Origin of the sequence: Streptomyces sp. ATexAB-D23, from assembly GCF_000373645.1 — a bacterium.
Lineage (GTDB): Bacteria > Actinomycetota > Actinomycetes > Streptomycetales > Streptomycetaceae > Streptomyces > Streptomyces castrisilvae.
Window position 1 is genome coordinate 57,672 of record NZ_KB892007.1, and the last position, 115,343, is coordinate 173,014.

Annotated in this window: 96 protein-coding genes, 1 pseudogene and 1 riboswitch (2 of these 98 cut by a window edge); of the genes and pseudogenes, 31 read left to right on the forward strand and 66 right to left on the reverse strand. The window is 71.6% G+C overall.

What is annotated here, in order from left to right; translation table 11 throughout:
* Positions 1-14: the start of a ferrochelatase gene (locus B082_RS0108965; protein WP_018551471.1), read on the reverse strand. 1,114 nt of this gene lie to the left of the window's left edge; 14 of the gene's 1,128 nt are visible here — the first part of the coding sequence; its start codon is at positions 12-14; its stop codon lies beyond the left edge, outside the window.
* Between the two features lie 208 nt (positions 15-222).
* On the opposite strand from B082_RS0108965, the gene B082_RS0108970 reads away from it, so the two are divergent.
* Positions 223-1,545 (forward strand): D-arabinono-1,4-lactone oxidase, encoded by a 1,323-nt coding sequence (locus tag B082_RS0108970; protein WP_018551472.1) that lies wholly within the window; start codon positions 223-225, stop codon positions 1,543-1,545.
* A 15-nt stretch (positions 1,546-1,560) separates the two neighbouring features.
* Here the strand turns inward: B082_RS0108970 and B082_RS0108975 are convergent, their stop codons facing one another.
* A complete protein-coding gene (locus tag B082_RS0108975) occupies positions 1,561-2,571 on the reverse strand; it encodes a hypothetical protein (RefSeq protein WP_018551473.1) in 1,011 nt (336 codons plus the stop codon).
* A 495-nt stretch (positions 2,572-3,066) separates the two neighbouring features.
* Between B082_RS0108975 and sepH the strand changes: the two genes are divergently transcribed.
* Positions 3,067-4,125: a septation protein SepH gene (gene sepH, locus B082_RS0108980; RefSeq protein WP_018551474.1), complete on the forward strand. Its 1,059-nt coding sequence runs from the start codon at positions 3,067-3,069 to the stop codon at positions 4,123-4,125.
* A 102-nt stretch (positions 4,126-4,227) separates the two neighbouring features.
* On the opposite strand, the gene B082_RS0108985 is transcribed toward sepH, so the two are convergent.
* Entirely contained in the window at positions 4,228-5,058 is an 831-nt protein-coding gene (locus B082_RS0108985) for a sulfurtransferase (RefSeq protein WP_018551475.1), read from the reverse strand.
* A gap of 230 nt (positions 5,059-5,288) precedes the next feature.
* Between B082_RS0108985 and B082_RS0108990 the strand changes: the two genes are divergently transcribed.
* Positions 5,289-6,065 (forward strand): VOC family protein, encoded by a 777-nt coding sequence (locus B082_RS0108990; RefSeq protein ID WP_026249574.1) that lies wholly within the window; start codon positions 5,289-5,291, stop codon positions 6,063-6,065.
* A 350-nt stretch (positions 6,066-6,415) separates the two neighbouring features.
* Here B082_RS0108990 and B082_RS0108995 read toward each other — a convergent pair whose 3' ends face one another.
* The 4 genes from B082_RS0108995 to B082_RS0109010 all read right to left on the reverse strand — a co-directional run bounded on the left by B082_RS0108995 (position 6,416) and on the right by B082_RS0109010 (position 11,860).
* On the reverse strand, positions 6,416-7,066 hold the full coding sequence (locus tag B082_RS0108995) for a thymidine kinase (protein WP_018551477.1): 651 nt from the start codon (positions 7,064-7,066) through the stop codon (positions 6,416-6,418).
* A 58-nt stretch (positions 7,067-7,124) separates the two neighbouring features.
* Entirely contained in the window at positions 7,125-8,312 is a 1,188-nt protein-coding gene (locus tag B082_RS0109000; RefSeq protein WP_018551478.1) for an alkaline phosphatase family protein, read from the reverse strand.
* Positions 8,312-8,908 (reverse strand): DUF5998 family protein, encoded by a 597-nt coding sequence (locus B082_RS0109005; protein ID WP_018551479.1) that lies wholly within the window; start codon positions 8,906-8,908, stop codon positions 8,312-8,314. Before B082_RS0109005 ends, B082_RS0109000 begins: the two co-directional genes overlap by 1 nt.
* A gap of 90 nt (positions 8,909-8,998) precedes the next feature.
* Positions 8,999-11,860: a bifunctional GNAT family N-acetyltransferase/acetate--CoA ligase family protein gene (locus B082_RS0109010; protein WP_026249575.1), complete on the reverse strand. Its 2,862-nt coding sequence runs from the start codon at positions 11,858-11,860 to the stop codon at positions 8,999-9,001.
* A gap of 173 nt (positions 11,861-12,033) precedes the next feature.
* On the opposite strand from B082_RS0109010, the gene B082_RS0109015 reads away from it, so the two are divergent.
* Positions 12,034-12,315, forward strand: coding sequence for an HPr family phosphocarrier protein (locus B082_RS0109015; RefSeq protein WP_018520603.1), 282 nt, complete (start codon positions 12,034-12,036; stop codon positions 12,313-12,315).
* A 183-nt stretch (positions 12,316-12,498) separates the two neighbouring features.
* On the opposite strand, the gene B082_RS0109020 is transcribed toward B082_RS0109015, so the two are convergent.
* The 4 genes from B082_RS0109020 to B082_RS0109035 form a co-directional block, all read right to left on the reverse strand.
* Entirely contained in the window at positions 12,499-13,203 is a 705-nt protein-coding gene (locus B082_RS0109020; RefSeq protein WP_018551481.1) for a GntR family transcriptional regulator, read from the reverse strand.
* 189 nt (positions 13,204-13,392) lie between these two features.
* Positions 13,393-14,232 (reverse strand): M23 family metallopeptidase, encoded by an 840-nt coding sequence (locus B082_RS0109025; protein WP_018551482.1) that lies wholly within the window; start codon positions 14,230-14,232, stop codon positions 13,393-13,395.
* 13 nt (positions 14,233-14,245) lie between these two features.
* A riboswitch (cyclic di-AMP (ydaO/yuaA leader) is annotated at positions 14,246-14,412 on the reverse strand.
* Between the two features lie 220 nt (positions 14,413-14,632).
* Positions 14,633-16,015 carry a M16 family metallopeptidase gene (locus tag B082_RS0109030; RefSeq protein WP_018551483.1) on the reverse strand — a complete coding sequence of 461 codons (1,383 nt, stop codon included), beginning with the start codon at positions 16,013-16,015 and terminating at the stop codon, positions 14,633-14,635.
* Positions 16,016-16,041: 26 nt separating this feature from the next.
* Complete coding sequence (locus B082_RS0109035) at positions 16,042-17,412, reverse strand: M16 family metallopeptidase (protein ID WP_199783777.1); 1,371 nt, start codon at positions 17,410-17,412, stop codon at positions 16,042-16,044.
* A gap of 323 nt (positions 17,413-17,735) precedes the next feature.
* On the opposite strand from B082_RS0109035, the gene B082_RS0109040 reads away from it, so the two are divergent.
* Positions 17,736-20,186, forward strand: a complete 2,451-nt coding sequence (locus tag B082_RS0109040; RefSeq protein ID WP_018551485.1) for a DNA gyrase/topoisomerase IV subunit A — start codon at positions 17,736-17,738, stop codon at positions 20,184-20,186.
* A 27-nt stretch (positions 20,187-20,213) separates the two neighbouring features.
* Here the strand turns inward: B082_RS0109040 and B082_RS0109045 are convergent, their stop codons facing one another.
* Positions 20,214-21,371: a CobW family GTP-binding protein gene (locus B082_RS0109045; RefSeq protein ID WP_018551486.1), complete on the reverse strand. Its 1,158-nt coding sequence runs from the start codon at positions 21,369-21,371 to the stop codon at positions 20,214-20,216.
* Positions 21,372-21,390: 19 nt separating this feature from the next.
* Positions 21,391-22,551 (reverse strand): citrate synthase/methylcitrate synthase, encoded by a 1,161-nt coding sequence (locus tag B082_RS0109050; protein ID WP_018551487.1) that lies wholly within the window; start codon positions 22,549-22,551, stop codon positions 21,391-21,393.
* A gap of 134 nt (positions 22,552-22,685) precedes the next feature.
* On the opposite strand from B082_RS0109050, the gene B082_RS0109055 reads away from it, so the two are divergent.
* Complete coding sequence (locus B082_RS0109055; RefSeq protein ID WP_018551488.1) at positions 22,686-23,990, forward strand: citrate synthase; 1,305 nt, start codon at positions 22,686-22,688, stop codon at positions 23,988-23,990.
* Positions 23,991-24,019: 29 nt separating this feature from the next.
* Here B082_RS0109055 and B082_RS0109060 read toward each other — a convergent pair whose 3' ends face one another.
* The 7 genes from B082_RS0109060 to B082_RS0109090 form a co-directional block, all read right to left on the reverse strand.
* The gene (locus tag B082_RS0109060; protein ID WP_078622533.1) at positions 24,020-25,039 is read right to left on the reverse strand and encodes a LacI family DNA-binding transcriptional regulator; all 1,020 of its coding nucleotides are present in this window, start codon (positions 25,037-25,039) and stop codon (positions 24,020-24,022) included.
* Positions 25,040-25,313: 274 nt separating this feature from the next.
* The gene (locus tag B082_RS0109065) at positions 25,314-26,906 is read right to left on the reverse strand and encodes a cation acetate symporter (RefSeq protein ID WP_018551490.1); all 1,593 of its coding nucleotides are present in this window, start codon (positions 26,904-26,906) and stop codon (positions 25,314-25,316) included.
* Complete coding sequence (locus B082_RS0109070) at positions 26,903-27,346, reverse strand: DUF485 domain-containing protein (RefSeq protein ID WP_018551491.1); 444 nt, start codon at positions 27,344-27,346, stop codon at positions 26,903-26,905. Before B082_RS0109070 ends, B082_RS0109065 begins: the two co-directional genes overlap by 4 nt.
* 131 nt (positions 27,347-27,477) lie before the next feature.
* Positions 27,478-28,155, reverse strand: a complete 678-nt coding sequence (locus tag B082_RS0109075) for a response regulator transcription factor (protein ID WP_018551492.1) — start codon at positions 28,153-28,155, stop codon at positions 27,478-27,480.
* Entirely contained in the window at positions 28,152-29,315 is a 1,164-nt protein-coding gene (locus B082_RS0109080) for a sensor histidine kinase (RefSeq protein ID WP_018551493.1), read from the reverse strand. Before B082_RS0109080 ends, B082_RS0109075 begins: the two co-directional genes overlap by 4 nt.
* Positions 29,312-29,830, reverse strand: a complete 519-nt coding sequence (locus tag B082_RS0109085; protein ID WP_018551494.1) for a CcdC protein domain-containing protein — start codon at positions 29,828-29,830, stop codon at positions 29,312-29,314. The genes B082_RS0109080 and B082_RS0109085 overlap by 4 nt, the downstream gene beginning before the upstream one ends.
* A gap of 131 nt (positions 29,831-29,961) precedes the next feature.
* Positions 29,962-32,082 carry a DNA gyrase/topoisomerase IV subunit B gene (locus B082_RS0109090; RefSeq protein WP_026249576.1) on the reverse strand — a complete coding sequence of 707 codons (2,121 nt, stop codon included), beginning with the start codon at positions 32,080-32,082 and terminating at the stop codon, positions 29,962-29,964.
* A gap of 434 nt (positions 32,083-32,516) precedes the next feature.
* On the opposite strand from B082_RS0109090, the gene B082_RS0109095 reads away from it, so the two are divergent.
* Positions 32,517-32,750 (forward strand): DUF7455 domain-containing protein, encoded by a 234-nt coding sequence (locus B082_RS0109095; RefSeq protein WP_024489001.1) that lies wholly within the window; start codon positions 32,517-32,519, stop codon positions 32,748-32,750.
* Positions 32,751-32,856: 106 nt separating this feature from the next.
* On the opposite strand, the gene B082_RS0109100 is transcribed toward B082_RS0109095, so the two are convergent.
* From B082_RS0109100 to B082_RS0109125, 6 genes are all read right to left on the reverse strand, one after another.
* Complete coding sequence (locus tag B082_RS0109100) at positions 32,857-33,687, reverse strand: S1 family peptidase (RefSeq protein ID WP_018551497.1); 831 nt, start codon at positions 33,685-33,687, stop codon at positions 32,857-32,859.
* Between the two features lie 167 nt (positions 33,688-33,854).
* On the reverse strand, positions 33,855-35,399 hold the full coding sequence (locus B082_RS0109105; protein ID WP_026249577.1) for an RNA polymerase sigma factor: 1,545 nt from the start codon (positions 35,397-35,399) through the stop codon (positions 33,855-33,857).
* A 322-nt stretch (positions 35,400-35,721) separates the two neighbouring features.
* Positions 35,722-36,588, reverse strand: a complete 867-nt coding sequence (locus tag B082_RS0109110; RefSeq protein ID WP_018551499.1) for a FadR/GntR family transcriptional regulator — start codon at positions 36,586-36,588, stop codon at positions 35,722-35,724.
* A gap of 180 nt (positions 36,589-36,768) precedes the next feature.
* Entirely contained in the window at positions 36,769-38,568 is a 1,800-nt protein-coding gene (locus B082_RS0109115; protein WP_018551500.1) for an ABC transporter ATP-binding protein, read from the reverse strand.
* A 227-nt stretch (positions 38,569-38,795) separates the two neighbouring features.
* The gene (locus B082_RS0109120; RefSeq protein WP_018551501.1) at positions 38,796-39,560 is read right to left on the reverse strand and encodes an NUDIX hydrolase; all 765 of its coding nucleotides are present in this window, start codon (positions 39,558-39,560) and stop codon (positions 38,796-38,798) included.
* Between the two features lie 144 nt (positions 39,561-39,704).
* Entirely contained in the window at positions 39,705-41,012 is a 1,308-nt protein-coding gene (locus B082_RS0109125; RefSeq protein WP_018551502.1) for a DUF4192 domain-containing protein, read from the reverse strand.
* A gap of 110 nt (positions 41,013-41,122) precedes the next feature.
* Here B082_RS0109125 and B082_RS0109130 point away from each other — a divergent pair, with 110 nt between their 5' ends.
* Positions 41,123-43,294, forward strand: a complete 2,172-nt coding sequence (locus B082_RS0109130) for a RecQ family ATP-dependent DNA helicase (protein WP_018551503.1) — start codon at positions 41,123-41,125, stop codon at positions 43,292-43,294.
* 218 nt (positions 43,295-43,512) lie between these two features.
* Entirely contained in the window at positions 43,513-44,142 is a 630-nt protein-coding gene (locus tag B082_RS0109135; RefSeq protein ID WP_018551504.1) for a hypothetical protein, read from the forward strand.
* 244 nt (positions 44,143-44,386) lie between these two features.
* On the opposite strand, the gene B082_RS0109140 is transcribed toward B082_RS0109135, so the two are convergent.
* The 3 genes from B082_RS0109140 to B082_RS0109150 form a co-directional block, all read right to left on the reverse strand.
* Positions 44,387-45,004, reverse strand: coding sequence for a hypothetical protein (locus B082_RS0109140; RefSeq protein ID WP_026249578.1), 618 nt, complete (start codon positions 45,002-45,004; stop codon positions 44,387-44,389).
* Positions 45,005-45,064: 60 nt separating this feature from the next.
* Positions 45,065-45,775: a ribonuclease HII gene (locus B082_RS0109145; RefSeq protein WP_018551506.1), complete on the reverse strand. Its 711-nt coding sequence runs from the start codon at positions 45,773-45,775 to the stop codon at positions 45,065-45,067.
* 115 nt (positions 45,776-45,890) lie between these two features.
* On the reverse strand, positions 45,891-46,517 hold the full coding sequence (locus tag B082_RS0109150) for a TetR/AcrR family transcriptional regulator (RefSeq protein WP_026249579.1): 627 nt from the start codon (positions 46,515-46,517) through the stop codon (positions 45,891-45,893).
* 239 nt (positions 46,518-46,756) lie between these two features.
* Between B082_RS0109150 and B082_RS0109155 the strand changes: the two genes are divergently transcribed.
* Positions 46,757-48,310, forward strand: a complete 1,554-nt coding sequence (locus B082_RS0109155; protein ID WP_026249580.1) for an MFS transporter — start codon at positions 46,757-46,759, stop codon at positions 48,308-48,310.
* Positions 48,311-48,500: 190 nt separating this feature from the next.
* On the opposite strand, the gene B082_RS35845 is transcribed toward B082_RS0109155, so the two are convergent.
* Positions 48,501-49,345 (reverse strand): IS5 family transposase gene (locus B082_RS35845; protein WP_234018133.1). Its coding sequence is split into 2 segments (ribosomal slippage): positions 48,501-48,598 and positions 48,598-49,345, totalling 846 coding nucleotides; the frame shifts between segments, so codons are not numbered across the junction.
* A gap of 122 nt (positions 49,346-49,467) precedes the next feature.
* Between B082_RS35845 and B082_RS0109165 the strand changes: the two genes are divergently transcribed.
* Positions 49,468-49,737 (forward strand): hypothetical protein, encoded by a 270-nt coding sequence (locus tag B082_RS0109165; RefSeq protein WP_018551509.1) that lies wholly within the window; start codon positions 49,468-49,470, stop codon positions 49,735-49,737.
* A 106-nt stretch (positions 49,738-49,843) separates the two neighbouring features.
* Here the strand turns inward: B082_RS0109165 and B082_RS0109170 are convergent, their stop codons facing one another.
* From B082_RS0109170 to B082_RS0109185, 4 genes are all read right to left on the reverse strand, one after another.
* Positions 49,844-51,655 (reverse strand): DUF4153 domain-containing protein, encoded by a 1,812-nt coding sequence (locus tag B082_RS0109170; protein WP_234018134.1) that lies wholly within the window; start codon positions 51,653-51,655, stop codon positions 49,844-49,846.
* Positions 51,656-51,894: 239 nt separating this feature from the next.
* Positions 51,895-52,797, reverse strand: a complete 903-nt coding sequence (locus B082_RS0109175) for an ADP-ribosylglycohydrolase family protein (protein WP_018551511.1) — start codon at positions 52,795-52,797, stop codon at positions 51,895-51,897.
* 10 nt (positions 52,798-52,807) lie between these two features.
* Complete coding sequence (locus B082_RS0109180; RefSeq protein ID WP_018551512.1) at positions 52,808-53,467, reverse strand: histidine phosphatase family protein; 660 nt, start codon at positions 53,465-53,467, stop codon at positions 52,808-52,810.
* A 90-nt stretch (positions 53,468-53,557) separates the two neighbouring features.
* On the reverse strand, positions 53,558-54,163 hold the full coding sequence (locus B082_RS0109185) for a YdbC family protein (RefSeq protein WP_078622535.1): 606 nt from the start codon (positions 54,161-54,163) through the stop codon (positions 53,558-53,560).
* A gap of 191 nt (positions 54,164-54,354) precedes the next feature.
* Here B082_RS0109185 and B082_RS0109190 point away from each other — a divergent pair, with 191 nt between their 5' ends.
* A complete protein-coding gene (locus B082_RS0109190) occupies positions 54,355-54,891 on the forward strand; it encodes a TerD family protein (RefSeq protein ID WP_018551514.1) in 537 nt (178 codons plus the stop codon).
* A 100-nt stretch (positions 54,892-54,991) separates the two neighbouring features.
* Here B082_RS0109190 and B082_RS0109195 read toward each other — a convergent pair whose 3' ends face one another.
* The gene (locus B082_RS0109195; protein ID WP_026249582.1) at positions 54,992-57,883 is read right to left on the reverse strand and encodes a vitamin B12-dependent ribonucleotide reductase; all 2,892 of its coding nucleotides are present in this window, start codon (positions 57,881-57,883) and stop codon (positions 54,992-54,994) included.
* A gap of 167 nt (positions 57,884-58,050) precedes the next feature.
* Positions 58,051-58,563, reverse strand: coding sequence for a transcriptional regulator NrdR (gene nrdR / locus B082_RS0109200; protein WP_018551516.1), 513 nt, complete (start codon positions 58,561-58,563; stop codon positions 58,051-58,053).
* A gap of 495 nt (positions 58,564-59,058) precedes the next feature.
* Here nrdR and lexA point away from each other — a divergent pair, with 495 nt between their 5' ends.
* On the forward strand, positions 59,059-59,853 hold the full coding sequence (gene lexA, locus B082_RS0109205; protein ID WP_026249583.1) for a transcriptional repressor LexA: 795 nt from the start codon (positions 59,059-59,061) through the stop codon (positions 59,851-59,853).
* A gap of 78 nt (positions 59,854-59,931) precedes the next feature.
* Here lexA and B082_RS0109210 read toward each other — a convergent pair whose 3' ends face one another.
* Genes B082_RS0109210 through B082_RS0109230 form a run of 5 tightly spaced genes read right to left on the reverse strand, consistent with a single transcriptional unit; the run spans position 59,932 to position 67,935 of the window.
* The gene (locus B082_RS0109210) at positions 59,932-61,902 is read right to left on the reverse strand and encodes an ATP-dependent DNA helicase (protein ID WP_018551517.1); all 1,971 of its coding nucleotides are present in this window, start codon (positions 61,900-61,902) and stop codon (positions 59,932-59,934) included.
* A 50-nt stretch (positions 61,903-61,952) separates the two neighbouring features.
* Positions 61,953-63,824 carry an IucA/IucC family protein gene (locus tag B082_RS0109215; protein ID WP_026249584.1) on the reverse strand — a complete coding sequence of 624 codons (1,872 nt, stop codon included), beginning with the start codon at positions 63,822-63,824 and terminating at the stop codon, positions 61,953-61,955.
* A gap of 60 nt (positions 63,825-63,884) precedes the next feature.
* Positions 63,885-64,595: a GNAT family N-acetyltransferase gene (locus B082_RS0109220; protein ID WP_018551519.1), complete on the reverse strand. Its 711-nt coding sequence runs from the start codon at positions 64,593-64,595 to the stop codon at positions 63,885-63,887.
* 18 nt (positions 64,596-64,613) lie between these two features.
* Entirely contained in the window at positions 64,614-66,527 is a 1,914-nt protein-coding gene (locus tag B082_RS0109225) for an IucA/IucC family protein (protein WP_018551520.1), read from the reverse strand.
* Between the two features lie 28 nt (positions 66,528-66,555).
* Positions 66,556-67,935 (reverse strand): diaminobutyrate--2-oxoglutarate transaminase family protein, encoded by a 1,380-nt coding sequence (locus tag B082_RS0109230; protein ID WP_018551521.1) that lies wholly within the window; start codon positions 67,933-67,935, stop codon positions 66,556-66,558.
* 325 nt (positions 67,936-68,260) lie between these two features.
* On the opposite strand from B082_RS0109230, the gene B082_RS0109235 reads away from it, so the two are divergent.
* Together B082_RS0109235 and B082_RS35850 are read left to right on the forward strand one after the other, a co-directional pair.
* Complete coding sequence (locus B082_RS0109235) at positions 68,261-69,490, forward strand: trypsin-like serine peptidase (RefSeq protein WP_202453124.1); 1,230 nt, start codon at positions 68,261-68,263, stop codon at positions 69,488-69,490.
* Positions 69,491-69,619: 129 nt separating this feature from the next.
* Positions 69,620-70,794 (forward strand): annotated as a pseudogene (locus tag B082_RS35850) (trypsin-like serine peptidase).
* A 69-nt stretch (positions 70,795-70,863) separates the two neighbouring features.
* Here B082_RS35850 and hflX read toward each other — a convergent pair.
* The 7 genes from hflX to B082_RS0109275 form a co-directional block, all read right to left on the reverse strand.
* Positions 70,864-72,384: a GTPase HflX gene (gene hflX / locus B082_RS0109245; RefSeq protein ID WP_018551523.1), complete on the reverse strand. Its 1,521-nt coding sequence runs from the start codon at positions 72,382-72,384 to the stop codon at positions 70,864-70,866.
* 142 nt (positions 72,385-72,526) lie between these two features.
* Positions 72,527-73,990 carry a M1 family metallopeptidase gene (locus B082_RS0109250; protein ID WP_018551524.1) on the reverse strand — a complete coding sequence of 488 codons (1,464 nt, stop codon included), beginning with the start codon at positions 73,988-73,990 and terminating at the stop codon, positions 72,527-72,529.
* An 89-nt stretch (positions 73,991-74,079) separates the two neighbouring features.
* Positions 74,080-76,224 (reverse strand): RelA/SpoT family protein, encoded by a 2,145-nt coding sequence (locus B082_RS0109255; protein ID WP_018551525.1) that lies wholly within the window; start codon positions 76,222-76,224, stop codon positions 74,080-74,082.
* Between the two features lie 140 nt (positions 76,225-76,364).
* On the reverse strand, positions 76,365-77,237 hold the full coding sequence (gene dapF / locus B082_RS0109260; protein ID WP_018551526.1) for a diaminopimelate epimerase: 873 nt from the start codon (positions 77,235-77,237) through the stop codon (positions 76,365-76,367).
* 75 nt (positions 77,238-77,312) lie between these two features.
* Positions 77,313-77,765 carry a hypothetical protein gene (locus B082_RS0109265; RefSeq protein WP_026249585.1) on the reverse strand — a complete coding sequence of 151 codons (453 nt, stop codon included), beginning with the start codon at positions 77,763-77,765 and terminating at the stop codon, positions 77,313-77,315.
* Between the two features lie 309 nt (positions 77,766-78,074).
* On the reverse strand, positions 78,075-78,860 hold the full coding sequence (locus tag B082_RS0109270) for a GNAT family N-acetyltransferase (protein WP_018551528.1): 786 nt from the start codon (positions 78,858-78,860) through the stop codon (positions 78,075-78,077).
* A gap of 181 nt (positions 78,861-79,041) precedes the next feature.
* Positions 79,042-79,608, reverse strand: a complete 567-nt coding sequence (locus tag B082_RS0109275; protein WP_018551529.1) for a TetR/AcrR family transcriptional regulator — start codon at positions 79,606-79,608, stop codon at positions 79,042-79,044.
* A 190-nt stretch (positions 79,609-79,798) separates the two neighbouring features.
* On the opposite strand from B082_RS0109275, the gene B082_RS0109280 reads away from it, so the two are divergent.
* Complete coding sequence (locus B082_RS0109280; protein WP_018551530.1) at positions 79,799-81,226, forward strand: DHA2 family efflux MFS transporter permease subunit; 1,428 nt, start codon at positions 79,799-79,801, stop codon at positions 81,224-81,226.
* 142 nt (positions 81,227-81,368) lie between these two features.
* Here the strand turns inward: B082_RS0109280 and B082_RS0109285 are convergent, their stop codons facing one another.
* Positions 81,369-81,977 (reverse strand): TetR/AcrR family transcriptional regulator, encoded by a 609-nt coding sequence (locus B082_RS0109285; protein WP_026249587.1) that lies wholly within the window; start codon positions 81,975-81,977, stop codon positions 81,369-81,371.
* Between the two features lie 99 nt (positions 81,978-82,076).
* Between B082_RS0109285 and B082_RS0109290 the strand changes: the two genes are divergently transcribed.
* A complete protein-coding gene (locus B082_RS0109290; protein ID WP_037709771.1) occupies positions 82,077-83,378 on the forward strand; it encodes an alpha/beta hydrolase in 1,302 nt (433 codons plus the stop codon).
* Positions 83,379-83,537: 159 nt separating this feature from the next.
* Here the strand turns inward: B082_RS0109290 and miaA are convergent, their stop codons facing one another.
* Positions 83,538-84,479 (reverse strand): tRNA (adenosine(37)-N6)-dimethylallyltransferase MiaA, encoded by a 942-nt coding sequence (gene miaA, locus B082_RS0109295; RefSeq protein WP_037709773.1) that lies wholly within the window; start codon positions 84,477-84,479, stop codon positions 83,538-83,540.
* 145 nt (positions 84,480-84,624) lie between these two features.
* On the opposite strand from miaA, the gene B082_RS0109300 reads away from it, so the two are divergent.
* Positions 84,625-84,879 (forward strand): antitoxin, encoded by a 255-nt coding sequence (locus B082_RS0109300; protein ID WP_018551534.1) that lies wholly within the window; start codon positions 84,625-84,627, stop codon positions 84,877-84,879.
* A 72-nt stretch (positions 84,880-84,951) separates the two neighbouring features.
* Here the strand turns inward: B082_RS0109300 and B082_RS0109305 are convergent, their stop codons facing one another.
* A complete protein-coding gene (locus B082_RS0109305) occupies positions 84,952-85,665 on the reverse strand; it encodes a class III extradiol dioxygenase subunit B-like domain-containing protein (RefSeq protein WP_018551535.1) in 714 nt (237 codons plus the stop codon).
* A 53-nt stretch (positions 85,666-85,718) separates the two neighbouring features.
* The gene (miaB, locus tag B082_RS0109310; RefSeq protein ID WP_078622536.1) at positions 85,719-87,239 is read right to left on the reverse strand and encodes a tRNA (N6-isopentenyl adenosine(37)-C2)-methylthiotransferase MiaB; all 1,521 of its coding nucleotides are present in this window, start codon (positions 87,237-87,239) and stop codon (positions 85,719-85,721) included.
* 122 nt (positions 87,240-87,361) lie between these two features.
* On the opposite strand from miaB, the gene B082_RS0109315 reads away from it, so the two are divergent.
* Positions 87,362-88,360: a TAXI family TRAP transporter solute-binding subunit gene (locus tag B082_RS0109315; RefSeq protein ID WP_018551537.1), complete on the forward strand. Its 999-nt coding sequence runs from the start codon at positions 87,362-87,364 to the stop codon at positions 88,358-88,360.
* A 108-nt stretch (positions 88,361-88,468) separates the two neighbouring features.
* Here B082_RS0109315 and B082_RS0109320 read toward each other — a convergent pair whose 3' ends face one another.
* Together B082_RS0109320 and B082_RS0109325 are read right to left on the reverse strand one after the other, a co-directional pair.
* Entirely contained in the window at positions 88,469-89,863 is a 1,395-nt protein-coding gene (locus tag B082_RS0109320; protein ID WP_018551538.1) for a sensor histidine kinase, read from the reverse strand.
* Between the two features lie 15 nt (positions 89,864-89,878).
* A complete protein-coding gene (locus B082_RS0109325) occupies positions 89,879-90,571 on the reverse strand; it encodes a response regulator transcription factor (protein WP_018551539.1) in 693 nt (230 codons plus the stop codon).
* A 320-nt stretch (positions 90,572-90,891) separates the two neighbouring features.
* On the opposite strand from B082_RS0109325, the gene B082_RS0109330 reads away from it, so the two are divergent.
* The 8 genes from B082_RS0109330 (at position 90,892) to B082_RS0109360 (ending at position 97,207) form a co-directional block, all read left to right on the forward strand.
* Positions 90,892-91,680 carry an amino acid ABC transporter ATP-binding protein gene (locus B082_RS0109330; protein WP_026249590.1) on the forward strand — a complete coding sequence of 263 codons (789 nt, stop codon included), beginning with the start codon at positions 90,892-90,894 and terminating at the stop codon, positions 91,678-91,680.
* A 69-nt stretch (positions 91,681-91,749) separates the two neighbouring features.
* Positions 91,750-92,589 carry a glutamate ABC transporter substrate-binding protein gene (locus B082_RS0109335; RefSeq protein WP_018551541.1) on the forward strand — a complete coding sequence of 280 codons (840 nt, stop codon included), beginning with the start codon at positions 91,750-91,752 and terminating at the stop codon, positions 92,587-92,589.
* Positions 92,590-92,664: 75 nt separating this feature from the next.
* Positions 92,665-93,330 carry an amino acid ABC transporter permease gene (locus B082_RS0109340; RefSeq protein ID WP_018551542.1) on the forward strand — a complete coding sequence of 222 codons (666 nt, stop codon included), beginning with the start codon at positions 92,665-92,667 and terminating at the stop codon, positions 93,328-93,330.
* Positions 93,327-94,238: an amino acid ABC transporter permease gene (locus B082_RS0109345; RefSeq protein WP_018551543.1), complete on the forward strand. Its 912-nt coding sequence runs from the start codon at positions 93,327-93,329 to the stop codon at positions 94,236-94,238. Before B082_RS0109340 ends, B082_RS0109345 begins: the two co-directional genes overlap by 4 nt.
* Positions 94,239-94,435: 197 nt before the next feature.
* Positions 94,436-96,049 (forward strand): FAD-dependent monooxygenase, encoded by a 1,614-nt coding sequence (locus B082_RS0109350; protein WP_018551544.1) that lies wholly within the window; start codon positions 94,436-94,438, stop codon positions 96,047-96,049.
* Between the two features lie 32 nt (positions 96,050-96,081).
* Positions 96,082-96,168, forward strand: coding sequence for a putative leader peptide (locus B082_RS40380; RefSeq protein WP_311307652.1), 87 nt, complete (start codon positions 96,082-96,084; stop codon positions 96,166-96,168).
* A gap of 104 nt (positions 96,169-96,272) precedes the next feature.
* Positions 96,273-96,800: a cysteine dioxygenase gene (locus B082_RS0109355; RefSeq protein WP_026249591.1), complete on the forward strand. Its 528-nt coding sequence runs from the start codon at positions 96,273-96,275 to the stop codon at positions 96,798-96,800.
* A complete protein-coding gene (locus B082_RS0109360) occupies positions 96,797-97,207 on the forward strand; it encodes a rhodanese-like domain-containing protein (RefSeq protein WP_018551546.1) in 411 nt (136 codons plus the stop codon). Before B082_RS0109355 ends, B082_RS0109360 begins: the two co-directional genes overlap by 4 nt.
* A 53-nt stretch (positions 97,208-97,260) precedes the next feature.
* Here the strand turns inward: B082_RS0109360 and B082_RS0109365 are convergent, their stop codons facing one another.
* Together B082_RS0109365 and B082_RS0109370 are read right to left on the reverse strand one after the other, a co-directional pair.
* Complete coding sequence (locus tag B082_RS0109365; protein ID WP_018551547.1) at positions 97,261-99,816, reverse strand: FtsX-like permease family protein; 2,556 nt, start codon at positions 99,814-99,816, stop codon at positions 97,261-97,263.
* Positions 99,813-100,505: an ArsR/SmtB family transcription factor gene (locus B082_RS0109370; protein ID WP_018551548.1), complete on the reverse strand. Its 693-nt coding sequence runs from the start codon at positions 100,503-100,505 to the stop codon at positions 99,813-99,815. Before B082_RS0109370 ends, B082_RS0109365 begins: the two co-directional genes overlap by 4 nt.
* Before the next feature lie 373 nt (positions 100,506-100,878).
* On the opposite strand from B082_RS0109370, the gene B082_RS0109375 reads away from it, so the two are divergent.
* Positions 100,879-101,562, forward strand: a complete 684-nt coding sequence (locus B082_RS0109375; RefSeq protein ID WP_026249592.1) for a DUF6197 family protein — start codon at positions 100,879-100,881, stop codon at positions 101,560-101,562.
* A 194-nt stretch (positions 101,563-101,756) separates the two neighbouring features.
* On the opposite strand, the gene recX is transcribed toward B082_RS0109375, so the two are convergent.
* The 4 genes from recX to B082_RS0109400 all read right to left on the reverse strand — a co-directional run bounded on the left by recX (position 101,757) and on the right by B082_RS0109400 (position 105,315).
* Positions 101,757-102,398, reverse strand: a complete 642-nt coding sequence (recX, locus tag B082_RS0109380; protein WP_018551550.1) for a recombination regulator RecX — start codon at positions 102,396-102,398, stop codon at positions 101,757-101,759.
* A gap of 4 nt (positions 102,399-102,402) precedes the next feature.
* Positions 102,403-103,530, reverse strand: coding sequence for a recombinase RecA (recA, locus tag B082_RS0109385; RefSeq protein WP_018551551.1), 1,128 nt, complete (start codon positions 103,528-103,530; stop codon positions 102,403-102,405).
* A gap of 248 nt (positions 103,531-103,778) precedes the next feature.
* On the reverse strand, positions 103,779-104,948 hold the full coding sequence (locus tag B082_RS0109390) for an AI-2E family transporter (protein WP_018551552.1): 1,170 nt from the start codon (positions 104,946-104,948) through the stop codon (positions 103,779-103,781).
* Between the two features lie 172 nt (positions 104,949-105,120).
* A complete protein-coding gene (locus B082_RS0109400) occupies positions 105,121-105,315 on the reverse strand; it encodes a DUF3046 domain-containing protein (RefSeq protein ID WP_026249593.1) in 195 nt (64 codons plus the stop codon).
* Positions 105,316-105,393: 78 nt separating this feature from the next.
* On the opposite strand from B082_RS0109400, the gene B082_RS0109405 reads away from it, so the two are divergent.
* The gene (locus B082_RS0109405; protein ID WP_026249594.1) at positions 105,394-106,308 is read left to right on the forward strand and encodes a hypothetical protein; all 915 of its coding nucleotides are present in this window, start codon (positions 105,394-105,396) and stop codon (positions 106,306-106,308) included.
* A 145-nt stretch (positions 106,309-106,453) separates the two neighbouring features.
* On the opposite strand, the gene B082_RS0109410 is transcribed toward B082_RS0109405, so the two are convergent.
* Genes B082_RS0109410 through B082_RS0109420 form a run of 3 tightly spaced genes read right to left on the reverse strand, consistent with a single transcriptional unit; the run spans position 106,454 to position 108,433 of the window.
* The gene (locus B082_RS0109410; RefSeq protein ID WP_018551556.1) at positions 106,454-106,759 is read right to left on the reverse strand and encodes an AzlD domain-containing protein; all 306 of its coding nucleotides are present in this window, start codon (positions 106,757-106,759) and stop codon (positions 106,454-106,456) included.
* Entirely contained in the window at positions 106,756-107,559 is an 804-nt protein-coding gene (locus B082_RS0109415; protein ID WP_018551557.1) for an AzlC family ABC transporter permease, read from the reverse strand. Before B082_RS0109415 ends, B082_RS0109410 begins: the two co-directional genes overlap by 4 nt.
* A 10-nt stretch (positions 107,560-107,569) precedes the next feature.
* Positions 107,570-108,433 (reverse strand): helix-turn-helix transcriptional regulator, encoded by an 864-nt coding sequence (locus B082_RS0109420; RefSeq protein WP_018551558.1) that lies wholly within the window; start codon positions 108,431-108,433, stop codon positions 107,570-107,572.
* A 101-nt stretch (positions 108,434-108,534) separates the two neighbouring features.
* Here B082_RS0109420 and B082_RS0109425 point away from each other — a divergent pair, with 101 nt between their 5' ends.
* Together B082_RS0109425 and B082_RS0109430 are read left to right on the forward strand one after the other, a co-directional pair.
* On the forward strand, positions 108,535-113,199 hold the full coding sequence (locus B082_RS0109425) for a DEAD/DEAH box helicase (protein WP_018551559.1): 4,665 nt from the start codon (positions 108,535-108,537) through the stop codon (positions 113,197-113,199).
* Between the two features lie 244 nt (positions 113,200-113,443).
* Positions 113,444-114,274, forward strand: a complete 831-nt coding sequence (locus B082_RS0109430) for a DNA-formamidopyrimidine glycosylase family protein (protein ID WP_018551560.1) — start codon at positions 113,444-113,446, stop codon at positions 114,272-114,274.
* Here the strand turns inward: B082_RS0109430 and B082_RS0109435 are convergent.
* The 3 genes from B082_RS0109435 to B082_RS0109445 form a co-directional block, all read right to left on the reverse strand.
* Complete coding sequence (locus B082_RS0109435) at positions 114,267-114,533, reverse strand: hypothetical protein (protein ID WP_018551561.1); 267 nt, start codon at positions 114,531-114,533, stop codon at positions 114,267-114,269. The genes B082_RS0109430 and B082_RS0109435 overlap by 8 nt on opposite strands.
* A 262-nt stretch (positions 114,534-114,795) precedes the next feature.
* A complete protein-coding gene (locus tag B082_RS0109440) occupies positions 114,796-114,990 on the reverse strand; it encodes a CsbD family protein (protein WP_018551562.1) in 195 nt (64 codons plus the stop codon).
* Between the two features lie 51 nt (positions 114,991-115,041).
* On the reverse strand, positions 115,042-115,343 hold the 3' portion of the coding sequence (locus B082_RS0109445; protein WP_026249595.1) for a Dps family protein. 172 nt of this gene lie beyond the right edge of the window; 302 of the gene's 474 nt are visible here — the last part of the coding sequence; its start codon lies off the right edge, out of view; it ends in the stop codon at positions 115,042-115,044.

Below are 115,343 nucleotides of genomic sequence, written 5' to 3' on the forward strand. Positions count from 1 at the left end.
CGCAGATCGGACATGGCATCGATCCTGCCACCCGTGCCGGGAGCCGGTCCCACCGACATCCGGACCGGAGCATCCGGCCGGGCCCCGCCGGGCGTGCGGCGGGTGCCGGAAGGGTGTGCGGGGGCCGTGAGTATGATCCCCCTCCAACCGGCCGGTAACCCGTCGTTCCGTCCGGGGGCACCACCGGCCCTGGGCCGGTTCCTAGGGAAGGGCGCGGGGAAGATGACCGAGACCTACGCACGGACGGCGACGAGCCCGTGGCGCAACTGGGCGGGGAATGTCACCGCCCGCCCGGCACGGACCGTGTCCCCCGCTTCCGTGGACGAACTGGCCGAGGCGCTGCGCAGGGCGTCCCAGGACGGGCTGCGGGTGAAGCCGGCCGGCACCGGCCACTCCTTCACGGCGGCCGCGGCCACCGACGGGCTGCTGATCCGGCCCGACCTGCTGACGGGCATCCGCGCGATCGACCGCACGGCGATGACGGTGACGGTCGAGGCCGGAACCCCGCTGAAGCGGCTCAACGCCGCGCTGGCCCGCGAGGGCCTCTCGCTCACCAACATGGGCGACATCATGGAGCAGACGGTGGCCGGGGCCACCTCCACCGGCACGCACGGCACCGGCCGCGACTCGGCGTCCATATCGGCGCAGATACGCGCCCTGGAGCTGGTCACCGCGGACGGCACGGTGCTGACCTGCTCGGAGACCGAGAACGCCGACGTGTTCGCGGTCGCCCGGATCGGGCTCGGCGCGCTGGGCGTCATCACGGCGATCACCTTCGCCGTGGAACCGGTCTTCCTGCTGACCGCCCGCGAGGAACCGATGGCCTTCGACAAGGTCACGGCGGAATTCGACCAGTTGGTGACCGAGAACGAGCACTTCGAGTTCTACTGGTTCCCGCACACCGGGAACTGCAACACCAAGCGCAACAACCGGAGTGCGGGCCCGGCGGCCCCGCCCGGGAAGCTCAGCGGCTGGATCGACGACGAGCTGCTGTCCAACGGCGTCTTCCAGGTGGCCTGCTCGCTCGGCCGGGCGGTGCCCGCCACGATCCCCTCGATCGCCAAGCTCTCCAGCCGGGCCCTGTCCGCGCGTACGTACACCGACATCCCGTACAAGGTGTTCACCAGCCCGCGCCGGGTGCGGTTCGTGGAGATGGAGTACGCGCTGCCGCGTGAGGCCGCCGTCGAGGCGCTGCGGGAGGTCCGGGCGATGGTCGACCGCTCGCCGCTGCGGGTCAGCTTCCCCGTGGAGGTGCGCACCGCTCCGGCCGACGACATCGCGCTCTCCACGGCCTCGGGCCGGGAGAGCGCGTACATCGCCGTCCATCTGTACCGGGGCACGCCCTACCAGGCGTACTTCACGGCGGTCGAGCGGATCATGACCGCGCACGGCGGCCGCCCGCACTGGGGAAAGATCAATACGCGTGACGCCGCGTACCTCTCGGGGGTGTACCCGCGCTTCGGCGAGTTCACGGCCGTACGGGACCGGCTGGACCCGGACCGCCTGTTCGCCAACGACTACCTGCGCCGGGTCCTGGGCGACTGACCGGCGGGCCGGGGCTCACTCCCCCGCGTCGGTGCCGCCCGGCGCGGGCGCGCCGTCCGTGGCCGTGGGGCCGGGCGTCGCGTCCTGCCCGTCGTCCGTGGTGCCCGGGGTGGGCGTGGGCGACGGCTGGACGCCGCTGCCCGCCGGGTCGGACGGGGTGGGTGTGGGCGTCGGGCCCTGCGTGGAGCTGTCGTCCCGGTCCTGCCGCGGGCCGGTGGTGCCGTGCTCGTCGCCCCGGTCATCGGTGCCAGGGGTCGCCGTGCTGTCGTCCCGGGCCGGGTCCGTGGGGCCGGCGCCGTGCTCCGGGACGTCCTTGGTGCCGGAGGGCGCCGGAGTGGCCGGTCCCGGGTGGTTCTCGCCGCGTACGACGGAGCCGACCGTGGTGCCCCGGCCGCCGCTCAGGTCGTTGCCGGAGATCAGCTCGAACGTGGTGATGCCCGCCATCGAGACCACGAACACCGCCGCGGCGCCGATCGCCGAACGCTTCCAGCCGCGCACCCGGGTGCCGTGCGTGGTCGCCTCCGAGAACGCGTCGTCGGCCCCGGGGGCGGCCGGCACCTGACGCAGGACGGTGGTGGCGTCCGGCGCGGGAAGGGCGGTCGTCCCCTCTACATGCCGCAGCACGGTCGTCTCGTCACTGTCCACGCGGCGCAGGACCGTGGTGGCGTCGTCCACCGCTCCCAGCAGGACGGTCTCGTCCGCAGGCGTCTCGCCGCCGGCCGGGGCCTGCTGCCGTACGGTCGTCCGTCGGGTGTGGACCGTCACCTCACGGCCCGGGTGCGTCACCTGAACGGTGACCTCGCGTATCTGCTCACCCGTACGGCGGAAGAAGTGCTGGAACACCGAGCCGCCGCAGGTGGCCACGATGCTCATGACTCCGGCCCCCGCGATGGTTCCGTACACGCCCAGCTGGGAAGCCGCCACGGCCGCCGCCACCGCCGCGACCGCACTGCCCGCGACCTGGGGCAAGCTCAGATCGATCCGCCTCTCCTTGGGTTCTATGTCACTTTCCGGCTTCTGCACCATTTCCAGCCCTTGATTGACATCTCTCCCACCATGCACCAACTAGGGACATGCGAACGAAGCCGAAAGTTCCGGTTGCGTGGATTGTGTGAAGCACGACACGGATCAGGGACGATCGGCGTTCGGAGGGGTAGGTCAACTCCCGCACCCGAGGAGAACTTCGACGGCGCGGCGGTCCACCCACATGGCCCGAATGGAGTACTGTGGCGAGCCCTGGGGCCGGACTCCCGCGTGGGTGTCCGGAACCTTCGGGAGGGGGCCGAAGGAGGCACTCGATCCGGCGGCGCACGGCATCACACGGCGGCCTGCTACACGGAGTGACCATCGGTCACTTTGCGTTGCGCACGGGCTACCGTGTCATACCGGCGAGCGCGGGCTCACGCCCGACACGCCGGGCAACACGGCAATGTTGTGGCAGGCTGCACCCGGGCAGGCCACACTCGACTAGCGGAAGCAGCGACGCACGTGACGTCGGCAGGCACCACCCGGGAGGTCCCCATGCCCGAACTGCGTGTCGTGGCCGTCTCCAACGACGGCACACGACTGGTGCTCAAGGCTGCGGACAGCACGGAGTACACGCTTCCGATCGACGAGCGGCTGCGAGCCGCCGTGCGCAACGACCGCGCCCGGCTCGGCCAGATCGAGATCGAGGTGGAGAGCCACCTCCGCCCCCGCGACATCCAGGCCCGGATACGAGCCGGCGCCTCCGCGGAGGAGGTCGCCCAGTTCGCCGGAATCCCCGTCGACCGTGTCCGCCGCTTCGAGGGCCCCGTGCTCGCGGAGCGCGCCTTCATGGCCGAGCGGGCCCGGAAGACTCCCGTGCGCCGTCCCGGCGAGAACACCGGCCCCCAGCTCGGCGAGGCGGTGCAGGAGCGGCTGCTGCTGCGCGGCGCCGACAAGGAAACCGTCCAGTGGGACTCGTGGCGCCGCGACGACGGCACCTGGGAGGTCCTCCTGGTGTACCGGGTCGCAGGTGAGCCGCACTCGGCGAGCTGGACGTACGACCCGCCGCGCCGGCTGGTCCAGGCCGTCGACGACGAGGCGCGTTCGCTGATCGGCGAGACGGACGAGGTCGCGGCGCCTGAGCCCAGCTTCCCGTTCGTCCCCCGGATCGCCCGGCTGCCGCGCGACCGGCCACTGGACCGCGCGCTGGACCGGCAGATCGAGCGCCCGGCCCCGCCGCCTCCCCCCGAGCCCGAGGAGCGCGTCGGCGGGGTGACGGCCAGCGAGCGCGATTCGCTCACCAGCCTGCTGGAGGCGGTCCCCAGCTTCCGCGGTGACATGGTCGTACCGGAACGGCCGTCGCCGCCCGAGCCCCCGGCCATCGAGCCGGCCGCGCAGGAGCCGGAGGCCGAGGAGCCGCCGGCCGCATCGGCGGGCGCGGGCTCCGCGTACGCGGACGTCCTGATGCCGCGCGCGGTCGCCGGCCACCGCGACCGGCTGACCGGGACGACGGACCGGCAGGCGGAGGCGGACGGGGTCCGCCCCGGGCGCCGGGCAGCGGTGCCGAGCTGGGACGAGATCGTCTTCGGCACACGCCGCAAGAAGCAGGACTGAGAAGGTCCAGGCAGCATGACGGGGGCCCTCGCGCAGTTACGCAAGGGCCCCCGTGCGCCGTACCGGCGCAACCGGCCGCGCCGGTTCTGCGGCGAGGTCCCGTTACTGGGGATCGGGCCCGGTCGCGACGGGGCGCGACGCGTCGCCGGACCACTGAGACCAGGAGCCCGCGTAGAGCGCGGCCCGGTGCCCGGCGAGCTCCAGCGCCAGCACCTGCTGGGCCGCGGAGACACCCGAGCCGCAGTAGACGCCCACCCCGGTGGTGCCGTCACCGGCGCCCAGCCCGGCAAACCGGGCGGCCAGGCGCTCGGGGCTCAGAAGGCGCCCGTCCGCGTCCACGTTCTCCCCGGTCGGGGCCGAGACCGCGCCCGGAATGTGCCCGCCGACCCGGTCGATCGGCTCCACATCGCCCCGGTAGCGCTCGGCCGCCCGCGCGTCGAGCAGCAGGCCCGAGCGGGCCAGAGCTGCGGCGCCGTCCGCGTCGAGCAGCGGCAGCGCCCCGGGCGCCGGCACGAAGTCGCCCTCCACGGGGTGGGGCGTCTCCTTCGACAACTCCCCCGTCCAGGCGGCGAGACCCCCGTCCAGCACCCGCACGTCGCGGTGCCCCGCCCAGCGCAGCAGCCACCAGGCACGGGCCGCCGCCCAGCCCTGCCCTCCGTCGTAGACGACGACCGGAGTGTCCTTTCCGACCCCGGCACGGCGCATCACGGCGCCGAAATCCGCCGGGTCGGGCAGCGGGTGACGGCCGCCGTCCCCCGGCGGAGCGGCGAGCTCCGTGTCGAGGTCGACGAAGACCGCGCCGGGGATGTGCGCCGCCTCGTAGTCGGACCGGCCGTGCGGCCCGCCGAGCTGCCAACGTACGTCCAGGAGCACCGGCGGACGTGGCCCCGCCAGTTCGCTCACACATTCGGATGCGGAGATGATGGGCTTCATGCGTGCCATCCTCGCGCAGGCGCCCGGCCGCCCGGAACAACGGCCGAGCCGCCATACCCCGACAAACCGGGCCACCTGCACCGAGATCCCGGAGAAGACGGCGCGGCCGGAGCGCATCGCGTGCCCGGTGGTGTCAACATCTGCACGGGGCGTACACGACCCGCACCGCACCACGGCGCGGCTGCCCCGTTCCCCCGTACGGCCACCACGATGGTCCGAGGAGAGTGACGATGACCGAGGCTGCCGCTCGGCGTACACCCGGAACACCTTGCTGGGTGAGCCTGATCGTGCACGGCCTGCGCACGACCCAGAACTTCTACGCCGAGCTGTTCGGCTGGGAGTTCGGCCCCGGCCCCGAGCAGCTCGGCCCGTACGTGCGGGCACTGATCGACGGGAAGGAGGTCGCGGGCATCGGCCAGCTGCCGCCCGACCGGCACCTCCCGATCGCCTGGACGACCTATCTGGCCACCGACGACGCCGATCTGACGGCTGAGTCGATCCGCGCCTGCGGCGGCACGGTCGGTGTCGGGCCGCTGGACGCGGGTGAGGCGGGCCGGATGGCCATCGCGTCCGATCCGAGCGGCGCCGTCTTCGGGATCTGGCAGGCGGCCGCGCATCTGGGCACCTCGCTGGCCGGGGCGCCCGGCACCCCCGTCTGGAACGAACTGGTGACCCGGGAGACCTCCTCGGTCGCCAAGTTCTACCAGGCGGTCTTCGGCTACGAGTCCAAGGCCGTCGTCTCGGCGGACTTCGACTATCAGACCCTGCACATCGAAGGCCGTCCGGTGGCCTCGCTGCACGGAGTCGGTCATGCGCTGCTGCGCGACCGGGGCCCGCACTGGATGACGTACTTCGAAGTCGCCGACACCGACGACGCCGCCCGTCAGGTGGCGGAGCTCGGCGGGCAGGTCCTGAGCCCTCCGCGCGAGAGTCCGAGCGGGAGAGTGGCGACGGTCGCGGACCCGGAGGGCGCGGTGTTCACGATCCAGCGGTCGGCGGAGAGCTGACGGCGCTCCGCACCCGGAGCCAGGGCGCCGGCCCCGGTCGCGTACCGAGCCGGGTCAGTGCGGCGTGGACCTAGGGCCTGTCCGGCGGATCTCTGCGGGCCCGCGGCGTCTGGCACGCACTCTCGCCGCACGCCCGGATCACCCGAGTACGTCCGGTACGAGGGCGATCCGGGCGCACGCCGAGGAGTGGGGTCTCCCCTGTTCGAGCGGAGCCGAGAACTCGGGGATGCACCGGACGCCGCGGGCTGATCCACGAAGATCCGCCGGACAGGCCCTGGCCGATCTCGTCGCGCGCGTCGGCGCCGGTTGCCCGCTGCGGGCGGCCGGCTGAGGGATGGGCCGTGCCGGGGTCAGGCGGAGGACACCGGCAGGACGTCCGGGGAGAGCGCGCCCGCCTGTGTGGACGCCGCGGTCGCCCGGCGGCGGTGGTGGCGGCGGCAGAGCACCTCGTAACCGACCTCGCCCGCCGGGCGGTTCACATCGCCGACGACGACCTGCGCGCCCTCGACGACCATGTCGCCGTCTACGGTCCGCGCGTTGTGGGTGGCGCGGGCGCCGCACCAGCACAGGGCCTCCACCTGGAGCGCCTCTATCCGGTCGGCCAGCTCGACCAGCCGCTGCGAGCCGGGGAACAGCCTGGTGCGGAAGTCCGTCGTGATGCCGAACGCGAAGACGTCCATCTCCAGGTCGTCCACAACCCGGGCCAGCTGATCGATCTGGTCGGGCGCCAGGAACTGCGCCTCGTCCACGATCACGTAGTCGACCCGGGCGCCCTTGGACAGCTGGGCGACCAGATACGCGTAGAGGTCCATGCCCTCGTCCGCCTCGACCGCCTCCGTCACCAGGCCCAGCCGGGAGGACAGCTTCCCCTCCCCCGCCCGGTCGTCCCGGGTGAAGATCACGCCCTGAAGCCCCCTGGCCGAGCGGTTGTGGCCGATCTGGAGGGCCAGCGTGCTCTTTCCGCAGTCCATCGTTCCGGAGAAGAACACAAGCTCGGGCATGAGGGGTTGAGCACCTTTCGGAACGGGCGGGGAGAGCGGCGGGACACAACGGCAGGGGTTACGAGCGTACTTCCAGGAGCGGGACGAGCTGCTCGACGGGGGTCATCGAGCCGTGCATGCCGACCATGGCCGACTCGTGCGGCTCGTTGCGGGAGGCGATGATCACCACGTCGTCGTGGGCGGCCGCGACCACGTCGCCGATCCTGCCGTGGACCCGCTCGTCGATCCGCGGGCCGAACCAGCCGGCCGCGACGGCCTCGTCCCGGCTCGCCACCCAGAACTGCTCGCCCAGCACCTCGCGCCAGACGGTGAGCACGTCCGACTCGGCGCCCGGGACCGCGTACACGTGCCGGGCGCGGCCCTCGCCGCCGAGCAGCGCGACGCCCGCGCCCAGCTCCCAGTCCTCGTCGAAGTCGATCCGGGACTGCTCGTCGAACGGGATGTCGATCATCCCGTGGTCGGCGGTGATGTAGAGGGCCGAGCGCGGCGGGAGCTTCTCGGCCAGGCGCTGGGCCAGCCCGTCGACGTACATCAGCTGTCCGCGCCAGGCGTCGGAGTCGGTGCCGAAGCGGTGCCCCTTGCCGTCGACCTCGCTGTAGTACGTGTAGACGAGCGAGCGGTCGCCCGCGGCCAGCCGCTCGGCGGCGGTGTCCATCCGTTCCTCGCCGGTGAGCCGGCCGAGGAAGGAGCCGCCGCTGAGCGCGACCTTGGTCAGGGGGGTCTGCTCGAAGGCCGGGGCGGAGACCTGCGCGGTACGGACCCCGGCGGCGTCGGCGAGCTGGAAGACGGTGGGGTGGGGCTGCCAGGCCTTCGGCGGGGTCCACGGATTCCAGCGGAGCTGGTTCATCAGCTCGCCGGTCTGCGGATTGCGGACCGCGTAGCCGGGAAGGCCGTGCTCGCCGGGGGGCAGCCCGGTGCCGACCGAGGCCAGCGAGGTCGCGGTGGTGGCCGGGAAGCCCGCGGTGATCGGGCGGCCCGTGCCGCCGCGCGAGCCGGGCAGCAGGGAATGCAGGAACGGGGCCTCGTCGGGGTGGGCCTTGATCTGCTCCCAGCCGAGGCCGTCGATGAGGAAGACGCAGTTGCGGTCGGCGGGGGTGAGCTCACCGATCGCCGCGGTGAAGCCGGGCACTTCCTGGCCCGCGAGGAGGGTCGGCAGCAGATCGGCGAGCGAGCCGCTGCCGTACTCCGGGACGGGGGCCGTGTCGACGGGCAGCAGGACAGGATCCTGCCAGGCCGGCTGGGCCATCAGCGGCCGGCCGCCGCGGTCGCGGCCGTGGCCTCGGAGAGCGCCTGGGCGAAGGCGAGGGTCTGGCGCACGGTGTCCGGGCCGTCGCCGGCCTCGCTGACCCGCAGGCTCAGGTCGTCGGCGGTGGAGTTGCCGGTGTAGCCGTGGTCGGCCTCGCAGTTGGGGTCGCCGCAGGCGGCGGGCTCCAGGTCGATCCGGGAGACCGCGCCCCAGCCGATGGTCAGGACGACCTCGCGGGGCAGGGTGCCCGGGACGTACTTCTCCGGGTTGGCCACGACCCGGCTGACCACGACCGAGGAGATCCGGTCGAGCTTGACCGACTCGGTGGAGGTGGTGGCGTACGGCGACGGGGAGCTGGTGTCGGCGTTCTGCTCGTCGGTGTGGCTGACGATGAAGCGGGTGTCCGTGAGCACCAGCACGGTGACGTGCCGGCGCACCTCGTTGGAGTCGAAGGTCGTCTCCTGGTGCACCAGGTACGAAGCGACCGGCTCACCGCCCACGGCGGCCTCCACCGCCTCGGCCACGAGGGCCGGGTAGTAGCCGCTGCGCTCGATCGCCGCGCGCAGCCCCTGGGTCGTCGTACCGGTCTTAGCCATGGGGACCATCCTACGGGGGACGGAAGGCTGCCGGGGACGCCGCTGCGCCCCTGTGCGGGCGGGGTCCAGCGGGTCTCCAGCCGTTCGGGGTCAGTAGTTGGACAGGCGGCGCGGGCCCAGGTCGTTGCGGGCCGGGGGCGGCGAGAGGCGGACGCTAGCCCCGAGGACGGAGAGCCCCTGAGGGGCGACCACGACCGGTTCCAGGGCGATGGACACCACTTCGGGGTGGTCGTCGACCAGCCTGGATACCCGCAGCAGCAGTTCCTCCAGCGCGGCGGTGTCCACAGGGGCCGAGCCGCGCCAGCCGAAGAGGACGGGGGCGGCCCGGATGGAGCGGATCAGTTCGGCGGCGTCGCGGTCGGTGGCCGGGACCAGGCGGTGGGCGGTGTCGCCGAGGAGTTCGGAGGGCGCGCCGGCCAGGCCGAAGGAGAGGACGGCGCCCGCGGCCGGGTCGATGGTGGCCCGCACGACGGTGTCGACGCCGCGCGGGGCCATGGCCTGGACGACGGGCCGCAGCTCCGCGGGCTTGCCGAGCAGTTCGGTCAGATCGCCGTACGCGCGGCGCAGCGCGGCCTCGCTGTCGAGGTCGAGACGTACGCCGCCGAGGTCGGCCCGGTGGCGCAGATGGGGCGCGGTCGTCTTCAGCGCCACCGGGTAGCCGAGCAGGGCGGCGGCGGCCACCGCCTCCTCGGGTCCGGGGGCCGGCAGCGTGGGGCGTACGGCGATGCCGTAGCAGGCGAGCAGTTCGCGGGCCTCGTCATGGCCCAGCGGCCGGCCGCGCGGGTCGGGGTCCTGGCCGAGCAGGGCGTCGATGCGGGCGGCGGCGCCCTGCGCGTCGATGGTGTCGTCGAGGAAGTCGGGCACCTTGCCGGGCACCGCGGCCTGGCGTCGCCACTGGGCGTACCGCACGGCTTCGGCGAGGGCCCGGACGGCGCGTTCGGCGGCGGGGTAGGCGGGGATGCGGCCGGCGGGGCGGGTCGCGTCGGGCGCCTCGGGGGCGGTGTCGTCCGTGGCGGGCGGCGGCGCGGGAGCCTCCTGCGCCGCGGTGAAGGGCCGCGCGGCCGGGCGCCGCTGGGCCACGGTGCTGGTGGCGGCGGCCAGGGCCTCGGCGAGGCCGCCGATCTCCACATGGACCACGGCGACGGGCTTGGCGGGTCCGGTGGCGGCCGCCGCGTGCAGGGCGGTGGCCAGGACCTCGCCGTCCCCCGACTCCGCCTCGCCGTCCTCGCCGACCCAGGGGATGGCCGTTACGATCACGGCGTCGCAGTCCCCGTCGGCCAGCGCCCCGGCCAGCGCGTCCCGGAAGTCCTGCGGGGTGGCGGAGGTGGTGAGGTCGACGGGCGGGCGCGGGCGGAGGCCCTCGGCCAGGCAGACGTCGTAGGTGAGCAGGCCGAGGGACTCGGAGTTGCCGAGGATCGCGACGCGTCCGCCCGCCGGGAGCGGCTGGTCGGCGAGGAGCAGGCCCGCGTCGACCATCTCGGTGACCGTGTCGACGCGGATCACGCCCGCCTGCCGCATCAGCGCGGAGACCGTCGCGTCGGGGATGCGGCTGACGGGGACCGCGTGGCCGGGCGGGGTGGAACCGCTGTGCCGGGCGCCCTTGACCACGACGACCGGCTTCACGGCGGCGGTGCGGCGGGCGAGGCGGGTGAACTTGCGGGGGTTGCCGAGCGACTCCAGGTAGAGCAGGGCGACGTCGGTGTCCGGGTCGTCGTACCAGTACTGGAGGAAGTCGTTGCCGGAGATGTCGGCGCGGTTGCCGGCCGAGATGAAGGTGGAGAGGCCCGCGCCGCGCCGGTAGAGCCCGGAGAGCAGGGCGATACCGATCGCGCCGGACTGGGTGAAGAGGCCGATGCGCCCGGAGGCGGGCCGTTCCGGGGCGAGGGAGGCGTTGAGCCGGACCGCCTCGGCGTTGTTGATGATGCCGAAGGCGTTGGGTCCGATGATCCGCATGCCGTACGAACGGGCCTGGCGCACCAGTTCGCGCTGGCGCTCGCGGCCTTCGGCGCCCCACTCGGCGTACCCGGCGGAGAGCACCACCAGGCCCTGGACGCCGTGTTCGCCGCAGTCCGCGACGGCTTCCGGGACCCGGTCGGCCGGTACGGCGACGACGGCGAGGTCGACGGGTTCGCCGATCTCGCCCAGGGAGCGGTGGGCGGGGACCCCGTCGATCGTGGACCGGTCGGCGGCGAGGGCGCTGTTCACCGCGTAGGCGCGGCCGGTGAAGCCCGCGCCGAGCAGGTTGCGCAGGACGGTGCGGCCGACGCCGCCGGGGGTGCGGCCGGCCCCGATGACCGCGACGGAGCCGGGGGCGAGCAGGCGCTGCACGGAGCGGGCCTCGGCGCGCTGTTCCCGGGCGCGCTGGACGGCCAGGGACTCGGCGGTGGGTTCGAGGTCCAGGGTGAGGTGGACGGAACCGTCCTCGAAGCTGCGCTGCTGGGTGTAGCCGGCGTCCCGGAACACCTTGATCATCTTGGTGTTGGCGGGCAGTACCTCGGCGGCGAAGCGGCGGATGCCGCGCTCGCGGGCGACGGCCGCGATGTGTTCGAGCAGGGTCGAGGCCACGCCCCGGCCCTGGTGGGCGTCCTGGACGAGGAAGGCGACCTCGGCCTCGTCGGCGGGGGCGGAGGCGGGCCGGCCGGTCGCGTCGATCCGGTCGTAGCGGACGGTGGCGATGAACTCGCCGCCCACCGTGACGGCGAGGCCCACCCTGTCGACGTAGTCGTGATGGGTGAAGCGGTGGACGTCCTTGGCGGAGAGCCGGGGGTAGGGGGCGAAGAAGCGGTAGTACTTCGACTCGTCGGAGACCTGCTCGTAGAAGCTGACCAGGCGTTCGGCGTCGTCCGTGGTGATGGGCCTGATCCGCGCGGTGCCGCCGTCGCGGAGCACCACGTCAGCCTCCCAGTGATCGGGGTAGGCGTGATGCGGACTCTGCTCCGGAGAGGGCTGCATGGGCCAAGCCTACGGCGGTCCCACCGGTCGCGGGGGGCTCGGGGCCGGGGCACTCTGGGGGTCCGGACGACGGTACGGTGCGGGGCGCGGGAGGGCTCGCGGGTCGACCCGGAGCATCGCGCACCACATGAGAGACTGGTCTAGACAACCATTGAATCGTGAAGGGCAGAACCATGGCTGAGCGCCGCGTCAACGTCGGTTGGGCCGAGGGCCTGCACGCCCGCCCCGCTTCCATCTTCGTCCGTGCCGCTACGGCTTCCGGCGTTCCCGTCACCATCGCCAAGGCGGACGGCAACCCGGTGAACGCGGCCTCCATGCTCGCGGTGCTCGGGCTCGGGGCGCAGGGCGGCGAGGAGATCGTCCTCGCGTCCGAGGCGGACAACGCCGAGGCCGCTCTGGACCGTCTGGCCAAGCTGGTGGCCGAGGGGCTCGAGGAGCTTCCGGAGACCGTCTGAGTCCGCGCGGCCACGATCGCCGGAATTCTCGCGGGAAAGCCGCGGCCCCCTTCACGAGGTGCCGCGGCTTTTTCGTGCGCGCACATGTACGGGTAATACGGCGAAGGCGCACACAGAATAATCGGGCGGCCTCTTTTTTACGTGTTTTTACGCACGCCTTTCTTTCTTTGTACGCGCCCTTTGTTAATTCCGGCCGCTCGCGGTGTTTACGGCACGTTGCGAGGTCCTCACACGGGTGGCGCGGGGGACGGTGGCCGGCCGCGCGGGGTGGCGCAGCCGGTGCGTGGCGCCCGCCCGTTCGGCGAGCTGCGCGGCCAGGGCCCTCGCCCGCTCCGCGTCGCCGCGCGCCACGGCGTCCACGAGCGCGCCGTGCTCGGCCCAGGCGTCGGCCGGTCGGGCCGGCTGGTCGACCGCGTACATCCAGGCGGTCTTGTGCCGCAGCTGGGTGAGCAGGGCGATGAGGCCGGGGCTGCCGGATGCCTGGGCGAGCGTCTCGTGGAACCAGCCGCCCAGGGAGCGCAGGTCCTCGCCCTCGCCCCGGCGGGCGCGCTCCTGGCCGAGTCTGACCAGGCCGCGCAGCACCTTGAGGTGGGCGTCGGTGCGGCGCAGGGCGGCACGGGCCGCGCCGAGCGGCTCCAGCAGCATGCGGACCTCCAGGAGGTCGGCGGCCTCCTGCTCGGACGGCTCGGCGACGCAGGCTCCGGCGTGTCTGCGGGTGACCACGAAGCCCTCGGACTCCAGGGTGCGCAGCGCCTCCCGTACGGGGACGCGGGAAACCCCGTAACGCCGCGCGAGCACCTCCTCGGTGAGCCGGCTGCCGCGTTCGAAGACACCGGAGACGATGTCGTCACGGATTGCCGTGCATACCGAATGCGCTGGAACACGCATGTCCGAACCTCCGCCTCAATCCCCGCGAACAGCAGCCGATCGACACCTCTGCTGCGACTCTATTGCAATGCGCTCGCATTTCCGATGCCGGGCGGGAATTCATGAATATCTTTTGGTCACGGGCGGGTCCGGGCACGGCGAAGGCCCCGGCACGGTGCCGGGGCCTTCGCCGTGGAGTCGGGCGGTCGGTCAGACGGTCACGCCGTGGGCGCGCAGGTAGGCGACCGGGTCCATGTCGGAGCCGTACGAGGGGGTGGTGCGGGCCTCGAAGTGGAGGTGCGGGCCGGTGGAGTTCCCGGTGGAGCCTGAGAGCCCGATCCGCTGACCGGCACCGACGCTCTGGCCGACGGTGACGCCGATCGAGGAGAGGTGGCCGTACTGGGTGTACGTGCCGTCCGTCATCCGGAGCACGATGTTGTTGCCGTACGCCCCGCCCCAGCCGGCCTCGACGACCGTGCCGGCGCCGACGGCGACGACGGAGCTGCCGGAGGCGGCATGGAAGTCGATGCCGGAGTGGCTGCCGGAGGACCACAGCGAGCCGCTGGACTTGTAGCCGGTGGTCACGTAGGAGCCGGCGACGGGGAGCTGGTAGGAGGTGCCCGGGGTGGCGCGGGCGGAGGAGCGAGCCGCGCGGGACGCGGTCTCGCGGGCCTTCTCGGCACGGGCGGCCGCCTCGGCCTTCGCCTTGGCCTTCGCCTTGGCCCTGGCAGCCTTCTCCGCGGCCTTCTTCCTCGCCTCGGCCTTCTTCTTCGCCTTCGCCTCGGCGGCGGCCTTCTTCTGGGCGACGTCGGCCTGGTGCTGCTGTGCGGCGGCCTGTGCGTCGATCCGGTCGGCGAGGGTGTGCTCGATGGACATGATCTGGGCGAGACCGGTCTCGTCGGCGGCGGGGGCCGTCCCGGCACCGGCGGCGAGGGCCGGGGAGGCCAGGGAGCCGGTGGCGGCGAGCGTCGCGACGCCGACGGCCTTGGCGCCGGTACGCGTCAGACGGCCCGGGGCACGGTGCTTCCCGGTGGCACGGGTGAACGCCATGGGGTGGCTGGTCCTTTCCTTCCTTCTCGCCTACCGGGTTAGCTGACGGGTTCGGAGCAGGAAGGTCTCCTACGGATGCCCGGCCTCGCGGGAGGCGGGGGCGTCCGATTCACCCCAGGGACTGCGTGGGTCCCCGGCTCCCCGGGCTCGCGCCTGACGGGGACTCGGCGATGACTGCCCGGTACGCCACGGATGCGGCATACGAGTGACGGACAGCCGGGCCGACGCTAGGCGGCCGCGCTTCCCGTCACCAAACGGACGGAAGGTTTTGTAGCGCATCCCACAGGGTTGATTCATGACTTACGGGAAAAAAGACACAGATCAGACATGAAGGAGGCTCCGGCGGCAACGACACGCCGGAGCCTCTCCGTTGCCCGCGCGGCGGGCGGAGTGCGAGCGGTCAGCCGCCGACGACCGTCACCTCTCCGATCCCGAGGGCCCTGACCGGCTCCTCGATGCGCGAGGCGTCACCGACCAGGACCGTGACCAGCCGGTCCACCGGGAAGGCGCTGACCACGGCCGCGGTCGCCTCGACGGTGCCGGTCTCGGCGAGGCGGGCGTACAGCGTCGCCTGGTAGTCGTCCGGAAGGTGCTGTTCCACCTGGTCGGCGAGGGTGCTCGCGACGGAGGCCGCCGTCTCGAACTTCAGCGGGGCGACGCCCACGAGGTTCTGCACGGCGGTCTCGCGCTCGGCGTCCGTCAGGCCCTCGGCGGCCAGCGTCCGCAGGACCTTCCAGAGGTCCTCCAGCGCCGGTCCGGTGGACTCGGTGTCCACGGAGCCGCTGATGGCGAGCATCGCGGCGCCCGTCGCGCCCGAGACGGAGTCCACCGCGCCGGAGCGCAGCACCTGGGCGAAGGCCCGCACACCGTAGGTGTAGCCCTTCTCCTCGCGCAGCACCCGGTCGAGCCGGGAGGTGAGCGTGCCGCCCAGGCAGTACGTGCCGAGCACCTGGGCCGGCCACACGCTGTCGTGGCGGTCGGCGCCGATGCGGCCGATGAGCAGTTGCGTCTGCACCGCGCCGGGGCGGTCCACGATCACTACCCGGCCGGTGTCGTCGGCCGTGATCGGCGGGAAGGGGCGGGCCCGGCCGGCGTTCCCCGACCAGTCGCCGAGGGTGTCGGCGAGCAGCGCGTCCAGATCGATGCCGGTCAGGTCGCCGACCACGACTGCGGTCGCGGTGGACGGGCGGATGTGCGCGTCGTAGAAGGCGCGCACGGCCGCGGCGTCGATCCGCGCCACGGTCTCCTCGGTGCCCAGACGGGGCCGCGACATACGGGCCGAGGCCGGGAAGAGCTCCTTGGAGAGCTGCTTGGCCGCGCGGCGGGCCGGATTCGCCTGCTCGTGCGGGATCTCGTCCAGCCGGTTGCGCACGAGGCGCTCGACCTCGCTGTCGCTGAACGCCGGCGCCCGCAGCGCCTCGGCGACCAGGCCGAGCGCCTTGGCCAGCCGGGAGGCCGGGACCTCCAGGGAGACCCGGACACCGGGATGATCGGCGTGGGCGTCGAGCGTGGCGCCGCACCGCTCCAGCTCAGCGGCGAACTCCTCGGCGCTCTGCTTGTCGGTGCCCTCGGACAGGGCGCGCGACATGATCGTGGCCACGCCGTCCAGGCCCTCGGGCTCGGCGTCCAGCGGGGCGTCGAGGAAGATCTCGACGGCGACGACCTGCTGGCCGGGGCGGTGGCAGCGCAGCACGGTGAGCCCGTTGGGCAGGGAGCCGCGCTCAGGGGCGGGGAAGGCCCAGGGGCGGGCCGCGCCGGGGGCGGGCTGGGGGTGGTACTGCATCGAAACTTCAGTCGCGGCAGCGTCGGTCACTGGTCCGCCCCTTCGTGCGCGTCGGTGTCGGTGGCGGCGGCCTCCGCCTCTTCGGCGGTCTCGGGCTCGACCGGTTCGTAGACCAGCACCGCCCGGTTGTCGGGGCGCAGCTGGGCGCGGGCGGCCGCCCTGACCTCGTCCGCCGTGACGTCGAGCACCCGGTTGACCGCGGTCAGCGCGAGCTGCGGGTCGCCGAACAGCACGGCGTAGCGGCACAGTTCGTCGGCGCGGCCCGCGACCGTGCCGAGCCGGTCCAGCCACTCGCGCTCCAACTGGGCCTGGGCGCGTTCCATTTCCTCGGGCGTGGGGCCTTCCTCGGCGAACCGGGCCAGCTCCTCGTCGACCGCGGACTCGATCCCGGCCACCTCCACACCGCCGGACGTCTTGACGTCCAGCCAGCCCAGCGAGGGCGCGCCCGCGAGCCGGAGCAGCCCGAATCCGGCGGCCACGGCCGTACGGTCGCGCCGTACCAGGCGGTTGTGCAGCCGGGAGGACTCGCCGCCGCCCAGCACGGTCAGCGCGAGGTCCGCGGCGTCGCACTCGCGGGTGCCGTCGTGGGGCAGCCGGTAGGCGGCCATCAGGGCGCGCGCCGGAACCTCCTCGCGGACCTCCTCGCGCAGCTGGCCGCCCATGATCGGGGGCAGCGCGCCGTCGCGCGGCGGCTGCTTGCCGTCGTGGGACGGGATGGAGCCGAAGTACTTCTCGATCCAGGCGAGGGTCTGCTCGGAGTCGATGTCACCGACGACCGACAGCACCGCGTTGTTCGGTGCGTAGTACGTACGGAAGAACGTGCGCGCGTCCTCCAGGGTCGCCGCGTCCAGGTCGGCCATCGAGCCGATCGGGGTGTGGTGGTACGGGTGGCCCTCGGGGTAGGCGAGGGCGGTGAGCCGCTCGAACGCGGTGCCGTACGGGACGTTGTCGTAGCGCTGGCGGCGCTCGTTCTTGACGACGTCGCGCTGGTTCTCCATGGACTCGTCGTCGAGCGCGGCGAGCAGCGAGCCCATCCGGTCGGCTTCGAGCCACAGGGCCAGCTCCAGCTGGTGCGTGGGCATCGTCTCGAAGTAGTTGGTCCGCTCGAAGCTGGTGGTCCCGTTGAGCGAGCCGCCGGCGCCCTGCACCAGCTCGAAGTGCCCGTTCCCCTTGACCTGGCCGGACCCCTGGAACATCAAGTGCTCGAAGAGGTGTGCGAGACCGGTGCGCCCCTTGACCTCGTGGCGCGAGCCGACGTCGTACCAGAGGCACACCGCCGCGACCGGGGTCAGATGGTCCTCGGAGAGCACCACGCGCAGGCCGTTGGCCAGACGGTGCTCGGTCGCTGTCAAGCCGCCGGAGCCGGCCTGGGCTGTGGCCGTGTGACCCATGGGCATGTACGTCCCTTCGATCGCGCTACTGGTTGTCGATGTGGATGAAGATGTGGGTGAAGCCGCTTCGCGAGCTGGTTCCGCGAGGTTGATTCGAGACACAGCCACTGTATGCAAGCGAACAGAAACCTGGCGAAGTTCCCCCCACGGTGAAAGTTCACGAGAAGGTGCGGACAGGAGGTCTCCGACCCCCTCGGAACGTACGGAGAACACCCTTTGGGACGGGTCGAGGTCAGGGTTGTCAGTGGCGCGGTCCACAATGGTGCGCGTCAGAACCTGAGGGAACCTGAGGTTGCCCGCACAGAATCCGTGAAGGAGTCGCAGCAGCGATGGCCCGCCGCAGCACGAAGACCCCGCCGCCGGTCGACTTCGAGGAGAAGATCCTCGACATCGACGTCGTCGACGAAATGCAGGGCTCCTTCCTCGAGTACGCGTACTCGGTGATCTACTCACGGGCCCTGCCGGACGCCCGTGACGGCATGAAGCCGGTGCACCGCCGCATCGTCTACCAGATGAACGAGATGGGCCTGCGCCCGGACCGCGGCTTCGTGAAGTGCGCCCGGGTGGTCGGCGAAGTCATGGGCAAGCTGCACCCGCACGGCGACGCGTCGATCTACGACGCGCTGGTGCGGATGGCCCAGCCGTTCTCGATGCGCCTCCCCCTGGTCGACGGCCACGGCAACTTCGGCTCGCTGGGCAACGACGACCCGCCGGCCGCCATGCGGTACACCGAGTGCCGGATGGCCGACGCGACCTCGCTGATGACGGAGTCGATCGACGAGGAGACGGTCGCCTTCCAGTCGAACTACGACGGTCAGGAGCAGGAGCCGGTCGTCCTCCCGGCCGCCTACCCCAACCTCCTGGTCAACGGCACGACCGGGATCGCGGTCGGCATGGCGACCAACATGCCGCCGCACAACCTGGGCGAGGTCATCGCCGCGGCCCGGCACCTGATCAAGCATCCGGGCGCGGACCTGGAGACCCTGATGCGGTTCGTCCCGGGCCCCGACCTGCCGACCGGCGGGCGCATCGTGGGCCTCGGCGGCATCAAGGACGCGTACGCCAAGGGCCGCGGCTCGTTCAAGATCCGCGCGACGGCCGTCGTGGAGAACGTCACGCCGCGCCGCAAGGGCCTGGTCGTCACCGAACTGCCCTTCACCGTCGGCCCGGAGAAGGTGATCTCCAAGATCAAGGACCTGGTCTCGGCGAAGAAGCTCCAGGGCATCGCCGACGTCAAGGACCTCACCGACCGCTCGCACGGCCTGCGCCTGGTCATCGAGATCAAGAACGGCTTCGTGCCGGAGGCGGTGCTGGAGCAGCTCTACAAGCTGACGCCGATGGAGGAGTCCTTCGGCATCAACAACGTGGCTCTGGTCGACGGCCAGCCGCTCACGCTGGGCCTCAAGGAGCTGCTGGAGGTCTATCTCGACCACCGCTTCGAGGTGGTGCGCCGGCGCAGCGAGTTCCGCCGGACCAAGCGCCGCAACCGCCTGCACCTGGTCGAGGGTCTGCTGGTCGCCCTGGTCGACATCGACGAGGTCATCCGGCTCATCCGGTCGAGCGACAATTCGGCGCAGGCGAAGGAGCGGCTCATCGAGCGCTTCGCGCTGAGCGAGATCCAGACGCAGTACATCCTGGACACACCGCTGCGCAGGCTGACCCGGTTCGACCGGATCGAGCTGGAGAGCGAGCAGGACCGGCTGAACGCCGAGATCGCCGAGCTGACGTCGATCCTCGATTCGGACACCGAGCTGCGCAAGCTCGTCTCCTCGGAACTGGCCGCGGTCGCCAAGAAGTTCGGCACCGCGCGGCGCACGGTGCTGCTGGAGTCGGCCGGCGCGCAGGTCGCGTCGGTGCCGCTGGAGGTGGCGGACGACCCGTGCCGGGTGCTGCTGTCCTCGACCGGCCTGCTGGCGCGTACGGCCAACGACGACCCGATCGTCTTCGCCGAGGGTGCCAAGCGGTCCAAGCACGACGTGATCGTCTCCGCGGTGCCGGCGACGGCCCGCGGTGACATCGGCCTGGTGACGTCCGGTGGGCGGCTGCTGCGGCTTCCGGTGATCGATCTGCCGCAGCTGCCGGACACGCACGCGGCGCCCAATCTGTCGGGCGGCGCGATGATCGGGGAGTTCCTGACGCTGGAGGCGGACGAGGAGGTCGTCTGCCTCACCACGCTCGACGAGGAGTCACCCGGCCTGGCCATCGGCACGTTGCAGGGCGTCGTGAAGCGCGTGGTGCCGGACTATCCGGCCAACAAGGACGAGCTGGAGGTCATCACCCTCAAGGACGGTGACCGGATCGTCGGCGCGGCCGAGCTGCGGACCGGTGAGGAGGACCTCGTCTTCATCACCTCGGACGCGCAGCTGCTGCGCTACCCGGCCGCGCAGGTACGTCCCCAGGGCCGGCCGGCCGGCGGTATGGCGGGCGTCAAGCTGGCGGCGGGTGCGCGGGTGCTCTCGTTCGCCGCGGTGGACCCGGCGGCGGACGGCGCGGTGTTCACGGTCGCGGGTTCGCACGGCACGCTGGACGACTCGGTGCTGACGTGCAAGCTGACCCCGTTCGACCAGTATCCGCGCAAGGGCCGGGCGACCGGTGGGGTGCGCTGCCAGCGGTTCCTGAAGGGCGAGGACGTGCTCGTGTTCGCCTGGGCGGGGACGACTCCGGCCAGGGCGGCGCAGAAGAACGGCGCCCCCGCCTCGCTGCCCGAGCCCGATCCGCGGCGCGACGGTTCGGGGACGCCTCTGCCGAGCCCGGTAGCGGTGATCGCCGGCCCGGTGTAGGCCGTCGGCCCGGCGGGCGGGAGCGTCCTACGCGTCGTCGTCGCCGGGCTGTTGCACGTACCGCAGGACGCCCCACATGGCTCGCTCGTGTGCGGCGTCCTGCGGCATTCCCGGGCCGGGCGTACCCGGGCCAGGCGTACCCGGGCCGGGCGTTCCCGCGCCGGTGCCGGAGCCCGTCTCCTCCGTTGTGCGGCAGCTCTCCAGTCCCTTGCGCAGGGCCGGTGCGTCGATGCCGGAGCCGATCAGGACGAGCTGGGTCCGCTTCACCTCGCCGCGCGTCCAGGGCCTGGGGGTGAAGCGCAGGAACCTGCCTACGGCGTGCACCCCGTAGGCGTTGTCCGGGTCGCCCGCGCCGAAGTCGACGTAGCCCTTGATCCGGTACAGGCCTTCGGACCGTGAGTCGAGGAAGTCCATCAGCCGACGGGGGTCCATCGGCGCGTCGGAGGCGAAGTCGACGCTCTCGTACGCCGTGTGCAGATGGGCACCGTGCCCGTGGCCGTCCTCCTCCGCGCGCTCCTCCAGGTACAGGTCCTCGAAGGTGAGCTGGCGCGCCTTCTCGTCCCCGTCCGGGCGCAGCGCCGCGTCGAAGAGCAGTTCCGGGTCGATCCGCCCGTAGGTGGCGGGGACGACCGCCGCCGTGCTGCCGCTGTCGGTGACGGCCTGCCGGATGCGGGCGCACTCCGCGTCGCCGGCCCGGTCCGTCTTGTTCAGCACGACGAGGTCGGCCACCGCGAGATGGCGGTCGATCTCCGGATGGCGCTGCCGGGTGGCCCCGAACTCCGCGGCGTCGACCACCTCGACCAGTCCCCCGTACACGATGTGCGGGTTGTCGCTGGCGAGGATCATCCGGACGAGCTCCTGCGGCTCCGCGAGCCCGCTCGCCTCGATGACGATGACGTCGAGCCGGGCGGCGGGCCGGGTGAGGGTCTCCAGATACGTGTCCAGTTCGCTCGCGTCGACCGCGCAGCACAGGCAGCCACCGCCCAGCGAGACGGTCGAGCCGACCTGTCCGGAGACGGTCATGGCGTCGATCTCGATGGCCCCGAAGTCGTTGACGACGACGCCGATCCGGTTCCCCGAGCGGTGCCGCAGAAGGTGGTTGAGCAGCGTCGTCTTGCCGGATCCCAGGAATCCCGCGAGGACGACGACCGGGATCTGAGGGCTGCGGGGCGACGACGAGCTCAACGGGGACCTTCCTGCGGGGTCAGACTGCCGGGACCGGCTGCGGCGGGGGCGGGCCGACGTAGCGGGCCGCCGGGCGGATGATCTTCGAGTCCTCCGCCTGCTCCAGGATATTGGCGCTCCAGCCCACGACCCGCGCCGCGCAGAAAGTCGGGGTGAACATCTCGCGCGGCAGCCCGCACAGCTCCATGACCACTCCGGCGTAGAACTCCACGTTGGTGTGCAGTTCGCGCCCCGGCTTGAGCTCGGCGAGGATCGCCTCGACCTGGCGTTCCACCTCGACGGCGAAGTCCACCAGCGGCCCGCCGAAGCTCTGGGCGATGGACCGCAGCATGCGGGAGCGGGGGTCCTCGGTGCGGTAGACCGGGTGGCCGAAGCCCATGATCCGGTCGCCTGCGAGCACCCGCTCGCGGATCCAGCCGTCGATGCGGTCGGGGGTGCCGATCGCGTCCAGGGTGTCGAGGGCACGGCTGGGCGCACCGCCGTGCAGCGGGCCGGAGAGTGCCCCGACGGCGGCGACCAGGCAGGCGGCGATGTCCGCTCCGGTCGAGGCGACGACCCGTCCGGTGAAGGTCGACGCGTTGAATCCGTGGTCGACGGTGGAGATCAGATACTGCTCGACGGCCCTGACCCGGGCCGCGTCCGGCACGGAACCGGTCAGCATGTAGAGGTAGTTGGCCGCGTGCGGCAGGTCGGCTCGCGGTTCCACGGGGTCGAGTCCCTGGCCGAGGCGGTGCAGGGCGGCCAGCACGGTGGGAACGGCGGCGCAGGCGGCCAGGGCGTCGGCGCGACGCCGGGGCGCGTCAATGTCGTACACCGGCCGGAAACCGGCCGAGGCCCCGAGCAGGGAGAGCGCCGTGCGCAGCCCGGACAGCGGGCCGGACACCGCGCTCGCGCGGGCTATGGCCCGCAGGGCGTCGCGTACCGCGTCGGGCAGGACGCGCAGGGCGGCCGTACGGGCGGCGAAGTCGGCGCGGGCCGCCGGCGCGGGCAGTTCGCCCTCGGTCATGAGGTACCAGACGTCCTCGAAACTGCGGGTCTGCGCCAGCTCGACCGCCGAGTACTGGCGGTAGTGGTAGAAGCCCTCGCGGCCCCGGACGTCCCCGAGGGCCGTATCGGTCACGACGACACCCGCGAGACCTCGGGGGACGTCGAGCGGTGTTCCGCCGGTCGTGGTCGTCATTGCTTCCTCCGTGGACAGTCCGATGACTCCTTGATATTGATTCGACTGTCCATGCATGACTGCAAATCTGTCAACGTTGATTTCATCAATACGAATCCATGGATTCGATGACGGCATGGGGATACGGTGACGGCATGACGGACCAATCAGAGGCGGCCGAGGAACGGCCGGGCACGGCGGGCGAGCGGCTCACCACGCGGGAAACGGCCGAGCGCCTCGGCGTGAAGCCTGAGACGGTGTACGCCTATGTCAGCCGCGGCCAGCTGAACAGCAGCCGTGTGCCGGGCGGTCGCGGCAGCACGTTCGACGCGGCGGAGGTCGACGCGCTGGCGCGGCGGACGGGGCGCAGGGAGCCGCCCTCCCCCGCCGGTGAGCCCTCCGTCCGTACCGGCATCACCCTCATCACCGGCGAGCGGTACTACTTCCGGGGGGTGGACGCGACGGAGCTGGCCGCGCGCCATTCGTACGAGGAAGTCGCCGAGTGGCTGTGGACCGGTGAGCTGCGGCCGGGCATGCGTTTCACGGCTCCGGCGCACACCGTGTCCGCCGCCCGCCGGGCGGTCGGCGCGCTGCCGGAGCACTGCGGGTCGACGGACCGGCTACGGGTGGCGGTCGTGGCCGCCGCTGCCGCCGACCCGCTGCGGTTCGACCTGTCACGCGCGGCGGTGCTCGGGGGTGCGCGAAGCCTGATCCCCGCGCTGGTCGCGGCGTTGCCGACCGTGGGCGGGGAGGGAGTGGACGGCAGCGACAGCGGGGAGACCCCGGACAACTTGGCCCGTCAACTGTGGCCGAAACTCACCGCACATGAACCCGACGAGGCGTCACTGTCCGTCCTGGACACCGCGCTTGGCCTCCTGATCGACCACGATCTGGCCGCCTCCACGCTGGCGGCGAGGGTTGCCGCCTCCGCGCGCGCCCATCCGTACGCGGTGGTCTCGGCGGGTCTCGGCGTGCTGGAAGGTCCTCTGCACGGCGCGGCCAGCGGGCCGGCGCACCGCATGCTGGCGGAGGTTCTGGAGCGCGGCGGCGCAGCCCCGGTGGTCGCGGACCATCTGCGGGCCGGCCGCCAGGTGCCCGGACTCGGCCACCGGCTGTACACCGGCGAGGACCCCCGCGCGAAGACCCTGTTCGACCTACTGGCACACATCCCCCGGGCAGCTCCGGCCCTGGCCGCCGCCCGTGACGTGGTCGCAATCACCGCACGGGACGCGACCCTGCACGCCAACGTCGACCTGGCCCTGGCCGTACTCTCGGTCGCCTCGGACATGCCGGCGGAGGCGGGAGAGACCGTGTTCGCGGTCTCCCGTACGGCGGGCTGGATCGCGCATGCCCTGGAGGAGTACGGGGAACGCCCGCTGCGGATGCGTCCCAGTGGGCACTACACGGGGCCCCGGCCGCCCCAGCCGCTCCCCGTACCGGATGGGGCACTCACGCAATAGACGGCACCGCTGACGCAAAATCGCGACGGTCAGCGGGAAGCACCGCGCGGAGGCTGGGCCGTGGAGCCTCGAACGACGAGTTCCGGTTCGAAGAGCAGCTCGTCCGAGGGCACCGCACGCCCGCCGATCTGCACGGAGAGCAGCTCGACCGCGGCCCGGCCCATGGCCTCGATCGGCTGGCGGACGGTGGTGAGCGGCGGCTCGGTGCAGTTCATGAAGGCCGAGTCGTCGTACCCCACGACGGACACGTCGTCGGGCACCGAGAGGCCCCGCCGCCGGGCCGCGCGGACGGCTCCCAGGGCGAGCGGGTCACTGGCGCAGATGAATCCGGTGACCCCGTCGTCCAGCAGTCGCGTGGCGGCGGCCTGCCCACCCTCCAGCGAGAACATGGCCCGGGTCACCCACGCGTCCGGGATGCTGGTGCCGGACTCCTCGGCGAGCACACGGGCGGCGGCCAGCTTGCGCTGCGAGGGCATGTGGTCCGAGGGGCCGAGCACCAGTCCGATGCGCTCGTGGCCCAGCGAGACCAGGTGGCGCCAGGCCTGCTCGACGGCCACGGAGTCGTCGCAGGAGACGCAGGGGAAGGCGAGGTGGGCGATGGCCGCGTTGATCAGGACGACGGGGATCTTGCGGTCGGCCAGCACCTTGTAGTGGTCGTGCGGGGCGTCGGCCTGCGCGTAGAGGCCACCGGCGAAGACCACACCCGAGACCTGCTGCTGCAGGAGCAGTTCGACGTAGTCCGCCTCGGAGACCCCGCCCTTGGTCTGGGTGCACAGGACGGGAGTGAGGCCCTGCTGGGCGAGCGCGCCGCCGACCACCTCGGCGAAGGCGGGGAAGATCGGGTTCTGCAGTTCGGGCAGGACGAGGCCCACCAGCCGGGCCCGTTCACCGCGCAGCTGGGTCGGCCGCTCGTAGCCGAGGACATCGAGCGCGGACAGAACGGCCTGCCGCGTGGCGTCGGAAACGCCCGGCTTGCCGTTGAGCACCCGGCTGACCGTGGCCTCGCTGACTCCAACCTTCTGTGCCACCTGAGCAAGTCGTCGCGTCATACACGCAAGATTAGCGCAAGAAACGCAAACAGATTGCGTGGGGTAGGAAACAAGACGATTTCCGGAAGCGCGGAAACGTCCGAACCGTTTCTCCGGCCACTCCTACGCATGAGCATCGGAGCCCTGCTTCAAACCTGCCCGGCTGCCATCGCCCCCACGCGCGTCACCGTACTAGCCACCGGTCGCCTCGGGCATCCCTCGGGCAAGCGGCTCCCTGCTGTCGGGACACGAACAGTTTCGAGGGCATCGACGGCCGGCCCGCACCCCGCACGGCTCACACCGCGCCGGCCCCCGTCATCGCACGCACCTCGATCTCCGCGTGCTTGGCCGCGTCCGGCGGTTCGCCGGCCGTGACGGTGCCGATCCAGCCGGCGAGGAAGCCCAGCGGAATGGAGACCAGGCCGGGGTTCTCCAGCGGGAAGACCTGGAAGTCGGCGCCGGGGAAGAGCGAGGCGGGGCTGCCGGAAACGACCGGGGACAGCAGGACGAGCAGGATGGCGGGAATCAGGCCGCCGTAGACCGACCAGACCGCGCCGCGCGTGGTGAAGTTCCGCCAGAACAACGAGTAGAGCAGCACCGGGAGGTTGGCCGAGGCGGCGACCGCGAAGGCGAGGCCCACCAGGAACGCCACGTTGAGGTTCTGCGCCAGCAGGCCCAGCCCGATGGCGGCCACTCCGATGCCGGCCGCCGCCACCCGGGCCACGGCCACCTCGCTGTGCTGCTTGCCGCCGGGCCGCTTGAGCGAGGCGTACAGATCGTGGGCGACGGACGCGGACGAGGCGAGGGTGATGCCGGCGACGACCGCGAGGATGGTCGCGAAGGCGACGGCGGCGACCACGGCGAACAGGATCGTCCCGCCGGTGGAGCCCTCGCCCCCGCCGAGCACCATGGCCAGCAGCGGAACGGCCGTGTTCCCGGCGGGGTTCGACTCCCGTACGTCGGCCGTGCCGACCAGCGCCGCCGCGCCGAACCCCAGCACGATCGTCATCAGGTAGAAGCTCCCGATGAGGCCGATGGACCAGACGACCGACCGCCTGGCCGCGCGGGCGGTGGGCACGGTGTAGAAGCGGGACAGGATGTGCGGCAGCCCCGCCGTGCCCAGTACCAGGGCAAGACCGAGGCTGATGAAGTCGATGCGCGCCGTCCAGCTCCCCCCGTACCGCAGGCCGGGCGAGAGGAAGTCCTTGCCGTAGCCGCTGTGGCCGGCGGCGGAGTGGAGCAACTCGTTGATGTTTCCGTGGAAGTGGACCAGGACGAGCACGGTCAGTGTGACGGTGCCGGCCATCAGCAGGACGGCCTTGACGATCTGGATCCAGGTGGTGGCGCGCATCCCGCCGAGCGAGACGTACACCACCATGAGCGCCCCGACTCCGATAACGGTCCAGGACCGGGCCGCCCCGCTCGTCCCGCCGAGGAGCAGGGCCACCAGACTGCCCGCGCCGACCATCTGCGCCACCAGGTAGAGCACGGAGACGGTGACGGAGGACGTCCCCGCCGCGATGCGGACCGGGCGCTCCGCCATCCGGGCCGCCACCACATCGGCGAGGGTGAACCGGCCGCAGTTGCGCACGAGCTCCGCCACGAGCAGCAGGACGACCAGCCAGGCGACCAGGAAGCCGACCGAGTAGAGCATGCCGTCGTAGCCGAAGAGCGCGATCAGACCGGAGATGCCCAGGAAGGAGGCTGCCGACATGTAGTCGCCCGCGATGGCGAAACCGTTCTCCATCGGGGAGAACAGCCGGCCCCCGGCGTAGAACTCCTCGGCCGACCCGTGCCTGTTGCGGCTCACCCAGGTCGTGATGGCGAGAGTGACCGCGATGAAGACGCCGAACAGCAGCAGCGCCGGCGTCTGATGGTTGCCGCTCACCTCCCTGCCCCCCGCGTCATCTCCTGGGTCTCCCAGCGAAGGTCGAGCGCGGCCCGGTCCCGGCGCAACCGCGCGTGCCGTGCGTACGCCCCCGTGAGCAGGAACGTCGTCAGGAACTGACCGAGCCCGGCGACCATCGCCACATTGACCGCCCCGGCCACCGGCCTCGCCATCAGCTCCGGCGCGGTGACCGCCGTGACGACATAGGCGAGGTACCAGACGAGGAAGGCAACGGTGGCGGGGACGACGAAGCGCCGGTAGCGGCGGCGCACCTCCTGGAAGGCCTCGCTGCGCTGCACCTCCAGATAGATGTCCGACGCGCTGTGGCCGTCCCTCGGTGCGGCCGGCCCAGGCACCCGGGCGGGCGCGAGAACGCCCGTGCCGTCCAGCTCCTCCCATCCGGAGGCCGGCGCGTCGTCCCACGGGTCATCGAGCCGCATCGCTGCGGGCTCGCGCCCTGCTCTCTTGTCCACCGAACAACTCCCCTTGTCCACGGACCACTTCGGCCGCGTATCCAAGAATGGGCAGATCGGAAAGATCCCGAGCGCTTCATCCGCCGGACTTCACCTCTTCAGGTGAAGCTTCTCCCGGGCGGACGTACAAGTCGCCGAACGTACGCATAGCGCACCGCCTGGGCCCGGTCGCGGAGCCCCGCCTTGGCGAAGAGGTTGTTGATGTGGCTCTTCACCGTGGCCTGCGAGATGTGGAGGCTGCGGGCGATGTCCGCGTTGGACATCCCCTCGGCGATCAGCACCAGCACCTCGGCCTCACGGGGCGTCATCCCGTCCGGCAGCTCCGGCTCACCGTTGCCGTCCGGCGCGGGCGGCCCCTCGGTGAGCTGTTCCAGCAGGCGGGCCTGCACCGTGGGCGAGAACCCGGCCTCCCCGGAGAGCACGGCCTGGACGGCCCGCACGATCTCGTCGCCCCCCGCGTCCTTCGTGAGGTACCCCCGCGCCCCCGCCCTGAGCGCCGGAAAAAGGGAGTCGTCGTCCGCGAATGTCGTGAGCACCACGACCTGGGTGCCGGGGAACCGCTCCCGGATGCGCCGTGTCGCCTCCACCCCGTCGCAGCGGGGCATCCGCAGGTCCATGAGGACCACGTCCGGCGCGTGCTCGGCCACCTGGGCGACCGCTTCCTCCCCGTCCTTCGCCGAACCGACCACCTCGATGCCCGGCAGCAGGCCGAGCAGCATCACGATTCCCTCCCGGACCACCGCCTGATCGTCGGCAACCACCACCCGCGCCGTCACGCGGGCACCCGCAGACTCACCACGAACCCCTCCTCGCCCGGACCGGCCTCCAACGTGCCGCCCAGCAGTTCCGCGCGCTCTCGCATCCCGAGCAGACCGTAGCCGGAACCGCTGCCGGCCAGGTCTCCTCCCGGACCCTGCCCTCCCGAGTCCTTGACTTCCAGAACGACGCCGTCGGACTGGTACTCCAGCCGTATCAGCACCCTGGCCCCCGGCGCGTGTTTCCGGACGTTGGTCAGCGCCTCCTGTGCCACGCGCCGGACCGCCTGCGACGCCTGGGCGGTCAGCGCCCGCCGCTCCCCCTCCACCCTGACCTCCGCGGGCTCGGCCGTCACCAGCTGCCTCAGGAAGTCCTCCACCGGTGACACCTCTCCCCGTAGCGCGGAGAGTGCCTGGCGTGTCTCCGCGAGGCCCTCGCGGGCCATCGAGCGGGCGGCGACCACCCGCTGGAGGACCTGGTCCCGGAACTCCCCCGCGGGCTCCCTCTCGATCAGCAGCCGCGCCGCCTCCAGGTGCACCAGCTGGGCGGAGAGGCTGTGCGCGAGCACGTCGTGGATCTCCCTGGCGATCCTGGACCGTTCGTCCAGCGCCGCCGTCTCGGCCTCCGCCACCCGGGCCGCCCGCTCCTGGGCCAGTAGCCGCTGCGCGTTGCCGCGTGCCTCGGCGTCCAGGCGCAGGACGTACCCCGCGAGGCAGAGCCCCGCCGTGGTCACCGCCGTGGTCACCCAGTCGCTGGTGTCCACCACCGCGTAGGCGCCGAGGGCCACGGCTGTGGCCGGGACGCCCGCCGAGAGCGGCAGCCTCTCCAGCGCGGTGACAGCGCAGCCGCACCAGAGCACCGCCGCGGGGACGGACGCCCCCGCCTGCCCTGCCCCGAACGCGGCCAGCATCAGCAGCCCCAGCAGCCCCAACGACGACCACAGGCGGTTCTCCAGGCTGGTCCTGAAGAAGGCGATGGCGAGCAGGGCGCAGACCAGCACCCCGGCCAGACCGACCACTATCTCCCAGGGGCCGAACAGCCCGCCGGTGAAGGTCCCCCACAGCATCAGGGTGAGCAGGGCCGCCCGCACGGACCAGGCGATCCCGGTCCGCGCACGGGTGCGGAATTCCCTGGCGAGAGCCTCTCTCGACGGCCAGCTCGTCCAGGCGGCGGAGGTCACACGTGTTCCTTCCCTGCCGGCCTGATGGGGACGCCGTCGGCGAGGCCACCGTACGACGCCGGTATCGCAGCGGCACGCCACGCCAGAAGCCCGCCGCGCACCAGCAGGGTCGCCGCGAGAGCCGCCATCAGGGCGGGGCTGCCCTGATGGACCCCCAGCATCGCGGCAACCCCGTAGAGAGCCGCCCGCAGCGCCAGTCCTCCGGTCCAGACGAGGACGGTGGCCTTGGTGCCCCTGCTCCACAGCGAGCCGTCCTCGGCCCGCCAGACGCGGGACGTCCATGCCCATGCGGCGCCCATGAGCAGCCCCACTGCCAGCTCCGCTCCCAGGACGGCGATCGACGCCATGCGGTGGTGCGGGTCGATGAGTCCGGGCTCACGCACAGCCATGACGAGCAGCACGGCGGGCAGCACCCACCAGCGCCGGTCGCCGGAGATCCGCTGCGCGGAACACTGACGAACCACGACGAGGGCGATGACCGCGACGATTACCAGGACATTGACGAGCCCGGACATGGGTGCCTCCGAGATGCGAGAAGTTCTGCACCTCCGACGCTACGGAAAGGGCCCGGCCGGCGGATCGGCTCCAGGGTGGATCGTGGGTGGAGCCTTCGTCTCCACCCACGGGTGGAGACGAAGGCTTCGGCTCAGACGTCGATGCGCGAGCGGTCCAGCGTGGCCGCGGAGCTGGTGATGAACTCCTTGCGGGGTGCCACCTCATTGCCCATCAGCAGGTCGAAGACCTTCTCGGAGGACTCCAGGTCGCCGATGTTGATGCGCCGCAGCGTGCGGTGGCGGGGGTCCATCGTCGTCTCCGCCAGCTGGTCGGCGTCCATCTCGCCCAGACCCTTGTAGCGCTGGATGGAGTCCTTGTACCGGATGTTCTTGCGCTGGAGCTCCAGCAGGCGCTGCCGCAGCTCGTTGTCCGAGTACGTGTAGATGTACTTGTCCTGGCCCTTCTTCGGCTGGACCAGCTCGATCCGGTGGAGCGGGGGCACCGCGGCGAAGACCCGGCCCGCCTCGACCATCGGCCGCATGTACCGCTGGAAGAGCGTCAGCAGCAGGATGCGGATGTGGGCGCCGTCGACATCGGCGTCGACCAGCAGGACGATCTTCCCGTACCGGGCGGCGTCGATGTCGAAGGTCCGCCCGGAGCCGGCTCCTATGACCTGGATGATCGCTCCGCACTCGGCGTTCTTCAGCATGTCGGAAACCGACGCCTTCTGAACGTTGAGAATCTTGCCGCGGATCGGCAGCAGTGCCTGGAATTCGCTGTTCCGGGCGAGCTTCGCCGTGCCGAGCGCGGAGTCGCCCTCCACGATGAACAGCTCGCTGCGCTCCACGTCGTCACTGCGGCAGTCGGCGAGCTTCGCCGGCAGCGAGGACGACTCCAGTGCCGTCTTGCGACGCTGGGCATCCTTGTGCTGGCGGGCCGCGATCCGCGTGCGGGCAGCCGCCACCGCCTTGTCCAGGACAGCCCGGGCTTGGGCCTTCGCGTCCCGCTTGGTGGAGGTGAGGAAGGCCTTGAGCTCCTTGGCCACGACATTGGCGACGATCCGGTTGGCCGCCGAGGTGCCGAGCACCTCCTTCGTCTGCCCCTCGAACTGCGGTTCCGCCAGGCGGACGGTCACGACCGCGGTGAGCCCCTCCAGCGCGTCGTCCTTGACGATGTCGTCCTCGGCCACGCGCAGCAGCTTCGCGGAGCGGAGCACCTCGTTGACCGTCTTGGTCACGGAGCGCTCGAATCCGCTCACGTGCGTACCGCCCTTGGGGGTGGCGATGATGTTGACGAAGGACTTCAGGTTGGTCTCGTAGCCGGTGCCCCAGCGCATCGCGATGTCGACAGCCAGTTCCCGGGTGACCTCGGTCGCCGTCATGTGCCCGCGGTCGTCCAGGACGGGGACGGTCTCCTTGAAGGTGCCCTGCCCGGTCAGCCGCAGGACGTCGCAGACGGCCTTGTCCTGGGCGAGGTACTCGCAGAATTCGCTGATGCCTCCGTCGAAGCGGAAGGTCTCCTCGGTCTTGCCCGCTCCGTCCAGGCCCCGCTCGTCGCGCACGACGATGGTGAGGCCGGGAACGAGGAAGGCCGTCTGGCGGGCCCGCTGGTGGAGCGTGTCGAGATTGAGCTTGGCGTCCTTGAGGAAGATCTGCCGGTCGGCCCAGTACCGCACTCTCGTGCCGGTACGTGCCTTCGGGACGCGCTTGCCCTTGAGCAGCCCGTTGGACGGGTCGAACGGGCTGTCCGGCCCCTGCTCGGTGAAGATGCCGGGGACGCCCCGCCGGAAGCTGATCGAATGGGTCGCGCTGTTGCGGTCGACCTCGACGTCCAGCCGGGCGGACAGGGCGTTGACCACGGAAGCGCCGACGCCGTGCAGACCGCCCGACGCGGCGTAGGAACCGCCGCCGAACTTGCCCCCGGCGTGCAGCTTGGTCATCACGACCTCGACGCCCGAAAGGCCTGTCTTGGGCTCGACGTCGATCGGGATGCCCCGGCCGTTGTCACGGACCTCGACGGAGTTGTCGTCGTGGAGGATGACCTCGATGTGGTCGCAGTATCCGCCGAGGGCCTCGTCGACGGAGTTGTCGATGATTTCCCAGAGGCAGTGCATCAGGCCGCGGCTGTCGGTGGACCCGATGTACATGCCAGGGCGTTTACGAACCGCTTCGAGCCCCTCAAGTACGAGCAGGTGCCGCGCGGTGTAGTTGGAACCGTCTCGGTCTGCTCCGGTCAGCAGCGCAGTGGACGGCACGGACGTATCGGCGGTCACGCGGTTCGCTCCTCGCTGAATTTCATTTGGGGCCCAGTGGGTCACGGGCTCGGCTTCGGTTGCCGCTGTGAGGGTACCGAGGCCTGGTAGAGCGGGTGAAACGCCACCCAGGGAGAACCCCCAGACTAAACCAGGCTCGCATACGCGTTCGATCCCTCCTTGGAGTGACGTGCACATCACGTTCCCTTCCAGGCATGAACCATTTAGGCTCCGGGCACGTCCTCAAGAACAACCGGCAAGCCAGCCGGCCCGGACCGACCAAGCCCAGCAACGCGAAACCGTAGCGCCACGCAATACGGCACATTCGCCGCGAACCGGCAACAGACAGCCATCCCGAGAAGAAGTTTCGAAGAAAAGCCACGAGCGGGAACGTTTTCGGCCTGGTTGGATGTTGACCCTGGTACGACAGCTCGTCGAGCTAGAGAAGAGGCGACGTGACTACTGTTCTGACCCCCGCGAGCCCGCTGACCGCAGCAGACCGCTGTGACCGTTGCGGCGCCCAGGCCTACCTGCGCGTCGTGCTCATCAGTGGCGGTGAACTGCTCTTCTGCGCCCACCACGGTCGCAAGTTCGAGCCGGAACTCAAGAAGATCGCCGCGGAAATACAGGATGAGACGGACCGACTGACGGCCGTGCAGGCCCAAGCCGCCGAAGAGGAACAACACTGACACCTCGCATCCACGACGAGCCAGGGGCCGGTCCCGGGACCGGCCGACGGGCGGCTTCCCATGTGAGGGAAGCCGCCCGTTCTCGTACCTGCGGCGCCTGGGCCGGTCAGTCGTCGGCCGTCATCCACCCGATGGCGGCCGAGATCCGCGTGTAGACGCCGGGGCTCCCGGCGCGGCCGCAGCCGTTCCCCCAGGAAACCAGCCCGACAAGCCGCCCCTGGGCCACCAGAGGGCCTCCGCTGTCGCCCTGGCAGGCGTCGTACCCACCCTCGGGTTCGCCGGCGCAGAGCATGGACGAGGCGTCGTACGTGCCGGTCCTGCCGCCCGGGTAGGCCTGTTCGCAGGAGCTGTCGGGCATGATGCTCACCCCGGCGGACCTGAGTGACGACGCGTAGTCGCCGTACCCGGTCGTGTCACCCCAGCCGTAGACGGTCGCAGAGGTACCCGCCCGGTACGCGGAGTCACCGCTCTCGGCCATGGGGATTGTGTCCTGCTCGGGCAGCGCCTCGGAGAGAGTGAGCACCGCGACGTCCCCGCTGTTGGTCGCGGCGTCGAACCCCGGGTTGACCCACGTCCCGCTCACCGGGATCTCCTTGCCGCCTGTGCCGTTGAGCTCGTCGCGGCCGGAAATGATCCGCAGGTCACTCACCTGGCCCACATCGGTGCCCAGCGCCTCCCGGCTCAGGCAGTGCGCGGCCGTGAGCACCTTCTTCGGTTCCACCACGACACCGCCGCAGAACTGACCGGCCCGGGTACCCCCGAACCGGTCACGGCTGGAGAGAGCCACCACCCACGGGCTGTCCGCGACGTGCGCGGGCCTGCCCCCGATGATGATGCTGTCCGCAACCGCTGTGGCGGGGGACGCAAGCGGTATCACGGCCGTGGCGGCGGCAAGGGCGAGCGCCCCGGTCATGGTGCGGACGACGGTGCGGGACATGCGTACTCCTGACTCTGTGATGGATGGTGCCTACCCAGAGTCATTCCGCCGACCCCTACGCGCATCCGCGCGCCCCGCGAGGAAGCGAAGGACACGAACGTACGAGAGCGAGGGCCCGGCTCCCCTCGGGGATCCGGGCCCTCGCTCTCGTACGTGCTGCCGTCGACCTAGTCGAGGTAGTCCCGCAGGACCTGCGACCGCGACGGGTGGCGGAGCTTCGACATCGTCTTCGACTCGATCTGCCGGATGCGCTCGCGCGTCACGCCGTAGACCTTGCCGATCTCGTCCAGTGTCTTCGGCTGCCCGTCGGTGAGGCCGAAGCGCATGGAGACCACGCCCGCCTCACGCTCGGACAGGGTGTCGAGAACCGAGTGCAGCTGCTCCTGGAGAAGCGTGAAGCTCACCGCGTCGGCCGGTACGACCGCCTCGGAGTCCTCGATCAGGTCGCCGAACTCGCTGTCCCCGTCCTCACCCAGCGGGGTGTGCAGGGAGATCGGCTCGCGCCCGTACTTCTGGACCTCGATGACCTTCTCGGGGGTCATGTCGAGTTCCTTGGCCAGCTCCTCCGGGGTGGGCTCTCGGCCCAGGTCCTGGAGCATCTGGCGCTGGACGCGCGCGAGCTTGTTGATGACCTCGACCATGTGCACCGGGATACGGATGGTGCGGGCCTGGTCGGCCATGGCACGGGTGATCGCCTGACGGATCCACCAGGTGGCGTACGTGGAGAACTTGTAGCCCTTGGTGTAGTCGAACTTCTCGACCGCGCGGATCAGACCGAGGTTGCCCTCCTGGATCAGGTCCAGGAAGAGCATGCCGCGACCTGTGTAACGCTTGGCCAGAGAGACCACGAGGCGGAGGTTGGCCTCCAGCAGGTGGTTCTTGGCCCGGCGGCCGTCCTCGGCGATGATCTCCAGCTCGCGCTTGAGCTTGGGAGCGAGCTTGTCGGCGTTCGCCAGCTTGTCCTCGGCGAACAGACCCGCCTCGATCCGCTTGGCGAGCTCGACCTCCTGCTCGGCGTTGAGGAGGGGGACCTTGCCGATCTGCTTCAGGTAGTCCTTGACCGGGTCGGCCGTGGCGCCGGCGACGGCGACCTGCTGCGCGGGCGCGTCGTCCTCGTCGTCGTCGGAGAGGACGAAGCCCTTGTTCTCGCCCTCGCCCTCCTCTTCCTCGCCCTTGCCGGCCTTGACCTCCTCGACGACGTCATCGCCGTCGAGAATCTCCTCGTCCTGCTTGCCGGCCTTCTTCGAGGCCGTCTTCTTGGCCGCCGTCTTCTTCACGGCGGTCTTCTTGGCCGCCGTCTTCTTGGCTGCCGCCTTCTTCGCGGGCGCGGCTGCGGGGGCTTCCTCGGCCGGGTCCGCGGCCTGGGCGGACGGGGCGGCGGGCGCCGCGACCGTCCGGGTCACCGTCGTCTTGGCCGCGACGGTCTTGGTGGCGGTGCGCTTGACCGGGCTCTTCGCTGCAACGCTCTTGCGGGCGCGCTTCGACGGCTCCGCGGCACTGACCATCAGCGTCACACCCTCTTCCTCGAGGATCTGGTTGAGGCTGCGCAGAACGTTCTTCCACTGGGTTGGCGGAATCTGGTCAGCCTCGAAGGCCCGACGCACGTCATCGCCGGCGATCTGCCCATCAGCCTTTCCCCGCTCGATGAGCGCCATCACAGATTCGGACTCGGCGATCTCCGGCGGGAGCGTACGGGATGTGCTGGCCGACACGAACAACCTCTCGGAACGATGGAAACGGCTTCCGGTCCGGCCCGGAGAGGGCTGGAACCGACGACCGCCGGGCGGGAAATGCACCGACGGCGCGGGCTAGGCCTCAGAACTGCACAGCGCCCTGAACGACTGCTGTATTCCTTCTGCGACGGTCACCTCTTAAGTCATCGCGCTGTTTCGAGGAGTGTTACGTCCGTTCCGCGTGGCCCGAGTCACACCCCATTTGCGATGAACACGACCAAGGCGACATCTCTCCGCCCCTGCGCCGCCGGATCACCGGGGTCCGGCGGCACGTGACGCGTACACCCTGCCCGTGCCGCGGTCAGTGCTCGCGCGGCGCCGGTACCACTCGCTCCACCTCGTGGTGGCCCACCAGCAGCTGGCGCATGGACGCCTCGGCGCCCGCGGAGTCACCGGACGCGAGAGCCTCGACGATGCGCGCGTGCAGGGCGACGGACGCGTCGCTGGGCCGGTCACAGGCGGTGGCCGGTCCTCCGGAAACCTGCAGTGCGGCGGAGACGATTCCGGAAAGATGCTCCAGCATGCGGTTGCCCGCGGCCTGGATGAGCAGGGAGTGGAACTCGGCGTCGGCTCGGGCACACGTGATCATGTCGCCCTGCCCGAGCGCGTGCCCCATGATCTCGACCATGTCAACAAGACGCTGCTGAAGGTCTTCACGCCCGTGCCCGGCGGCCAGGCGAGCGGCGAGCGGTTCGATCGTCCAGCGAAGATCACCCAGCTCGCGACGCTGGTCGTCGCGCTGCGGACCGAAGGCACGCCATTCGATGATGTCGGGGTCGAGCAGATTCCAGTCACTGACCGGCCGCACCCGCGTGCCCACGTTGGGGCGGGCGCTGACCAGCCCCTTGGCCTCAAGCACGCGGAGGGATTCCCGCACGACGGTCCTGGAAACCTCGAAACGCTGGCCGATCTCCTCCGGCACCAACGGGCGGTCCGCGCCGAGGTCACCGGAGACGATCATCTGTCCCAGCTGCTGAACAAGTTGGCCGTGCAGCCCGCGGCCACGGCTGGCCGATCCCCGTCGGCCCACCCGGCCGAGCTCGGAATCAGGACCGTCCCAGGAACGCACCGCGGCGCGCTCGCCGGCCGGCGCCTCCGCGTAGGGGTAACGGTCGAGTTCACCCGGGCCGGCGAGGCCGGAATCGGCGGAGCGGGCGGTGGTCATCATGGTGTGCGCAAGGGTACTCACGCATCCTTTGTCGGCGGGTCTCAGCCGCCCCTTGAGGTCTTTGCTGAAAAGCACACGAAAGGGTGATCGCCACCTGCCCCTCAATTGACGCCTTACTGGTATAAACAGGGCATTTCAAAAGGGGTTACGAGGCCCCCTCCCTCCCGGCACTCCCTGTGATCACCAACGGACCCTCCCGCGGAGGCCGGTGAACAGATACGCGCAGATGAGGACCGACAACGACAGGGCCAGGGCAGCCCCCACGGGATGCGCCACAAGTCGCACGACGGCCAGCAGCCACCGGTCCGCCTCCTGCGGCCACTGGAGCCAGGCCAGCTCCCGCAGCCGTCCCGGAAGTCCGGTCACCGAACGCATGGTCGACCCCTTGGGCATCCGCTCGACCAGCGGCACCACCAGTACGGGTACGGCGAGTACGGCGGCGATTCCCGCAGCCGTCACCCGGAAGATGCCGGCGGCCAGCAGCCCGGCCCAGGCGCACCCGACAGTCAGACCGGACCAACTCACCGCCAGGGACACCGCATTCGCCGGAACCCGGAGCAAGTCCCCGCCGTACACGACCCGAAGGGACTCCGCCGAGGTCAGCACGACGACCAGCGCCAGCAGGAGAGCGACGCCCCCGGAGACGGCGAGCTTGGCAAGGAGCAGGCCGAGCCTGCGGGGCACCGCGCCCCGGCCCGCGGCGAGCGCCGGGTATCGGAACTCGTCACCGAAGGACAGCGCACCGAGCAGCCCCGCCCCGAGCGCGGCGGGCGGGAGCGGCAGCAGCGAGGGCCAGGCAGCGAGCACGTCGGGCAGCGGGGTGCGGCCGTCGCGGGCCAGCAGCACGGAGAGCCCGACGGAGGCGGCCAGGACGACGGCCATGACCACGGTCGTGGTCCGCACACCGAACAGGCGGCGCAGTTCGTAACGCACCGGCCGCAGTGGCCCACGGGCCGGGCGCCGCCTGATCGGTGGCGGCAGCTCGCCGCGCGCGACGGCCACGCCGGGGCCCGCAACGGCGCGCGACGCATCGGCCTTGGGCTCATCGACGTCGGCCGGGGGTCCGCAGCCCTGGGCCGCGGACCCGGCGGCCCCGCCGACAGGGGCCGTGTCGCCGACCTCGTCGGCGAGCTGGTGGACGGGTAGCCCATGGCGGAACGCCGTATCACCGACCTCCGCGCAGCTGCTGCCGTACACGGACAGCCGGCTGCCGTCGGCCTCGGCGACGACTTCGACGGACCGCCGGGCGGCCCGCGCCTCCCGGCTCACGAGCGCGGCGAGGCGTGCGGCGTGCGGGGAGCGGACGGCTACGCGGGGCCGCAGTCTGGTACGGGAGAAGGCCGCACCGTCCTGGTCCGCGACCAGGCGCCCGGCATCGATGGTCACCACATGACCGGCCGTACGCGCGGCCTCCTTGGGGTCGCTGGTGGTGAACAGGACGGTGCCGCCACCCTCGGCGTGGGAACGCAGCATCCCGTGCAGCCAGTCGGCGTCCCGTGGCGCCAGCCCCTCCACGGGATCGTCCAGGAGAAGCGCGTGCGGGTCGCCGAGCAGCGCGCAGGCGAGGGAAAGCCGGCGGTCCATGGCGAGGGAGAGCGCGCCGATGCGCTGGTCCCCCAGACCGTCCAGCCCCACCATGTCGAGCAACTCGTCCGCTCGGGAGACGGGCACTCCGGCCGCTGCGCAGAGCATGCGCAGCTGCCCCCGAGCCGTCCGGGCCGGATGCCCCGGCACGTCCCCCAGCACCACGCCCACCTCACCGGCCGGGCGCGGGAGGCTGTGCAGCGGGCGTCCCCGGAAGTAGGTGATGCCCCGGCCCGGATCGAGTTCGAGCATCAACCGCAGAGCCGCGGTCTTACCTGAACCCGGCGCCCCCAGAAGCGCGGTGACGCAACCGGGCCCCGCGTCGAACGTGAGGTCGTCCACGACGGGCGTGTGTCCACGGGGGCGGGTGCTGGTGAGTCCGATGGCCTGGAGCATCGCTTCTCTCGCAGGGAATGGGACGGCGAAAGCGCGGCCGCCCGGCGGCGAGTGAGTACCGCAGCACGATAACCCGACATATAGGATTTTCTGCGTAACACGGGGCGTGCGGCGTTCCGGAATGCTCCAGACGTTCTGGATACTCCGTACCTACCCGCTCACCGGCCGGCCCCTTTCCGGCCTCGCTCCTCCCCTGCCCCCGCCCGTGCTTCCCGCGTGGCCGCCCGTCAGACCTCGGGGCGCAGCATCGGCGGGTTGAGCACCGTCGCCGCACCGGACCTGAACAGCTGGGCGGGGCGGCCGCCTTGCCTGGTGGTCGTACCGCCGGCCGGGACCAGGAAGCCCGGCGTACCCGTCACCTTGCGGTGGAAGTTCCTCGGGTCGAGCACCACACCCCACACCGCCTCGTACACCCGGCGCAGCTCGCCGACCGTGAAAGCGGGCGGACAGAAGGCGGTGGCCAGCGAGGAGTACTCGATCTTGGAGCGGGCCCGCTCCACTCCGTCAGCGAGGATCCTGGCGTGGTCGAAGGCCAACGGGGCCTGATGCTCGCCGTCCTGGCCGTAGCCGCCCTCCGGGCCGAGCAGGTCCTCGACCGGTGCCCACCGCGCGCTGTTCGCGTCGCCCCCCGCCCTGGGAGCGGGCAGATCCGGGGCCAGCGCGAGGTGGGCGACGCTCACGACCCTCATCCGTGGATCGCGCGCCGGGTCCCCGTAGGTGGCGAGCTGTTCCAGATGGGCGCCGTTGCCGACCGCCGGAGCTGCCGGATCCTGTGCGCACAGACCGGTCTCCTCGACCAGTTCCCGCGCCGCCGCGGCTCCGAGATCCTCATCGGCTCTGACGAAGCCTCCGGGCAGGGCCCACCTGCCCTGGAACGGGGTCTCACCTCGGCGTACCACCAGCGCACATAGCGCGTGCCGGCGCACTGTGAGCACGACCAGGTCGACGGTGACGGCGAATGGCGGAAAGCGCGACGGGTCGTAGGGCGGCATGCCGTGATCATAGTCGTCTTCCTGACGATAAACACTCCCTTCCCAAGGTCTCTTCACACGCTCGCGCACCCGCGCCGTGGGCTCCGCGAGGAAGATCGCGGCTGGCCTCGACGTGCGGCGCCGGAGGCCGGCGCCGCACCCGGTTCAGCGGCCGGTCCTGGTCCCCCGGCGCCCTTGGCCGCCGGGCCGGCCGGTCCGGCGCCTGCCCGCCGTCGCACCTGAGCCCGGCCTGGTGGAGCCGGCGCGCGTACGGGCGCGCCCGGCCGGCCGCACACGTACGGAACGGGCCCCCGCGACCCGTTCCGTACGGCGGACGTGCCGGGCGGCCCGGGTGCTGCGCTCACCGCGCAGGCAGCGCCGCAGCGTCTCGGGGTCGAGTCCCTGATTGCAGGCTTCGTGCAGAAGCTGGGCGAAGGTGTAGTCGGGGTCGAGCTGCAGAGCGAGCCCCAGCGCCACGCGCGCGGCGGGTTCGTCGCCGGTCGACCAGGACACCCACCCCGCCAGCGCGAGCGGGGCCGCGGCGTGTTCCTCGTAGGGGGCGACGCAGCGACGGGCCAAAGCCCGCCACAGCCTCAACGCGGGGTCCGCCTCGGGCCCTTCCATCCATTCCGCGGCCCTGTCGCGGGTCTCCCGGTCCTGGAGCCCGAGGATCACCGATGCCGCCTCCTCGTCGCTGATCAGCCGGTCGTCGTTGATGTCCGCCAGCGACGGCGCGGCCGCGGGGGCCTGTCCGAGCCGGTCCATGAGACGGCGGGCGAGCTTCAGCGTGGAACTGCTGACGTCCTTGCGGCTCTCCCGGTCCAGCAGCTTGGGCACCATCGCGCTCCCCGCCGCGTCCAGGGCCCGCTGCTGGCCCTCGCCCGCCGTGCGGGTGAGCGGTGTGAGCCTCGCCTCCATCTCGCGCAGCGACCCGCGCACCTGGATCCCGGCGTAGGTGGCCGCCGCCGCCATCACGGAAGTCCCGGGCATCGCCAGTGGATTGCCCTCGGCCGGGCAGCAGCGGGCATCGGGGCAGACGTAGGACCAATAGCGGTTGCCGGAGATGCACAGTGCTTCGAGCACGGGCACATCCAGTGCGCCGCAGGCCGTACGCAGCCGCTGGGCGAACGGCCGCAGCCGCTCCATCGTCTGGTTGCCCGTCTCTCCGTCGGCCGGGTCCTGGCAGAGGAAGATGACGATGGCGTCGGGGCGCCCACCACGCCTTTCGCTCCCCTTGACGAGGCACTCGGCGAGCTGCTCGGCCACCGATGGCCACTCCTGCGCGGACTGCGGGATGCCGAGCCTGAGTCGCCCTCCGAACCGGCCCCGGCCCCCGTACAGGGCGACCATGACCACGCTGTCGTTCGGATGGAATCCCATGAGATAGGGGAGGGCGTCGGCCAGCTCGGCCGGGCCTCGCAGGGTGATCTGCTGTTCGTCGGACGGGCCGGTGGATTCGTGGTGCTTGTTCATGGCATGACCGTCTCGCGGCCGAAAGATTTCCGCTACCCCCTGTGGATAACTTATCCACAGGGGGTGACCGGCCATTCGCGGTTGTCGGTGCCATCGGGTTGCATGGGGGCATGACCAACGCAGACCGTGCAGAGCTCAGGGCTTCGGCCGATTCCGTACTGGCCCGACTCGTAGGTGACACCTCCGGCACCGCCCGGCTGCGTGAAGACCAGTGGCGGGCCATCGAGGCACTCGTCGCCGACAAACGCAGAGCGCTGGTAGTCCAGCGGACCGGGTGGGGCAAGTCCGCCGTGTACTTCGTCGCGACCTCGCTGCTGCGCGCCCGGGGCAGCGGCCCGACCGTGATCGTCTCGCCGCTGCTGGCACTGATGCGCAACCAGGTCACGGCGGCGGCCAGGGCCGGCATCAGCGCGCGCACGATCAATTCGTCCAACACGGAGGAGTGGGACACCATTCAGGCCGAGGTGGCCGCCGGTGAGGTCGATGTGCTGCTGGTCAGCCCGGAGCGGCTCAACAATCCCGACTTCCGCGACCAGGTGCTGCCCCGGCTGGCCGCGGCGACCGGGCTGCTCGTCGTCGACGAGGCACACTGCATCTCCGACTGGGGCCACGACTTCCGTCCCGACTACCGGCGTCTGCGCACGATGCTCGCCGATCTCCCCGCCGGGGTCCCGGTGCTCGCGACCACCGCCACGGCGAACGCCCGCGTGACCGCCGACGTGGCGGAGCAGTTGGGCACCGGCGCCGGTACCGACGCCCTCGTCCTGCGGGGCCCGCTGGATCGCGAGAGCCTGAGCCTGGGTGTGCTGCGACTGCCCAACGCCGCGCACCGGCTGGCGTGGCTCGGTGACCATCTCAAGGGGCTTCCCGGCTCGGGAATCATCTACACCCTGACGGTCGCGGCGGCCGAAGAGGTCACCGCCTACCTCCGCCAGTGCGGGCACACCGTCGCTTCGTACACCGGCCGCACGGAGAACGCCGAACGGCAGCAGGCGGAGGACGATCTGCTGGCCAACCGGGTCAAGGCGCTGGTGGCGACCTCCGCGCTCGGCATGGGGTTCGACAAGCCGGACCTCGGCTTCGTCGTGCACCTGGGATCGCCCTCCTCCCCCATCGCCTACTACCAGCAGGTGGGCCGCGCGGGCCGCGGGGTCGAGCATGCCGAGGTGCTGCTCCTGCCCGGCAAGGAGGACGAAGCCATCTGGCAGTACTTCGCTTCCGTCGCCTTCCCCCCGGAGGAGCAGGTCCGGCGCACCATCGACGCGCTCGCCCAGGCCGGCCGGCCGCTGTCGCTGCCCGCTCTGGAGCCCCTGGTCGACCTGCGGCGCACCCGTCTGGAGACCATGCTCAAGGTGCTCGACGTCGACGGGGCGGTCCGGCGGGTGAAGGGGGGCTGGACGGCGACGGGTGAGCCCTGGGTGTACGACGCCGAGCGCTATGCCTGGGTGGCCAGGCAGCGGGCGGCCGAGCAGCAGGCCATGCGCGACTACGCGACGACGGACGGCTGCCGGATGGAGTTCCTGCGCCGTCAGCTGGACGACGAGGAGGCGACCGCGTGCGGGCGCTGCGACAACTGTGCCGGAGCGCGGTTCGACGAGCAGGTCTCGGACGCCGCTCTGGACACCGCGAAGGGTGAGCTCGGCAGGCCGGGTGTGGAGGTGGAGCCGCGCAAGATGTGGCCCACCGGTCTCGCGTCGGTCGGTGTCGATCTCAAGGGGCGGATTCCGGCGGGGGAGCTTTCCGGCACGGGCCGGGCGCTCGGGCGGCTCTCCGACATCGGCTGGGGCAACAGACTGCGTCCGATGCTGGCGGCGCAGGCGCCCGACGGTCCTGTGCCGGACGACGTGGGCGCCGCGGTGGTGACCGTGCTGGCCGACTGGGCCCGGGGCCCCGGCGGCTGGGCTCCGGATGCCGTCGATGCGGTGCCGCGGCCGGTCGGTGTGGTCACCATGGCCTCGCGGCGCCGGCCGCAGCTCATCGAATCCCTCGGCAGACACATTTCCGAGGTGGGGCGGATGCCGTTGCTGGGGCACGTCGGTCATGTTCCGGGTACCGAGGACATCCGGATCTCGCAGACCAACAGCGCCCAGCGGGTCCGGGCCCTGCACGAGAGGCTGGTCGTGGGGCCCGAGCTCGCCGAGGCCCTCGCGTCGGCAGGCGGGCCCGTGCTCCTCGTGGACGATCTGTCGGATACGGGCTGGACGCTCGCGGTGGCGTCCAGGCTGTTGCGGCGGGCCGGGGCTCAGGCGGTGTTTCCGCTGGTCCTCGCCGTTCAGGCGTGACAGGAGGCGTCAGCCGGGGCTGGACTGGGCAGGGATATCCGTGTCATTCCAGCTGATTACCGTCAGCCTCACCAATTGCTCGTTGCCGCCTGCCGATACGCCAGGAAGAATTGGAGTCGCTCCCCGCACGGTCCTCTCGCGGGCCCGAAAGGGCTGTGCCGCGGCGCGCCCTCACTCGACCCTGCCCGCATCGTGGGCGCGTATGCGAAGGGAGGACCGTGACCTTCGGATTCGCTCCGTCCGCAGCCACTTCGATGTCGCCGGCCGCCGACTCCGCCAACCGCCTTGCCAGAATGCTCGAACCGGCCGAGTGGGCGGCGGCGGGCATACCCCTGCTGCGCAGCCCGCGTGAGGTGGTCAGCGGGCTGCACGCCCGGCACCGGCCGACGCCGGCCACCGCCGTGGTGGCCGTGCTGGACCATGAGGAACGCCTGAAGGCCAGCGCCTCGTTCGCCCGTCGCTCGGTGACGGCGGACGGCTGGGAATTCCGGAACTCGCTGCTGGCGCACCTGCGCCGGGTCATCCCGCACGATCTGCGCCGCCGCACGCCCGTCCGCACCGCGGTGCTGCTCTACTGCCGCGACGGCGACGAGCGCTGGACCGAGGAGGACGGGGCGTGGATGTGGGGGCTGCGCGACGCCTGCACGCTGCACGGCCTGCGGTGCGGCGCGTACATCACGCTGACCCGCGGCGGCTGGCAGGTGCTGGGCGAGGGGCGTGGCGGCCGTCGCCCCAACTCCACCTCGCAGCCTGCCTCGCTCGCCGATACCGCGCTGGACCTCGATCAGGCACCATCGCGCAGCGGCGGGGGCGCGGCACAGGCACTGCACCGCTCAGCCGCCCGCTGAGCCCCCCGCAGGACCCAACCGCCCACACGGGGCAGCCGGCGATCACCGCAGGCCTGGCAGCCGGGTCACCACGCGCCGAGGCAGGCGGTCACCGCGGACCGGCGTGTACCGGGCCCGCCTCAGGACACATGTACCGGGCACGGCTCAGGACACGAGTACTGCCGGGCACGGCTCAGGGCGTGTCCGGCAGAGCCCCTTCGTTCACCCGGAGGCGAGGGAGGACTCCGCGGACACGCCCTGGGGCTCAGACGCCCGCGCCGAGCGCGGTGTTGATCCGCTGCGGGTCGCCGCAGACGATCAGCAGCGCGCCGGCACGCTCGCGCGCCGCGGTCAGCGCGCGCGTGGCCACGTCGTCGGCCGGTCCGTTGACCGCGACGATCACCACGGGCCGGGGCTTGACCCGGTCCACGGCTGCGGCAGCGGCGAAGAAGACGTCGTCGCCCGCATCGTGCTGGGCCCAGTAGGCGGCCTCGCCGAAGGACAGCTCGTGCGTCGCCCACGGGTGCTGACCGCCCGTGGTCAGCACCAGGATGTCGCCGGGCGCGCGGCCCGAGTCGAGCAGCAGGTCCACCGCCTCGTCGGCGGCGTCGAGTGCGCCGTCGGCCGTTGCGGGGATCACCTGGAGCTGCGGCGCGGAACGATTCTGCGGCTGCGCCGTCTGGGGACGGCCGGGGTTGGAATGCTGGCGCTGCGCCGGGGGCGCAGGCCGCGGGCCGGGACCCGGACGGCCGGGGCGCGGCATGGCCGCTGTACGCGGCCCTGGTACGGGACGAGGGGTCGACGCGGCGCGGCCGGTGGCCGGAGTGGCGCGGGGACCCTGGGCGCTCTCGTGAATCTGAGGCTCCTCGGGGATGAGAGGCATGGGTGGTTGTCTATCAAACGCCGACGCGTCGGGCATCGGCGGGTGGGTACATATACGCGATCAGAAGTCGAAGCCGAGCTGGCCCCCGCTTTCCAGTGCGGCCGCCTCGGCGGAGAAACGGACCTTCTTCAGGTGCTGCCACCTGGGCAGCGCGTCGAGATAGGACCACGAGAGACGATGGTGGGCGGTGGGCCCACGCTCCTCAAGTGCGGCCCTGTGCACGGGGGACGGGTAACCGGCGTTGGCGTCGAACGCGAAGTCGGCGTACTCGCCGCTCTCCGCGCCGAGTTCGGCCATCATGGCGTCCCTGCGGACCTTCGCGATCACCGAGGCGGCCGCCACCGCGACGCAGGACTGGTCGCCCTTGATGACGGTGCGGACCTGCCAGGGACTGCCCAGGTAGTCGTGCTTGCCGTCCAGGATCACGGCGTCCGGGCGGACCGGCAGCGCCTCCAGGGCACGCACGGCGGCGAGCCTGAGGGCGGCGGTCATCCCGAGTTCGTCGATCTCCTGCGGCGAGGCGTCACCGAGTGCGTACGCGGTGACCCAGCTCTCCAGCAGCGGCGCGAGTTCCGCGCGGCGCTTCGGGCTGATCAGCTTGGAGTCGGTGAGTCCGGCGGGAGGCCTGCGAAGCCCGGTGACCGCGGCGCACACGGTGACAGGCCCCGCCCACGCTCCGCGTCCGACCTCGTCGACACCGGCGACGGTCCTGGCACCGGTGGTAGCGCGCAGTGAGCGCTCGACGGTGTGCGTGGGTGGTTCGTACGGCATGGCGTCTGTCAGCGTACGCCGAAGGGAACGCCAGGAACACCCCGGGGCGCCCCTGGGCCGCCCGCACCGGCGCCGTGACGCCGGGCGGGCCACCGCGTGAGGCCGGAGCGCATCCTCAGGGGGCGTCCGGGCGGAAGACCGGGACCACGACCTGATCGATCAGCGCCTCGATCTCCTCGTCGTCCCACACGCTGCCGCACACCTTGGTGCGATACATCATCATCGCGGGGATGACGTCGAAGGCCAGCTCCCGCAGGGCACCGGCGCGCACCTCGCCGCGTTCGACGCCCCGGCTCACCACTTCCCTGATGAGGTCGGTCGACGGCCGGATCACGCCGTTGAGGATCACCGACTGGAAGCGTTCCGCCGTAACGCCGTCGCATTCGTGAATGACCGACCGCAGGGCGGAACCGGACGTGGAGAGCATCGCGTCCCGCATGGCGCGGCACAGCTGGTGGAGATCGTCGCGCACGTTCCCCGAGTCGGGCGCCAGGCCCAGCGCCGGCAGCGCGGTGCGCAGAGCCTCGGCGACCAGCTCCTCCTTGGAGGACCAACGGCGGTAGATCGCGGCCTTTCCCGTCTGCGCACCGGCGGCCACCCCTTCCATCGTCAGCCCGTTCCAGCCGACCTTACTGAGCGCTTCCAGCGCCGCTTCGAGGATCGCGCGTTCCAGCACGGATCCTCGGCGGCGAAGGGACACCACCGACTGCCGGGCGGCGGCAGCCGATCGCGAAGTAGCCATGAACTTCTCTCCATCGAAGAGGTGGGGTTCGCCCCCGTGAACCCGCCGGGGTCGGAAGTCGGCGGGTGCTGGGTGCGACGGGCGGCACGGGACCGAGCAGTTCCCGGCCGGAACAGCGGCTCCGGGCAGAACCGCCAACGACGGACCCAGTGAACGGTTGCGTTCACTGGAGGGGACTCACTAACGTTGACGACACAGTGAACGGAACCGTTCACTAATTCACTTGTGGGGGACCTTCAGTGACCACCTCTCAGTTAGACGCGCGGAGCTCTCCGGGCACGGCGCGCAGGCAGGGCCGGCCTGGAATCGCCCTGGCCGTCATCGCCGCCTGTCAGTTGATGGTTGTGCTCGACTCCACAATCGTCAACATCGCCCTCCCGCACATCCAGGGAGCCCTGCGTTTCTCGACCACGGGTCTCTCCTGGGTCCTGAGCGCCTACACGCTCACCTTCGGCGGCCTGCTGCTGCTCGGGGGCCGGGCCGGGGACATCCTCGGCCGCCGCCGCGTGTTCATGGCCGGCATCCTGGTCTTCACGCTCGCCTCGCTCCTCGGTGGATTCGCCCAGGAGCCCTGGCAGTTGCTCGCCGCCCGCGCGCTCCAGGGCATCGGCGGCGCGATCGCCTCACCGACCGCCCTCGCCCTGATCACCACCACATTCCCCGAAGGCCCCGAGCGCAACCGCGCCTTCGGTGTCTTCGCCGCGGTGTCCGCGGGCGGTGGCGCGCTCGGCCTGCTGGCGGGCGGGATGCTCACCGAATGGCTCGACTGGCGCTGGGTGTTCTTCGTCAACGTGCCGATCGGTGTGCTGATCGCCGTCCTGGCTCCGATGTACATCAACGAGTCCGAGAGGCATCCGGGCCGCTTCGACATATCCGGCGCCCTGACCTCGACTCTCGGCATGGCCTCGCTGGTGTACGGGTTCATCCGGGCCTCCGAGGAGGGCTGGCGCGACTCGCTCACCCTGGCGTCCTTCGGTGCGGCGGTGATTCTGCTCGCTCTCTTCGTGCTCGTCGAGATGAAGGCCAAGGAGCCGATCACGCCGCTGCGGATGTTCGCCGACCGCAATCGCTCCGGCACATACGTGATCATGCTCAGCCTGGCCGCGGCCATGTTCGGCATGTTCTTCTTCATCGTGCTGTTCGTGCAGAACGTCCTGGCCTACAGCCCCATCGAGTCCGGCCTGGCCTTCCTGCCCGTGACCGTCGCGATCATCATGGGAGCGGGGCTCTCGCAGCGGTTCCTGCCGGTTCTCGGTCCCAAGCCGTTCATGGTCACGGGTTCGGCGCTCGCGGGTATCGGCCTGTTCTGGCTCACCTTCATCTCCTCCGGCAGCTCCTATCCGGCGGGGGTCCTCGGCCCGATGCTCGTGTTCGGCTTCGGTATGGGGCTCAATTTCGTGACGCTCACCCTGACGGCGGTCTCCGGGGTCGCGCAGCACGAGGCGGGCGCCGCCTCCAGCCTGCTCAACGCGAGCCAGCAGGTGGGCGGTTCGCTGGGGCTGTCCATCCTGGTCACGGTCTTCGGTGCGGCCGGCCGCGGCGAGGCGGAGAAGCAGGTGCCGAAGTTCCTGGCGCAGGCTTCGCCGGAGCAGAAGGCTCAGTTCGCCAAGACCCGGGAGCTGCCCGGGAGCTGGGGCCACGCGGTCCTCGCCGAGGGCATATCCACCGCGTTCCTCGCGGCGGTGGCCATGGCCGGCCTCGCCCTGCTGACCGCGCTGCTCATCATCCGGGTGCGCAAGAGCGACCTGGACGCGCTGAGCGGCAAGGCCGCGGCCGGGGGGCCGGCGGCCTAGCGTGCGTCCACCGCACGAACGCGATGCCGGTTGCGGGCCGCCTCGGGGGGGGCGGCCCGCATGTCCGGCGTATCCGTACGGAACGCGTCCGCGCCGGCAGGCCCGTGACGCGGGGCGCTTGCGGGGACGCTCGGTGCTGGTCCGTTCGGACCGGCCGAGTCAGCCGGACTAGTAGGGCGTCTCTCTTGGATCATCGAGCGGACCAGATGAAGATCGCTGCGATGTGGAGTCCTGCCTGGAAGATCACTGCTGTCTTCTCATACCGGGTGGCCAGGCCGCGCCAGTTTTCAGGCGGTTGATCGCTCGTTCGACGGTGTTGCGTTGTCGGTATGCCTGGCGGTCGAAGTGGTGAGGGCGGCCGCCGTTGCTGCCTCGTCGTTTCCGGTTCGCGACCTGGTCGGCCGGCTGAGGGATCACCGCCTGGATACCGCGTCTGCGAAGGTGCGCGCGGATCGACCGGGACGAGTAGGCGCGATCGGCGAGCACGATGGCGGGGCGAGTGCGAGGCCGCCCGATTGGCCTGGGGACTCGTAAGGCAGCCATGACGTGTTTGAAGGCGGGTGCGTCACCCGCCTGTCCGGGCGTGAGGTGGAAGCACAGCGGACGGCAGCGGTCGTCCGCCGCCAGATGGATCTTGGTGGTCAGTCCGCCAAGCGAGCGCCCCAGAGCGTGGTGGGGAGGTTCACCGGCCGGGGCCGTGTTCCTGCGGGCTCCGGCGGAAGTCTGGTGGGCGCGGACGACGGTGGAGTCCACGCTGACGACCCAGTCGAGGTCGCCGTCCGTGTCGGCCTGAGCGAGCAGGGCGGTGAACACCCGGTGCCAGGTCCCGTCGATCGCCCAATTTCGGAGCCTGGTGTAGACGCCCTTCCACGATCCGAACTCCGCAGGCAAACACGCCCACGGCGACCCGGTGCGGAACTTCCACGCGATGGCGTCGATTACCTGCCGATGCTCACGCCACCGGCCACCCCGCTTGGGCGCCTGGTCCGGCAGCAACGGCTCTATCCGCGCCCACTGGGCGTCAGTCAACGACATGCCCGGACCAACGACCCAGTGATCCGAATGGGATGGCCTCGGTGCAGGATGAGCGCGTGTTTCCTCCCCGACTGCTGTGGCGTGACCCCCGGCCCACCCCCCGGTTCAATCGGCAGGAGCCGGTGACCCAGATTGTCCGCGATCCCGGCTTCTACGAGCCGAGCGATGAGGACGACTGCTCAAGGTTCTGGTACTTCTGCCAGGCCCATGACCGCCCCTACTGGCACGAGTCCTGTGGGGAAGGGCCGCATGTCATCGCCCTGCACTGCCAAGAGCACGGGCCCGAGAGCATGTGGCCGCAACCACTGATGCTGATGTTCCCCGAAGGGTTCGACCCCTCGCTGAGCGACGCGCAGCTGGCCTGGGTGCGGGCGGAAGACGACGCTGTCTAGGCATGATCCGAAAGAGACGCCCTAGCCGGGTCAGCACGGAACGGCCCGGAACGGCACGGATCAGTACGCCCGTGCGGAGCCGGCCGGATTCGCCGGGCCGGCCGGGTCAGTACGGGTCGTAGGGGTCGTACGGGTCGTCCGTCCCGCCGCCGCGTTCCTCGCCGTTGTCGCCCGAGCTCAGACCCCGGCATTCGAGTGTGCGGTAGCCGGGGTCCCAGTCGCCGAGGATGTCCCGGGCCCGCTTCTCCCCCCAGCTCGTCGCGTACCAGGGCTCGTCCGAGTCCCGCAGTCCGCGCTGGATGTCCGCCAGCGCACAGGAGCGCAGAGGTTCCGGCAGAGTGTCGAGGGCGGGCACGGCATCGGCCGACAGCCCCTTGAGGTACTCGATGTCGATCGAGTGATCGTCGCGGTAGCGCTGCACGTTCTGCTCGGCGATGAGACCGTCCGGCGAGACCAGCCCGAAGGCCAGTACGCCGACGGCCGCGCTCGCCGCGACGGCACGCGGCAGCAGCCGGGGGCCGAAGACACCGGCCGCCATGATCAGCACGAGGACCACCCCGAGCCACAGTTCCACCGCGGCCACCGAGATGCGCAGCCGGGTCAGGCCGTACGCGTCGACGTAGAGGTCCATGCGCCGCAGCGCGGAGGCCACCACGACGAGCGTGAGCAGGCACAGGATGCCGAGCACGCCGCGTACGAGCGTGCGGTCGCGGGCGCCGCCGCGAGGAGCCCAGCGCAGGGCGAGTGCGATCACCCCGAGCGTGAGGACCGTGGCCCAGAGCAGCTGCCAGAAGCCCTGGCGGGCGTACTCGGAGTAGCTGAGGTCCGTCTCGGCCATCACCTTGTCGTATCCGCCGAGCAGCACCGTGAGCTGAATGGCGAGGAAGACGGCGAAGAGCAGGTTCAGGACGACCAGCGGCAGGGCCCATTCCAGCCGTCCGCGGGCCTTGCCGGGGCGTATCGTCGCCCGGTCCCAGCGGACCGGCGCGGCAGCGGTGTACGCGGCGGCAAGGGCGCCGACGAGGCCGAGCACGCCCAGGAAGATCCGCCACGGGCTGTCGCCGACCGACACATCGGGGGTCAGGCTGCCGAGGAGATCGGCGAAGGCCGCGTCCGCGCTCGCGAAGAGCGCCCCGAACACGATGAGCAGGACGACGGCCACGGCCGCGGACCGCAGGACGACGCCGTAGCGGCCCCGCGACCCCTCCATGCGGTCGCGCACGCCCCGGACGCCCCAGCCCAGCGATTCGAAGACGGAGGTGAACAGGCCGAACGAGCCGAGGAAGACGCCGAGCCAGCTGCGGCTGCCGTGCAGCGCCAGAGAGCCGAGCGCCAGAGCGGACACGAGAGCGAGGAACGTCGGCCAGCCCGCGTCCCGGAGTGCGGGAACGACCAGCAGCGCCAGTCCCCCGATCCCCCATACGGCGCTCCAGGGGCGTAGCCGCCGGCCGGCCGCCCGCGCGGCGATGTACGCCCCGGCCGCCGCGGGCAGCGCGACGATGAGCACGTTCAGACCGATGCCGTCGCCCAGCAGGACCGTGCTGAACAGTGCGGTGGCGAGGACCGCCCAGAGAGTTCCGGGATGCACGGGCCCCGGCTTCACCGAGCGGAGGCGCGAGACCGCCGAGGGCTGCGGCTTGCCCCACGGATCGGTCCGGGGCGGCTGTCCGGGGGGCTGCTGCGCGTAGGCCGGGATCTTCGGCGGCTCGGGAACGGTGCTCTGCCCCGTGCCGCGGGCCGCGGGGTCCGCCGTTGCCGAGGCGGGGGCGGGTATGCGCCCGTCCGCGGGATCGGTCCCCGCCTCGGGGGACCCGCTTCCTGGCGGGGCCGCCCCGGAGGCGTCCGGCGCGGGCCGTGGCTCTGCGGATGCGGCCGGCGCAGGTGCGGGCCGAGCTGAATCCGACGGATTTTCTGACATGGGACCCCTCCCCACCGGGGTCCGCTCACGCGTGCCCAGGGCGGCGCGCGGCCCCCCGGCGTCTCATTCGGTGCGCACCCGTCGTGATGTTCACCGAGGGCGGCGTGGCCGAAAGAGTAACCCCGTGCGATGACGGTCGGCCGGGCCGGGCTCTGCTGTGGCAGGACCGTGACAGTCGGGGCGGCGGTCCGGCTGGGCCGCGTCCGGAAAGTCCCGTCGCACGCCCGAGGAGCGCGGCCTCAGGCCGCGCGCGTCGACCAGTGCGGCAGCTCTTCCGTCTGCGCCACCCATGCCGCCGGTGGTGCGCCTGCGGTGCCCGCCGCGACCACTCCGCCGACGATCGCGCAGGTCGTGTCGACGTCACCGCCTGCCTGTGCGGTCACCCAGAAGGCCTGCTCGAAGTCGCCGAGGCCGCGGGCCGCCGACCACAGGGCGAATGGGACGGTGTCGTGCGCGCTGGTACGGCGCCCGTTGCCGAGGACCGCCGCCACGGTGCCCGCGTCCTCGTAGTCCAGCATGTCGCGGGCGCGCCGCAGCCCGGCGCCGACCGCGCTGCGCGGGACGAGCGCGACGACGCCGTCCAGCAGGTCCGCGGGTGCGGGGGGCCCGGACGGCGAGGCCGCGAGCGCGGCGGCCGCCGCCACGGCCATCGCACCCACGACGGCCTCCCGGTGCTGGTGCGTGGTGTACGAGGAGATCTCGGCCTGGTGCGTGGCCTGCTCGGGGTCGTCCGCGTACCAGGCGCCGAGCGGCGCGATGCGCATCGACGAACCGTTGCCCCACGAGCCCTGGCCCTTGAACAAGGCGGAGGCGAGCTCCCGCCAGTCCCCGCCCTCGCGCACGAGGCGGAGCAGCCGGTTGACGGCGGGGCCGTATCCGCGGTCGAAATCGTGGTGCTCGGCGAACGAGTGGGCGAGGGCGTCCTGGTCGATACGGCCGTGGTCGCGGAGCACGGCCATGACGGAACAGGCCATTTCCGTGTCGTCGGTCCACTGCCACGGCCCGGGGGGCAGGGCGCGGTCCTTCAGGAGCGGATAGTTGGCCGGCACGAAGAACTGGGAGCCCAGGGCGTCTCCCACGGACAGGCCGCGCAGGCTGGCGAGGGCCCGTTCGATGCGCTGGTCGGAAGCGGATTCGGTCATCGCTTCCACTCTATCCGGTGATGCCGTACGGCTCAGGGGTACGCCAGCGCTCGAAGGGCCGGTCGAGGGTGTAGCGCCCGTCCTTGCCCAGCACCAGCGTGCGCGATTCCCCGTTTCCGGGGTTGGAAAGCGATTCGAATTCGGCCACGGACCAGTGGAACCAGCGCATGCAGAACAGCCGCATGGTCAGCCCGTGCGTGACGAGCAGGACGTTCGGCGGGTGGTCGGGGTCCTCGAAGCTGCGGTGCAGGCTCTCCAGGAAGGCGCCGACCCGGTCGTACACGTCCGCCCCCGACTCGCCCTGCGCGAAGCGGTAGAAGAAGTGCCCGTAGGCGTCCCGGTACGCCTTCTGGAGCCTGACGTCGTCGTGGTCCTGCCAGTTCCCCCAGTCCTGCTCGCGCAGCCGCGGCTCCTCACGGACCCGCACGCGCCCGGCGTCCAGGCCGAGGGAGGCGAACGTCTCGTGGGTGCGCCGGTAGGGGGAGACGTACACACTGACCCGCTCGGGGCCGAAGAGTTCGCGCAGCCGCACCCCCGTCTCGCGGGCCTGGCGCAGCCCTGTGGGGGTGAGCCTCAGCGCGTGGTCGGGCTCGCGCTCGTACACGGTGTCGTCGGCGTTGCCCTCGGACTCCCCGTGCCGGACAAGAACGATGCGTTGCGGTCGTGCCATGCACCGACCCTAGATCGAGTTGCCGCCGTTCGAGCAGTTGTCCGGAAATCATCGGTGCATGTCGTCGGCGCTACCCCGTTTCCCAGGCGGTCACACCGTCCAGGACGGTTCGAGTTGCACGACGTCTCCGGCCAGCGCGGCCACGTCCTGTTCGGTCTGCGCGCGTTCCGACAGCCGGTCGACGCTGCCCGGCCGATACTTTCCGCGCTCGGCGCTGGACTGCCACATCGACAGGACCAGGAACTCGTGCCCCGGCGCCTCGCCGAAGATGCCCCGCAGCATCCCCGGCGACCCCGCCATCGCCGGGTTCCACACCCGCTGCTGCATGAGCGCGAAGTGCTCGACCCGGTCCTCGTGCACCTGGCTGTGGGCCACCCTGAGCACGTCCGCGTCCGTGAAGCGGGGTTCGAATCCCGTCTTCACGTCGAAGCGGTACTCGAAGAGCTTGACCTGGATGTCGTTGTACGTACCGGCCTGCGCCGCCGCCAGGGTGTCGTGGCCGCGTGCCATGAACGAGTCGTAGAAGACCCGGTTCTCCCAGAAGGCGAAGACATGCGCCACCTCGGGCCGGCCACGGCTCCAGCCGCCGCCCTGCCCCCTGAACCCCGGCTCACCCAGCAGCCTCGCCCACTTCCGCTGCCCCCGTTCGAATCCTCGACGGTCCGTCACACTGCAGCGAATCCACTTGACCAGCACGGCGCCATCGTACGGCCGCCGGGCGTGGCGTGGGTCACGCTCCGGGCCAGTACGCCGGAACCGGCCTTCTCTCGTCGGATCGTGGCCCGTTTCAGCCGCTCGCATCCAAGCCTGTTGGCTCCGGGGGCAGTTACGGACATGATCGGAGGACAGAACCGGAGCAACGCCCCCGGGCGCAGGAGGACAGTCCGATGAGCACTCCCAACAAGGACCTCGAAAAGGTCGAGGTGAGGATCAAGTGGGACCCCAGCGACCAGGGTGAGGCCCCCAACGACCTCGACATCATCGCGGCGACCTACCCGGCGGACGAGCCGTACGGCAGCCCGGCGTACCTCGTGCACTTCGACAGCCGGGCACCCGACGGCACCATCACGCTGAACCGCGACAGCAGGACGGGGCAGGGGCTGGGCTACGACGAGGAGATGACGCTGGAGCTGGACAGGCTCTCCGAGGAGTACGGCCGGGTCGTCGTCGGTGTGGCCATCCAGCAGCGCGACGGGCACAAGACGTTCGGCGCCATAGAGAACACCGGGGTCCAGATCCGCGAGGGCTACGCGACGCTGGCCGAGGACGACTTCTCCTCGGTGGGCAACGCCACGGCGGCCGTCGTGGCCGAATTCGTACGCGACTCCGCCGGCGGCTGGCGCTTCCACGGGACGGTACGAGGCTTCGACGGGGACCCGGACTCGTTCGCCACGGCGATGGGCAGCCGCGCCTACGGCGCATGACACCGGGAACGGCGAACGGGTGCGGGCAGGTCTTCCGTGAAGACCTGCCCGCACCCGCTGTCATGTCACCCGGGGTGTCTCAGGACACCGGGTTCACCGGTCAGCTGCAACCGCTGGTCGAGCCGCAGCCCTCGCAGATGTAGCAGGAACCCGCGCGCTGCATCTTCGTACCGCAGGAGAAGCAGAGCGGAGCGTCCGCGCTGATGCCGAGCTGCATCTCGACGAGCTCGGCCGAGGTGTGGGCCGTCTTGGGTTCGGCCTTCCCGGTCTCCTCGGCCGGGACCGCCTTCAGCGTCTCCGTCCGCACCGGGGCGGACTGCGCCAGGACCTCGGCCTCCAGCTGCTCCTCCTCGAACGTCGGCTCGTAGGAGCCGGTGTCGAGGTGGCGCTGACGCTCCTCGGCGGAGTGGATGCCGAGGGCGGAGCGGGTCTCGAAGGGCAGGAAGTCCAGCGCCAGGCGGCGGAAGATGTAGTCGACGATCGACTGCGCCATCCGCACGTCCGGGTCGTCCGTCATGCCGGCCGGCTCGAAGCGCATGTTGGTGAACTTCGAGACGTACGTCTCCAGCGGGACGCCGTACTGCAGACCGACCGAGACGGCGATGGAGAAGGCGTCCATCATGCCCGCGAGGGTCGAGCCCTGCTTGGACATCTTCAGGAATACCTCGCCCAGACCGTCGTCGGGGTAGGAGTTGGCGGTCATGTAGCCCTCGGCGCCGCCCACCGTGAAGGAGGTGGTGATGCCGGGCCGGCCCTTGGGCAGACGCTTACGGACGGGGCGGTACTCGACGACCTTCTCGACCGCCGTACGGATGGTGTCCTCGGCCTTGGCCGTGACCGCCTCCTTCTCCTTGGTCTTCGCGGAGAGGGGCTGCCCGACCTTGCAGTTGTCGCGGTAGATCGCGAGCGCCTTGACGCCCATCTTCCACGCCTCGAAGTAGACCTCCTCGACGTCCTCGACGGTGGCCGTCTCCGGCAGGTTCACCGTCTTGGAGAGCGCGCCGGAGATCCACGGCTGGATGGCCGCCATCATGCGCACGTGGCCCATCGCGGAGATGGAACGCTCGCCCATCGCGCAGTCGAAGACCTCGTAGTGCTCGGTCTTCAGGCTGGGGGCGTCGATCACATTGCCGTTCTCGGCGATGTGGGCGACGATCGCCTCGATCTGCTCCTCCTGGTAGCCCAGGCGGCGCAGGGCCTGCGGGACGGTGCCGTTGACGATCTGCATCGAGCCGCCGCCGACCAGCTTCTTGAACTTGACCAGGGCGAGGTCGGGCTCAAGGCCGGTGGTGTCGCAGGACATGGCGAGACCGATGGTGCCGGTGGGCGCGATGACCGAGGCCTGCGCGTTACGGAAACCGTTCTTCGCGCCGAGGCGGATCACGTCCTGCCAGGCCTCGGTCGCGGCGGCCCAGATCGGGTTGTCCAGGTCGTCGGCGTGGACGGCCACGGCGTTGGCGTCGGCGTGCTGCTTCATGACGCGCTGGTGCGGCTCGGCGTTACGGGCGTAGCCGTCGTACGGGCCGACGACGGCGGCGAGCTCGGCGGAGCGGCGGTAGGAGGTGCCGGTCATCAGCGAGGTGATGGCGCCGGCGAGCGCGCGGCCGCCGTCACTGTCGTACGCGTGGCCGGTCGCCATCAGCAGGGCGCCGAGGTTGGCGTAGCCGATGCCGAGCTGGCGGAAGGCGCGGGTGTTCTCGCCGATCTTCTCGGTCGGGAAGTCGGCGAAGCAGATGGAGATGTCCATCGCGGTGATGACCAGCTCGACGACCTTGGCGAAGCGCTCGGACTCGAAGGACTGGTTGCCCTTGCCGTCGTCCTTGAGGAACTTCATCAGGTTCAGCGAGGCGAGGTTGCACGAGGTGTTGTCCAGGTGCATGTACTCGCTGCACGGGTTCGAGCCGTTGATGCGGCCGGACTCGGGGCAGGTGTGCCAGTGGTTGATCGTGTCGTCGTACTGGATGCCCGGGTCGGCGCAGGCCCAGGCCGCCTCGGCCATCTTGCGGAAGAGGGACTTGGCCTCAACCTCTTCGATGACGTCGCCGGTCATCCGGGCGCGCAGCCCGAACTTGCCGCCGGACTCGACGGCCTTCATGAACTCGTCGTTCACCCGGACCGAGTTGTTGGCGTTCTGGTACTGGACGGACGTGATGTCGTCGCCGCCCAGATCCATGTCGAAGCCCGCGTCGCGCAGGGCGCGGATCTTCTCCTCCTCCTTCACCTTGGTCTCGATGAAGTTCTCGATGTCGGGGTGGTCGACGTCGAGGATGACCATCTTGGCCGCGCGGCGGGTGGCGCCACCGGACTTGATCGTTCCGGCGGAGGCGTCGGCGCCCCGCATGAAGGAGACGGGGCCGGAGGCGTTGCCTCCGGAGGAGAGGAGTTCCTTGGAGGAACGGATACGGGAGAGGTTCAGGCCGGCGCCGGAGCCGCCCTTGAAGATCATGCCCTCTTCCTTGTACCAGTCGAGGATCGACTCCATGGAGTCGTCGACGGCCAGGATGAAGCAGGCCGAGACCTGCTGCGGCTGGGGCGTTCCGACGTTGAACCACACCGGCGAGTTGAAGCTGAAGATCTGGTGCAGGAGGGCGTACGCCAGCTCGTGCTCGAAGATCTCCGCGTCGGCGGGGGAAGCGAAGTAGTGGTGGTCCTCGCCGGCCTTCCGGTACGTCTTGACGATCCGGTCGATCAGCTGCCGCAGACCGGTCTCGCGCTGCGGGGTGCCGACGGCGCCCCGGAAATACTTGCTGGTGACGATGTTGACCGCGTTCACCGACCAGAAGTCGGGGAACTCGACGCCACGCTGCTCGAAGTTGATCGAGCCGTCGCGCCAGTTGGTCATGACGACGTCACGGCGCTCCCAGGCCACCTCGTCGTACGGATGCACGCCGGGGGTGGTGTGGATGCGCTCGATACGCAGGCCCTGCTTGGACGCAGTCGACTTGGTCCCCTTGCGGGAACCTCGTGCCGGGCCGCTCGCCGTCTCTGTCATGCCGCCTCCCATATATGGGCAAAAACGCCCTGAAGTGCCGAGAACTTCCCCGGGCACAGTGTGTGTCTGATGCTTCGGCCGCCGTATTCGTCATACGTCGCCCGGAACAAGGTCCAGGTGCCGGCCCGCGCCCCGATCCCCGGATCGGCGCGGCCGGCTACTGCCGCTCAGTCGGCGGCGACGGCGGGAACGGGGACCTCCAGGGTCTCGCCGCTCCCGCATCCTTCTGCGGAGGGCCGCCGCTCACGGAGTTCCGTGATGGCGGCCTCGAAGTCTTCGAGGCTGTCGAACGCCCGGTACACGGACGCGAACCGCAGGTAGGCGACCAGGTCGAGTTCCTGCAGGGGGCCGAGGATGGCCAGGCCCACATCGTGCGTGGTCAGCTCGGCGCTCCCGGTCGCGCGCACCGCCTCCTCGACCCGTTGGCCGAGTTTGGCGAGGGCGTCCTCGGTGACGGGCCGCCCCTGGCACGCCTTGCGCACCCCGGAGATCACCTTGGTGCGGCTGAAGGGCTCGGTCACACCGCTGCGCTTGACCACCATGAGCGAACAGGTCTCCACCGTCGTGAAACGGCGGGAGCAGTCGGGGCACTGGCGGCGCCGGCGGATCGAGGTCCCGTCGTCGGTGGTGCGACTGTCGACGACCCGGCTGTCGGGGTGCCTGCAGAAGGGGCAGTGCATGGCTCCCAACCCTCCTTCACAGCACGACTGAATAGCCTCTTCAGGCCCGGCGAGGGGCCCTCGAAGCGGTCTCAAGCATAGGCGATGACCGCACCCCCGATTCACGGGGACCACAACTTCTGGGCGGCCGGAACAATCCAACCACTAGATCTTGGGTTTGGCCGCGCATTTGGCCCTGGAGCGTGTCGCACCGGGAGGGCGACCGGAAGGCAGCGTACGGCCGACCAAGAGGGTACGGGAAGCGCCCGGACGGCGGACGACCGGGCGGCCACCCCCGCGCGCGTTCCGCGCGGTACGGAACGCTACGGTCTGGGGGTCACGGCCACCGGCCATCCACCCCCTCGCGGCGCTGCGCGCACACGCAGCCTCATACACCCGGCAGCGAACGCCCGGCACACTTTCATTCGTTTTTCACTCGAACGTGTGTTTGGCGCAACCTTTCGAAAGCTACTACCGTTGTCCAGCTAGGGAGACCATTCGAGAGGGGCCGCCGACGTGACCACCACCGCAGACAGTGCCATCATCACTGCCCAGGACCGCTCCCAGAGCCGAGTCGAACCGGTGCATGCCATGAGTGACTCAGTCACGAACACGGAGGGGCCGGAGCCCGGTCGCCCAGCGCGCTCGCTCCCCGGGCGACCTCCTGGAATCCGGGCGGACAGCTCGGGACTCACGGACCGGCAGCGGCGGGTGATCGAGGTCATCCGGGATTCCGTGCAGCGGCGTGGATATCCGCCGTCGATGCGGGAGATCGGTCAGGCGGTGGGCCTTTCCAGCACCTCCTCCGTCGCGCATCAGCTGATGGCTCTGGAGCGCAAGGGCTTCCTGCGCCGCGACCCCCACCGCCCCCGGGCGTACGAGGTGCGCGGCTCGGACCAGCCGAGCACCCAGCCGACGGACACCACGGGCAAGCCCGCCGCCTCGTACGTCCCGCTGGTGGGCCGGATCGCGGCCGGTGGACCGATCCTCGCCGAGGAGTCCGTCGAGGACGTGTTCCCGCTCCCCCGGCAGCTGGTCGGTGACGGAGAGCTGTTCGTGCTGAAGGTCGTCGGCGACTCGATGATCGAAGCGGCGATCTGTGACGGCGACTGGGTCACCGTGCGACGCCAGCCCGTCGCGGAGAACGGCGACATCGTGGCCGCCATGCTGGACGGCGAGGCCACCGTGAAGCGCTTCAAGCGGGAGGACGGCCACGTCTGGCTCCTCCCCCACAACGCCGCGTACCAGCCGATCCCCGGCGACGAGGCAACCATCCTCGGCAAGGTCGTCGCAGTGCTGCGCCGGGTCTGAGACCGGCACTCCGCGCCGTACGAGCGGGCCCCAGGCCACCGGCCTGGGGCCCTCCTCGTTGTGTACGGAGGACAGGCCCTAGCTCTGCTCCGCCTTCGCCGCGGCGTCGATCGCGGCGAGGGAGCGGCGGGCCTGGTTGCGGTCGGTGGTGTACCAGAAGCCGGGGAGCGAGGCCCGCAGATAGCTGCCGTAGCGGGCGTTGGCGAGGCGCGGGTCGAGCACCGCGACGACGCCCTTGTCGCCCGTGGCCCGTACGAGACGTCCGGCGCCCTGGGCCATCAGCAGCGCGGCGTGCGTGGCCGCCACCGCCATGAAGCCGTTGCCGCCCGCTTCCTCGACCGCCTTCTGGCGCGCGCTCATCAGCGGATCGTCGGGCCGGGGGAACGGGATACGGTCCATGACCACCAGCTGGCAGCTCGGCCCGGGGACGTCCACGCCCTGCCACAGCGACAGCGTGCCGAACAGGCAGGTCTCCGGGTCGGCCGCGAAGTTCTTGATCAGCTCGCCCAGGGTCTCCTCGCCCTGGAGCAGGATCGGCTTGTCCAGACGGCCCCGCAGCTCCTCGGCGGCGGCCTTGGCCCCCCGCATGGAGGAGAACAGTCCCAGCGTGCGCCCGCCGGCGGCTTCGACCAGCTCGGCCAGCTCATCGAGCATGTCCGTACGGGAACCCTCCCGGCCCGGGGTCGCCAGATGCCGGGCGACATACAGGATGCCCTGCTTCGGGTAGTCGAAGGGCGAACCGACGTCGAGGCCCTTCCACTGCGGGACGTCGTCGCCCGCGGTCCCCTCGGGGGCGAGCCCCAGGGAAGCGCCCACACCGTTGAAGTCGCCGCCGAGCTTGAGCGTGGCCGAGGTGAGGACGACGGAGCGCTCGGTGAAGAGCTTCTCGCGCAGCAGCCCGGAGACGGAGAGCGGGGCGACCCGCACGGAGGCGCCGAACCGGTCGTGCCGCTCGTACCAGACGACGTCGTACTCGGAGCCCTGCGTGATGCGCTCCGCGACGGCGTGGATGGACTCGACCGAGGCCAGCGCCTGCTTGCGGACCGCGTCCTCGTCCTGGACGGACTTGTCCCGGGTGGAACCGATCGCGGAGATCACCGTACGCGCGGCGTCCCGCAGGGCCATCAGCGCGTATCCCAGATCCTCCGGGACCTCCTCCAGGCGGCCGGGGAGCGCCAGCTCCATCACCCGCTCGAAGCCCTCGGACGCGGTCTGCAGCGCGTCGGCCGCCTTCTCGTTGACCAGCTTCGCGGCGCGGCGCACCGCGCGGTTCACCTGGCCCGGGGTCAGCTCGCCGGTGGCCACCCCGGTGACCCGGGAGACCAGCTCATGGGCCTCGTCCACGATCAGCACCTCGTGCTGCGGGAGCACCGGGGCGCCCTCGATGGCGTCGATCGCCAGCAGCGCGTGGTTGGTGACGACGACGTCCGCGAGCTTGGCCCGCTCCCTGGCCTGCTCCGCGAAGCACTCCGCCCCGTACGCGCACTTGGTGGCGCCCAGGCACTCCCGGGACGTGACGGAGGTCTGCGCCCAGGCCCGGTCGGAGACGCCGGGGGTGAGGTCGTCCCGGTCGCCCGTCTCCGTCTCGTCCGCCCAGTCCCGCATGCGCAGGAGGTCCTGGCCGAGCTTGCTGGACGGCGCCGCCGCCTCGAACTGGTCGAACAGGCCCTCTTCCTCCTCCTGCGGCACACCTTCGTGCAGCCGGTGCAGGCAGAGGTAGTTCGACCGGCCCTTCAGCATGGCGAACTGGGGGCGGCGGCGCAGCAGCGGATGCAGCGCGTCCACCGTGCGCGGCAGGTCCCGCTCGACCAGCTGGCGCTGGAGGGCCAGGGTCGCCGTGGCCACGACGACGCGCTCGCCGTGAGCCAGGGCCGGCACCAGGTAGCCGAGCGATTTGCCCGTACCCGTGCCGGCCTGGACGAGCAGGTGGGATTGGTCGTCTACCGCCTCGGCGACGGCACCGGCCATGGCGGCCTGGCCGGGCCTCTCCGTACCGCCGACGGCGGTCACGGCGGCGTGCAGGAGCTCGGGGAGGGATGGCTTCGTCATAGCCCGGCCAGCCTACGGGGCTCCACTGACAACGACGCTCACTCCCGGCCTCACGCCGAGAGGTGGAGCGGGTTGGCCACGGAGCCGTGGACCGCCGCGTGCGGGCGTTCCGGCCGGTCGCGGTAGCCGTCGAGATGCAGACGATTGCGGTTCAGACAGAGGCGCTCGATCCGCGGGGTCAGCATGTCGAACGTCTCGAACCGCTCCTTCAGCTCGGGGAACCGGGCGTGGTGGCGCAGGATCTCCGCCCGGACGAGTGACCAGAATTCGCCCTCGGGGACACCGAGCTGTTCCTCGCAGAGCGGGGAGAGGAACCGGAAGACCCCGGTGAAGAGTCCGGAGTGGATGAACTGGGTGAGGAAGGCCGGTTCCTCGGTCAGCAGGACGCTGCGCACGTCGGGCGGCATGGTGTCGTGTTCGGGCAGCGGCCGCGCGCTCACGTTGACGTCGTCCACGAAGTCCTTGATCGCGAGACGTGCGGGCACGTCCTGGTCGTCGAAGACCACGATCGCGTTCTCGCCGTGCGGGGAGAAGACGGTGCCGTAGCGGTAGAGGAAGTGCAGCAGCGGCGGCAGCAGCGCGGCGAAGAGCCGGGAGAGCCAGACGGTGGGCGTCAGCCCGGAGCGGGCGACCAGCTCGGCGGTGAAGGCGCGTCCCCGCGGGTCGGTGTGGAGCAGCGAGGCGAGGGTGCGGGCCCGCTCCCCCGGCGCCAGACGCGGCAGCAGGGGCTCGCGCCAGATCGCGCCGAGGATCTCCTTGAACTGGTACGGCGTCTCGGGGAGGTGGTCGTACAGCGGGTGCTCGACGGTGACCGACGCGACCTCGCCGAGCAGGATGACGCCGCAGGTGTCGCGCAGGAACGGATCGTTGTCGCGCAGCCCAAGCACCCAGTCCGTGACGGCGGGGGCGGCGATGGTCCGCTCGGTCGGCAGGCCGCGCCAGACCAGCGTGTTGAGGATCGACAGCGGGAGCTTGACCGTGTGCCGGTCGGGTCGCGCGACGTTGGCGAAGGTACGGATGGACTGCTGCGGCAGCCGCACGTCCGGGTCGGCGGGCAGGGGCACGATGTCGCCGGCGGCGATGGCCGGGGCGAAGAGCGGCACGATCCACTCGTCCCACTGCCAGGGGTGTACGGGCAGGTAGTGGTAGGCGTCCGGGTCGAGGCCGCGGGCGCGCAGGGTGTCGGCGAAGGACGCGCGGACCTCGGCGTCGAGCTCCTGGGCGTAGAGCGGCCCCGGGGTGGCCAGCCGGCCCACGCCCCGGTAGGCGGCGATCCGGTGGGAGACGGCCAGCCACGGCAGCCTGACCGGTTTCCTGGCCTCGGGGGTGTAGCGGGAGGCGTCGGTGGCGGAGAAGCCGAGGCGGCCCTTGTTGGCGACGATCCAGGGGTGGCCGGTCTGGTGGCCTTCGAGTTCCGCGTAGCCGAGGTCGGCCAGTTCGGCGGCGGTGAGCGCGGTGTGGTCGAGGCGGGCGTCCGCGGTGAGCGTCGTGGTCAGCTCACGGATGAGGTGGCCGAGGGTGGCGCCGTCGAGCCCGAGGAGGCGGCGGGCCCGGGTGAGGAACAGCAGCGGATCGCGGAAGGGGACGCCGCCGTCCGCTGCCTGCGAGTCCTGGCCGTCCGCCGCCCGGTCGGAGTCGGGGTGGGCTGTCTCCCGGATCGAGTCCGGGTCCACGCGCCAGCTGCCGTACACGCCGCGCCGGGCGGTGAAGCTCAGCGTGGAGCCGTCGTCCAGTCCCAGGGTGTAGGTGTCGCCGCCGGGGGTTCGCACGGCCGGCTCGATGACTTCCTCGTAGGCGAACTCACCGAGCATCTTGGCGAGCATCCGGGCGGCGGCCCGGTCCCAGGCCCCCCGGTTCAGCTCCGGGGTACTGAGCAGCGCGGGCGGCTCCATTGCGTCGTGGTGCGCAGGGTATTTCGGCACGGGGACTCCTCGGGATGGAACCGATGGGGTTCGAGCGGTGCGGACAGGTCGGGGAAGTGTTCATGGGCTGGTTCGGTGGGTTCGGTCGCGGATCATCAGCGCGGCCCGCTTCTCCGGGAGGTCGACCTCGGCGGAGAAGCGGAATCCGGCGCTCAGGAACGCGGAGACGGATGGGACGTTGCGGAGGTCGGGCTCGGCCACGACCCGGGTGCAGAGCGGAAGGTTGTCGAGTACGAGACCGGCCACGGCGCGCAGCAGCGTGGTGCCGGTGCCCCGGCCGCGGTGGCCTTCGGCGATGAGGAGGTGGACTCCTGTGTCGTGCGGCCGGGCGGGATAGTGGCGGGCCAGCGGGTCGAGGTCGGCCCGGTAGATCTCCCAGTAGCTCATGGGCGTACCCGACAGCACGCCGAGGCAGGGGATGCTGCGGCCGTCGCCGTCGAGTTGGGCGGCGAGATGCCCGGCCGTGACGCTCTCGTCGCCGGCGAGCTCCCAGAAGGCCGCGATCACGGGGTCGTTCATCCACCGGCTGATCATCGTGAGATCGCGCTCGGGGCGGACGGGGACGAGCTGGAACACCCCGGCCGGGGTGGCGACGGGCTGCCAGTCCGCCGGCCGGCCGAGGGGTCCGGACGAGGGGTCACGGTGCCGGGGCGTGGGTGCCTCCTCCTGGAAGGGCGCGCGGAGTTCAGCGGTGATCCGCGGTTCGAGTGTGTCCTCGGCGCCCGTGTCCCGCCGATCGGCGAGACCGGTGTGCGCATCGGAGGGAGGCAACGGTGGGGCGCTCCTTACTCAGCCGTGCAGGGGGTTGGTGATGGTGACGTAGACGGACTGGGTGTCCACGGGGCCGACGAGTTCGTCGAGTCCGTGCAGGCGGGTCAGCATGTTGGCCTTGCAGCGCAGGCGCGGGGTTTCGAGCAGGCGGGCGGGGAGCGGTGAGCCCAGTTCGCACGCCGACTTGAGGAACCGCCGGAAGGCGTCGAGGAGCATGTCCTCGTCGGCGAGGCGCTGGGCACCGAATGCCCCGATCAGTCCGAATACGTTGTTGATGCCGAGGTAGTAGGCGAAGCGTTCGTCGGTGACGGCGTCGGAGACGAAGGTGTCGCTGACGGCTCCGATGCCGGGGAGCCTGTGGTCGAGTGCGGCGCGGTGTGATTCACGGAAGTAGTAGCCCTGATTGTCACGGTAACGGCCACCGGCGGGCCAGCCGTCCGCGTCGAGCAGGACCAGGGTGTTCTGCTGGTGGGCCTCCAGCGCGACACCGGCGTGCGCGTCGAGCCAGAGCACCGGCTGCACGACGCGGTCGAGGTAGCGCAGGAACCACTCGGCGGCCACCGCGGTCGTGGTCCGTCCCGTGACGGCGGCGAGACGGTGGACCACGTCGGCGAGGCGGGAGTGCAGGCCCGGCCGGCCCGGCCAGGGGCGCGGCGCGGTGAGCCCGGCGATGCAGACCGCGTCGTCGTCCCGCCCGAAGGGGTTGTGGCGGAGCATGACGTCGAGGCCGTGCACCGGCGTGCCGTCCGGGGTGTCGACGGCGAGCCAGGCGGGGTCGCGCACGATGTCGAAACCGGGGTGTTCCGCGTGCCACTGGCGGGCGAGCCCGGTGCGCAGCAGCCGGTGGACCTCCACTCCCCGGTGGAGTTCCTTGCGGAGGTTCTCCCGGCGGGAGTTGGTGATGCGTACGCCGAGGGAGAGCTTCAGCATCAGGTCGGCGCCCGGCCGGTGCACGGTGCGCACCGAGGACGTGGGGTGCCAGTGTGCGCCGTACGGGCCCAGGTCGTGCAGGAGGCCGGAGTCGATGAGGGCGGCGACTTCGGGCCTGCCGCGCAGTTCGCGGGCCTGCCAGGGGTGGAGGGGAATGGGCGTGGTGTGTTCGGGGAAGGGCAGGCCCGGGGCGTGCCGGGCGACGAGCTGCGCGGCGGAGACGGGCCGGCCCTGGTCGGTCCACGCGGAGTCGGTGGCCAGCACGGAGCGGTCGGCGGCCATCCAGTGGAGCGGGAAGGAGCCGTGCAGTTCGGGTGAGTAGAGCCGGGTCTCGGCGTCGGTCAGCCCTTCCCTGCTCTTGGGCGAGGGATGCAGCGGGTGGCCGAGCAGGAGCGACTGCTCGGCGGTGAGGAAAAGGTCCGCCTCGTCGGGGGCTCCGGGCCGGCTGCGCCGCTCCGCGATGAACGAGGCGGTGCGCCGTACGGAGTCGGCGACCCGGCCGACCATGTCGGCGCCCTCGTTGTGGTCGGCCTCCCGGCCGAGCAGGGCGGCCACGGTGACGGCGTCGGCGGTCGGTGCGCCGACGGGGGCCTGTTCCAGGGCGGGCGGCCCGAAGCGGTGCCAGCCCGTGGCGGACCAGTGGAGGACGGGGACGAGCAGGGCGGTGCCGCTCGCGGGGAGCGGGACGCGCAGGGTCTCCTCCGCCGGACGGGGCAGATCGCACTCGCGGACCCAGCAGCGCAGCAGGTTCTCGATGCCCGCCGCGTCGGCGGCGCGGAGTGGATCGGGCTGGTCCAGGGGATCGGCGGCCGGGGCCGCTTCGTCCGGGTGCACGGCGGCCGGGGGCGGGGAAGCGGGCCTCGACGCGTGCCACAGTTCGTGCGGCGTTTCCTTCTGGCGGGGCACGGTCGTCGCCTCGACGGCGAGTTGACCGGGGGCTGCGGCCTCGGAGAGGGGGCGGGAGGGAGGGCCGTCGGCCTCGGGCGCGGGGGTGGGGTTCACGGCGGTCTTCCTGTGCTGGTGTCCGTGGTCAGCGGATCGATCCGGTCGGCGTCCGTCGGTGCGGTGAGCGCTCGGCGGCTGCCAGGGCATCGGCAAGGCGGTCGATGACCGCTGTTGCCTGTTCGTCGGTGAGCGTGAGGGGCGGAAGCAGGCGTACGACGGTGGAGTGCCGGCCGCCGAGTTCGACAATAAGGCCGCGGCGCAGGCATTCCTGCTGAACGGCGAGAGCGAGGACCGGATCGGGCGGCGCCTCGGTGCCGGTGCCCCGCGGACGGGTCTCGGGGTCGACGACTTCCACGCCGATCATCAGGCCGCGTCCCCGGACGTCACCGATGCACGGATGGTCGGCGGCCAGCGAGCGCAGGCTCGCCAGCATCCGGTCCCCGAGGACCCCGGCCCGCTCCGCGAGCCCGTTCTCCCGGACGTAGGCGAGGGTGGCGGTGCCCGCCGCCATGGCCAGCTGGTTTCCGCGGAAGGTGCCCGCGTGGGCGCCGGGCTGCCAGGTGTCGAGGCCGGAGCGGTAGACGATCACAGCGAGCGGGAGGGAGCCGCCGATGGCCTTGGACAGCACCATCACATCGGGCACGATCCCGCTGTGTTCGACGGCCCAGAAGGCACCGGTCCGGCCGACGCCGGTCTGGACCTCGTCCGCGATCAGCGGGATGGAGCGGTCCTCGGTGATTTCCCGCATCCGGCGCATCCAGCCGTCGGGCGCGGGGTTGACTCCGCCCTCGCCCTGGACCGGTTCGAGGATCATCCCGGCGGGGGCGGGTGTCCCGCTCTTGGGGTCGTCCAGCAGGCTCTCGGTCCAGCGCGCGGCGGTCCGTGCCCCGGCTTCGCCACCGATACCGAAGGGGCAGCGGTAGTCCCGCGGGAACGGCAGCCTGGTCACCCGTACGTCCTCGGCGCCGCCGGACGCGGCGAGGGCGCCCGCGGTCATGCCGTGGTAGGCGCCGGTGAAGGCCAGCAGGCCGCTGCGGCCGGTGGCGGCGCGGACCAGTTTGAACGCCGCCTCGACCGCGTCCGTACCGGCGGGTCCGCAGAACTGGATCCGGGCGTCGTCGGCGAACCGGCCCGGGAGAGTGGCGAACAGCTCCGTGGTGAAGGCGTCCTTGACCGGTGTCGCCAGGTCCAGCACATGCAGCGGGGCGCCCGAGTCGATGACCTTCTTGATCGCTTCCAGGACGACGGGGTGGTTGTGGCCGAGTGCCAACGTCCCCGCTCCGGAGAGGCAGTCGAGATAGCGCCGCCCGTCCGCGCCCTCGATGGTCAGCCCCCGGGCGCGCACCGGCACGATCGGCAGCGACCTGGCGTAGGTGCGGGCGGCCGATTCGCGCAGGGACTGGCGGCGCAGGATGCCCTCGTGGGCGGAGAGGGGTGGTGCCGGAGCTGGTTCGGTCACGGCCACGGCTCTGGATCCTCCCGCTGTAACAGTTGCGTTGCACGTCAGTACGATTCCGCAAGGACGGCCTGCGAGGGTGAACGCTGTCTCCGTGCCCCCTCCGTACCAACGACGAAGGAGGCAGAGGATCACGGGCAAATCCGAAGATCCTTGCGGGGCGCAACCCTGCCGCGCACCACCCGCGGCGCCACCGGCATAGTGGGGCCCGCGCCGGGCTCCGGGACACCTCCCGAAGGCCGCGGCGCCCTGCCCGTTCGGTGCGCTCTGCGGCTCGCCGTGCACAAGTGCAGTACAGAAGCGTTGAGTTACGAAGTCCCAGGGGGATCAGCAGATGCGTCTCGTTCGACCAGGAAACACCGCACGCCGCAGGGGAAGTGCCCGCCTCACCTCCTCCCCCGTGCTCGCCACCGCCGCCGTCGCCGCCGTCCTCGCGCTCACGGCCACGGCCTGCGGGCCGACCGAGGACGACGCGAACTCCGAGCCGAGCAGCAGCAGCTCCGCCGGCCGGACGGACAACAAGATCGCCATCCCGGACGAGCTGAAGGACCGGCTCAAGGAACACGGGATCGACCTGGACCAGTGGAAGGACGGCGAGTGGAAGAACTGGGACACGGACAAGTGGCTGCGTGAGGCCAAGGACTACATCAACCCGATCATCGCGGGCCTGTGGGACCCGGACCGCATGCGGGACGCCGACAAGCCCCCGGAGAATCCGGTCGACAACGACATCTCGGGCGACGAGGGCGTGACGGACCCGACGCCCGCGCCGGTCCGGGCCGTGGGCGTGAACACGCCGTACCACGACAACGCCGCAGAGTCCGGGAAGCTGTTCTTCGACGGCCCCGAGGGCTCGATGGTCTGCTCGGCGACCGTGGTGAAGGACCCGGCGCACCCGGGCAAGTCCAACATGGTGTGGACCGCGGGCCACTGTGTGCACGCGGGCAAGAAGGGCGGCTGGTACCGCAACATCGCCTTCGTCCCCTCGTACAACAACAGCGGTCTGTCGACGGCCGAGCTGCGCGACAACCCGCCCAAGGAGAAGGTCGCCCCGTACGGCATCTGGTGGGGCAGCTGGGCGCAGACCTCGCAGCAGTGGATCGACCAGGGCGCGTCGGTCGGCGGCCTGGGCGCCCCGTACGACTTCGCCGTGCTGCACGTCACGCCGGAGGAGGGTTCGAACGGCAAGTCCCTTGAGGAGACCGTCGGTTCGGCTCTGCCCGTCGAATTCAACGCGCCGGCCGTGCCGAAGATCGCCGACATGACGGCGACCGGCTTCCCGGCGGCGGCGCCGTACGACGGCCAGAAGCTGTTCCAGTGCAAGGACAAGCCCGGCCGTCTCTCGCTCGCCCAGGGTGACCCGACGATGTACCGCATCGGCTGCTCGATGACGGGCGGTGCCTCCGGCGGCGGCTGGGTCGCCACCGGTCAGGACGGCAAGCCCGCGCTGGTCTCGAACACCTCCATCGGCCCGGTGACGGCGGGCTGGCTGGCCGGACCGCGCCTCGGCAAGGAGGCCAAGGGCGTCTACGAAGAGGTCAGCAAGAAGTACGCGGACAAGTAGCCGGCAGGACCGCGCCCGCCGGGGCGCGGATGGCGACGGGCAGGGGCCTTCGGGGCGGACGGCGGTCCGTTCCAAGGGTCCCTGCCCCAAGAACGACCGATGTGCAGATTTTCAGGGGGATTCCTTTTCATGCGATCCATACGTCCGCTGCTCGCCGCGACCGGACTGGCCGCCGCGCTCGCACTGACGGCCACCGCCTGCGGGCCCACCGAGGACGAGGGCGCCGACAAGCCCGCGGCCACCGCGTCCGCGTCCGGCGGCACCCAGAAGGACGGCGGGCCGGCCGCCGGCCTGGCCGACGCGCTGAAGAAGCACGGGATCGACCCGGACAAGTGGCGCGGCGGCGAGTGGAAGAACTGGGACAAGGCCACTTGGCTGCGTGAGGCCAAGGACTTCGTCAACCCGGTCATCGAGGGGCTGTGGGAGCCGGACCGGATGAAGTCGGCGCAGGACCCGGCGAAGACGATGTCCGCCGGGGACTTCTCCGGTGACCAGGGCGTCACCGATCCGGAGCCGAGGCCGGTCACGGCCCAGCGCGAGAAGACCCCGTACCACAACTACGCGGCCCCGGTCGGGAAGGTCTTCTTCGACTCTCCCAAGGGCCACATGGTCTGCTCGGGCACGGTCGTCAAGGACCCGGGGAACCCCGGGAGGTCCAACCTCGTGTGGACCGCCGGCCACTGCGTCCACGCCGGGTCCGAAGGCGGCTGGTACCGCAACATCGTCTTCGTGCCCGCGTACAACGACAAGGGCCGGAGTGCCGCCGCGCTGAAGAACGCACAGCCGCAGGAGATCGCCCCGTACGGGGCCTACTGGGCGGACTGGGTCAGCACCTCCGGTGAGTGGATCACCAACGGCGGTCCCACCGGCGGCGAGGGTGCCCCGTACGACTACGCGGTGCTGCACGTGAAGCCGGAGCGAGGCACCAAGTCGCTCGAAGAGACCGTGGGCAACGCCCTCCCGGTGAACTTCGACGCCCCGAGATCGCGCAGATCGGTGCGATGGGCGCGTGGGGCTACCCGGCCGCCCCGCCGTACGACGGTCTGATCATGCACAAGTGCGTCGACCGGCCCGGCCGGCTGTCGATCAGCCCTTCCACGCCCACCATGTACCGCATCGGCTGCACGATGACGGGCGGTTCGTCCGGTGGCGGCTGGTTCAGCGAGGGCAGTGACGGCAAGTTGGCCCTGGTCTCCAACACGTCGATCGGCCCGGTCACCTCGGGCTGGCTGGCGGGGCCGCACCTGGGTGAGGGCGCGCGGCAGATCTTCACGACGATGAGCCGGAAGTTCGGCGCCAAGTAGCGGCGCGCACGGCCGAAGGCCCGCTCCCTCGCAGGGGAACGGGCCTTCGCTGCTTCCGCTACGGTCCGGTCAGTGCACCGCGGGGACGAACGCCGCGAGCTCCGATGCCAGCTCCTCGTGCACCCGCGCCTTGAGCAGCGTGCCCTCCGACGTGTGCTCCTCGGAGATCACCTCGCCCTCGGCGTGCACCCGGGAGACGAGTCCACCACGGGTGTACGGCACGAGCGCCTCGATCTCGACCGACGGGCGGGGCAGCTCGCTGTCGAGCAGCGCGAGCAGCTCGTCGATCCCGGCGCCGGTACGCGCCGACACCGCGATGGCGTGCCGCTCGTTGCGCAGGAGGCGCTGGAGGACCAGCGGGTCCGCGGCGTCCGCCTTGTTGACCACGACGATCTCGGGCACGTCCGTCGCGCCGACCTCGCGGATCACCTCACGCACCGCGGCGAGCTGCTCCTCCGGCACGGGGTGCGAGCCGTCCACCACGTGCAGGATGAGATCGGACTCGCCGACCTCCTCCATGGTGGAGCGGAATGCCTCCACGAGGTGGTGCGGCAGATGCCGTACGAACCCGACGGTGTCGGCGAGCGTGTAGACCCGGCCGCTCGGCGTCTCGGCCCGGCGCACGGTCGGGTCGAGGGTGGCGAACAGGGCGTTCTCCACGAGCACGCCCGCGCCGGTCAGCCGGTTGAGCAGCGAGGACTTGCCCGCGTTGGTGTAACCGGCGATGGCGACGGAAGGCACCTTGTTGCGCCGGCGCTCCTGGCGCTTGAGGTCGCGGCCGGTCTTCATCTCCGCGATCTCCCGGCGCATCTTGGCCATCTTCTCGCGGATCCGGCGCCGGTCCGTCTCGATCTTGGTCTCACCGGGGCCGCGGGTCGCCATGCCGCCACCGCCGCTGGAACCGCCGCCGCCCATCTGACGGGACAGCGACTGACCCCAGCCGCGCAGCCTCGGCAGCATGTACTGCATCTGCGCGAGGGAGACCTGAGCCTTGCCCTCCCGGGACTTGGCGTGCTGGGCGAAGATGTCCAGGATCAGGGCGGTCCGGTCGACCACCTTGACCTTGACGACGTCTTCGAGGTGGATGAGCTGGCCGGGGCTGAGCTCACCGTCGCAGACGACGGTGTCCGCCCCGGTTTCGAGGACGATGTCGCGCAGCTGAAGCGCCTTGCCGGAACCGATGTACGTGGCCGGGTCGGGCTTGTCGCGGCGCTGGAATACGGCGTCGAGCACCAGGGCTCCCGCCGTCTCGGCGAGCGCCGCCAGCTCGGCGAGCGACGTCTCCGCGTCCTGCACGGTGCCCGAGGTCCAGACACCGACGAGCACCACACGCTCCAGGCGCAGCTGCCGGTACTCGACCTCGGTGACGTCTTCGAGCTCGGTGGAGAGTCCGGCCACGCGCCGCAGGGCGGCACGCTCCGAGCGGTCCAGCTGCTGGCCGTCCCGCGCTCCGTCGATCTCTTGGCTCCAGGCGACGTCCTCTTCCATCAGGGCGTCGGCCCGCAGGCCCTCGGTGAGGCTCTCGGTCGCGTTCTCCGTGGCACTCTGCGCGTTCTGCGCGTCCTGGGGAAGGGAAGAAGAGGAGGTCATTGGATCCTTACGTCGATAGGAGTGGTTGCATCAGTCACAACGCGTAACCTCTGCGGATGATTCCCGCCCGGGAGATCCTCCGCTCCGGCCGCCGTGGCGACGCCTCGATAGTGGCATGGTCCGTGCGGGCCGTCATCCGGGTTTACCGCTGTCCCCGTGCCACCGCGGGTGCGGTGCTGTGCCAGTCGGGATGTCCGGGCATGGGCGGCGTCTTCGCCCCGTACAGCCAGCCGTCGAAGAACGCGGTCAGGTCGCGTCCCGCCACCCGTGAGGCGAGCCGGACGAAGTCGGCCGTGGCCGCGTTGGAGTCGCGGTTGCCCCGCACCCAGAGCCGCTCCAGTGTCCCGAAGGCGTCCTGGCCGATCTCCTGGCGCAGGGCGTAGAGGACGAGCGCGCTGCCGTCGTAGACCACCGGCCGGAACAGGCTGATCTTCTCGCCGGGCGCCGGCGCGGCGGGCCGGGCGGGCGGGCCTCCGGCGGCGCGCCAAGTGTCCGACCAGGTGTAGGCGCTGCGCATGCGCTCCTCCAGCGGCTTGCCGGCGTGGTCCTCGGCGTACCGCGCCTCGTACCAGCTGGCGTGCCCCTCGTTCAGCCAGAGGTCGGACCAGGTCCGCGGGGAGACGCTGTCTCCGAACCACTGATGGGCCAGCTCGTGGACCATGACGGAGTCGACGTACCACTCGGGGTAGCGCGCGTCGGTGAACAGGCGCTTCTCGAACAGGGAGAGGGTCTGGGTCTCCAGCTCGAACCCGGTCTCGGTGTCGGCGATCAGCACCCCGTAGTTCTCGAAGGGGTACCGGCCGACCTGCTGTTCCATCCAGGCCAGTTGGTCCGGGGTCTTCTTCAGCCAGGGTTTCAGGCGGTCCCGGTCGGCCGCCGGCACGACGTCGCGCACGGGCAGTCCGTGCGGCCCGGTCCGCCGGACCACGGCCGAGCGGCCGATGCTGACCTGGGCCAGTTCGGTGGCCATGGGGTGCTCGGTGCGATAGGTCCAGGTGGTGCTGTCCCCGTGCCGGCTGCGGCCGGTGGGCAGGCCGTTGGCCACCACCGTCAGTTCGCTCGGGGCGGTGACGCGGAAGGTGAAGTACGCCTTGTCGGCGGGGTGGTCGTTGCCCGGGAAGACCCGGTGTGCGGCGTCGGCCTGGTTGGCCATGGCGAGCCCGTCGGCGGTCCGCACCCAGCCGCCGCTGTCGCGTTCGCCGGAGGGGTCGCTGGTGTGGCGGACGGTGATGCGCAGGGGCACGCCGGCCGGAATACGGCCCGCCGGACGCACGATCAGGTCCTCGTCCGCGACCTCGAAGTCGGCACGCAGGCCGTTGACGGCGACGGACCGGACGGTGCCCCGGGTGAAGTCGAGGTTGATCCGCTCCAGCGGCTCGGTCGTCTTCACGTCGAGGGTGGTGACGGCGGACAGCGGCTCGTCGTTGTGGCCGTTGTAGGTGAGGCCGATGTCATAGGCGAGTACGTCGTACCCGGGGTTGCCGAGGTGGGGGAAGAGCGGGTCACCGATGCCGAGCGGCACCGGGGCGGGCAGGGTGGCGGCGACGAGCGCGGCCGACGCGGTGGCCAGCAGGGCGGCCCGCAGACGGCGGGAGAGGAACGGCATGGACTACGGCTATCAGCGCGGCCTCTCCCCCCGGGTGCGGCGCGCGCCGTGCCACCCGAATGAGGACGGCGCGCGGGCCCTCCGTCCCGTCAGAGCGCTCCGGCCGGATGCTGGGCGCGCGAGACGTCGTACACGCCGGGCACCTCCCGCATGGCGCGCATCAGCGCGGGCAGTCCCGCCGCGTCCGGCAGCCGCAGGGTGTACGTGTGCCGCACGCGCTGTTCGCTCGGGGGCTCCACGGTGGCGGAGATGACCGCCGCGTCCGCCCCGGCGATCGCCTCGGTGAGGTCGGCCAGCAGCCGGGGCCGCCCGAAGGACTCCGCGACCAGCGTCACCCGGCACGCCTGCTCGTCGCCCCAGCTCACCGCGACCTGTGCCCGCCCGACGGCCTCCATCCGGGCCACCGCGGGACATCGCAGCCGGTGCACGGTCACGGCGGCGCCCCCGCGCACGGTGAAGCCGGTCACCTCGTCGGAAGGCACGGGGGTGCAGCAGCCCGCGAGCCGCACCGCGGCGTCCGGCTGTTCGACCACGGCGCTGGCGGTACGGGTCCTGGGGGTCCCCGGTCCGAAGGGCGGGGCGGACTGCGGCTCACGGCCCGCCGGCACGCCCGGCTGTCCGGAATCGGCGGCCTGGGGGTGGGCTTCGAGCCAGCCGGTGATGGCGATGCGGGCGGCGGGCGTACGCGCGTGGTCCAGCCAGTCGGGAGAGGGGCCGGATGCCGCGTCCTCGGCGAGCAGCGGCTGCACGGTGTCGCCGTCCTTGAGCACGGTGCTGAGCGTGGCCAGCCTGCCGTTCACCCTGGCTCCGATGCAGGTGTGCGCCGCGTCTCCGTGCTGGGCGTAGGCCGCGTCGACACAGCTGGCTCCGGCGGGCAGGCCGAGGGTGCCGCCGTCGGTGCGGAAGACGGTGATCTCGCGGTCCTGGGCGAGGTCGGCGCGCAGGGAGGTCCAGAAGGTGTCGGGGTCGGACGCGGACTGCTGCCACTGGAGGAGCCGGGAGAGCCAGCCGGGGCGGGTGGGGTCGGCCCGCTCGCCTTCGGGGCCTTCGCCGTCGGTGCCTTCTCCGTCGGCCGGTTCGGCGGTCTGGGCGGTGCCGTCCGCCGCGTACGGATTGCCGAGGGCGATGACTCCGGCCTCGGCGACCTTGTGCATCCGGTGGGTGCGGATGAGGACCTCGGCCACCTCGCCGTCCGGGCCCACCACCGCGGTGTGCAGCGACTGGTAGAGGTTGAACTTGGGGGCGGCGATGAAGTCCTTGAACTCGGAGATGACCGGTGTGAAACAGGTGTGCAGCTCGCCGAGGACGGCGTAGCAGTCGGCGTCGTCACCGACGAGCACCAGCACGCGCCCGAAGTCGCTGCCGCGCAGTTCGCCGCGTTTGACGCGGACGCGGTGGACGGAGACGAAGTGGCGGGGCCTGACGAGGACCTCGGAGGGGATGCCGGCCTCGCGCAGCACGGAGGCCACGTTGCCCGCGATGGCGGTGAGGGGGTCCGGGCCGTCCGCCGCCGCGGCGATCACTGCGCTGGTCCGGGCGTACTCCTCGGGGTGGAGGATGGCGAAGGCCAGGTCCTCCAGCTCCGTCTTGAGCGCCTGGACGCCGAGCCGCTCCGCGAGGGGGATCAGCACATCGCGGGTGACGTTGGCGATCCTGGCCTGTTTCTCGGGGCGCATCACGCCGAGCGTGCGCATGTTGTGCAGCCGGTCGGCGAGCTTGATCGACATGACGCGGACGTCGTCCCCGGTGGCGACCAGCATCTTGCGGAAGGTCTCGGGTTCGGCGGCGGCCCCGTAGTCGACCTTTTCGAGTTTGGTGACGCCGTCGACGAGGTAGCAGACCTCCTCGCCGAACTGCTCCCGGACCTGGTCGAGAGTCACCTCGGTGTCCTCGACGGTGTCGTGGAGGAGGGAGGCGGTCAGCGTGGTGGTCTCGGCGCCGAGCTGGGCGAGGATGAGGGTGACCGCGAGCGGGTGGGTGATGTAGGGCTCGCCGCTCTTGCGCGTCTGTCCGCGGTGCGAGCTCTCGGCGAGGAGGTAGGCGCGCTGGAGGACGGCGAGGTCGGCGTCGGGGTGGTGGGCGCGGTGCGCCTCGGCGACATGCGCGAGGGCGTCGGGGAGGCGGTCGCGGGAGACCGGGCCGAGCAGGGCGGCCCTGCCGATCCTGCGGAGGTCGATCCGGGGACGGCCCCGCCTGCGGATGGGAGCACCTGGGCTGGTGGCCTCTGCACTCATGGGGCACCTCCGGCGACGTCGACCGGCGGTGGGGAGGTGCGGTCGCGCCTCCGGGCCGGTGCTTGATGCTACCGAGCCCACCACGTGGCGGAGTCCCGCTCTCGCCCAGCGTGAAACGGATCACCCATTCGAGCGAAGCGTTACCCGTTCAGCGTTTCGAGCCAGGCCGGATCGATCTTGCCCTCGGCGACGATGACGGCCGGCCCGGTCATCTCGATCTCGCCGTCCGGGTGCTCCGTGATGACGAGGCTGCCGCCGGGCAGGTCGACGGTGTACGTGACGGGCTCGCCGGTCGTCGTCGGGTCCAGCGCGTCCCGGCGGGCCGCCGCGACGGCCACCGCGCAGGCACCGGTGCCGCAGGAGCGGGTCTCGCCGGAGCCGCGCTCGTGGACCCTCATGGCGACGTGGCGGGGGCCGCGGTCCACGACGAATTCCACGTTGACCCCGTCGGGGTAGACGGCGGCCGGGACGTAGAACGGCTCGCTGAGGAGGTCACCGGCGTGCGCCAGGTCCTCGACGAAGGCGACCGCGTGCGGGTTGCCCATGTTGACGTTGCGGGCGTCCCACTCGCGGCCGTCGACGGTGACGGTGACGCCCTCGGCGGGCAGCAGGGCGCGGCCCATGGAGACGGTGATGTCGCCGTTCTTGGCGAGGTGGACCTTCTTCACGCCGCCGCGGGTGGCGACCGCGAGGTCGCCGTCCTCCACGAGGCCGGCGCGCTGGAGGTAGTGCGCGAAGACCCGCACGCCGTTGCCGCACATCTCGGCGACGGACCCGTCGGCGTTGCGATAGTCCATGAACCACTCGGCGTCCCGCGCCATGGCCCGCGCCTCGGGGTGCGCGGCACTGCGCACGACGTGCAGCAGGCCATCGCCTCCGATGCCCGCCCGGCGGTCGCAGAGCCGGGCGACGACGGAGGCGGGCAGGGCGACGGCGTTGTCCGCGTCGGGAACGATCACGAAGTCGTTCTCGGTGCCGTGGCCCTTGAGGAAGGCGATCTGCGAGGTGGTCACGGGACAACTGTACGAGGCTGCACCGGCAGCGCCACAAACCGGCCCGCCGGGCCCGGAGCCGCCCGGTCCCGCCCGTCAGCGCAGCCGCGCCACGCGCCAGACGGCCAGCGCGACCAGTACGGCGCAGACCCCGGCGTAGAGCGCGACCACGCGCCAGTCTGGGCGCTGGGAGGAGCCCCGGGACGGCAGTCCGGGCCAGGTGTGGCCGACGCGGCGGGCGGCCATCATGGACCACCCCGCGGCGCAGCAGCTGATCAGCAGGCCCAGCATCGCGACGACCGCGCCGCCGTCACCGAACTCGAAGGCGAGCGGGAAGGCGAACATCAGCGAGCCCACCGCGGCGAGCGTGACGATGGGCGCGAGCTGCCAGATGCGCAGCCGGCGGGCGGGGCGCAGCTCGACCTCGACCTCGGGGGTCACGTCGAGCTCGTCGGGCCCGTCCGGGCTCAGGCTCACTGCCTCGTTCCGCGCTTCCTGAGCGTCTTGCTCCGGTGCGTCCTGTTCCGTGTCGCGAGGGCCGGCCTCCATCGCCACGCGCCCTCCCAACTCGGACCCCAGTCGATCGATGCTCGATGATGGCACGGCCGGGGTCGCCGAAATGACGGGCAGAGCGTCCCGATGCCATCACGTGATCAGGCTGTTATAGCCCCGCCTTGGGGGTTTATGCAGGTCAGACGCCTGCTGCTGGTCGGCGAGTCAGCACGGGGTCAGCAATAGTTCCAGGTCAGCGCCCGATTGACCGTCACGACCGCCCCGGAGGAGGACCGTCTGGATCATGCCGAACAAGCTTGCGCGGGGTTGGGATGCGGGGAGCTTCCCGGGGAGGACGGGCCGGGTTCAGGGCGACCAGACATACGGTGTCGTCGTGGTGACCGCGTGCAGGCCGAGGCGGGTGAGGATCGGGGCGCTGTCGGCCGAGGCGTCGACGTAGAGGTAGGGGACGTCGCGGGCGGCGGCGAGTTGGGCCCGGTGGGCGACCATGGCCCGGTAGATGCCCCGCCCGCGCCATTCCTTGAGTGTTGAGCCGCCCCAGAGGCCGCCGAAGTCGATGCCGTCCTTGAACACCAGCCAGGCGGCGCAGACGACTTCGGCGCGTGCCTCGGCGACGAGGACGACGGTGTTCTCGGGGGCGTTCTCGATTCGGGCGGTCAGGTCGTCGGCGAGCCAGCTCCAGTCCTCGTTCCAGACCGTGCTCTCCATGGCGGCGACGCGCTGGAGGTCCGATCGGGAGGTGACACGGCGGAGGGTCACACCGTCGGGCAGGACGGGGTCCGCCGCCAGGTCTGCGGACTGCCCGATGAGCACGGTCTCGCTGTCCTCGGCGACGAAGCCGGCCGCGGTGAGCCGGCCGGTGAGGCCGGCGGGGAGATCATGGGCGCGGGTCTTCCATTCGACCGCCTCACCACGGGCAGCGTAGAAGTCACGCTGCCGCGCTATGAGCGCGTCGAGTTCCGCCCCGTCCACGCCGAGGTCGCGTGGGCCCGTGACGAAGCCGCGGTGCCAGCCGACGACACGGGTCAGGGGGCCGTCCTTTTCGATGCGCGCGCCGCCGCCGGGCGGGGTGACGCCACGGAGCTGGGCGTCGTACGCGATGCGGAGTTGACTGATCAGAGTGTCGTTCACTCGAACACCGTACGGACCGGGTCAAGCGATTGACATGCGATCAGACTGGTCCGTCAGGCGTCGCACGCTGTCGTCACCGCCGGTCGAGGGCGGTAGCGACCTGGTCCATGACGTGCTGCCAGTACGCCCGTTGCCGTTCGCGCTCTTCAGCGCCTGCCAGGACCCACGGGCCGGGGTGAGGTCACAGCAGCCGGTCGACCAGCCCGTCGACGTACTCCGGGGCGAGCGGGCCCATGCCGAACAGGACGCGGATGTACATCGGGGCCAGGACGTGGTCCAGCACGTCGAGCGCGTCGGGTGCGCGCTCCCCGCGTTCGCGGGCGCGATCGAGCATGGCCTGCAGTTGCCGGGTGCGTTCGACACGGAAGGCGTCACGCGCCCGCAGCCCCTGCTGACCATTGCTGGAAAGGGCGACGGCCAGGCGCACCAGCAACAGGCCGTCGGGCCCGGTGATCTCGCGGGCCACTTGCGCCGCATAGGTGCGCAGGTCGCCGGCCAGGGTTCCGGTGTCGGGCATCGGTGACTGGGTGTTGAGGCGGGTGAGCGCCACGTCGGTGAGCAGCGTTTCCAGGCTGCCCCACCGGCGGTAGATGCTGCTGTCGGCCACGCCCGCGCGGGCCGCGACCTCGCCGACGGTGAAGTTGCCGTATCCGCGCTCACTGATCAGTTCGGTGACGGCCCGGTGCACCTCCGCGCCGACGCGGGCGCTGCGCCCGCCGGGCCGCCGGGCTCGCTGTTTTTCGCTCATGACTCCACCTTAACGCAGTTCACACTTGCGTTTACACAGGACCCTCCGTACAGTCTCCTAACGCAGTCGACGACTGCGTTAGTGCGTCCGGAGGCTGACCGTGTCGGCTGTGGAGGGGCGCGACCGACAATCGAGAGGAATCCCCTTGCCCGCATCGCCTGCTTCCGTAGGCAGTGGACCGAGCCGGACCGTGCTGCTCACGGTGACCTGCCTGGGCCAGTTCATGGTTCTGCTCGACAACACGATCGTCGGGGCGGCGCTGCCCGATATGCAGGACCGGCTGCACACACAACTGACCGGTCTGCAATGGATCGTCGACGCGTATGTGCTGCTGGTCGCCATGCTGCTGCTGTCCGGCGGTGTCTTCGCCGACCGCTTCGGCCGCAAGCGGGTGTACCTGACCGGCGTGGCGGTGTTCACCGCCGCGTCGGTGGTGTGCAGCCTCGCGCCCTCGGTCGGCTGGCTGGTCGCCGGCCGGGTGCTGCAGGGCGTCGGGGCCGCGGCCCTGAGCCCTGCCTCGCTGGCCCTGCTCATCGCCGCCTGTCCCGTACCGCAGGAACGGATCAGGGCGATCGGGCTGTGGGCCGGGTTCAGCGGACTCGGCATGGCCGTGGGCCCCGTGGCCGGCGGCGTGCTGACCGATGCCTTCGGCTGGTCCGCCATCTTCCTGGTCAATCTGCCCATCGGCGTGGTCCTGCTGCTGGCCGGTGCGCGCAGCCTCGAAGAGACCCGCAATCCGAGCGCCCCTGCCATCGATGCGCCGGGAACGGTGCTGTCCGTTCTGGGGGTGGGGGCGCTGACCTACGGGCTGATCGAGGGGGGCGCCCGCGGCTGGACGACGCCGGTGATCCTGGGCAGCTTCACCGCGGGAGTGATCCTCCTCGCCGCCTTCCTCACCGTCGAAGCGCGGCGCTCCGCTCCGATGCTGCCGCTGCCGCTGTTCCGGCAGCGCCTGTTCACCGTGTCCAACACCGCCATGGTCGTGGTCGGGTTCGCGTTCATGGGCTCGTCGTTCTTCTTCTCCCAGTTCTTCGTGTACGTCCAGGGCAGCTCGATCCTGCGCGCCGGCCTGCAGACCCTGCCGGTATCCCTCGGCATGGTGATCGTCAGCCCGTACGCCGGCCGTCTCGCCGCCCGGTACGGCTTCCGCATCGTGGTCACCACCGGCCTCGCCCTGGCCGGCCTGGGGCTGCTGGCGCTCGGAACGGTGCACGCCGACACCGGCTACGCGAACGTGTGGTGGCGGCTCGGAGTCGTCGGCACCGGCTTCGCCCTGACCCTGTCCCCCCTGACGGGAGCCGCCATCCAGGCAGTCAGTCCGCAGGAAGGCGGCCTCGCGTCAGGCATCAGCAGCACCACACGGCAGATCGGCGCGGTACTCGGCGTGGCGGTGCTCGGAGCCGTCGTCCGCACCCGGCAGACCGGCGGCGCCTCCTTCGAGGCCGGCCTCAACAGCGCCTTCCTCGCCGCCGGCGCCGTCACCTTGGCCACCGCCGTGTTCACCGGCCTGTGGCTGACCAGGTCCGAACCAGCGGCCGAAGCCTCCGCGGCGCCGCGACGTCCCGCCATCCCGAGCGCGGTCACCACCTCGAACGAGGCAACCCGGAACAGCTGTTGACGACAACAGCCGCCTCGGACGCCCGCCGTACCGCGCCGGGCGCTCCTGCGGCCCAGCCGGGGCGTGGCCGGCCCGGCTCGGCCTGAAGGTACCCGAGCCGCCCGGCTCTGCCCGCTCCGCACGGCCGGACAGCCCTCGGCCGCTACTCCTCGGGGCGAACGCCGGGGAAGGCGGAGGGGGTTGCCCAGCCCCGCAGCACCGCGTCGACCGTTGACCGGAACGCGGTGTCCGCTGCGGCGCCTTCGAGGCTCCCGGCGAGTTCGAGGGTCACGAGCCCGTGCAGGGCGACCCACAGCGAGACGGCGATCAGCGTGGTGTCGCCCGCGAGGATACGGGCTGCCACGGCGCGGTCGATCGCCGCGACGAGCGGTCGCACCGGGTCCCGGTCACTGATCCGGTCCGACGGGACGAAGGACTGCGCGCCACCGAACAGCACCGCGTACAGGTGGCGGTGTTCGAGTCCCCAACGGCGGTACGCCACGGCCAACGCGTACAGATCCTCCAGGGCGTCCTCCGAGCGGGGAACGGCCGTCAGGTCCTGGAACAGGCCGGCGACAGCCTGGTCGCGCACCTCACGGACCAGCCCGTCCTTGCCCTGGAACAAGGTGTACACCGCCGCCGTCGACGTCCCGGCGGCGGTGGCCAGCGCGCGGACCGTGACCGACTCCTGGGGGCGGGTGGCGAACATCTCGGTCGCGCATGCCACGAGCCGCTCCCTGACCGCGGCGTCGTTCGTTCTCGGCCTTCCCATGGGGACCAGTTTACCCATGCTGATAACATCGTTTCAAAACAGCGTTTCAAAACTTTGGAGATCACCTTGCCACCGTCCTTCATACGTTCCTTGCGCTTCATGGGCCGCCTGCTGGCGGCCACCGCCGCGACGGTGGGGGTGGTCGCCGTGTTCCTGGCGCTGATCGTTGCCACCGACGGAGCGGGATCGGGGTTTGCCGCCTGGTCCGCCGCTGTCGGGGTCGCGGTCGTCGCGGCGATGTGGCGGGGCCGCCGGCGCTCCTGGCGAGGGCGGCTGGTGCCCTTCCTGCCGGTGCTGGTCGCAGCGGCCCTGACGCTGTCGGTGTGCGTTCCCACCGTCCCCACGACGCGCCGCTACCCGGCCGCCCTGTCGTTCGTGACCACCGAGCACATGCGCCTGTCCACCGGCAGCCGGGTCGCGGTCTACCACTATCCGCCCACCGGCAGCGGCCCCCGGCGTCCCGTTCCGCTCGTCTACCTCAACGGCGGGCCGGTGCGCGGCATCTCGGTGCTGGACCACCGTTTCCTGCGGCGGCTCGCGGGACAGGGCTACGACGTGTACGCCTACGAGCAGGCCGGCGGTGGACGCAGCGATCTGCTGCCCATGGACCAGTACTCGATCACCCGGTCCGTCCATGACCTCGGCGCCTTCGTCGACAAGCTCGGCAGGGGCCGCGCCGACGTGCTGGGCTTCTCCTCGGGCGCGGTCGTCCTCACCCGCGCTCTGGCCGACCCGGGGATCGCCGGCCGTCTGCGCCGGGCGGTCATCGCCGAGCCGGGCCCGGTCGACGGCCCCACCGCCCGGATCGCGGGGCAGAAGGGCCGGCCGTCGGCCCGCGGCATCGCGCCGGCCATGACCGGACCGCGCTCCACACGCGTCCCGCGATACGCGGTCGCGTTCGGCCTCATGCGGCTCGGACTGCTCAACCCCGACAACGGGCTGGTAGGACAGGCGGAGGGCGACAACGCCTTCACCGCCGCCGATCTCGGCAGCGACACGGCGTCCGCCTACTGCGCGCGGGACGCGCACCGCATCCCGGTCGAGGACACGGAGCAGAACTTCTCCTTCAGCCCCGCCGCCAGCCTGCGTATCCAGCAGACGATCAAGGACTCCGCCTCCATCGCTCCTCAGCTGAGGCGCTCCCGGACACCCACGATGCTGATGATCGCCGAGTGCTCCTCCCAGGTCCGGCAGTGGGCGACGACCGTCCTCGCGGACGCCCCCGCCATCCGGCGCACCCAGTACATGCCCGGTGTCGGCCACCACATGTGGAACGGCCTGGGTGACAACGACCAACGGGCAGCAGCCGTCATCACCGCGTTCCTCCAGGACGAGCCCGCGCCGCTGCCCGACTACCCGACCCGGGCCGGCATCCCGGCCTTCCTGCGCGCTCACAAGTGAGCGGGCAGGGGCCGGTCCGAAGCCGGAGACGCTCGCCGGGCCCGTTTCCGGCAGCTGCGAGGCCACCGGCCCCGGGAAGGTCCGCCACGCGGGGCCTCTCCGGCCCGTTCCATGCGGCACCGCGGGGTTCCTGCCGCACTCCTGCCCCGCCCCATGCGATCAGGCTGTAACCGCCCGTTCGACCAACGCCAGCGCCTGGCCCGGGAGTTCCCCGCGGTGGTCCACGGCACCGCTCAGCCACTGGACGCGCGGGTCGCGGCGGAACCAGGAGTCCTGGCGGCGCGCGAAGCGCTTGGTGGCGCGCACGGTCTCGGCGCGCGCCTGGTCCTCGGTGCACTCCCCCGCGAGCGCGGCGAGCACCTGCTGATACCCGAGCGCGCGGGAAGCGGTACGCCCTTCGCGCAGCCCCTGGGCCTCCAGTTCGCTCACCTCGTCCACGAGCCCCTCCTCCCACATGCGGTCGACGCGCAGGGCGATGCGCTCGTCGAGTTCGGGGCGGGCCACATCGACGCCGATCTGGACGGCGTCGTAGACGGGGTCGTCGCCGGGGAGGTTCGCGGTGAAGGGCTTGCCGGTGATCTCGATGACCTCCAGGGCGCGCACGACGCGGCGGCCGTTGCTCGGCAGGATCGCGCGGGCGGCCTCGGGGTCGGCGGCGGCGAGTCGCGCGTGCAGTGCTCCGGAACCGTGCTCGGCCAGCTCCTCCTCCAGGGCGGCCCGGACTCCGGGGTCCGTGCCGGGGAACTCCAGGGCGTCGATCGCGCCCTTCACGTACAGGCCGGAGCCGCCCACCAGGACGGGGGTGCGGCCCTCGGCGAGCAGCCGGTCGATCTCGGCGCGGGCCAGGCGCTGGTATTCGGCGACGCTGGCGGTCTCGGTGATCTCCCAGATGTCCAGCAGCCGGTGCGGGACGCCGTCGCGCTCGGCGGGCGTCAGCTTGGCGGTGCCGATGTCCATGCCCCGGTAGAGCTGCATGGAATCCGCGTTGATCACTTCGCCGTCGAGCCGGTGGGCGAGGTGCACCCCCAGATCGGACTTTCCTGCTGCGGTGGGACCGACGACGGCGATGACCCGCGGTGCGGGGGGAGCTGAGCTTGTCACCGCCACAGTCTCTCCCAAACCCGCGTCCCGGGTCCCGAATGAGGGAAGCCCGGACGGGGAAGGTGACGCAGCAGTGCGGTCTTCCCCGTACAGTGGTTGTACATATGGGTTATTTCTCACAGTTCCCGAGCGGAGAAGGTGTCCGATGGGTTTCATGGACAGTGTGAAGGCGAAGCTGGCCCCGGCGAAGGAGAAGGTCAGCGACCTCGCGCAGCAGCACGGGGACAAGATCGACCAGGGTCTCGACAAGGCCGCGCGGACGGTTGACGAGAAGACCAAGGGCAAGTACAGCGACAAGATCGTGACCGGCACGCAGAAGGCCAAGGACGCGGTGGAGAAGCTGTCGAACAAGGACGGCGACACCAGCACGGGCGGCAGCACGCCGCCCCCCGCTGCCTGAAGCGGTCCGGCAGGACAGCCGATGGGGGCCCCGGAGCGATTTCGCTCCGGGGCCCCCATCACATGTGCGTCCTCATGACCAGGCGGCGACCATGTAGCCCACCCCGTAGGGCGCGTCCTCGTACAGCAGCCGGCCGGCCCGTCCCGCTCCCTCGGCCGCCCCCGCGAGCACCTGCCAGGGCGCTCGGCCCGCGGCCTTGAGTTCGTACGCGAGTGCCTCGTCGAGCGCGGCGAGCGCTTCCGGGTCGGCGGCGCCCAGGGCGCGTGCGGCCGCCGCGTCGAAGTCGGCGGCGCGTTCGTCCAGGTAGCCCGGGGCCTTCACGGTGCGGCAGGCGCTGCCGTCGCCCATCACCAGCAGCGCGACCCGGTCCGCCCGGCGGGCCAGCTCCCGCCCGGTCTCCACGCAGCGCGCGGTCTCCAGCGGCTCGCCCACGCCGAGGCCCTCGACGGGGGCGCCCGCCCATCCGGTACGGGCCAGCAGCCAGGCGCCCACCGCGAGCGACGGCGGGAGCGGCCGGCCGGCCGGTGTGCCCCGGTCCTGTCCGAGCCGTACCTCCAGGCCGACGCCGAACTCGCGGAAGCTGCCGGTGGCGCCCTCCGGATGGATACCGCGCCCGGCCGGCTCCGCCGGGCCGATCACGACCAGCAGGTCGGGCCGGGAGGCCGCGAGCACGCCCAGGGCGTCGGTGCAGGCGGTTCTGGCGGCATCGAGCTCGGGCGCGGCACCGGCGGCCACGTCGGGGACGAGCAGGGGCGGGCAGGGGCAGACAGCGGCGGCGACAAGCATGGTCGGCAGCGTACTGCGGTCGCTCCCCCGCCGGGGCGGGCCGTCCCGGACGGTCAGTCGCAGCCGCAGCCCGGGGCCGCCGTCGCGGGCAGGGGGGCCGGGGCGCCGATGCCGGGCAGGCCCAGCATGACACCGGCCGGCTTGGCGGCGGCGGCCGCGTTGCGCTTCTCCCAGGCGTCGCCCGACCGGGTCCTGCGCACGGCGACGGGGACGCCCTCGGCGAGCAGGTGGTGCGGGGCCGCGTAACTGATCTCGACGGTCACCACGTCACCGGGGCGCACGTCCTGGTCCGGCTTGGTGAAGTGGACCAGGCGGTTGTCGGGGGCGCGGCCGGACAGCCGGTGGGTGGCACCGTCCTTGCGGCCCTCGCCCTCGGCGACCATGACGTCCACGGTGCGGCCGACCTGCTTCTTGTTCTCCGACCAGGAGATCTCCTCCTGGAGGGCGGACAGGCGCATGTACCGCTCCTGGACGACCTCCTTGGGGATCTGCCCGTCCATGTCGGCGGCGGGCGTACCGGGCCGCTTGGAGTACTGGAAGGTGAAGGCGTTCGCGAAACGTGCCTCACGGACCGCGTGCATGGTCTGCTCGAAGTCCTCCTCGGTCTCGCCGGGGAAGCCGACGATGATGTCCGTGGAGATCGCGGCGTCGGGCATCGCGGCGCGCACCTTCTCGATGATGCCGAGGAAGCGTTCCTGCCGGTAGGAGCGGCGCATCGCCTTGAGGACCTTGTCGGAACCGGACTGCATCGGCATGTGCAGCTGCGGCATCACGTTCGGCGTCTCGGCCATGGCGGCGATGACGTCGTCGGTGAAGTCACGCGGGTGCGGCGAGGTGAAGCGGACGCGCTCCAGGCCCTCGATCCTCCCGCAGGCGCGCAGCAGCTTGGAGAAGGCCTCGCGGTCGCCGATGTCGGAGCCGTACGCGTTGACGTTCTGGCCGAGCAGGGTGATCTCGGATACGCCCTCGGCGACCAGGGCCTCGATCTCGGCGAGGATGTCGCCGGTGCGGCGGTCCTTCTCCTTCCCGCGCAGAGCCGGGACGATGCAGAAGGTGCAGGTGTTGTTGCAGCCCACGGAGATGGAGACCCACGCGGCGTACGCGGACTCGCGGCGGGTGGGGAGCGTCGAGGGGAAGGCCTCCAGGGATTCGGCGATCTCGATCTGCGCCTCCTCCTGGACCCGGGCGCGCTCCAGCAGGACGGGCAGCTTGCCGATGTTGTGCGTGCCGAAGACGACGTCCACCCAGGGCGCCCGCGCGACGATGGTGTCGCGGTCCTTCTGGGCGAGACAGCCGCCGACCGCGATCTGCATCCCGGGGCGCCTGGTCTTCATGGGGGCGAGCCGGCCGAGGTTGCCGTAGAGCTTGTTGTCGGCGTTCTCGCGTACCGCGCAGGTGTTGAAGACGACGACGTCGGCGTCGCCGTCGGAGCCCTCGGGCGCGCGGACGTATCCGGCGTCCTCCAGGAGCCCCGACAAGCGCTCGGAGTCGTGGACGTTCATCTGACACCCGTAGGTGCGCACCTCATAGCTCTTCTGGACGTCCACTGCTTCGCTCCGGTTGCCGCTGCTCATGCGACAAGGGTAGGCGCTGCCCGGACACCCTCCGCCTCGGGCGGCGTCCGGGGCCCGTACCCGCGGGGTGATCCGGCGGCGGCCCTGGCCAGGGCCCGGAACCACCTGGCAGGATCGCCGCCATGCTCCCGGCCCTGTCCCGAATCGGCCGGCGCCGCTCCCTGCGGGCGGGCGCCGTCCTCGTCGTCGTGCTCGGGCTGCTGCTCTGGTGGCTGCTGCCCCTCCGCGATCCGGCGCCGACCGGCACGCTGTCGTTCAGCACCGGGGTGCGCAGCGGCGTCTACCAGCGCTACGGGGAGCGGCTGAAGGGGGCCCTCGCCAGGGATCTGCCCGAGGTGTCGATACAGCTCCAGACGAGCGAGGGCTCGCAGCAGAACATCGCCCGGGTCGCGACGGGGAAGGCCGACTTCACCATCGCCACCACCGACGCCGTCGCCGCCTATCTGCGTGCCCGGGGGCCCGGCTACGAGCGGTTGCGCGGCTGTGTCCGGCTGTACGACGACTACATACAGCTGGTCGTGGAGCGCGGTTCGGACATCCGCAGTGTGGCGGATCTGCGGGGCAGGACGGTCGCGGTGGGGCAGCCGGGGTCGGGGGTGAAGCTGGTCGCGGACCGGCTGATGACGGCCGCGGGTCTCGACCCGGTCGAGGATGTGACGGCTGTGCCGGCGGGCATCGACACGATGCCGAAGCTGCTGGAGGAGGGGAAGCTCGACGCGTTCTTCTGGTCCGGCGGGCTGCCCACGACGGCGGTGGCCGATCTGTCGGAACGGTTCTCGGTCCGGCTGATCCCGCTGGAGGACAAGCTGATCAAGCAGCTCCAGGCGGCGGGCGGCTCCACCGGCTACTACCGCTCGGCCGTGATGCCCGCCGACGCCTATCGCAACGCGCAGCAGGGCCAGGCCGTCCCCACGGTCGCGGTCGCCAATGTGCTGGTCACCACGGACCGCACCGACGCGGCGATGACGGAGGCGTTCACCCGAACCGTGATCGACAGCCGCGACCGCATCGGGCGCGAGGTGCACGCGGCGCAGCTGGTGGACCTGCGGACGGCCATCTACACCGACCCGCTCCCGCTGCACGAAGGGGCCAAGCGCTACTACCGCTCGGTCAAGCCGTAGCGGCCGTTCGGCGGCGCGGGCCCGGCTCCGGCTCCGCGTACCGCTCGGTGTTCCCTCGTAGCAGCGGTTCGGCGGCGCGGGCCCGGCTCCGGCCGTGCGGCTCCGGCGTCAGCCCTTCGGGTCGTGGCGCGGCACCGAGACCGTCACTCTCAGCCCGTTCGGCTCCTTGCGCGCGTACGCGAGCGAGCCGCCGCCCGCCGTCAGGAGCGCTCTGGCGATGGAGAGCCCTAGGCCCGATCCCTGGATGTTCTGGTGCTGGGAACTGCGCCAGAAGCGGTCGCCGACCCGTTCGAGCTCCTGCTCTGTGAGGCCGGGTCCGCTGTCCGCGACGACCACCGTGACGTCCTGGCTGCCGGAGGCGACCGTGACGCGGACCTCCTCGTCGGCGGGCGTGAACTTGAGGGCGTTGTCGATGATGGCGTCGAGGGCGCTGGACAGGGCGATGGGATCGGCCCACGCGGTGACGGCCGGCGGCCCGTCGGCCCGCAGCCGTACCCCCTTCTCCTCGGCCACCGGCCGCCAGGACGCGACCCGTTCGGCCGTGAGCGCGCCGATGTCCGTGAGCTGGAGGTCGGTATCGGCGTGCTCGGCGAGCGCCAGGTCGAGCAGGTCGTCGAGGACCTGGCCGAGGCGCCGACCCTCGGTGCGCACGGAGGCGATCTCCTCGTTGCCCTCGGGGAGTTCGAGGGCGAGGAGCTCGATGCGCAGCAGCAGCGCGGCCAGCGGGTTGCGCAACTGGTGGGAGGCGTCGGCGACGAAGGCGCGCTGCTGCTCCAGCACGTCCTCGACGTTGTCGGCCATCTCGTTGAACGATCGGGCCAGCCGCCTGAGTTCCGGGGGCCCGCCGGATGCCGCGACCCTGGACCGCATCCGGCCGCTGGCGATGTCGTGGGCCGCCGCGTCCAGCGTCTTGACCGGCAGCAGGACCCAGCCGGTGAGGCGGATCGCGGCGCCGACGGCCACCAGCATCGCGACCACCTCGCCCGCCGCGATCAGCAGCCAGCCGCGCATCGTGTCGGCGCGCATCTGGCCGGTGGGCGAGTCGATGACGACGACCGCGATCACGTCGCCGTCCCGTACGACGGGCGAGGCGACGACGACGCGGCCGTCCTGCCAGGGCCAGACCTGCGGCGGGTCGTGGCTGCGGCGGCCGAGCAGCGCCTCGCTGAACGCGGCGCGGCCCTCGCCCTCGACGGGGAGCCGCCAGGTGTCCGGGGCCTTCGCCATGGCGGAGTCGTCGCGGTAGAAGACGCCGGCCCGGATGCCGTACACCGAGTTGTACGTCTCCAGCTCGGTCTGGAGTGTGCGGCGACGTTCGTCGTAGCCGCGGGTGCGCTCGGTGATGAACTGGGCGAGCGCGGCGAAGCGTGCCGTGTCGTCGATGCGGTCGATCACGACGCGCTGCTGCTCGGCCGCGGCCACGCTGACGGCCAGCGGGAAGCCGAGCGCGAGCAGGACACTCGCCATCAGGACGATGAGCAGCGGGAGCAGCCGGGTACGCACCGGGGACGTACGCCTCTACGCGGACGGTGAGACGAGGCGGTAGCCGACCCCGCGCACGGTCTCGATCAGTGCGGGCAGCCGCAGTTTGGAACGCAGGGACGCGACGTGGACCTCAAGCGTGCGCCCTGTTCCCTCCCAGCTGGTCCGCCACACCTCGCTGATGATCTGCTCCCGGCGGAAGACCACACCGGGCCGCTGGGCGAGCAGGGCGAGCAGATCGAACTCCTTGCGGGTGAGCTGGACCTCGCTGCCGTCGACGCTCACCCGGCGGGTCGGCAGCTCGATGTGCACGTGTCCCAGGCGCAGTCCGGCGGCGGGCGTGGGCGCGGTGTCCTCGTTGCTCGCCTTGCGCCGGCTGACGGCGTGGATACGGGCCAGCAGCTCGCCGGTGTCGTACGGCTTGGTCACGTAGTCGTCGGCGCCGAGGTTGAGTCCGTGGATCCGGGACCGTACGTCGGCGCGGGCGGTCACCATGATCACCGGTACGGAACTGCGCTTGCGGATCTTGCCGCACACCTCGTAGCCGTCCTGGTCGGGCAGCCCGAGGTCGAGGAGGACGACGCCGAAGGGCTCCGTGTCGGCGGGCAGGAGCGCTTGCAGGGCCTCCTCGCCGCTGCGGGCGTGGACCACCTGGAAGCCGTGCCGGGCGAGGATCGCGGACAGGGCGGCGGCGACGTGGTTGTCGTCCTCGACGAGCAGCAGTCTCATGGCCCCCCTCCGGCGTGTGGTTCGCGTGTGTTCGTACGGTCGTGTACGCCCCGGTCACTTCCCCGTTCCGGGGCGTTTCACGTAGGGGTGTACCAGGGAATCCACGCCGATCACGGGTGGACAGTCAAGTGCTTGTCCGTTGTATCCGGGTTTCCGTTATGCACCCGGTACGGCCGGTGTGAGCGGCGTGACGTCCCCTTCACGCGGAGTGTCCGGTTGCCGCCGGATCGTTATGCTCAATTTCCGCTCAGATGTAATGACGTTGGTAGCACTGCGTCACTAAGGTCCTTCCCAACCGAGGAGGACGGAGCAAGAAGCCGATGAGCGGAGTTTCAGTGACCAAGGGCGCCGAGGACGCTGCACCCGCGCCCGGTGGCGATCTGGTTGTGCTGAGCAACGTCAACAAGCACTTCGGCGCGCTGCATGTGCTCCAGGACATCGACCTGACGATCGCCCGCGGCGAGGTCGTGGTCGTCATCGGGCCGTCCGGGTCCGGTAAGTCCACGCTGTGCCGCACGATCAACCGCTTGGAGACGATCGACTCGGGCGCGATCTCGATCGACGGGAAGCCGCTGCCCGAGGAGGGCAAGGAGCTGGCGCGGCTGCGTGCCGATGTCGGCATGGTCTTCCAGTCGTTCAATCTCTTCGCCCACAAGACGGTCCTCGAGAACGTGACGCTCGGCCAGCTGAAGGTCCGCAAGGCGGACAAGAAGGCGGCCGAGGACAAGGCGCGTTCGCTGCTCGACCGGGTGGGCGTCGGGACCCAGGCCGACAAGTACCCCTCGCAGCTCTCCGGTGGCCAGCAGCAGCGCGTGGCGATCGCCAGGGCGCTGGCGATGGACCCGAAGGTCATGCTCTTCGACGAGCCGACCTCCGCGCTCGACCCGGAGATGATCAACGAGGTGCTGGAGGTCATGCAGCAGCTCGCCCGCGAGGGCATGACGATGGTCGTCGTCACCCACGAGATGGGCTTCGCCCGCTCCGCGGCCAACCGGGTCGTCTTCATGGCGGACGGAAAGATCGTCGAAGAGGCCACGCCCGACCAGTTCTTCAGCAACCCGCGCAGTGACCGGGCCAAGGACTTCCTGTCGAAGATCCTTCACCACTGATGGAGCCTTCAGCGCCGGCTTCCGTATCTGCTGATCACTCACATCGCGTCAACTCTAGGGAATTTCACCATGCAGCTTCGTAAGGTCACCGCCGCCTCGGCCGCCGTGCTCGCCCTCGCCCTGACCGCCACCGCCTGTGGTTCCGACGACAAGGACGACGCGTCCGGGTCGAGCGGCAAGAAGATCACGATCGGCATCAAGATCGACCAGCCGGGTCTGGGTCTGAAGACCCCGGACGGCAAGTACACCGGCTTCGACGTCGATGTCGCCACGTACGTCGCCAAGGAACTCGGCTACGACGCCAAGAACATCGAGTTCAAGGAGACCAAGAGCGCCGACCGCGAGACGGCCATCTCGCGCGGTGACGTGAAGTTCATCGTCGCCTCCTACTCGATCAACGACGAGCGCCTACAGAAGGTCGACTTCGCCGGTCCGTACCTCCTCGCCCACCAGGACATCCTGGTCCGCGCGGACGACAACTCGATCACGAAGCCCGAGGACCTGAACAACAAGAAGCTCTGCTCGGTCACCGGCTCGACCTCGGCGCAGAACATCAAGGACAAGCTGGCCCCGAAGGCGCAGCTCCAGGAGTACGGCGGCTACTCCGAGTGTCTGACGGGCCTGGAGAACAAGGTCGTCGACGCCCTGACCACCGATGACAGCATCCTGGCCGGCTACGCCGCGCAGGACGCCAACAAGGGCAAGTTCAAGCTGGCCGGCTTCAAGATGACCAACGAGAACTACGGCATCGGCCTGAAGAAGGGCGACGCCGACTTCAAGAAGAAGGTCAACGACGCGCTGACCAAGATGGTCGAGGACGGCTCGTGGGACAAGGCCGTGGAGGCCAACTTCGGCCCCGCGAACTACAAGAACGACCCCGCCCCGAAGATCGGCAACGTCGTCAAGTGAAGCAGGGCTGACCGGGCGCGCCGCCGCTGACCGGCGGCGCGCCACGCCCTCCTACACGCGGAAGCACGGGAGATCGTGTTCGACTTTCTTGATGGTTACGACCTGCTGGGGGCCTTCTGGGTGACGGTGAAGCTCACCGTCTACTCCGCCCTCGGCTCCCTCATATGGGGAACGCTGCTGGCCGGCATGAAGGTCAGCCCGGTCCCCCTGATGCGCGGTTTCGCGACCGGCTATGTGAACGTGATCCGGAACATTCCGCTGACCGTGATCATTATGTTCGCCTCGCTGGGCCTGTACTCGACGCTCGGCATCGCACTCGGCGCCACCGATATCAAGGGCGTCAACTTCCGGCTCGCGGTGTTCGCCTTCATCGTCTACACCGCCGCGTTCGTGTGCGAGGCGCTGCGCTCCGGCATCAACACGGTGCCGGTCGGGCAGGCTGAGGCCGCACGGGCTCTCGGCCTCAGCTTCACTCAGGTCCTGCGGCTGATCATCCTCCCGCAGGCCTTCCGGTCGGTGGTCAACCCGCTGTCCAACGTGCTCATCGCACTGACGAAGAACACCACCGTCGCCTCCGCGATCGGGGTGGCGGAAGCCTCGTACCTGATGAAGGAAATGATCGAGAACGAGGCACAGCTGCTGCTGATCTCGGGTGTGTTCGCCCTCGGTTTCGTCATCCTGACCCTTCCGACCGGTCTCATCCTCGGCTGGGTGGCCAAGAAGGTGGCGGTGAAGCGATGAGTTCCGTCCTCTACGACGCCCAGGGGCCCCGCGCCAAGCGGCGCAACATCCTCTACACGGTCCTCTTCGTGCTGGCCGCCGCGGCGGTGCTGTGGTGGGTCTACGACGGCCTCGCCGAGAAGCACCAGCTCGACTGGATCAAGTGGAAGCCGTTCTTCACCAGCTCCCAGCCCTGGGAGACGTTCATCTGGCCGGGCTTCCAGAACACGATCAAGGCGGCGTTCTTCGCTCTGATCATCGCCCTGCCGCTGGGCGCGCTGTTCGGCATCGGGCGGCTCTCGGACCACCGGTGGGTCCGGGTTCCGGGCGGGGTGGTCGTGGAGTTCTTCCGCGCCATTCCCGTGCTGCTCCTGATGGTCATCGCCAACCAGGCGTACTCCGAGTACACCGAGCTGGAACCGGACACTCGTCTGCTGTACGCCGTGGTGACCGGCCTGGTGCTCTACAACGCCTCGGTGCTCGCCGAGATCGTGCGGGCGGGCATCCAGACACTTCCGCGCGGACAGACGGACGCGGCCAAGGCGATCGGCATGCGCAAGGGCCAGACGATGGTCTTCGTGCTGCTACCGCAGGCCGTCACCGCCATGCTGCCCGCGATCGTCAGCCAGCTCGTGGTGATCGTGAAGGACACCGCCCTCGGTGGCGCCGTGCTCAGCTTCCCCGAGCTGCTGGCGGCCGTGCGGCCGATGTCCGCGAACTACGGCTCCAACACCATCGCGTGTTTCACCGTCGTCGCGGTGATCTACCTCGCTCTGAACTACGCCCTCACCTCGTTCGCGAGCTGGCTGGAGCGGCGGCTCCGGCGCGGGAAGAAGAGCACGGGCGCGGTGCTCGGCACCGGCCCGGGGGGCGATCTGGAGACGATCGACGCGCCGGCGCTCAACACCGATGACGGGCGCGCCGTCTGACAGCCCGTCGTAGGACGCCCGCGAGGGGCGGTGGCGCACCTGCCACCGCCCCTCGCCGCGTTCCGGCGTCGCTTGACGCAAGCACCGGCAGTAGGTTGCATACGTTCTGTGATCGCGCACCGAGCCCCCTACGCCGCCGCATCCCCTTCGACGCCCGCGCCTCTTCCGTGCCGTTCCACCCTGATGGGGGACGCGCCGTGGACCCGGTGATCATCGTGGGTGCCGGGCCGGTCGGCCTGGCGCTCTCGCTCGCCCTCGCCGCGCAGGGGGTGCCGTGCGTGCTCGTGGACGAGGACCCGGGCAAGGACGAGACCCGCCCCGCCCGCACGGTCGTGCTCCGCGAGGACACCGCGGCCTTCCTGGAGCGGCTCGGCTGCAAGACGCTGCACGACGAGGGGCTGCGCTGGTCCGGCTGGCGGTCCGTGCGGCGCAAGCAGCTGGTACGCGAGCTGCCGCTCGGTGAGGCCGTGCCCGGCGGCGACGGGCCGGCCGCGCCCGTCCATGTGCCGCAGCACGCGCTGGTGCGGGGGCTGCGGGACGCGGTGGCCGCGCAGGAGCTGGTGCGGACGGCCAAGCTCGGCCGGATCGACACGCTGGAGCAGGACCGGGCCGGGGTAACCGTGCACACCAGGGAGCCGGCTTCGACCTGGTGGCGCGGGAGTTACCTGGTGGGCTGCGACGGGGCCCGGTCCACCGTGCGCAAACTCCTCGACATCCGGTTTCCCGGACGTACGGCGGTGGAAAGGCACGCCGTGGCCGCGCTGCGCACCGAGCTGCCCTGGCCCGGCGAGGCCGTACTGCACCGGTCGCCCCCGTGGCGCACCGGGGGCGCCGAGGTCACCGCGCGGCCGCTGCCGGACGATGTCTGGCGGCTGGACTGGCTGCTGCCCGCGCGCGGCGAACTGGTCACGCCGGACGCCCTCGTCACGCGCGTACGGGACACCCTGGCGGGCTGGTGCGGCGAGACTCCCCCGTACGAGCTGCTGGACACCGGGGTCTACACGCTGCACCACCGGCTGGCCCGGCGGTGGCGGGTGAAGCGGGCCTTCCTGGCCGGGGACGCCGCACATCTGCTGGGTGCCCTGGGCACGCAGGGGCTCGACGAGGGGCTGCGGGACGCGGAGAACCTGGCCTGGAAACTGGCCCTGGCCTGGCACCACGGAGCCTCCGACGTGCTCCTCGACAGCTACCAGGCCGAGCGCCGGGCCGCCGTCGCCTCGCGGCTGCGCGCCGCCGACCAGTCGCTGCCGATACTGCGGGGCGGCGGGGGGCTGCGGACCCTGGTCCCGGGGAGCGCACGGGGGCACGACGCGCTGCTCGCGGACGGACATCTGGGCTGTGGCCCCCTTGGTGCGCCCCCCTCCTACTCCCTGTCCCCCCTTGCGCCCCCGCGCGCCGAGGCGCACGCATCCGTGGGTACGCCCCCCGGTGCGCCGGTGGCCGATGTACGGGTCACCGCGCCCGACGGCACCGCGGTGCGGCTGCGGGAGCGGCTCGGGCAGGGGCATCTGCTGGTGGTGCTCGTGGCGCCGGGAACCGGAGTATGGGACCGGCGGCACTGGATGCGCGCTGGAGTGATGCCCCGGCTGGTCGAGGCCGTGGCGGCCCTGCCGGTCAAGGCCGAGCTGCTGGTGACCGAGAGCTATCCGGGGGCGTCCGCGCACACGGTTCTGCTGGTCAGGCCGGACGGCCATCTCGTCGAGTCGTTCGGCGGCGTACGGCCCGCGGAGCTCTTCGCGGCGGCGGACGCGGCACGCGGAGGGGCGGCACGGACGTCGGTCCGCTCCGACCGCACCGCAGACATCAATTGACGCTCACAGGCGCACATGGTCTACTCCCGGGCATGACCGACACCGATGTGCGCCTGTGGCGGAGGGTCCATATGGACCTGCTCCGCTATGCGGGCTGCGTGTGTCGCCCGTCCTGCTGAATCCCGCTTCTCCTGCCTTCGCCGCGTGTGCTGTGCCGTGCGGCGGGGTAACCGCGCGAACTCCAGGACGGCTCCCCGTGTCTGCTTCTCCCTCTCCCCTTTCCGTGCCCGTACCCGCGTCCGCTCCGGCTCCGGCTCCGGCTCCGACCGTGGCGGAACTGCTCGACTTCGTCCGCCGCACCGCCGAGGACACCGCCCTCATCGCCTCCCTTCCCCTCGACCCCGAGGGCCGGACGTGGGTCAGGCTCGACGGCCCCGGCGGCAGCGAGGCGTGGCTCATCGGCTGGCCGCCCGGCACAGGCACCGGCTGGCACGACCACGCCGACTCGATCGGCGCCTTCCTCACCGCCGCCGGCACGCTCAGGGAACGTTCCCTCGCCGCCCGGCTGCCTACCGACGGCTGGAAGACCCTGGAGCTGGCCGGGGACATCGACCGCACCCGGGAGCTGTCGTCGGGCCAGGGCAGGGCCTTCGGCCGGCACCACGTCCACGAGGTGCTGAACGAGTCCGCCACGGAGCACGCCGTCTCCGTCCACGCGTACTACCCGCCGCTGCCCCGGATCCGGCGCTACAGCCGTTCCGGCGCCGTACTCCGCCTGGAGCAGACCGAGCGCCCGGAGGACTGGCAGTGAGCCACGGACCGCACGAGGGCGGCGGCGAACCGGTCGGAATCGACGAGCTGCTGGAACGGGTCAGGGCCGGCTACGTACGGGTCGGTCCGCGGGAGGCGTGGACGGCGGCCTCCGAAGGCGCCCTGCTCGTGGACATCCGCTACGCGCAACTGCGTGAACGGGACGGGCTGATCCCGGGGGCACTGGTCGTCGAACGCAACGAGCTGGAATGGCGGCTGGACCCGCGGGGAAGCCATCGCGCCCCGGAGGCCGTGAGCCACGGGCTCAGGGTGGTGGTGATCTGCAACGAGGGCTACGCGTCGAGCCTCGCCGTCGCGTCCCTGCACCAGCTGGGGCTGTACCGGGCGACGGACCTGGTGGGCGGCTTCCAGGCCTGGCGGGCGGCGGGACTGCCGGTCGAGGTGTGACGGGTGGGGGGGCGGCCCGCCGCCCGGGTGGCGGGCGGCCCCCCACCTTCCCGTCACTGGCTGGTGGCGACCTCCACCGGGCGGGACCGCAGGGCCAGCCGGCCGGGCAGCGCTGTGGCGGCCAGGGCGAGCAGGGCGGCGGCGCCCACCACAAACCCGTACACCATCGGGACCAGGCCGGGCGCCGCGCTGCCGGTCATCCCGATGCTGAAGGCGGTCAGGACGGCGAGCGCGATGCCGGTGCCGAGTGCGGTGGCAAGGACCAGGACCGACAGGGTCTCGGTACGGAGCATCCGCAGCACCTGTCGGCGCGTGGCGCCGGCCAGCCGCAGCAGCGCGAACTCCCGGAACCGTTCGGACACCGACATGGCGAGTGTGTTGACGACGGCGATGGCGGTGAAGGCGAGGACCAGGCCCATGGCCAGAAGGTTGACCTCGGCGTTCTGCTGCTCACGGTCCGCCTGGAGCCGGTCGGCGACGGCGGGGGCGACCACCGTGACGCCGGGGTATTCGCTCACCGCTGCGGACAGAGCGTGGCCGGACACCTCTCCGGCCACCAGGACCGTCGCGGCCAGGGGGTTGTCCATGTGCCGGGCGACCAGGCCGTGCGGCAGGGTCAGGTCACCGAAGCCGAGCCCGCTGCGGTAGACGGCGGCGACCGTGAGGGTGGCGGGGGTGCCGTCGCCGAGGTGCAGCACGAGTTCACCGCCAGGGCGCAGCCCGAGGCGGTCGGCGGCGAGTTCGCTGATCGCGGCGGACCGCTCGTTCGCTGCGAACGCGGCGAGAGAACCGCTCGTCACGCCCGGGTCCCAGGTGCGGGTGAGGCCCGCCCCGGTGACGCCCTGCGCGGTGTACTTCTCCAGCCCGACCCGCACGCTGGTGCGGACCACCTCCGTGGCGGCGGTGACACCGGGCGTCGCGCGGACGGCCTCGGTGGCGGCTGCCGGAACCCCCGGCCCTTGCGCGCCGAGCACCCAGGTAGCGCGTACGCCCTCCCTGGCCTGGGCACGGGCGGCGTCGCTGATGGTCGGCTGGAGGAAGAGAACCGTGCAGGTCATACCGATGAGCAGGGTGAGCGGGGTGACGACGGAGGCCATCCGGGTGGAGTTCCCGCGGATGTTGGCGGTGGCCAGGGTGCTCATGGGGCCGGTCCGCCGGAGCACACCCGCCGCCAGGAAGGCGGCGGCTCGGACGAGGAGCGGGCCGAGCAGCGCGACCGCCGTGGCCAGCACCACCACGGCGAGGAAGGTGACCGGGGTGGAGGCGGCCTCGGTGCGCAGCACGCTCAGCACACCGACCAGCACACCGCCGCCCGCGAGCAGGAGCAGCCCGGCGAGCATCCGCCCCCTGGCCGGGCGGCCGCGCTCGACCGCGGACTCGGCCATGGCCTCGGCCGGACGCAGACCCGCGATGCGCCGGCCCGAGATCCGGGCGGCTGCCCAGGCGCCCAGGAGCGTGACGGCGACGGCGGCGCAGGCGGGCAGGATGCCGGCCGTCGGTTCCAGGGTCGGCGGGACCACCCCCATGGCGGTGAACCGGCCGTGCAGCCATCCGGCGAGCGGCAGTCCGGCGAGGGCGCCGAGGACACCGGCGAAGGCCCCGACGACCAGGGACTCCCGGCCCAGCAGCCGGCGGACCTGCCGCGAGGTGGCGGCGATGGTACGGAGCAGGGCCAGCTCTCGGTGGCGCTGCTGGACGGAGAGCGCGAACGTCCCGACGACGACGAGCACCGCGACCAGCAGCGAGGTGCCGCCCATGGCCCCGCCCATCGAGACCAGCTTGACCCGGGCGCCCGCGGCGTCGAGGAACTCGACCGGCCCGCGCCCGTCACCGGTCGTCACCTGTGCGGTGGTGCCCTTGAGGGCGGCGGTGACCTGCTGCTTCAACCGGCCGATGTCCGTGCCGGTCGTGGGCAGCACACCGAGCGCGGTGACCTGGCCCGCGCGGTCGGCGAGGCGTGTGGCCTCGGCGGTGGAGAAGAACAACGCGGTCTGCTGCCGGAGTCCGCCCCGCCCCTGCGGCGCGGCGATGCCGCTGACGCGGTACGTGTGAGGGGCCCGGGTCGACTGCACGGTGATCGGGTCCCCGGTCGTGAGGCCCGCCCGCTCGGCGAGGGCCCGGTCGATCACCACGTCGTCGGCGGAGGCGGGGGCCTTGCCCACGGTCAGGGCGAAGGGGGTGAGCGGAGCGGACGCCCAGGCGTGCCCGTAGGAGGGGGCCTCGCCGTCTTCCCCGTGACCGGGCAGGCCGAGCGGCTGGGCCAGGAAGGTCAGTTCGGGGACGACGGCACGCACACCCGGCAGCGTGCGAATCCGGTCGGCGGTGGCGGCCGGGAGCCAGGCCCGCTCGGCGACCGGCTTCGCCTTGTGCTTGACCTTCGTCCTGCCGTTGCCCTTGTGCTTGACGGTCGTGCGGTGGACGTTCTGGTCGGCGGAGACGAGGAGCGGGGTGGCCGCGTACCGCTCGGTGGCGATCCGCCCGCGCAGGCCGGTCTCCAGGAGGGTGCCGCAGGCGGTCACCAGGGCGGCGGCACACATGAGGGCGAGGAAGGCTCCGAGGAATCCGGCCTTGCGGTGCCTGATCGTCCGCAGGGCATAGCGCAGCATCATGAGGCGTCCGTCTCTGGTCGGTCGGTGCGGGCGGTGAGGGCGTCGGGGCCGGGGATGTCGGGGCCCGGGTCCGGGAAGGCGAGCAGGCGGGTGTGGACCGTACGCGCGTCCGGCGGGGTGTCGGCTTCGGTGCGCTTGTAGCGGTTCATGAGGGCGATGTACTCCTCGAAGAACGAGCGGAGTTCGGGCGGGGTGAGGCGCAGGGCGCCGCGCGAGTACGCGAAGGCATCGGCCCACTCGTCCGCACCCGCCCCGGTCACCTCCGCGTCGGCCGCCTGTCCGTCCGCCGCCCGCTCCGCCGCCTTCGCGCTCTCGCGCTGGAGCCGCTCGAAGAGGGCGAGGTCGGCGGCGTACGCATGGCGGTTCAGCTCGTCCATGACGAGCCGCAGCTCGGGCGTCCTGCGTGACGGCGGCGGGAACCGGCGGTCGCCCGGGACAGCCCGCCACCACCTGCCACGACGCCCGGCGGGTTCCTGCGGTTCGGTGTCGGCCACGAAGCCGTAGCGGGCCAGTTCGCGCAGGTGGTAGCTGGTCGCGCCGGTATTCAGGCCGAGGGCACGGGCGAGGATCGCGGACGTCGCGGGGCCGTGCAGGGTGAGGTACTGAAGGATCTGCTGACGTCGTGGCTGGGCGAGCGCCTTGAGGGCGGCCAGCTCCGTGATCTCGGTACCACCGGGCTTCTCTGGCATGCGTCACACACTGCTCTGTGCACAGGCATCTGTGCACTGGAGCACTCCGCCGTCTCCGTACGGGGGTTTTCCCCCGCACGGAGCGTGCGGGAGGTGCGCACGTACGGGGGAGTACGGGCCGCACGGGCCACACGGGCTGTGCGGACGTGCCGCCCGTGCGGGCTGTACGTGCTGCCCGGGACCCCGCGACGGACGTGCTGCCCGTACGGGCTTTGTACGGGCATCCCGTGACGGACGCTTCCCCGACCGGAATGCGCCGCGACACACCCGTATGGCGTCGCTCCGGTGGAGCGATCCGGTCACCGGACGGAGATTCGCCTCAACGGCGAGCACCGCCGGGACGCCGGACCGCTACGACGGGGAGCACGCACCGATGCCCACCACCGCACTCACTCCCGACGGACTCGACGCCCAGGCCGCGCGTCTCCACGACACGGCGGCCTGGCAGCAGATCATCACGGGCTGGGACCTCACCGCACCCGCACCCGCACCCGCACCCGCACCCGCACCCGGCGACGTTCCCGCACCCGGCGCCCCGTGCCCCGTCTCCCCAGCCGCTCCACAGGAGCTGCCGAACCCCCCTGCCGACTGGCACGCCCTGCTGTCCGTACCGGTGGACCAGTTGATCTCCGACACGGTCCGCGCCCTGCCCCCCGCCGCACCCCGCGAACGTCCGCTCCCCGGGCGGATCGGTGCGATGCTGCCCGACCGGCTCCATACGTGGCGGCGCATCGGACAGCCCGAAGTGCGACCATCCGTCCACCTCGCCCACGCCCGGCAGATCCTCACCGAATGGGGATGGCAGAACACCCCCTACCGGCTCCGCAACGCCCGGGGCGCACGCTGCATCTGCGGCGCCATGCTCACCGCGCACCGTCTGGGCCACGGCTCGGCGGAAACGGTCGACCGGGCCGGAGCCTGGCTGATCGCCGAGCTGCGCTCCCAGGGCTGGACCGGGCTGATCGGGCCGTGGAACCGCTACCCGGGTCGCACCGCCGCAGACGCCCTCGCCCTGATCGACGCCACCATCAGCCGCGCCGCCCACGCCGGCCAGTGACAGCTGCCGCGTGACGGCTTTCCCCCTGACAATGCAGTCGGCCCCCGCCGACCGCCCCCGTGACAGCCGGCCCGTGGCAGGCTGCCCCCGTAACAGCCGGTCCGTGGCAGGCGGTCCCCGTCGGCTGCCCCCGTGACAGCCGGTCGCTTCCCCTTGGCCAACCGTCTCAGCGACGCTTCGGTGCGGCGCTTTGGTCAGAACGGCTCGTCCAGCCCCTCCGTGTCTTCCCCCTCCTCCTCCAGAGCCCGGCGCACCACGCGCAGGGCCATCCCCTCGCCATACCCCTTGCGGGCGAGCATCCCCGCGAGGCGGCGCAGTCGTCTGTCGCGGTCCAGTCCCCGGGTGGACCGGAGCTTGCGGGCGACCAGCTCCCGTGCGGTCGCCTCCTCCTGCTCGGAGTCGAGCTGCCCGACGGCTTCGTCGATCACCGTGGCGTCCACGCCCTTGGTCCGCAGCTCGCGGACGAGCGCGCGGCGGGCGAGACCACGTCCGTGGTGCCGGGACTCCACCCAGGCGTCGGCGAACGCGGCGTCGTCGATCAGCCCGACGTCCTCGAATCGGGAGAGGACTTCCTCGGCCGCCTCGTCCGGGATCTCCCGCTTGCGCAGGGCGTCCGCGAGCTGTTTGCGGGTGCGCGGTGTGCCGGTGAGCAGCCGCAGACAGATGTTGCGTGCCTGCTCGACCGGGTCGCGCGGTTCCCCCTTCTCGGCCCTCGACGAGGAGGGGGAACCGCTGTCACTGGACCGGGAGCGGGAACGGCGTCCCACCCCCTCACCGAACCCGGAACCCGCGCCGGGGCCGGCGGCGCTGTCCGGCCACTCCGTACGACGCGTCACCGGTCTAGCTCTTGGCCGCGGCCGCCTTGGCCGGCTTGGTCTTGCCGGCCGGAGCGGTCGCCGGCTTCGCAGCCGCGTCGGCCGGGGCCGCCGCGCCTGCCGCGTCCGCACCGGACTCGGCGGAGGCGTCCTCGGGCTGGACCCCGACGCCCAGCTTCACCAGGATCTTCTTCTCGATCTCGTTGGCGAGGTCGGGGTTGTCCTTGAGGAAGTTGCGGGCGTTCTCCTTGCCCTGGCCGAGCTGATCGCCCTCGTACGTGTACCAGGCACCGGCCTTGCGGACGAAGCCGTGCTCCACGCCCATGTCGATCAGGCCGCCCTCGCGGCTGATGCCCTGGCCGTAGAGGATGTCGAACTCGGCCTGCTTGAAGGGCGGCGCGACCTTGTTCTTGACGACCTTGACGCGGGTGCGGTTGCCGACGGCGTCGGTGCCGTCCTTCAGCGTCTCGATCCGGCGGATGTCGAGGCGCACCGAGGCGTAGAACTTGAGCGCGCGGCCACCGGTGGTGGTCTCCGGCGAGCCGAACATCACACCGATCTTCTCGCGGAGCTGGTTGATGAAGATCGCGGTGGTCTTGGACTGGTTGAGCGCGCTGGTGATCTTGCGGAGTGCCTGGCTCATCAGACGGGCCTGGAGACCGACGTGCGAGTCGCCCATCTCACCCTCGATCTCCGCGCGCGGCACGAGGGCCGCCACGGAGTCGATGACGATCAGGTCGAGCGCGCCCGAGCGGACCAGCATGTCGACGATCTCAAGGGCCTGCTCGCCGTTGTCCGGCTGGGACAGGATGAGGCTGTCGATGTCGACGCCGAGCTTCTTCGCGTACTCGGGGTCGAGAGCGTGCTCCGCGTCGATGAAGGCCACCGAGCCGCCGAGCTTCTGTGCGTTCGCCACCGCGTGCAGCGTCAGCGTCGTCTTACCGGAGGACTCCGGTCCGTACACCTCCACCACACGGCCGCGCGGCAGACCGCCGACGCCGAGCGCGACGTCGAGCGCGGTGGACCCGGTGGGAATCACCTCGATGGGCTCGTTCGGCCGCTCGCCGAGGCGCATCACCGCGCCCTTGCCGAATTGCCGTTCAATCTGTGCGAGTGCGGCGTCCAGCGCCTTCTCGCGGTCGGTTCCTGCCATGGGTTCCACCCGATTTGCTTGAGTCGATCGCTTCACGTCAAAGACGCTAACCCCTGCCACTGACAATGGGCCTCGACGTCCTCCCGGCCTGTGGACAACTCCACGGTCGGGCCCGGGAAAACCCGGCCGGAATCCCATGAGAATGGATGTTCGATTTTAGTGTCAAGCGCACCACGCCGCCGGGCCCGACCCTCGGACACCCGGCCAGGAACGGCCCGACACGACCAGAAACGGCCAGGAAACGCCCCCTACGGCTCCCGCGTGCCCTCCGGCGCCCCGGCCTCCGGCTCCCGGCCTCCGGGGGCCGCGGGGGCGGTCGCCAGCCGTCGCAGGCGCGTCCAGAGGGGTTCTCCCCGCACGCCGGGACGGCCGCCCTGGACGCGCGGGTCGTCCGTGACGTCGTACCGCTTCACGTAGGCACCGAGGAAGGCCTGGAGCGTGGCCACGGCCGGAATGGCGATCAGCGCGCCGACGGCGCCCATCAGCGCCGTACCCGCGATGACCGAGCCGAACGCCACCGCGGGGTGGATGTCGACCGTCCTGGCGGTCAGCTTGGGCTGTAGCACGTAGTTCTCGAACTGCTGGTACACCACGACGAAGCCGAGGACCCAGATCGCGTACCAGGGTTCGACGGTGAACGCGATCAGCATCGGCAGGGCGCCCGCGAGATAGGTGCCGATCGTGGGGATGAACTGGGAGACGAGCCCGACCCAGATCGCGAGCGCCGGTGCGTACGGCACTTCGAGGGCGGCCAGCAGGACGTAGTGCGCGATCCCGGAGATGAGCGCCATCAGGCCGCGCGAGTAGAGATAACCGCCGGTCTTGGCGACCGCGATCTCCCAGGCCCGCAGCACCTCGGCCTGGCGGGCGGGGGGCAGCACGGAGCACAGTGCGCGGCGCAGCCTGGGGCCGTCGGCCGCGAAGTAGAACGAGAACAGGAAGATCGTCAGCAGCCGGAAGAGGCCGCCGAGGACCGTGGTGGACACGTCGAGGACACCGGTCGCGCTGTTCTGGACGTACTTCTGCAACCAGTCGGAATGCAGCAGGCTGTCCTGGACCTCGACCCGGGACAGCTCCGTGTTGAAGTTCTGGTTGACCCAGTTGATCACCGAGTCGAGATACTTCGGGAAGTCGTCCACCATGTCGACGATCTGGCCCGCGAGCATCGAGCCGAGCATGACGACGAAACCGGCCCCGGCGATCAGCACGACGAGGAAGACCAGGAACGTCGCGAGCCCCCGGCGCATGCCGCCGGCCGACATCCGGCTCACAGCGGGCTCGACGGCGAGCGCCAGGAAGAAGGCGATCAGCACATTGATCAGCAGGCCGATGAGCTGGTCGAACGCCCAGCTGCCGAGCCGGAAGCAGGCGTAGAGCGCCAGCGCGAGCACCATGGCGCGCGGCAGCCAGACGGGCATGCGGGCCGGCCCGGTGCCGGACGGTGCGACCGGTGGCCCGGACGGCGCGGCGGGCGGCGTGCGGGGAGGCTGGATCTGAGCGGTCTCGTCTGTCGGTGCCACGCTGCCAGTCTCGCCTACCCGCGCGGCAACCGGTCACGCACCCCGTTACGCACCCGGCGATCCCACGGCCTCAGCGCTTGTCCGCGGGAATGTCCACCGCCGCGCAGACACCGCGCCAGACGTCCTTGGTCTCCCAGCCCGCCGCCAGCGCCTGCTGCACCGTGCGTCCGCCGAGCTCGGCCATCACGTGGTCGCGTGCGAAGGAGTCCGCGTAGCCCGCGCCGAAGTGGTCCGCCATCCGTTCCCAGAAAATCGTCAACCGCATGCCCTCAGTATCCCGCTCCAGAGGGTGCGGCAGGCGGCCCGGCCCTGCGGGGGCGCCCGACGCCCTACGGTCGGGTCCATGGCTGGAACTGGAACAAGTCCCCTCGACCGTGCCGAGCAGTTCATCTGGCTCACGGCCCGTGTCCTCGAACAGCGGCGGTTCGCCCATCAATTCTTAGCGGGAGGAGCGGACGCCGTGGAAACGGCACTCGCCGCCTATGCCAATGAGGACGGCGGTTACGGCCACGCGCTCGAACCCGATCTGCGCGGCCCCGTCAGTCAGCCGCTGCACACCGCCCACGCGCTGAGCGTCCTCGACTCCATCGGCCGCTGCGACGGTCCCCGGGTGGAGCGGATCTGCCGCTATCTGACGGAGGTCTCGACCAAGGAGGGGGCCCTGCCCGCCCTGCTCCCCTCGCAGCGCGGCTACCCGGCGGCTCCTTTCATCCCGATCGTCGACGACCCGCCGGCCGAGCTGCTGGCCACCGGCCCCGTCGTCGGGCTGCTGCACCGCAACGCGGTGTGGCACGCCTGGCTCTTCCGGGCCACCGACTTCTGCTGGGCGGCCGTCGACGCGCTGGACGTCTCGCATCCGTACGAGATCGAGGCCGCGCTCGCCTTCCTCGACGGGGTGCCCGACCGGACCCGGGCCGAGGCCGCCGCCGAACGGCTGGGACGGCTGGTGCGCGACCAGCGGCTCGCCGTGCTCGCCCCGGAGCGGCGCGCCGAGTATCCGGTGGCCGCCGGATACGCGCCGGGCGAGCAGCACTTCCCGTACGACTACGCCCGTACACCCGAATCGCTCGCCCGCCGCTGGTTCACCGACACCGAGATGGACCGCTCGCTGGACCATCTGGCGGCCGCGCAGGAGGAGGACGGCGGCTGGCCGGTGACCTGGCGGCAGTGGGCGCCGGGGACAGCGCTGGAGGGGCGGCCCCTGGTGACGCTCAGGGCGTTGCAGACCCTGCGGGCGCATGGGCGCGGCCTGGACTGAGAGCGGGGTACCGCGGGTGTAAGGGGCACAGCACATGGGGCCGTGCCCCTTACACCCGCGCCTCCTGCGTATCCCCCGCCAGGGCTACCCGAGCGCGCGCACGCCCGCGGTGTCCTGCCGCGTACGAGGGGCCATGATGCGGTCGCTACCCCAGCGCGCGCACGCCCGCGGTGACGGCGACCGCCGCGCCCACGACGACAAGGAAGGGGGCGCGCAGGACGAGCGCGAGCGCCGCCGCCGCGAGCCCCGCGGCCCTGGCGTCCAGCGTCAGGTGCTGTCCGTCGCCGAAGGTCTGCTGGGCGGTGAGGGCGGCCAGCAGAGCCACCGGCAGCAGCGCGGCGAGGCGCTGGACGAGGGGGCGCTCCAGGGCGCCGGCGGGCACCAGGAGGCCGAGCAGTTTGGCGAGGTAGCAGCCGACGGCGGTCAGCGCGATGGCGATCCAGACGTTCATCGGTCCTCCTCCGTACGGGCCGGGCCCGCGTCCTTCGTTCCGGTCGTTCCCGCTCCGGCGTCGCCGCCCTTGGCGCGCCCCATCAGGAACAGGACGACCGGCGCGGCGAGCGCGGACAGCAGAACGGGCACCCCCGCGGGCAGCACCGGCAGCAGGCCGAGGGCGAGCAGAACGGCGAGCCCCGCGGTGACGCGCTCGGTCGTGGACTTCAGCATCGGGGCGAGCAGCGCGAGGAACACGGCGGGGCCGGCCGCGTCCAGCCCCCAGGCGCCGGTGTCACCGAGCGCCTCGGCCCCCAGAGCGCCCAGCAGCGTCGTCAGGTTCCACAGCACGTAAAGGGTGAGCCCGGTCACGGTGAACCCGATCCGCGCCGCCCGCCGGGTGGGCTGGGGCAGGGTCACGGCGGTCGTCTCGTCGATGACCCACTGGGCGGCGAGCGGGCGCAGGGCGCGCGGCAGGGCGAGGAGCTGTGACAGGCGCAGACCGTAGAAGGCGTTGCGTACACCGAGGAAGAAGGCGCCGGCGGCCGCGGTGTACGGGTTGCCACCCGCGGCGAGCGCGCCGACCAGGGCGAACTGGGAGGCGCCGGTGAAGACGAGCAGGCTGAGCGCGCAGGTCTGGAGCAGGCTCAGGCCCGAGCCCGCCGAGGTGACCCCGAAGGCGAAGCCGGAGAGGCCGACGGCTACGCCGACGCCGAGCGCGTCCCGTACGACGGCCGCGTCCGGCTTGGTACCGGCGGCGAGCGTGCTGCCGGAGGCCGGTTCGGCGGTAGTGCGAAGGTGTGCTGTCTTTTCTGCCACGTCCGGAACGCTACCGGGACGGTTCAGGACCGGTCTTGTACGTTCTTGCGCGTTCGCGCTGGTAGGCGCCGGGTGGCACACCCACGATCCGGGTGAAGTGACGGTTGAGATGCGGCTGGTCGGTGAAGCCGACCTCGGCGGCCGCGACCGCCGGTGCCGTACCCGCGTCGAGCATCCGGCGCGCACGCCGTACCCGGGCATCGGTGAGCCAGGTGTGCGGGGGCATGCCGTACTGCTTCTTGAACGCGCGCAACAGGGCGAAGGGGCTGGTGCCCAGCTCGGTCGCCAGCGCCTCCAGAGTGGGCGGGGCGGCCATCCGGGACTCCAGCAGGCTCCGGGCGCGTGCCGCGTCCCGCGCCCCCGCCGCCCGGGGCGCGGGGGTGGGGAAGGCGCTGCCGTGCCGGGTGAGCAGGTGGGTGACGGCGACGCGCAGCATGCTGTCGGCGGCCAGTGCGTTGCCCTCCTCCGCCGCCCGGTGGACCTCGCCTATGAGCCGGGCGGCGTGCGGATCGGCGACCCCGGTCTCGGTGAAGCCGACGGTGCCGCGCAGGTTCGTCGTATCGGCGGCGATGGCGTTGACCACCTCCACGGACGGGTAGAGCGTGGCGTACACCCAGCCCTCGGGGACGCCGGCCCGAGCGGTGTGCGGCACCTCCGGATTGATCATGACGACGGTGCCGGGGCCCGCGTGCAGGGTCCCGGAGGGTGTCCCGATGTCCTCGACCCCGTGGCTGATGGTGGCGAAGACATAGCCCTCGTGGCTGTGGCGCGGGAAGGTGTGACGGATGTAGCGGGCGCGCAGCAGGTCGAGGTCGGGCAGCTCCGCGTAACTCCAGTGCCGCGCCCACTCCGCCGGTTGCTGTGCTCCTGCCATGCCCGGATTCTCGCAGCTCGCGGGCGGTCCGGCCGCTGATGGTGCCGCCCGCTCAGCGGTTGTCACGGCCGTTGTCAGTGGCGGGGTGCACGATGGGGAACATGACCGGCTCCGCACTCGATTCCTTCTCCCCCGCGACCCGCAGTTGGTTCACGGGGGCCTTCAGCGCGCCCACCGCCGCGCAGGAGGGCGCCTGGCGGGCGATCGGCGAGGGGTCGGACGTGCTGGTCGTCGCGCCGACCGGCTCGGGCAAGACACTGGCCGCCTTCCTCGCCGCGCTGGACCGGCTCGCCGCCGTGCCGCCGCCCGCCGATGCGAAGAAGCGCTGCCGCGTGCTGTACGTGTCGCCGCTCAAGGCGCTCGCGGTCGACGTGGAGCGCAATCTCCGCTCGCCCCTGACCGGCATCCGCCAGGAATCCGTGCGCCAGGGCCTGCCCGAGCCCGAGGTGCGGGTGGGCATCAGATCGGGTGACACACCCGCCGCCGAGCGCCGCTCGATGGCGACCCGCCCGCCGGACATCCTCATCACGACGCCCGAATCGCTGTTCCTGATGCTGACCTCCTCGGCCCGGGAGGCACTGGCCGGCATCGAGACGGTGATCCTGGACGAGGTGCACGCGGTGGCGGGCACCAAGCGGGGCGCCCATCTCGCCGTGTCCCTGGAGCGCCTGGACGAGCTGCTGCCCCGGCCGGCCCGGCGGATCGGCCTTTCGGCCACGGTCCGGCCGGTCGACGAGGTGGCGCGCTTCCTCTCCCCGCAGCGCAAGGTGGAGATCGTCCAGCCGCCGTCCAGTAAACAGTTCGACCTGTCCGTGGTGGTGCCGGTCGAGGACCTGGGCGAGCTCGGCGGCTCCCCCGCCACCGACGACTCCTCCGGGCAGGCAGAGAAGCCGTCGATCTGGCCGCATGTCGAGGAGCGGATCGCCGATCTCGTCCAGGCGCACCGCTCCACCATCGTCTTCGCCAACTCCCGCCGCCTGGCGGAGCGCCTGTGCAACCGGCTCAACGAGATCGCCTACGAGCGGGCCACCGGCGAGACCATGCCGGAGGCCCACTCCCCCGCGGAGATCATGGCGGAGTCCGGCGCCGCCAAGGGCGCCCCCGCCCTGCTGGCCCGAGCCCACCACGGATCGGTCTCCAAGGAACAGCGCGCCCAGGTCGAGGAGGACCTCAAGGCGGGCCGGCTGCCCGCGGTGGTCGCCACGTCCAGTCTGGAGCTGGGCATCGACATGGGCGCGGTCGACCTGGTGATCCAGGTCGAATCGCCGCCCTCGGTCGCCTCCGGGCTGCAACGGGTCGGCCGCGCCGGCCACCAGGTGGGCGCGGTCTCCACCGGCGTCGTCTTCCCGAAGTACCGCGGCGACCTGGTGCAGGCGGCCGTGGTCACCGAGCGGATGCGCACGGGCTCCATCGAGGCGCTGCGCATCCCCTCCAATCCGCTGGACGTGCTGGCCCAGCAGCTGGTCGCGATGGTCGCCCTGGACAGCCGGCAGGTGGACGACCTGCTCGCGATGGCCCGCCGGGCCGCCCCCTTCGCCTCGCTCCCCGAATCGGCGTTCACCGCGGTGCTCGACATGCTCGCCGGCCGCTATCCGTCCGACGCCTTCGCGGAGCTGCGCCCTCGCGTCGTCTGGGACCGCGTCGCCGGTACGGTCACGGGCCGCCCCGGCGCCCAGCGCCTCGCCGTCACCTCCGGCGGGACCATCCCCGACCGGGGGCTGTTCGGGGTCTTCCTCGCCGGCGCCGACCCCAAGAAGGGCGGCGGCCGGGTCGGGGAGCTGGACGAGGAGATGGTGTACGAGTCCCGGGTCGGCGATGTGTTCACGCTGGGCACCACCTCCTGGCGGATCGAGGACATCACCCGCGACCGGGTCCTCGTCTCGCCCGCGCCCGGCGTCCCCGGGCGGCTGCCGTTCTGGAAGGGCGACCAGCTGGGCCGGCCCCTGGAGCTGGGCCGCGCCCTGGGGGCCTTCCTGCGTGAGCTCGGCGGGCTGTCCCCGCAGGACGCGCGCGACCGCCTGCTCGCCGCGGGCCTCGACACCTGGGCCGTGGACAACGTCCTGGCGTATCTGGACGAGCAGCGCCGGGCCTGTGGCCATGTGCCGGACGACCGGACGATCCTGGTCGAGCGCTTCCGCGACGAGCTGGGCGACTGGCGCGTCGTCGTGCACTCCCCGTTCGGCGCCCAGGTGCACGCCCCGTGGGCGCTGGCGCTCAGTGCCCGGCTCGCCGAGCGGTACGGGATGGACGCGCAGGTCATGCATGCCGACGACGGCATCGTGCTGAGGCTGCCCGACGCCGACATGATGGGCCTGGACCTGCTCGACTTCGACCCGGCGCAGGACCCCGGCCAGGGAGCCCCGGAACCGCTCGCCCCGGCCGACGCCGCCTTCGACAGCGACCAGCCCCCGGTGGGTGCCGCCGACGTCTCCTTCGACAAGGGCGAGATCGCGCAGATCGTCACCGACCAGGTCGGCGGTTCCGCCCTGTTCGCCTCACGGTTCCGCGAGTGCGCGGCCAGGGCGCTGCTGCTCCCCCGCCGCAGCCCCGGCAAACGCACCCCTCTCTGGCAGCAGCGCCAGCGGGCCGCCCAGCTCCTCCAGGTGGCCTCCGAGTTCGGCTCCTTCCCCATCGTTCTCGAAGCGGTCCGCGAGTGCCTCCAGGACGTCTTCGACGTCCCCGGCCTCACGGAGGTGATGGGCGACCTGGAGGCCCGGCGCATCCGTCTCGTCGAGGTCACCACCCCCGAGCCCTCCCCCTTCGCCCGCTCGCTCCTGTTCGGGTACGTCGCCCAGTTCCTGTACGAGGGCGACTCACCACTCGCCGAACGGCGTGCCGCCGCGCTCTCCCTCGACTCCCGGCTGCTGGCCGAGCTGCTGGGCCGGGCGGAGCTGCGCGAGCTGCTCGACGCCGACGTCCTGACGGAGCTGGAGCGGGAGCTCCAGTGGCTGGCGGACGACCGCCGGATCAAGGACGTCGAGGGCGTCGCGGATCTGCTGCGGGTCCTCGGCCCGCTCACCGACGACGAGCTGGCCGAGCGCGGGGCCGAACCTGCCTGGGCAGGGGAGCTGAAGTCGGCCCGCCGCGCCATCCGGGTCCGGATCGCCGGCACGGGCCACTGGGCGGCGATCGAGGACGCGGGCCGGCTGCGCGACGCCCTGGGCACGGCGCTCCCGGTCGGCGTCCCCGAAGCGTTCACCGAGCCGGTGAAGGACCCGCTCGGCGATCTCCTCGCCCGCTACGCCCGTACGCACGGCCCGTTCACCTCCACCGCGGCGGCCGCCCGGTTCGGCCTCGGCACGGCCGTCACCGACGGCGCGCTGCAACGGCTCGCGGCCACGGGCCGGATCGTCCAGGGTGAATTCCACCCGGCCGGTATCGGCCAGGAGTGGTGCGACGCCACGGTGCTGCGGCGGCTGCGGCGCCGGTCGCTGGCCGCGCTCCGGCACGAGCTGGAGCCGGTCCCGCCCGCCGCCCTCGCCGGATTCCTGCCCCAGTGGCAGCACCTCGGCGGCAACAGCCTGCGCGGCATCGACGGTCTGGCCCGTGCCATCGAGCAGCTCCAGGGCGCGCCGGTCCCCGCCTCGGCGCTGGAGCGGCTCGTCCTTCCCAGCCGTGTCACCGGCTATTCGCCCGCGCTCCTGGACGAGCTGACGGCCACGGGCGAGGTCGTGTGGGCCGGAGCGGGTGCCCTGCCCGGAAAGGACGGCTGGCTCTCCCTCTACCTGGCCGACAGCGCGCCCCTCCTCCTGCCCCCGCCCCGCCCTCTCGAACTGAGCGCGCTGCACGAGTCCGTGCTGACCGCCCTCGGCGGCGGGTACGGCCTCTTCTTCCGCCAGATCGCCGACCAGGTCCGCGCCACCACCCACCCGGACTGCACCGATCCGCAACTGGCGGACGCCGTGTGGGACCTCGCCTGGTCGGGCCGGCTCACCAACGACACCCTGGCGCCGCTGCGCTCCCTCCTCGGCTCGGGCCGCACGGCAGGGTCGACCGCGCATCGCGCCCGGCGCAATGTGCCCCGCGGCCGCTACGGCACGCTGACGGCGGCGGCGCGACCCACCTCGCGCAGCGGCCCCCCGACGGTCTCCGGCCGCTGGTCCCTGCTCCCGGCAGCCGAGCCCGATCCCACGCACCGGGCCCACGCCCTGGCCCGCACCCTGCTGGACCGGCACGGAGTGGTGACCCGGGGCGCGGTCCAGGCCGAGGGGGTCGAGGGCGGCTTCTCGGCGGCGTACCGCGTGCTGTCGGCCTTCGAGGACAACGGGCAGGCGCGCCGCGGCTATGTCGTGGAGGGGCTGGGGGCCGCGCAGTTCGCGATGGACGGCGCGGTCGACCGGCTACGTGCGGTCTCGACCGCCCGCGACCGTACGGAGCCCGGCGCGGACCCCCGCGCCCTCGTCCTGGCGGCGGCCGACCCGGCCAATGCCTACGGCGCCGCCCTGCCGTGGCCGGAGCCGCCGGACGGTGCCGGGCACAAGCCGGGCCGCAAGGCGGGCTCGCTCGTCGTCCTGGTCGACGGCGAGCTGACGCTGTACATGGAGCGCGGCGGCAAGACCCTGCTGGCCTGGCCGACCGATCCGGACGATCCGGCGCTCCGGGCGGCTGCCGGGGCGCTGGCGTCGGCCGCCCGTGCCGGGGCCCTCGGCACGGTGACCGTCGAGCGCACCAACGGCGCCTCGTCCCTCACCTCCCCCCTGGGCCGCACGCTGGAGGCGGCCGGCTTCCTGGCCACCCCGAGGGGCCTCCGCCTCCGCGCCACGTAGCCGCACCACCGCGTAGCTGCGCCGCCACATAGCTGCACCACCACGTAGCCGCACCGCCACGTAGCTGCGCCACCTCGTAGCCGCACCGCCACGTAGCCGCACCACCGGCGTAACCACGTAGCCGCGCCGGCCGGGGCAACGTACAGACGGCCCCGCCGGCCGACCGCGGCCCGCGAGCGACCCGCGAACTGCGCGCCGCACCGGGAGCGCCCACCCCGCCCGCGCCCCGCCGCATCATGGAGGCATGCCCGAAGGAGACACCGTCCTGCAGACGGCGAAACGGCTGCACAGCGCGCTCGCCGGCCGTGTCCTCACCATGTCCGACCTCCGCGTCCCCCGGTTCGCCACCGCCGACCTCACCGGCCGGGCCGTCCTGGACTGCTCCGCGCGGGGCAAGCACCTGCTGACCCGCATCGAGGGTGGCCTCACCCTGCACAGTCACCTGCGGATGGACGGAGCCTGGCGCGTCTACGCCCCGGGCGAGCGCTGGCGCGGCGGCCCGGGGCACCAGATCCGGGCCGTCCTGGGCAACGAGGCACACACCGCCGTCGGCTACCGCCTCCCGGTCCTCGAACTTCTGCGCACCCAGGACGAGGAACAGGCGGTCGGCCACCTCGGCCCCGACCTGCTGGGACCGGACTGGGACGCCGACACCGCGCTGCGCAACCTGCTCGGGGACCCCGCCCGCCCCCTCGGCGAGGCCCTGCTCGACCAGCGCAACCTGGCCGGCATCGGGAACATCTACAAGGCCGAACTCTGCTTCCTGGCCCGTGCCACGCCCTGGCTCCCCGTCGGTGAGCTGCCCGCCCCGACCGCAGCCCTCCTGGTCACCACGGCCCGGCAGCTCCTGGACGCCAACCGTGACCGCCCCCACCGCGTCACGACCGTCGGCACCCGTCCCCGTACCGCACTGGGCTGGGGGCCCCGCACCCGCCGTCCGAGTGAGAACCTCTGGGTCTACGGCCGGACCCGCCGTCCCTGCCTGCGCTGCGGAACACCGATCCGGGAGGCCGAGCAGGATGGCCGCCCCGCCTACTGGTGCCCCCGCTGCCAGACCGGCCCGACCCCTACTTGACCGGCCGCCGCCGCCAGTACCGGCCGACCGCCCCGCGCGCCCATGCCGTCCCGCGCCGCAGCAGCCCCGTCCCGGCGTCGAAGATGCCCATGGGCCTCGCGGTGGCCGCCACGTGCACCGGCAGGAGGCTCAGCCCCCATCCACCCGCCGCCACCGCTCCCTCGACCAGCCCGGCGTGCGCCGGTTCCAGGACCAGCCGCAGCACGGCCCACCACCACACACCGCAGAGAACGAGCGCCGGCACCCATCGCCGCACCATGGCTGCCTCCTCCGGCCGAACCTAGTCCGCCCCGCTCACCCGGGCGAGAGCGCACCGGTGCACCACCGGCGCGCGCGGGGCGGGCGCGCACCACCTCCGTCCCACCGGGCGGCTCCCAGGCACAAGCACCCGCGCCCGCACACTCGTCGCGCCCACCGCCGATGCCCGCCTCACCACCGGCTCGGACCAGCACCCAGCCGAAGCGGATGCCTGCCCAGAGCGGAGCCCCCACCGCGCACGGTGGGGGCTCTCCTCGGACGGGTCAGTCCTTGTCGTCGCCGGTGAGGGAGTCCTTGACGCCGTCCGCCCGGTCGCGGGCGTCGTCCATGGCGCCCTTGGCCTTGCCCTTCGCCTGGTCGGTCTTGCCCTCGGCCTCCTTGCGACGGTCGCCGGTCATCTTGCCCATGGCTTCCTTCGCCTTGCCGGTGATCTTGTCCTTCGCGCTTCCGTCATTCATGGGTCACCTCCATTGGAGAGAACCGGTGCCCGCACGGGACGCCGGCGTCGTTCAGGCGTTCTCGGCCTGGAACATCCACGCGTGCTTCTCGAGATCGGCGGTCAGCGTGATCAGGATGTCCTGGCTGACCGGGTCCGGGGTCTCGGTCGCCTCGATCCGCTCCCGCATCCGCCCGATGACCACGCCGAGGGCGTCGATCAGGGTCTTGACCGCGTCCACGTCCTTGATCCAGCCCTCGGACGAGCCGCATTCGATGGCCGTGCTCCTGGCGACCGTCGCGGCTCGCCCGTCCGGGTTCACACCGAGCGCGGAGGCCCGTTCGGCGACCGTGTCGGAGTGCTGGCGAGCGGTGT

Coding starts and splice junctions, on each gene's coding strand:
- B082_RS0108970 (WP_018551472.1), top strand. CDS start 223: ATGACCGAGACCTACGCACGGACGGCGACGAGCCCGTGGCGCAACTGG.
- B082_RS0108975 (WP_018551473.1), bottom strand. CDS start 2,571: ATGGTGCAGAAGCCGGAAAGTGACATAGAACCCAAGGAGAGGCGGATC.
- sepH (WP_018551474.1), top strand. CDS start 3,067: ATGCCCGAACTGCGTGTCGTGGCCGTCTCCAACGACGGCACACGACTG.
- B082_RS0108985 (WP_018551475.1), bottom strand. CDS start 5,058: ATGAAGCCCATCATCTCCGCATCCGAATGTGTGAGCGAACTGGCGGGG.
- B082_RS0108990 (WP_026249574.1), top strand. CDS start 5,289: ATGACCGAGGCTGCCGCTCGGCGTACACCCGGAACACCTTGCTGGGTG.
- B082_RS0108995 (WP_018551477.1), bottom strand. CDS start 7,066: ATGCCCGAGCTTGTGTTCTTCTCCGGAACGATGGACTGCGGAAAGAGC.
- B082_RS0109000 (WP_018551478.1), bottom strand. CDS start 8,312: ATGGCCCAGCCGGCCTGGCAGGATCCTGTCCTGCTGCCCGTCGACACG.
- B082_RS0109005 (WP_018551479.1), bottom strand. CDS start 8,908: ATGGCTAAGACCGGTACGACGACCCAGGGGCTGCGCGCGGCGATCGAG.
- B082_RS0109010 (WP_026249575.1), bottom strand. CDS start 11,860: ATGCAGCCCTCTCCGGAGCAGAGTCCGCATCACGCCTACCCCGATCAC.
- B082_RS0109015 (WP_018520603.1), top strand. CDS start 12,034: ATGGCTGAGCGCCGCGTCAACGTCGGTTGGGCCGAGGGCCTGCACGCC.
- B082_RS0109020 (WP_018551481.1), bottom strand. CDS start 13,203: ATGCGTGTTCCAGCGCATTCGGTATGCACGGCAATCCGTGACGACATC.
- B082_RS0109025 (WP_018551482.1), bottom strand. CDS start 14,232: ATGGCGTTCACCCGTGCCACCGGGAAGCACCGTGCCCCGGGCCGTCTG.
- B082_RS0109030 (WP_018551483.1), bottom strand. CDS start 16,015: ATGCAGTACCACCCCCAGCCCGCCCCCGGCGCGGCCCGCCCCTGGGCC.
- B082_RS0109035 (WP_199783777.1), bottom strand. CDS start 17,412: ATGCCCATGGGTCACACGGCCACAGCCCAGGCCGGCTCCGGCGGCTTG.
- B082_RS0109040 (WP_018551485.1), top strand. CDS start 17,736: ATGGCCCGCCGCAGCACGAAGACCCCGCCGCCGGTCGACTTCGAGGAG.
- B082_RS0109050 (WP_018551487.1), bottom strand. CDS start 22,551: ATGACGACCACGACCGGCGGAACACCGCTCGACGTCCCCCGAGGTCTC.
- B082_RS0109055 (WP_018551488.1), top strand. CDS start 22,686: ATGACGGACCAATCAGAGGCGGCCGAGGAACGGCCGGGCACGGCGGGC.
- B082_RS0109060 (WP_078622533.1), bottom strand. CDS start 25,039: ATGACGCGACGACTTGCTCAGGTGGCACAGAAGGTTGGAGTCAGCGAG.
- B082_RS0109070 (WP_018551491.1), bottom strand. CDS start 27,346: ATGCGGCTCGATGACCCGTGGGACGACGCGCCGGCCTCCGGATGGGAG.
- B082_RS0109085 (WP_018551494.1), bottom strand. CDS start 29,830: ATGTCCGGGCTCGTCAATGTCCTGGTAATCGTCGCGGTCATCGCCCTC.
- B082_RS0109100 (WP_018551497.1), bottom strand. CDS start 33,687: ATGTCCCGCACCGTCGTCCGCACCATGACCGGGGCGCTCGCCCTTGCC.
- B082_RS0109110 (WP_018551499.1), bottom strand. CDS start 36,588: ATGATGACCACCGCCCGCTCCGCCGATTCCGGCCTCGCCGGCCCGGGT.
- B082_RS0109115 (WP_018551500.1), bottom strand. CDS start 38,568: ATGCTCCAGGCCATCGGACTCACCAGCACCCGCCCCCGTGGACACACG.
- B082_RS0109120 (WP_018551501.1), bottom strand. CDS start 39,560: ATGCCGCCCTACGACCCGTCGCGCTTTCCGCCATTCGCCGTCACCGTC.
- B082_RS0109125 (WP_018551502.1), bottom strand. CDS start 41,012: ATGAACAAGCACCACGAATCCACCGGCCCGTCCGACGAACAGCAGATC.
- B082_RS0109130 (WP_018551503.1), top strand. CDS start 41,123: ATGACCAACGCAGACCGTGCAGAGCTCAGGGCTTCGGCCGATTCCGTA.
- B082_RS0109140 (WP_026249578.1), bottom strand. CDS start 45,004: ATGCCTCTCATCCCCGAGGAGCCTCAGATTCACGAGAGCGCCCAGGGT.
- B082_RS0109145 (WP_018551506.1), bottom strand. CDS start 45,775: ATGCCGTACGAACCACCCACGCACACCGTCGAGCGCTCACTGCGCGCT.
- B082_RS0109150 (WP_026249579.1), bottom strand. CDS start 46,517: ATGGCTACTTCGCGATCGGCTGCCGCCGCCCGGCAGTCGGTGGTGTCC.
- B082_RS0109170 (WP_234018134.1), bottom strand. CDS start 51,655: ATGTCAGAAAATCCGTCGGATTCAGCTCGGCCCGCACCTGCGCCGGCC.
- B082_RS0109175 (WP_018551511.1), bottom strand. CDS start 52,797: ATGACCGAATCCGCTTCCGACCAGCGCATCGAACGGGCCCTCGCCAGC.
- B082_RS0109180 (WP_018551512.1), bottom strand. CDS start 53,467: ATGGCACGACCGCAACGCATCGTTCTTGTCCGGCACGGGGAGTCCGAG.
- B082_RS0109190 (WP_018551514.1), top strand. CDS start 54,355: ATGAGCACTCCCAACAAGGACCTCGAAAAGGTCGAGGTGAGGATCAAG.
- B082_RS0109195 (WP_026249582.1), bottom strand. CDS start 57,883: ATGACAGAGACGGCGAGCGGCCCGGCACGAGGTTCCCGCAAGGGGACC.
- nrdR (WP_018551516.1), bottom strand. CDS start 58,563: ATGCACTGCCCCTTCTGCAGGCACCCCGACAGCCGGGTCGTCGACAGT.
- B082_RS0109210 (WP_018551517.1), bottom strand. CDS start 61,902: ATGACGAAGCCATCCCTCCCCGAGCTCCTGCACGCCGCCGTGACCGCC.
- B082_RS0109235 (WP_202453124.1), top strand. CDS start 68,261: ATGCGTCTCGTTCGACCAGGAAACACCGCACGCCGCAGGGGAAGTGCC.
- hflX (WP_018551523.1), bottom strand. CDS start 72,384: ATGACCTCCTCTTCTTCCCTTCCCCAGGACGCGCAGAACGCGCAGAGT.
- B082_RS0109250 (WP_018551524.1), bottom strand. CDS start 73,990: ATGCCGTTCCTCTCCCGCCGTCTGCGGGCCGCCCTGCTGGCCACCGCG.
- B082_RS0109255 (WP_018551525.1), bottom strand. CDS start 76,224: ATGAGTGCAGAGGCCACCAGCCCAGGTGCTCCCATCCGCAGGCGGGGC.
- B082_RS0109265 (WP_026249585.1), bottom strand. CDS start 77,765: ATGGAGGCCGGCCCTCGCGACACGGAACAGGACGCACCGGAGCAAGAC.
- B082_RS0109275 (WP_018551529.1), bottom strand. CDS start 79,608: ATGAGCGAAAAACAGCGAGCCCGGCGGCCCGGCGGGCGCAGCGCCCGC.
- B082_RS0109285 (WP_026249587.1), bottom strand. CDS start 81,977: ATGGGAAGGCCGAGAACGAACGACGCCGCGGTCAGGGAGCGGCTCGTG.
- B082_RS0109290 (WP_037709771.1), top strand. CDS start 82,077: ATGGGCCGCCTGCTGGCGGCCACCGCCGCGACGGTGGGGGTGGTCGCC.
- B082_RS0109300 (WP_018551534.1), top strand. CDS start 84,625: ATGGGTTTCATGGACAGTGTGAAGGCGAAGCTGGCCCCGGCGAAGGAG.
- B082_RS0109305 (WP_018551535.1), bottom strand. CDS start 85,665: ATGCTTGTCGCCGCCGCTGTCTGCCCCTGCCCGCCCCTGCTCGTCCCC.
- miaB (WP_078622536.1), bottom strand. CDS start 87,239: ATGAGCAGCGGCAACCGGAGCGAAGCAGTGGACGTCCAGAAGAGCTAT.
- B082_RS0109315 (WP_018551537.1), top strand. CDS start 87,362: ATGCTCCCGGCCCTGTCCCGAATCGGCCGGCGCCGCTCCCTGCGGGCG.
- B082_RS0109325 (WP_018551539.1), bottom strand. CDS start 90,571: ATGAGACTGCTGCTCGTCGAGGACGACAACCACGTCGCCGCCGCCCTG.
- B082_RS0109330 (WP_026249590.1), top strand. CDS start 90,892: ATGAGCGGAGTTTCAGTGACCAAGGGCGCCGAGGACGCTGCACCCGCG.
- B082_RS0109335 (WP_018551541.1), top strand. CDS start 91,750: ATGCAGCTTCGTAAGGTCACCGCCGCCTCGGCCGCCGTGCTCGCCCTC.
- B082_RS0109345 (WP_018551543.1), top strand. CDS start 93,327: ATGAGTTCCGTCCTCTACGACGCCCAGGGGCCCCGCGCCAAGCGGCGC.
- B082_RS40380 (WP_311307652.1), top strand. CDS start 96,082: ATGACCGACACCGATGTGCGCCTGTGGCGGAGGGTCCATATGGACCTG.
- B082_RS0109365 (WP_018551547.1), bottom strand. CDS start 99,816: ATGATGCTGCGCTATGCCCTGCGGACGATCAGGCACCGCAAGGCCGGA.
- B082_RS0109370 (WP_018551548.1), bottom strand. CDS start 100,505: ATGCCAGAGAAGCCCGGTGGTACCGAGATCACGGAGCTGGCCGCCCTC.
- B082_RS0109375 (WP_026249592.1), top strand. CDS start 100,879: ATGCCCACCACCGCACTCACTCCCGACGGACTCGACGCCCAGGCCGCG.
- recA (WP_018551551.1), bottom strand. CDS start 103,530: ATGGCAGGAACCGACCGCGAGAAGGCGCTGGACGCCGCACTCGCACAG.
- B082_RS0109390 (WP_018551552.1), bottom strand. CDS start 104,948: ATGCCCGTCTGGCTGCCGCGCGCCATGGTGCTCGCGCTGGCGCTCTAC.
- B082_RS0109400 (WP_026249593.1), bottom strand. CDS start 105,315: ATGCGGTTGACGATTTTCTGGGAACGGATGGCGGACCACTTCGGCGCG.
- B082_RS0109405 (WP_026249594.1), top strand. CDS start 105,394: ATGGCTGGAACTGGAACAAGTCCCCTCGACCGTGCCGAGCAGTTCATC.
- B082_RS0109410 (WP_018551556.1), bottom strand. CDS start 106,759: ATGAACGTCTGGATCGCCATCGCGCTGACCGCCGTCGGCTGCTACCTC.
- B082_RS0109420 (WP_018551558.1), bottom strand. CDS start 108,433: ATGGCAGGAGCACAGCAACCGGCGGAGTGGGCGCGGCACTGGAGTTAC.
- B082_RS0109425 (WP_018551559.1), top strand. CDS start 108,535: ATGACCGGCTCCGCACTCGATTCCTTCTCCCCCGCGACCCGCAGTTGG.
- B082_RS0109430 (WP_018551560.1), top strand. CDS start 113,444: ATGCCCGAAGGAGACACCGTCCTGCAGACGGCGAAACGGCTGCACAGC.
- B082_RS0109435 (WP_018551561.1), bottom strand. CDS start 114,533: ATGGTGCGGCGATGGGTGCCGGCGCTCGTTCTCTGCGGTGTGTGGTGG.
- B082_RS0109440 (WP_018551562.1), bottom strand. CDS start 114,990: ATGAATGACGGAAGCGCGAAGGACAAGATCACCGGCAAGGCGAAGGAA.